The sequence below is a fragment of the Aeromonas sp. s5 genome, assembly GCF_040907865.1.
Lineage (GTDB): Bacteria > Pseudomonadota > Gammaproteobacteria > Enterobacterales > Aeromonadaceae > Aeromonas > Aeromonas dhakensis.
This window is the reverse complement of the sequence record NZ_JBFOCO010000025.1, coordinates 1-90,335: the sequence shown is the minus strand read 5'-3', so window position 1 is coordinate 90,335 and position 90,335 is coordinate 1. Positions and strand designations below refer to the sequence as shown.

Genomic DNA, 90,335 nt, shown 5'->3' with positions numbered 1-90,335 from the left:
AAATCGTGACGTTGCCACACGCCACGCACACCGCCCGCACTGACGTTGATGCCTTGCAGAGCGAGTTCTTGCGCGACCCGCAGCGGGCCATGGGTAGGCCTGGTGAGGGAGTAATCGAGGATGGCCTGCTCAATTTCGGGCGCGACCCGGTTGGGATGAGCCCCTTTACAGCCAGGCAATTTGTCGAGCAAACCCTCAGCGCCATAGGTCTGGTAGTTGCGCCGGATTTCGTAGAACTGCTGGCGGCTGTAGCCAATGAGCTTGCAGGCTTTGCTGACGTTATTGAGTTCTTTGGCGAGCTCTAGCAGGCTGAGTTTACGACGTGCTACTTTCTCGTTGGTGGTCATACGGTGACTCCGGATAACACGGTAGGGGTACCGTTTTGTTATCCGGTTTGAAGCCGTATGACCACTCCCTTTTGTGGGCAACTGTCAGGTGAATACCATCTCCATACAATATAAGTCGTTGATGGCCAGTATGATCGCAAGCTCTCCATGTATAAGAAAGGCGTTACTAAACACTCCCTATCGCCACCTAATGCTGTATATAATTACAGTGCCTTGTGGAGGGAGTATGACAGTAAGAAAACAGATATCCGGCAAGTGGTTGGCAGAGGTCTATCCAGAGGGGAGACCGAGCAAGGAAAACCCCAATGTGCCACGGATCCGCAAGCAGTTTGCTACCAAGGGCGAGGCGCTGGCGTTTGAGCGCTTTGTGCTGGATCCGGAAAAGGGCAGGCCTTGGCTGGAAGGGCAAGGGGAGCCGACCGATGGCCGGCACCTCTCCGATCTGGTCGAACTCTGGTTTGGTCGCCATGGCCAGAGCCTGCGTGATGGTGAAGCTCGTAAATCCAAGCTGCTGATCGTTTGCCATTCCCTGGGAGATCCGCTGGCGGTGAACTTTACCGCTCGCGACTTTGCCGCCTACCGTGAAGCTCGTTTATCAGGTGATATCACGGACCGACGCGCCATCAACCAGGAGAAGCAGGGCGTCACTCCCAATACCGTTAACCGCGAACATGCCTATCTGCGTGCGGTCTTCAACGAACTGAAAAGGCTAGGGGAGTGGCAGGGGGAAAACCCCCTCGATGGTCTGCGTGCTTACAAGGTGGCCGAGGCCGAACTGGCTTTTCTCTACCCTGATGAACTCAAGCACCTGTTGGCCGCCTGCGCCGATAGCCAAAATCCCGACCTGCTGTTGGTGGTTAAACTCTGCCTGGCCACCGGTGCCCGTTGGTCGGAGGTGGAAGAGTTAACCCAGTCCCAGGTATCCCCCAACCGCATCACCTTCACTCGCACCAAGAGCAAGAAAAGCCGCAGCGTGCCCATCAGCCCCGAGCTCTATGCCCAGTTGCCCAGAAAGCGCGGCCGCCTGTTCGGTGACTGTTATCGCGCCTTCGAGATGGTGGTCGAACGTGCCGGGCTGGAGCTACCACCCGGACAAAATACCCACGTTCTGCGCCATACCTTCGCCAGCCACTTTATGATGAACGGCGGTAACATCCTGGTGCTGCAGAAAATACTCGGCCACTCCACCATCGCGATGACCATGCGGTATGCACACTTTGCCCCTGATCACTTGGAAGATGCGGTGAGGTTTAACCCACTGACTGTTCACCAACTTGGTTGAGTACATATCTGAGTATCGTGACAGACCATGTATGGTGATACAATGGGTTTCGTTTGGGGTTTTTATGGAGTAACGGATGCGTATTATGCTTCGACAAGATCTTAAAATTGAGTCTCTAGTCGCTATAATTACTGTGTTGGCTATACCTCTATTTCTTGTCGGCCAATATTTCGATATGGGATATTATAGTAAATTTGGCCTGCCTGTTGATTTATTTGAACGTAGTATTTATCAAATTCTATCAAACACGATTTTAGTTGTTGCCTATTTCTTCAGTGACGTGAGGAACAATGGGGACACCAATTGGTATTTACTTATTAAGTTCTTATATCTTGGGATGTCGTATTTAATAATTTCTTTTGTGTGTTGGTATGCATTTCTACTAGCTCCAGTGGATTCTAAACGTAAAAAGATCAATGAAGTAAGTGGATGGGTGTCTCATCTAAAATCAAAAAAAACTCGCGATATAAAAGAAGAGAAAGATAAGTTTGCAATCTGGGTTTCATTACTTTTTGTAAAGGTTTTTGCGGTTTTAGTGTTTTTGTTTTTTAGTATAATAATTCCTGCGAGCACATTTTCATATGGGCAGGAATTAGCTGAAAAAGAAATAGGAAAAAACAATAAATTCGTTTGTGATTCTGATAGTGAGATATATCAGGTTTTATCTATTGATGGTAAGTTAGAGTCATCAGGGATATATGTCATGTCATCTCCTAATGCATTAGCTATTTGGAATAAGGGTGTTGTAGAGGTATTTCCTATGAACCAATTTAGATATAGGGTGGTAAAATGTGATACTGCCAATACTAAGTAAGAACGAGTGGTGTGCAAGGAGCTGGCGCCAGAGTGGCGACAGAGTGGCGACAAAATTTTAAATGCGTGGTCATTTTTAGCTGTCATTGGTTCACTAACTCTCTGATTTTTATGTAAGTGCTTGTTTTGCCATAGGGCCGAATCAGATTTAAAATCCCTCGACGTTCGCGTCGTGCCGGTTCGATTCCGGCCTCGGGCACCAGTTATTGAATAAAGCAATCAAAGACTTACGAAAGGCCGCTAGCAATAGCGGCCTTTTTGTTTTTCATCAATGTCCACATTTTGTCCACACAGATTTATTCCGGCAGCTTGTTGAGCTTCCCCCTGGCCATGCTCAGGCGCTGTCAGGCAGATAGAAGAAGGCCCCACGATGTGGGGCCTCTTCATCTGAATGTGGAGTCGTCAATAGGTTAGACGCTCATTCCAAGTAATGTTCGAGCGGATAGGTTTCGCGGGATTACCCACTGCAATGCTTGCGGCTTTAATTTTACCTGTGACTATAGAGCGGGCGCCGATCACACAGCCATCTTCTATGTGAGCCCCTTTCAATATCATAGCTTCTTGGCCTATCCAAACTTGCGAGCCGATGATGATATCTTTGGCTGGGTTGATGCGTGTTTCTGCAGAGTCATAGATATCGTGACCATCACTGGTCAGCATCGTGATCCCTGTGGCCAAAAGGGAGTTATCTCCAATTACAAGGCGAGTGCCTCTTTCACGACATGATAGTTTTCCAGGGCCGGTATTCTTCACATTCTTACCGATCTCTAAGGTGCAATCATTCCCCAGCACTTCAATGGTCAAGCCACGCAAGTTACAGCCTTTGTGGATTATCAGACGATTACCTCGTCCCTCAATAGTGATGCTGCACCTCCGTACTTGGGCGTCCTCTACTTGAATGTGGTTTTCACTATCACCGATTGAGATTACACACTTTCTCAGGCGAGTATTCGGAGATAGCTGTATCCGATTACCAGAAGATATGCGCACCTGATTGAACAATTTCATTGTGATTTTTTTAAGCGTCGTTTTCAGAGCCACGGATCTGTTCCTCAAAATATAACGACACCATCTTACCATGCCAACACAAGTTGAAGCCTTAGAGCGTTTTACTCGATGATGGGGGATTGCTGGCCTGCCAGCAGCTCGACGGTCCCGGAGCTTGAGCCCGCCAGCTCCTTGATGTTGTACTGGGCCACCTGCAACCGATGCTGGCCATGTTCTCCCTGGCTGTCATCTCTCTGTTGCTTGAAGCCTGTCGGCGTGTTCCTCTGTTCCTGAACGGTTTCGGTGGGGTGGAGCCGAATCTGTCTATCTGCAGAGGGAGGGGGCGGCACGTTGGCAGATCAAGTGACAGATCAGGATTTGTGCGAGGCCTTGTCAGACATCTTCATTGACAACGAAGTGGACTATGCGCACATCGCCTCCATCGCGAGACATTTTCCGCTGGTACATGTGGAGTGGGTGTTGTTTGAATGGGTTGCCCCAATCTGTTGCACGAATGGGTGTTCACCTGTCCCTCCCGTCTGGTCCGGTTTTCAGAGTGAACTCCTGTGGCACGATATTCAGGTGCTCCTCGCCAAACAGAAAAATGCCGGCTTGGTCATGAGGTTTCTGTTTCATCTCAGAGGGCGTTATTTAAGAAGGGTATATGCAGATGAATGGCGCACACTGTCGGCACTGCTGGCCCTTGAGTGAGACGGGTAGCGGGTTCTCGTTACGTGCTTGAACCGCTCTGTGTACAGACAATGAGGTTGGCACTCATGTCGTGCAGGTTGGCCTGATATAAAAGAGGGGAGCCAGTGCTCCCCTTGTTGTTGATGTGACCGCTACCGCGTCGGGCTGGCGGCGTTCAGTTCGAGCGGTGACTCCTTTAGAACTTGTAGAGCCAGGAGACGGCGGTGAAGTAGCCGTTGTAGTCCTGGTTCAGGTTGCCGAGGTTGCGCTCTTCGCCGGTGTAGAGGTAGTCCACGTCCTGGAAGTATTCGTAGCGCACATCCCAGCGCAGCGAATGCTGCTTGGTCAGCTGATAGAGGGCGTAGCCTTCCAGCCGGTGCTGCTTGCTGGTGAGATCCGGGTAGTCATAGCCCTTGCTGGCGTCGGTCTTGCCGCGGCCATAGGCGAAGCTGTAATCGAGCCCGAGCTCGAGATCCCGGTCAAACGCTTTCTTCTGGGTGAGCCCGAGCCCGAGGGTGGTGATCTCGTCGCGCACCGCCGTGCTGTAGGGATCCCAGTCCGGTGTGCCTGTGTAGGCGTGGTTCTGGCTGGAGGTGATCCACTGCAGGTTGCTGAACAGGTGGCCGCTCAGGTTGTCATCGAACTGCTGGTTGAGGGTCAGGTCGATGCCATAATCCTTGCCCTCGCTGCGCCCTATGTCCGGCTCCTTGTAGTCATCCCTGGCCCACCACCCTTCGAGGCGGGCATCCATTCCCTCGCTGAACTGATAGCCAAGATCTCCCCTTAGTTCGACCCTGTCCCTGTCCGCCAGATAGAACTGGCGCAGGGTCGGGCTGCCGTTGCCACCGGCGCTGTCGTGGCGCCAGTCCGAGCCGTCGCGGGTACTCCAGGCGAGCTTGCCGCCCAGTTGCAGCGCCCCGGCCGGGCGGTAGCGCCCCTTGAGGAACAGGGTGTGCTCGTCGGTGTCCTGCCGGTCGGCCTGCTCGCGCTGATCCGCCTTGTACTGATAGCCGGTGGTGAGCTTGACCGAGCGGCTGAGCCGGTAGTCGGCCGCCAGATCCGCCTTGCTGCGAGTGCGATCGCTCTTGCCGCGCTGCTTGCCGACCACCGCGTATTCATCGGACTTGTCCTTGCGGTCCCGATACTCGCCGCCGGCGCGCAGGGTGAGATCCCGGCCAAAGCGGCCTACCCACTTGGCGTCGGCCTGCAGGGTGCTTACCTCGCCGTGGAAGTCATCCTGGCTGATGGGGGCGTTGCGAAACGCGGTCAGGCTGCCGTTGGAGGTGGCCTGGCTGGTGAGCACGCGGCCGGTCAGGCTCTGCCGGTCCCAGTTGTACTGGCCGGATAGGCTCAGCTGGTGGAAGTTGTTGTCCGGCTCGTAGGCGCGCTCGTTGGCGTAAGGGTCGGCGATGCTGCCATAGTAGAGCGCCGTGTCATCGGTACGGTAGAGGGAGCCGTGGTAGGCGAGATCGACCAGCCAGCCTTCTCCCAGGTAGCTGACGCCGCTCTTGACCAGGGTGGTCGAGCTGCCGTCGACGGGCTTGGGCAAGAGGCCTGGCCCGCTGCCGATGCCGGGCACGCTCGACTGGTAGTAGGCGAGGGTGGCCTCTTTTTTCTCATGAGAAAAATCGGCGTAGGGGCGCCACGGGCTCTTCGGGGTATAGGCGAGCCCGGCGGTCAGCTTCTTGCGCACCACCTCCTTGTCAAACTCGGCCAGCGACCCCTGGGTCAGCGGGCTCTCGCCCGGCTGATAGACGCTGCGGCCGTGGCTGTTCCAGTAGAAGGGTGACTCCGAGTAGCCCAGCCGGGCGCGCATGCCGTCGTAGTGGCCCTGTTCGGTGGCCAGGCGAAAGCGCTCCATGCCGAGGTTCTTCACCTCCAGGCTGCCGTAGCGGGAGCCTTCTCCCCGATATTGCAGGTCGGCGTTGAAGATGCCGAGCATGCCGCTGTCCTGCTGGCTGGGCACCCAGTTGCGAAAGCGGGTGGCGCCATCGTCGTTGGCATAGCCGGCACCCAGCCCCACCTCGCCAAACCAGCCCTCATCGTGCTCGCAAGACTTGCAGCTCCAGCGTTCGGTCTTGGCCGGTTTGCTCTGCTGCAGGGCGTAATCCCCGACTGCCAGCGGCTCCTCGGCCGCCTGGGCCGAGCAGACCGCCAACAGGGAGAGCCAAAGTGTTGAGTATTTCATGACTTCTCTCCTCAGCGCCGCAGTGATTGACCGTTGGGATGGTTGGTCCCGTGGATCTGGTTATGACAGTTCAGGCAACTGCCGCCACGCACCTTGAGATCCCCCTCGGGGATGGAGGCGTTGGCATGGGGCACGCTGTGACACTCCTGGCACAGCTGGGGCACCCGCTTGTTGAGCAGCGCCTGGTTGATGGAGCCGTGCGGGCTGTGGCAGAGGGAGCAATCCTCGGTCACCGGCTCGTGTTCCCACAGGAAGGGGCCCCGTTTCTCGGCGTGGCACTCGTAGCAGCTCTCGTTGAGGCTGGGCTGCTTGAGGCTGGCCTCGTTCTGCGACTGGTGCGGATTGTGGCAACTGGAGCAGGGCAGTTCGCCATTGAGAATGGGGTGGCTGGTGCGTTTGTGCAGATCGGCCTTTTGCTGGGCGTGGCAGCTGGTACAGGTCTCCACCTGCAGCTTGCTGTCCATCACCGGATCCTTGGCCTGGTGCAGGCTGTGGCAGCTGGTGCAGGAGAGATCCTCCACCGCGTGAGCGCTGGCATGCCAGCCCATCCGCTGGGTATCGGTGTGGCAGGAGAGGCAGACGCTGTTCTGCTTCTCCACCGGCACCGGCGAGTCGGGGCCGAAGGTGATCATGGGTTCCCGCTGCTGCCCCTTGCGGGGATTGCGCGGGTGGTTGCCGGCGGGGCCGTGGCAGGCTTCACACTGCTTGTCGGCCATCGGCCCGTTCTGGTTGCCGAGATTGCCGTGCACATTGTGGAAGATGCCGGTGGCGGGCTTGCGCGAGTCGGCATCGTGGCACTTGAGGCAGGTATCGGCCCCCTTGGGGGAGTATTTGCCCTGATCGAATTTCTGGTCGAGGGTGGCCTCGACCTGCAGGCGCGGATCGGCATCGGCCGCCGGCTGGGCATCGCTCTTGGCCCAGACCGGCAGGCAACCGAGTGCCAGCAAACCCGCCAGGAGCCACTGCGGGGTGATTCTTTTCATATCGTGTCCTTCAACGGCAAAGGGCCGGGGGGAGGCATCCCCCCGGCCTGGTGGTCTCAACGGAAGTCATACACCTTGTGAACCTTGTCGACGCCCTGCTCCTGCCCGACGGCATGGCAGGACGCACACTGTTCAACTCCGGTGGCGGCCTCTATCGTCTCTGCACCAAAGATGGCGCCGTTGTTCTTCATGTGGGTGGCCCACTCATCCCCGGCGACCGGGCTGTCCGGCTTGACCAGTCCCAGCGGCGACTTGAGGTGGCAGCTGGCGCAGACCACCAGGGTCGGACTGAAGAACTTGGGCTGCTTGTTGTCCGCCGTGGTCGCCACCAGCGAGGGTCGTTCGTTCTGCTGGTTGGGCAGGTTGTACTGACCCTTGGTGTGGCAGGACTCGCAGTTGTTCAGCTTGCCCGGGAAGGTGGCATCACCGCTGCGATGGGAGCCGAAGGCGTGGAAGGAGTGCACGTGGTACTTCAGATCCCCCGGCACACCCGCATAGAAGGAGGTGCGGGTGGCGTTGTGACAGCTGGTGCACTGGGCAAAGTCCTTGGAGGCGTGGGCCGAGCCCGCATTGCCCTCGGTGTGGACGGCCAGGTCCTTGTGACAGCCGTTGCAGGAGGCCAGATCCGCCCCTGCTTTGAGCACATAGCTGCCGTCGACCCCGCCTTCGGCCCGGAAGTAGGCCTTGACCGGATTGATAGGCACGTAGGAGAGGGCGCTGGCGGTGCTGCTGCAGGGGAGCAGATCCCCGGCCGCGAAGGCACCGTTGCGATCCGCCTTGCGGGCCACGCACACCTGCAGTTCGGCGACCGTGGCCGCCAGGGTGCCGGTCACCTCGTTACCCACCTCTTTGCGGCACAGGAAGCTGCCGCCGCCCTGGCTTTCGCACTTGGTGAAGTCAATCTTGTTGCCGGCGACGAAGGTCTGCGGGTTGGTGTAGCCCAGCTCGAAGCCGCTGCCCTGATCCCAGTTGACCAGCACGTAGGGAGCCTTGGCCAGATCGCCGTACTTGATGTACTTGAGCACCCCGTCCATGGTCTCGACCGGCGTGCCGTTGGCGGTCACGGTCAGCTCGACCTCGATGTTGGGCGCGGCGTAGCGCACGTCGTCAAACTTGAACACCAGCTTGTCGCGACCGGCAGCCTCGTTGGCGAGGTAGCCCATGTGCACGCTGCTGGGGGACTTGGTGTTGCCGGGCGTCTCGGCGTGGCACTGGGTACAGAGGGTGCCGCTGTTGATCTTGCCGTTGATGTGGCTGACGTAGCCGGTCGCCGTGGTGGAGTCCGCGTGGCAGGCGCCGCAGGGTTTCTCCTGGGCGTGCTGCCAGTTGTTCGCATCCGGGGTGGTCGGGGTGACGCCCTTGTGGCAGGTGTCGCAGTTGCGCGGATCCTGCGGGAAGTGGCTCACCAGCTTGGTGGCGGTGGCATCCAGATTGCCGTGCAGCTTGTGCACCAGGGTGGTCAGATCGCCCCGTCCGCTGCCGGGCACGCTCTCGTTGTGGCAGGTGACACAGAGCTTGGGATCGGCCCGGTTGCTGTGGTGAATAGGCTGCTTCATGTGGCAGCTGTCGCAGCTCTGCTGCTCCAGGATGTCGCGGGTCAGCAGCGGCGGTGTGCCGGCTGGTACCCAGTCCAGCACATAGTCGGTGACCGGAATGCCGTTGCTGCCGCCAAAGTAGATGCCGAGGCGGTGAGTCGCTGCCTCATCCCAGCGGATCAAACCGTTGTTGTCCTGCGAATCGCTCGGATAAGGGTCGCGCACCGTGGTGGCATTGAAGGAGAAGGTGTAGCGGTACTGGCCATTGCCGAGGGCTTCGAGCTTGCCGCCGTTCTCGCCGGTGGGGCGGTTGTTGCGGGTGCTGTAGATGAAGCTCTTCCAGATCACGGGGTCTTCCCGCGTGGCGTCACGGCCGGGGATCACCTTGGCCAGGGTGAAGGAGGGGAGGGTGCTACCCAGGTCATAGCCCTTGCCTTGCTTGTCGGTGACCTTGAACTGCACCGATAGCTGACCGCTCTCGCCAAGTTGCGGAGTGGAGGCCGAGATCACCAGCGAATCCGGGGTTCCTGGCGGAGGGGGCGGTGGGTCCGTCTTGTCGTTGCCATCACCGCCGCCCCCGCAGGAGGAGAGGGTGAACACCATTGCTGCAGCCACCAATACTTTCCAGTATTTCATTCTTTTATCCTTTTTTATCGGACTTATTGTTCCATATATGAGCCAGCTCAAAAAATTCCCAAAAAGATACTACTTAAGGGTCAAAAGAGGACTGAATACGGTATAAATCATTTCCATCTTAATTGTAAGGTTTATATATTAGAGAGCGTTGATCTAAGTCTCAAAAACGGATCGAAAATCAACCTGGATTATAAAAATGTCTTTTTTAACTGGGGTTTATAGACCTTTTCTGGAAGAGGGATGAGAAATGAAACGCAGTATGAAGCTGGAAATAGTGGGTCTGTCGCTGCTTTTGGGCTCTATTGGCACCGCACATGCCAGCCTGGACTCATTGGTGGATACATGTAACTCATGTCATGGAAATCAGGGGATCAGCACCCAGAACGATATTCCGACCATTGCAGGATTGGCAGAATCAAATCTTGCCGAGCAGATGCGCACCTACCTCGACGGCCGGCCGGCCAAGACCGTTAATCATGTCACCGGTGATACCAGCAAGAAGGGGAACATGACCGACATTGTTAAGGGCCTTAGCGACGAGCAGATCGACGAGTTGGCGGCACATTATGCCGAGCTGCCCTACCAGCCGATGAAGCAGCCGTTCGATGCGGCGCTGGCCAAGGCGGGGCAGAAACTGCACGACGACTCCGGCTGCAAGAAGTGCCACTCCGAAGGCGGCTCGGTGGCCGAAGACGAGGCCTCCATCCTCGCCGGCCAGCCCAAGGGCTATCTGCTGACCTCCTTGCAGGAGTTCAAGGCCGGCAAGCGCAGCAACGACGAGAAGATGAACAAGGCCATCATCGCCATGAGCGATGCCGACCTCAAGGCGCTGGCCGAGTACTACGCAAGCCAGCAGTAACGTCGCTCCCCCTCCCGTTGACGCAGCCACCCCGCTTCTGGCGGGGTGCGGTCTCGTGTTCACGACCGTCAAAGGAGCTCTCATCGGCTCCTTTTTGTTGCACGGCGGGCAGACGGCACCCTTCGGGTGCCACCGTTTCGGAGTTTCCTATGAAAAAGATCATCAAGTGGCTGCTGCTTGCCTCCCTGAGCCTGGGGATGAGCCAGCTTGCCCTGGCCGCGACGACAGCAAGCGAGGCTGCCCCCGCAGCCCAGGCCGAGCAGGCAGAGCAACCCACCCTGGCCGAAAAGCAGGCCAAGGCGGAAAAGAAGAAGGCAGCTGCCAAAAAGGCCGCGGCCCGTTTTGCCAAGTGCGAGAAGTGCCATGACGGGGCAGAGGGGATGCACGGCAAGCATGGCCAGGTCACCAACCCCAACACGGGGGAGGCGGTTACCTGTACCAACTGCCACGGCAATGCGTCGGCCGATCACCGTAAACAGCGCGGCGGCATCGTCGATGTGATGCGCTTTGGCGACGACGCCTTCCCGCTGAGCCAGCAAAACGGCGTCTGCATGAGTTGCCATGAGCCGGACGATTTGCGCAAGGCCCTCTGGGCCCACGACGTGCACGCCACCCGGATCAGCTGCACCAGCTGTCACCAGCTGCACCCGGTCAAGGAGCCCATGGTGGGGATCCCCGAGAAGTCGCGCATCAAGCTGTGCGTCGACTGTCACCGCAAGCAGCACGAGGCCAGCCTCGGCGCCGCCGTCAAGGAGGGCTCATGAACACGACCCGCCGCGACTTCATGGTGGGCATGAGCGCCGGCGCCCTGATCCTGCTGACGGGGGCCCCGCGCGCCCTGGCCAACAGCATGACCATCAAGGGCGTGCGCTACGGCATGATCCACGACGAGACGGCCTGCATCGGCTGCACCGCTTGCATGGACGCCTGTCGCGAGGTGAATCAGGTGCCGGCAGGGGTGGCCCGCCTGCAGATCCTGCGCAGCGGCCCGGTGGGGGAGTATCCGGCGCAGGAGTACCGCTTCTTTCGCAAATCCTGCCAGCACTGCGACAACGCCCCCTGCGTACACGTCTGCCCGACCGGCGCCTCCCACATCCGGGCGGAGGATGGCATCGTCGACATCAACCCCGACCTCTGCGTCGGCTGTCGCTACTGCTTGGCCGCCTGTCCCTATCAGGTGCGCTTCATCAACCCGGTCACCCGGGTTGCCGACAAGTGCGACTTCTGCCGCAAGACCAATCTGGCGGCGGGCAAGCAACCCGCCTGTGTGGAGGCCTGCCCGACCAAGGCGCTGGTGTTCGGCAATCTGGATGATCCCAACAGTCCCATCGCCAGACGGCTGGTGCAGGAGACCACCTATCGCTACAAGCAGTTCCTCGGTACCTCGCCCAAGATGTACCGGGTGCCGAAAGGGGAGGTGAAGTCATGATCCCGTCTCATCTGTATGACACGAACCGGTTGAGGGGAGGGAAGCACCATGTGGCATGATGCGTTTCACTTCGACTCCCTGGTGTGGGATGGCCCCATCGCCATCTACCTGTTCCTGCTCGGCATCTCGGCCGGCTCGGCCACCCTCTCGGTGCTGCTGCGCCGCCAGGGGGCCGGCAGCGAGAGTGGCATCATCAAGGCGACCGCCATCCTGGCGCCGGTGAGCGTCGTGCTGGGGCTGCTTATCCTCATCTTCCACCTGGCCCGTCCCTGGACTTTCTGGAAGCTGATGCTCCACTACCAGTTCGACTCCGTGATGTCGATGGGGGTCATGCTGTTTCAGGTCTACATGGCGGTGCTGTTCGCCTGGCTGGCGGTGGTGTTCCGGGCCGAGATCGAGGCCCTGCGCCGACGTCTGCTGAGCGACAGGCTCGCCTTTGTGAATGGGTTGATCGGCTGGCTCGCCCGCCTCGAGCGGCTGCTGGCGCCACTGCTGTTGCTGCTGGCCGTGCTGCTGGGTGCCTACACCGGCTTTTTGCTCTCCGCGCTCAAGACCTACCCCATGCTCAACAACCCGATCCTGCCGGCGCTGTTTCTGGTCTCCGGCATCAGCTCGGGGGTGGCTTCCACCATCTTGCTGGCGGTCACCCTGTTTCGGGAGGATGGTCACAGCCAGGGGGTGAGCTTCGTGCACCGCTTCGAGCGGCCCATTGTCGCCATCGAGCTGTTCCTGCTGCTCTGCTTCTTCACCGGCCTCTACTTTGGTGGCGGCCAGCGGGAAGCGGCCATGTGGGCGGCCATCGGTGGCGGCTTCTGGTCCCAGGTGTTCTGGTTCGGGGTCATCGGGCTGGGGATCCTGCTGCCCCAGTCGCTGGGGCTGGTGGGCAGTCCGGCCAAGGCCCATCAACCGGCCCGGTTGGCGCTTATCTGCAGCCTGAGCCTGGTGGGGATATTGCTGCTGCGCTACTTCATCCTCTACGCGGGGCAGATGACGGTGATGTAGCCGTTAAGCAGGCAAATTGCAGGCAAACAAAAGGCGGGATCTTCCCGCCTTTTGTTTGCCGCCAGCCGGCTGGATCAGATCAGCGCGCGCTGCTCGAGGCGCTGCTCGCCGGGGCGACAGACCAGCACCGAGCCCTGCTCGAACCAGTCCCCCAGCACGATGCGCCGGGCAGGCGCGCCGTCGAGTTGGAAGTCGTGGATGGCCGGTCTGTGGGTGTGGCCGTGGATCATCATCCGGCAGTCGTGTTGGCGCAGCATCTCGTCCACCGCCGCCGGCGTCACGTCCATGATTGTCTGGCTCTTGTGGGCGTTTTCCATCTGGCTCTGGCCGCGCATCTTGTGGGCGATGGCCTGGCGGCGCGCGAGCGGCAGGCGCAGGAACAGCCAGCGCAGCCACTTGAGCTGGGTGATGCGGCGAAACTTCTGGTAGCCCTCATCCAGGGTGCAGAGCAGATCGCCGTGGCTCAGCACCACCCGCTCGCCGTAGAGCTCGATGACGCACGGGTCCCCCAGCAATGTCATGCCGGCGCGCTTGGCAAAGGCCTGGCCCAGCAAGAAGTCGCGGTTGCCGTGAATGAAGTAGAGGGGCACCCCCTGCTGGCTCAGGGCCGCAAAGGCGTCAGCCACCTCGCTGTGGAGGGGATTGGGATCGTCGTCGCCAATCCAGAATTCAAACAGATCGCCCAACACGTAGAGGGCATCGGCACCGGGGGCGTCGTGCGCCAGAAAGCGCACCAGGGCGGCGGTCATGTCGGGCCGCTGGGCACACAGGTGAATGTCGCTGATAAAGAGGGTGCTCATGAGAAAGTGCGCTGGGCCCTGTTGAGGTGGCTGGAAGTGGAATTGGAACTGGTATTGGAGCTAGCAGTGAAGTGGGGACCTGTCGTCCTCGGCTGCCACGCCAGTGGGGCAAGCTCGCCGCCCTCCAGGGTGAGCAGCGCGGCATACGGGTCGCCGGCAAGGCCCAGCAAGTGGCACATGGCCGCTTCCCCTTTGAGCCCTTCCTCGAGGCGCAGGCGCAGCACTTGGTGATAAAACACCGCGCCGAACTGCTCAAGCAGTGCAGCCATCAGGCTGAGGTGGCGCCAGCCGTTGAGGCGCTCGAGGGGATCCGGGGTGAGGTAGAGCTCAAGGGGCCAAGGGTGGCCATCGGCGCCGGTAACGGTCTGCTCGGCTAGCCAGATGTCAGCACCCTTTTGCGCAACCCGCCAGCCTTGAGCGGCTAGCGTCGTGGCAAACGTGGCCGGGTCCGGGTGGCGGCAGACGATGTCGAGATCGCTGCCGGGCCTGTCGAGCCCGATGGCGACCGTGCTCACCAGCGCCAGATCGCTGCACTGCGCTGCCAGCGCATCCCACACACCGGCTGTGAGCAGGGCATGGGCCGAGCGCTGATGTGGGTTGCCGTGGGCCAGGTAATCGAGACGGCGCCAGTCGACGGGGCCGGCCTTCGCAGATGGAAAAACTGCGGCCGGGGCCGCAGTCAATTCATCTCGCAGAAGGCAGAGATCACTCGGCAAGGGTCACCTTGGTGATCACGACGTCTTCGGTCGGCACGTCCTGGTGGATGCGGCCGTAGTTACCGGTCTTGACGCCCTTGATCTTGTTGACCACGTCCATGCCGGCGGTCACTTCACCAAACACGCAGTAGCCGAAGCCCTGGGTGGTGGCGGATTTGAAGTCGAGGAAATCGTTGTTGTTCACGTTGATGAAGAACTGGGCGCTGGCAGAGTGCGGCTCCATGGTGCGGGCCATGGCGATGGTGCCGACCTTGTTGGACAGGCCGTTGGCCGCTTCGTTCTTGATGGGGGCGCGGGTGTCTTTCTCTTCGAAGCCAGGGGCATAGCCGCCGCCCTGGATCATGAAGCCGTCGATGACGCGGTGGAAGATGGTGTTGTCGTAGTGACCGTCACGGCAGTATTGCAGGAAGTTGGCCACGGTTTCCGGGGCTTTTTCAGCGTTCAGGGTGAGGGTGATGTCGCCGTGATTGGTGTGCAGAGTGACCATGATATGTCCTTTCATTTGATGCGGGCGACCAGGTGCCCGCAGGTGTATGGCATAAAGTGGTGGCAATTCTAGCCCATCAGGGCCCTGCGGCATAGATGGTGCGCCTGATCCGGCACGTTTTCTGCCTCGTTTTCTACGCGCGATGCGGGTAGAATGGCAGGCCATTTTACTCACAGGCAGTGGTCATAAGATGCTGAAGATATACAACACACTCACTCGTCAAAAAGAAGAATTCAAACCTATCCACCCGGGCAAGGTGGGCATGTATGTGTGTGGCGTCACTATCTACGATCACTGTCATATCGGCCACGGCCGCACCTTCGTTGCCTTCGACGTGGTGGCTCGTTACCTGCGCTACAGCGGCTATCAGCTCAACTACGTGCGCAACGTCACCGACGTGGACGACAAGATCATCAAGCGCGCTGCCGAAACCGGCGTCACCTGTGACGACCTGACCGAGCGCCTGATCGGCGACATGCACGCCGACTTCGACGCCCTCGGCATGGTGCGCCCGGACGTCGAGCCGCGCGCCACCCAGCACATCGGCGAGATCATCGAGCTGGTGCAATCCCTGCTGGATAAAGAGCACGCCTACGTGGCCGACAACGGCGATGTGATGTTCATCGTCGACTCCTACGCCGACTACGGCAAGCTCTCCGGCCAGGATCTGGAGCAGCTGCAGGCCGGTGCCCGCGTCGACGTGGTGGATGCCAAGCGCAACCCGCTCGACTTCGTGCTGTGGAAGATGTCCAAGCCCGGCGAGCCGACCTGGGACAGCCCCTGGGGCCCGGGCCGTCCTGGCTGGCACATCGAGTGCTCCGCCATGAACTCCAAGCACCTTGGCAACCACTTCGACATCCACGGCGGCGGCTCCGATCTGCAGTTCCCGCACCACGAGAACGAGATCGCCCAGTCCTGCTGCGCCCACGGTGGCGACTACGTCAACACCTGGATGCACAGCGGCATGGTGATGGTGGACAAAGAGAAGATGTCCAAATCCCTTGGCAACTTCTTCACCATCCGCGACGTCTTGGCCCACTACGACGCCGAAACTGTCCGCTACTTCCTGATGTCTGGCCACTACCGCAGCCAGCTCAACTACTCGGAAGACAACCTCAAGCAGGCCCGCGCCGCGCTGGAGCGCATGTACACCGCTCTGCGCGACCTGCCGGCGGCCGCTGCTGCCGGTGGCGACGAGCAGGTGGCCCGCTTCAAGGAAGCCATGGACGACGACTTCAACACTCCGGAAGCCTACTCCGCCCTGTTCGACCTGGTACGCGAGATCAACCGCCAGAAGGGTGAAGACATGGCCGTTGCCGCCGCGTTGGGCGCCCGTCTGCGCGAGCTGGGCGCCGTGCTTGGCATCCTGCAACAGGATCCGGATGCCTTCTTGAAGGGTGATGAAGCGGATGAGGAGGTCGCCGAGATTGAGCGCCTGATCTCCGAGCGTAACCAGGCCCGCGCCGACAAGAACTGGGCTGCAGCGGATGCCGCCCGCAACCGTCTCACCGAGATGGGCATAGTGCTGGAAGACAGCGCCGGCAAGACCAGCTGGCGCCGTGCCTAAGACCGGTTGTCCTGTTGCTGGCAACAGGTTGAGCCAATAAAAAAACCGCAGCCATTGGGCTGCGGTTTTTGTTTGTGTCTCTTCCCTCGATACCTCTTAAGCCTCTGTGCTCTGTTTAAGCCTCGGTGGCCTGCGCTCTGATCCCCTCTCCCCTTGCGGGAGAGGGTTAGGGTGAGGGGGCTAACCTCCTTGGCTCGCCTGTCTGGCGAGCAAGCCGAGGGTTTGGCTCTCAGCCTAAAAGAGGCGAGGGCGCTGCCCTCGACAGGATTGCGCCCGCCCTTCGGGCTGGGGCGAGTGACTTTGGAAAGACCGCTCTCTTTGGCAAATAACACCAAAAGTCTTCTCCCCCGGCAAACCGCCCGCTTCGCGGGTTCCCTCGTCTCGTTCAACGGGTCGGCGCGGAGCGCCGCAGACGGCACTTTGGCCTACGCCATCCCTGGCTTCGGCCAAAGCCCGCTTCGAACATCCTTGTTCTCGCGCCAAATCGGGGTCGAGCAGTGCTCGCCCTGATCCGATTTGGCCCCTGTGTCGGCTGCAACATCATCTATGGTGGCGATCCTGACCATTGAACTCGACTCGGCGGTTTGCAGGGGGAACCAATACCGTGCCCGCCCGTGGCTTTATCTTTCTGGTCGACTGTTTATTACGCCGTAGGAGGAGATCTGTGCAAGGGGTTGGCTAAATAGTGCTTTATTTGGGGTAGAAGCATGTTTGGGGAATATAAATTGTATGGAGATGGTATTCACCTGACAGTTGCCCACAAAAGGGAGTGGTCATACGGCTTCAAACCGGATAACAAAACGGTACCCCTACCGTGTTATCTGGAGTCACCGCATGACCACCAACGAGAAAGTAGCACGTCGCAAACTCAGCCTGCTAGAGCTCGCCAAAGAGCTCAATAACGTCAGCAAAGCCTGCAAGCTCATCGGATACAGCCGCCAGCAGTTTTACGAAATCCGGCGCAACTACCAGACCTATGGCGCCGAGGGCTTGCTCGACAAACTGCCCGGCTGTAAAGGGGCTCATCCCAACCGGGTCGCTCCCGAGATTGAGCAGGCCATCCTCGATTACTCACTGACCCAACCTACCCATGGCCCGTTGCGGGTCGCGCAAGAACTCGCTCTGCAAGGCATCAACGTCAGTGCGGGTGGCGTGCGTGGCGTGTGGCAACGTCACGATTTGCTCTCTAAACACGACCGTTTGTTGCGCCTCGAGAAAACTCACCGGGAGCAGACGATTGAGCTCAATGACGAGCAAATTCGCCTGTTAGAGCGCTTCAGTCCCGAGTTTCGCGAACGCCAGATTGAGGTCCACTACACCGGGGAACTGGTGGCGGTCGATACCTTCTTCGTCGGTGTACTCAAGGGGGTTGGCAAGGTGTATCTGCAAACCGTGCTGGACTGCTACAGCCGCCACGCCTGGGGGCGGCTCTACACCAGCAAGCTGCCGGTGACCTCGGTCCATGTGCTCAATGAAACTGTGTTGCCGTTCTTCGAGGCTCACGAGGCGCGGGTCTACACCATCCTGTCGGATAACGGACGTGAGTTCTGTGGGCGCCCTGACCATCATCCCTACGAGCTGTTCCTGCAACTGGAGGGGATTGAACATCGGACAACCAAGGTGCGCAGGCCGCAGAGCAACGGCTTTATCGAACGGCTGCATCGTACCCTGTTGGATGAACACTTCCGTATCAAGGGGAGAACGACCTGGTATGAGTCGGTGGAGCAGATGCAGACAGATCTGGACAGTTACCTGGAGCACTACAACACCCAGCGGCCACATCAGGGCAGGATGATGGAAGGACAAACGCCCTACAGCATGTTCAAGAAGGGTCTGAAATTGATACCGAAGGAAGTGCGCACTAAAGTAGCGTAAACAAGACACCGGTTTGAGGCCGGTGTCAGGTGATAACTAGATCTGTACATATAAATAAAAACCGCAGTCCTAGGCTGCGGTTTTTATTTAAATTAGGTCGTTGACTCAGATTATTAATCCATGGTTTCCCCTAAACTCTTTATCTACCAAAGTAAAGTTTTCAAGCTGTAAAGATTTCCAATCCTCTTCTTTAATGTGTTCAAGAAGGATGATTTGAAAACCGCCTAAATGATTCATTTCGCTTACGAAGTCATTAAGTTCTTGTAATGCTGCATTTAAACTAATTGTATCAACAGCATGTTTGTCATTACTCGAAAGGTATGGTGAACTAGGTTGATCTATGATAAGAAAAGATGGTAGCCATTTTGTATTATTCAGTCTTGCAACATGATGGAATGCCATGAAAAACGCAAGGTGAATATACATGTAGTTTGACGCACTCCCTATATCAGGCATAAATTCAAACTTGTTTTCTAGTTCGTTAAATAAATTGATAACTCGTTCTTTTTCATTATAGAATGCTGTAAATCCTTCATACCCCTTTAGTTTCATTCTTGATAAGTGTTGATTTATTAACTCGTTTAGTTTCTTCTCTGAAACCTGATACTTAACATCTGTCTTTATCGAAGATTGGACATCTTTTATCTTCTTTTTAATCGCTTTCAGTTGGCTTTCGAAATCATTGTGTTCTTGTTTTCCTAGACGTTTCAACCGTTCTTCTAAGCGACCCATAAAGAGATAGAAGTCTTTTGCATTTTTAATTTTTATGGGGGAAATAGCTAATATTTTATCTTCAACTTCCTCTATGAGTTTGTTGTTTTGTTCTATTTCCGATTGAAGTTCAATGATAAAGGGGGCAACATTATTTTTATCAATTTCATTTCTTATTTTTAAAAGCTGTGAGTGTAATTCCTCAACCACAGCTGTAGCAATATCTGAGTCAAAGATATTATGTTTAATGATATTGGCTGTTGGAAGTAATGCATCCTCGATTTTCGCTCTATTATTTAGGTTCGTTTTTCCTAAAAATGAAATGTATTTCTTTTGCTTTGATTTTAAACGATATAGCTGAGACTTTAAATCGATAAAGGAGGTTTCATCATTACCATTTAGATCTGCTTTTTCGGTTATTTCTGATAGTTCACGAAAGAGGGATGGGACGTCTTTATCCTGTGTGCTTAGTAATCCTAGGTGCTCAGCCTCATAAGCAAGGGCTTTTATTTCATCAGAGAATATAAATTGATTCTTCTCATAAGATGCCTTTTTTTGTTCGATTTCATTTTCTTTTTTTATCAGCTGAGCCAAAGTGCTTTTGGCCACAGATGTTTTTGCATCTTCAACACCTAACCCCATTCGATAAACTCTTTGAATGGTTTCTTGAAAACGCTCATCTTCTGGCTTTATGAATAAATAGCTAGGCGATGTGACTGTATTTTGATCCTGATAACAGAATGATAAAAAATTTCTAAATGAGACTCTTTGGCCTGCCTTGATATTTCTCCCGCCATATGGAATTATTAGATTTGGATCAATGCCAAATAACCGATTGAGTAGCCCCTTTAGGTTGGCCATTGTTATATTCTCAATCGGTTGTGACGGGATTTCACCATGAGCATTGTAATATATACTGTTTTCACCAGAGGTTCCAATGGCCCCTCTGGCAATAGTTACTGTAGTGCCAAGGATATTTATCCGAATGCCATACCAATATACATTGGAGTCAATATTTGTTTTGGATATTCCTTTTGAAGAGGATGACAGTAAACAATAGTCAACAATAAAAAGAATTGATGACTTCCCTTTTCCAGGATCACCTGTTATGACGTTTACTTTATTCTTCTTAAATTCTAAGTTTCGTATTGAACCGTCACGTTGCCAGAGAATTATATTTTCGAGTTGAATGCTGCTCATATTAAATAACACCTAAAAGTTGATATAACTCACTTTCATCTTGATCAATAAATTGAGAAATGTTAACCGCACTGGTCATATACTCTTTAAATAGATGACCATTGTTTGTTTTTTTAATCTTTAAAGATTTATCTAGATAGATATAACCAGATTTAATGTTAATGCACTCTAATTCATGAGACATGATAATTGTATTAACTGCTCTTGTTATTTCATCTCTGTATATAAGTGTGAAATCATAAAAGATGGTCGGATTAGAAAGAATGAAGTCTTGTAGGCTTTTTATTTTTCTCTTTCTTTTTAGTGACGCTCTCGTTTTATTATTATAGGTGAGTGCAAGTGATAGAGTCGCTTTTGATATAGATAGTTTTTTGTTTTCCGTAGCTTTAAGAAGCTCAGTTAAAAAAAGGCTTCCAAGCAATTCATTTTTAAGGATGTTATCAATGGCCATATTTTGACTCCCAGTTCTCCTGCCACCCTATTTCTGGTTTATCAGATAATTCAATTAGTTTTCCATTGGATATATCGGAGGGTATGATTGTTGACCTTATATTTGAATCTATATCCATGGACTCGAATAAAATACAGCGTGAGCGTTCTAATTCAGATAGATTGTTGTATTGATTTTTCCTAAAAATTTTTCTCCATTTTGCTTTCAATTCGCTATCTAAGTTATTGTTTTCAAACTCTAGCATTTCACCATTATCTATCAGTTCTCTAAGAAAGCAGTAAGAGCGGATGTATGACATTCCGTAATTGTTAATGTCTTCTTTAGTGATATCGATATCTTTTAATTGCGATACATAAATCCCTTTAACAAATGAAATATTCTCTGGTACTTCATAGCTATAAAATCTTTTTATATTAATATCTGGAGTTCTTATTTCTTGAAGAAGAAGATTAAAGTTGATATACCCTTTCCGAAACTCTTCGTAGCTTATTTCTACTTTTTGTCCTGACAGAACTTTTTCAAATTTGTATGTTTTTATTGAGCCAAGAAGATGGTCTCGTATAAAGTTTAATTTTTGTTTGGGGACCGCATAATAAGATAGTGAAATATCAATGTCATTTAAAATGGTGTCATTATCTTCTTCAATATAAAGTCGGCCTATGATGAATCGTAAATTTTCTTGAGATAATGAGAATAATGGCTTTGTATATTTATAAATCGGATTTGGGCTTTGTTTAGAGTCTTTTTTTTGTTCGGATAGTTCAACTTCATGACATATTCTATTTATTCCCTTAAGAATAAGCTCTATATCCTTAGTTTCTTTTTTCAGTTCTAGCATTAATGGTTGATTACTTATGCCTTTACTTGTAAAGATAATGAATTTTATATTTTTATCTTTATACTGATGGTTGTTACGAATTAATTCATCCCAGTTATACAATGTTTTCCAGAGATCAATGTCTTTTTCAGAAAGATTTTTGCTATTAATTGAGTGTTTGACTTGAATTAAGTCGAGTGTGTTTGATACTGAATCAATGTGTATATCATCAATTACTTCAAGACCAACTTTCTCAGATGGTTTCATATTTAGTAAGTAATTAAGAAAAACAAGGTCTTGGTATTCAAAGCCAAGTTCAGTTTTGTCAGCCAATGTGTTGTTCATTGGTCCATCCTATGTCAATAATTTCAATATTTATTATGGATTTAGGTCCGATTGGTGAAGCGTAATCGGACGTTCGAGAAATAAGGTAGTTATCACTATGAAGAATTCACTATCGGGCCTTTAATATAAGGTCGTTCCTCGATTGGAAGGTGTACCGCTTGCTGCTGTACTCATATTAATTTTTGCCATGTCGATTGTGCTTGTTGCATAGGTGCGACAATTTGGCCTTGCCATGGGATGGGCGAGGGGCTGGATCAGAGATAACAACCCTCCCGATCATTGTCCCGAATACATTGGGTTCGGTTAACTGGCCTCGGAGTTGAGGATTCGGGTTTTTGCCCCCTGTTGTTCGCCGAGGTGTGGGCACAAGGTCAGGAGCGCCGTCATGGACGACGGCGCAGACGCAGGCGGTACAGGGATGTACCGTCTGCGTCGTTCCACCAGACCTTTTGCCTGAACCGAGGGAACCCGACGCAGGAGGGCGAATAAGCGGGGGTGGCCTTTCTTTTGGTGACTTTTCTTTGGCCACGCAAAGAAAAGTCACTCGCCCCAGCCCGAAGGGCGGGCGAAACCCCGTCGAGGACGGCGTCCTCGCATCCTGCATGGCGAAGCCATGCTATTTACACGTGGGACGACACATCGCAAATCAATGACGTTACCCGACCCCTCACCCTCACCCTAACCCTCTCCCGCAGGGGGAGAGGGGATGGCTACCGTGGTGCAATGCGCTTCGCTTATTGCACCCTACCGTTCTCCCGCAGGGGGGAGAGGATGGTTACCGCGGACGATTACGCTTCGCTAATCGACCCTACTCGACCCTACTCGACCCGATTCGACCTTACACATTGCCTAAAGCGTCGTATCCGCATGGGGGCATGGGCAAAGCCCCGGAGGCTGACGGGGCACCCGTCGAGGGTGAAACCCTCGTACCTTGCCGCAGGGGTGGGAGACCGGCTGGGCTCCGCCAAAGACGCTGCCGCCCCTGACTGTCGCCGCCACCTTGCGCCCTTGACCATCCATGAATACTCGGGGCCAACAGAGGCCCATGATCATCTTACGGAACCCGCCTCGGCGGGGCCATCCAAATCCATGAAATTAGTGATGCAACCATCAGAATTAAATGGTTTTTCTCCTTTGCTGCAGAGTAGCAACCGGCGGTTGACCCAGGTTCGGTGTGTGATGGAAGGTGAGCCCCAAGCCCCAAGCCCCAAGCCCCAAGCCCCGAGCCCCGAGCCCCGAGCCCAGCTGATAGCCGAGCGTAGATACGGGGATGTGTTGCAAGCCGAGAGCTGAACCGAGTGGCGAGACGAGTGAGGGGAATGGCAGGGGAGCGCCACGAATAAAGGTGGTCAGCGACAGGGGCCATCAACGATACCGAGCTCGCTTGAGCGCCATCGGCAAGTCGCCGCAGCCAAAAGCTTCGCACGACAGGCGCCGCTTGCTTCGGCAGTGGGCGCTGATTACCCCTTAGAGCGGGTCATCTCGCGTTGGCTGCAAACGGAGCACGTTGCTGGACAATTGAGGGTCGTTCGGCGACAAAGGGCGGCAAAAGCGCAGAGATAGCGCCGCGATGGGGGCGGGCGGCGGGTGAAGGGGCTATGGTTTCAGGAATAGACATGCAAGCAGGGAGGTGTGCATGGACAGAATATTGCAGGCGTTGTCGCTGCAAGTGACCGGGGCGCGGGATCTGGAGAGCCTGACCCGCCCGCTGCTGGAGATGCTCGAAACGGTCACCGGGCTCGAATCCACCTATCTGACCGAAATCGACCTTGGTCACGACACCCAACATATCCGCTATGCCCGCAACAGCGCCGACCTGCAGATCCCCGAGGGGGCTTCGGTGGCCTGGGGCGATACCCTCTGCCGGCGGGCCCTCGACGAGGGGCGTTTCTACACCGACGATGTGGCGCTCTGCTGGGGAGATTCCCAGGCGGCGCAGGCCCTTGGCATTCGCACCTATCTGAGTTGCCCGGTGCGCACCCCCTCCGGCTCCCTCTATGGCACCCTGTGCGCCGCCAGCGCCGAGCACAAGCCGCTGACGGCGGGCTCGGATCACCTGATCGCCTTTTTCGCCCGGCTCATCGCCGAGCAGGTGGAGCGCGAACAGCTGCTGCAGCAGCTGCAGCAGGCCAACAACGAGCTGTCGCGCCAGGCGCTGAGCGACCCGCTGACCGGGCTACCCAACCGGCGGGCACTGATGCACGAGCTCAACCGCCTCTTTTCGCTGGCAGAGCGGGTCGAACATCCGCTGTTGATAGGCTTTATCGATCTCGACGGCTTCAAGGCCATCAACGACACCCACGGTCACGATGCGGGCGACCTGCTGCTGCAACGGGTGGCGGCGGCGCTCTCCTGCGTGCTGCGCGGCGGCGATCTGCTGGCGCGGGTGGGGGGCGACGAGTTCGTGGCGGTGGGGATGGGGCCGCCGTGCGACGAAGAGACGCGGGAGGCGGCGGTGCAGGGCTTCCAGCGCCGGCTGTTCGAGGCGAGCCTGGTGTCGCTCGAGCTGCCCGCCGGAGTGCTCCATTATGCCGGCGCCAGCGTGGGGGTGGTGGCCACCGATCCGGCCCTCAGCACGGTGGACGAGGCGCTGAGGCTGGCCGATGCCTGCATGTACGAGGTCAAGCGCCAGCGCCGCCGGCCGAGCTGACGGGCAGGTGAGACAGGTAAACAAAAGGGGCCCCGCTGGGCCCCTTCTTCATGCCGCCCCTCAGCGGGCGGGGAAGTACTTGCTCTGGATCTGCTGGAATTCGCTGCTGGCCAGCACCTGGGTCAGGCCGCTCTGGAACTCCTTGACCAGCTCGTCGCTCACCGGGTGGCTGAAGGCGAAGCAGAACTGCTCCGAGCTCAACATCCAGAACACCTTGAACTGGGCGGGATCCAGCTGCTGGGAGGCGATCAGATCCAGCATGGTGGTCTTGTTGGTGGAGATGAGATCGACCCGGCCCGAGGTGAGCATCTTGAGCGCCTGGGGCAGGCGGTTGGCCGGCAGGATCTTCTGCTCGTCAAAGCCGTTGTTGAGCAGCAGCTGCTCCCCCACGTCGGCCCGCACCGCCCCTATGTTGTACTGCTGGGCATCTTCCAGCCTGGCTATCTTGACCGGGTTCTTGGCCAGCCCCATCAGCACGATCTCGGCGTAGCCGATGGGGCAGGCCCACTTGAACAGGGGATCCCGCGCCTCGGTGCGGGCGGTGGAGAAGAGCACCACGTTGGGTTTCTGGGTCAGCAGGTAGTAACCCCGCGCCCAGGGCATGATGGTGACGGTCTGCGGCGGAGTGTTGGTCTTCTTCCACACCTGCTGCAGCAGTTCGACGGCGAGCCCGGTGGGGGCGCCCGCCTCGTTGGAGAAGTTGTAGGGTTTGTACTCTTCGCTGAGGTAGTGCAGCTTGCCAAGCTCGGGACTGGCCTGGGCCAGGGTGGCAAACACGAGTGCGGCGAATCCGGTCCATTTTTTCATTTTGGCCATCCTGGTGGGGTGTTGCGTCACTCTCAAGTGTTATCAAAGCCGGCCAAATCGCCAGCCGTGGCACGGCTCACGGCATGTATTGGCGCCGCAGCGCCTGATAGTCCGGCGAGGCGAGCGCCTGGTTGAGGGCGCGCTGAAACTGCTTGATCACCCCGTCATCCACCTGGCGGCTGAATGCGTAGCAGAGCTCTTCGGCATCCAGTACGAAGGCCACCGTGAACGCTTTGGTATCGAGCTGCAGCTCCTTGATGGCGTCGTAGCCCGCCAGCTTGCCGGTCGCCAGCAGATCGGCGCGGCCCGACACCAGCAGCTTCAGCCCCTGGCTCAGCCGGTTGGCGGGGATGATACGGTTCTCGTCCATGCCGCGGTTGAGCAGCAACTGCTCGGAGGCATCGGAGCGCACAGCGCTGATGCGGTAGTCGTTGATCTGCTCGACGGCACTCAAGGTAATGGGGCGGCGCTTGTAGGCCAGCAGCACGTACTCGGCGTGGCCGATGGGGCAGGCCCACTTGAACAGGGGGTCGCGGGTGTCGGTGCGGGCGGTGGAGAAGAGCACCACGTTGGGTTTCTGGGTGAGCAGGTAGTAACCCCGCGCCCAGGGCAGGATACGGATGGGCTGGGGGGGCGTCTGGGTGTTTTGCCAGATGCGCTGCAGCAGCTCCACCGCGAGGCCAGCGGGCTGGCCGGCGGCATCGGTGAAGTTGTAGGGGGGATACTCCTCGGTCAGGTACTCCAGCTTGCCGAGCTCGGCCTGCGCCGTGCCAAGGCATGACAACAGCAGCAGACAACCGAAAAAACCTCTCCTCATGGGCAATCCTTGGCGTAGCGCGGGCGATCATCTTGCCCAAGTGTGGGCAAAAAAGCCTGATATTGCCAGCAGTTACCAGCGCGCTCTGGGGTTGCCCAGCGGTTTTAGCTGCTCATCGCGCAGCCCCACCAGCAGGGCCTTGCCGCTCTCTTGCAGGCGAAATTCGCCGTAGCGCGCCGCCTCGTACTGCTCGCCAGTGCCCTCCTCGAAGAAGTAGGCATCGGGGCCGATGCGCCACTGACCATCGCTTTGGCGCACCTGCAGCCGCCGTTCATCCCGGGCCAGCTGATCCGGCTTGTCCCCTTCCACCCAGCTGGCGACCTGCTGCTCGTCGAGGCGGATCACCAGGGTATCGGCGGGGGCCTCGTCGTGGCGCCGGTTGCCGAGCTGGCGGGCGAGTTCGTAGTTGAGGCGCATGTAATCCCCCTGCATCAGGGAGCGCGGGTCGACCGGGGCGAGGCGCAGCAGCACCACCTCGCCACTGCTCATGGCGTGCTCGTAGCGCCAGACGGTGACATTGATGGCCGCCAGGATGGCGAGGCCGGTCAGCAGCAGGGCGAGTCGTCTCATGAGGGGCTCCGCGGGCTCAGCCGTTTGAGCAGCTGGCGGGCGCCGAGCAGCAGGGCGCCCGAGCCCAGCAGCAGCCAGGATTTGGTCATCAGGGTCAGCCCCAGATCGTAGTAATAGAGGGAGCCAAAGCCGACCAGCAGCAGGCCGGCCAGGGTCATCAGACCGACGCTGCCGGCATAGAAGCCGAGCACCAGCACCAGGGCGCCGGCCCCCATGCCGGGGATGAGGGCGCTGAGCAGCACCAGCGGCAGTCCGTACAGCAGCGGCAGTTTCAGCCTGATCATGAGCCCCAGCAGCAGGGCGGCGCAGAGCAGCGGGTTGAGCCAGAGCGGCAGGCGGGAGTGGCCCAGCTCGTCGAGCATGCTGGCGCCGCCCTCCCACAGCGGGTAGTGCAGGCGTCCCAGCACCAGCAGGGAGAGCGCCAGCCCCAGGGTGAGGGACTCATAGAGCTGATGGCGAGCTGGATCGCGCTCGGCCTGCAGCCAGCAGAGGGCAACCGCTGTCATCACCAGCGGCAGGGCCAGCAGTTGCAGGCCGAGGCAGGCGAGGCCAAGGGTGAGCAGAATGGCGGCGGCGAAGCTGTGGAACAGCCGGATCAGCCAGTGCTCGAACAGGGCGGCGATGGCCAGCGACAGCAGGGCGAGGCCGAGCCAGAGCGGGGCCGAGTGCAGATCCAGCCGATCGAGCAGGCCGTAGAGCAGCCAGGCGTCGCCGGCCAGCGCCAGCGCCAGCACGAACTGATCCCACAGATCGCTGCGGGTAGCGAAGCGGTTGAGGCAAAAGGCGATGGCCATCAGCACGACGCCCATCAGCAGGGCGCTGTCGGCATCCCGGGTGAGCTGGGAGAACGACATGAACAGGAAGAACAGCAGGAACAGGGCGGCAATCCAGCCCACCATGCCGAGCAGAAAGCGGCTCGACCAGTGGGGCTGGTCGTCGCGGGGGGCATCCCCTTCCACCAACCGGGCCTGTTGCAGTCGCTGCCAGGGGGTCAGGTCACTCATGGGACCTCCGTTGTTGCAGCCAGCGGCTGGCGGCCACCGACAGGCCGATGGCGATGAGGCAGAGCAGCAGGAAGCCGTCGACGTCCGGCTCCATCCATTTGCCGAGCGCGGTCAGCAGCACCACGATGAGGCTCAGGCAGCCCATGGCGAGCCCGGCGATGAACCTGTGGTGCCAGCGCAGGTAGGCGGCCGCCAGCCAGCCGAGCCAGGCCGGCCAGACCCAGGGGGAGGCGGCATCGAACAGCGCCAGCAGGGTCAGCAGGGTGACGCCGAGCCCGGCGGCCAGCCCCGCCAGCCAGGAGGGCATCAGCCGGTAGTGAGCGGGCACCAGCAGCAGTATGCCCCAGAGGGCGGCGTTGAACAGGGTCAGGCTCCAGCCGAGGGCCTCCTCGTTGAAGGCGAAGAAGAAGTTGAACAGGCCGAGCCGCCAGTAGAGCACCAGCGCCAGCTGACCGAGCAGCCAGCTCAGGGTCCACAGCAGCGGGCTCTGGCCGAGCGCCGCCAGTGGCAGCAGCATCAGCGCCCAGGTGGCGAACAGCTGCCAGGGATCGGCGCCGGTCTGGTAGGTCTGCCCCACCAGCGCCAGCAGAGCACCGATGTTGAGGGCGATGGCGAGCAGCAGCGCCTGGCGCTGGCTGTCGGCGAGGGGCTTGCGCCACAGCAACAGCAGCATGGCGAGCAGTGGCAGCTCCAGCAGCGCGAGGCGCGAGAGGCGGCCGAGCTCCTGCCAGTTGAAGGCGACGAAGAACACCAGACCGGCGCCGAGGCACAGGCTGCCGAGCCAGAGCAGCAGCCGATCGAACAGCCACTGCCAGCGGGCAAGGCCGGGGGGCAGCTCGCACAGGTCGAGGGCGGCGGGCAACTGGGCCCGGTCGAGACGCCCGCGCCTGACCCAGTCGAGCAGCGTCTGTCTTGAGGTGAAGTGCATGGGATGCTCCATCAGGTTTGCCGCATTATGCCACGGCCATGGCGCCGGTTGGCAGCCCCCGTCTGCGGGCGCTGCCGGCCCGATATGCGGGCAGCAAAAAGCCCCGCCAGAGGACGGGGCTTGCTTGCAAAGAGACGACATGGGCGCGGGAGTGGCGTCGGCAAGTGCTCACCCTTGCCTCGCCACCTTCTAATCCGGCCGGGTCAGGCGAACAGCAGGGTGCTCACCCCGAGGCCCACGAACAGGATGGCGCAGGCGATGCGGATCCCCTTGAGGGGCAGGCGATCGGCCCCCAGCTTGCCGAGCAGCACCACCGGCACGTTGGCCAGCATCATGCCGAGGGTGGTGCCGGTGATGACCTGGGTCAGGGAGTCGTACTTCGCCGCCAGCAGCACGGTGGCGATCTGGGTCTTGTCGCCGATTTCGGCGATGAAGAAGAGCACGAAGGTGGCCATGAAGGGGCCGTATTTGTCGAGCGGGCTCTCCTCGTCGTCCATCTTGTCCGGCACCAGGATCCAGGCGGCCATGGCGATGAAGGCGCCGGCCACCAGGTAGGTCATCACCTTGGGGTCGAGCCAGCGGCTGATGAACTCGCCAAGCCAGGCGGCGCCAGCGTGGTTGAGCAGGGTGGCTGCCAGCATGCCGGCGATGATGGGCCAGGGCTTGCGAAAACGACAGATGAGCAACAGCGCCAGCAGCTGGGTCTTGTCGCCGATTTCGGCGATGGCCACGCTGAGGGTTGAGGTTAACAAGGCTTCCATAAAAATGACCGGGGGACGGAATTGTTATACCTGAGACAAGCCTGCGCCATCCGTCCCCGGTATTGGCACTGGCCCGTCAAAGGTCTTGTCAAATCCGCGGCTGGCGTGGATCACCCTGACCATGGTGAGTTGGCACCAAGTATGTTGATCAGGGTCGCGAACCGGTTTGGGGCCGGCTGGCGAGACTACTCCCCCTCGATGGGAGCGGGCATTCTAGGGAAAAAGCGAAAGTGACGCAAGCCGGGCGGCGTCGGGATCAGCCACCCACCAGCTTGACGCTGAAACCGGCCTTCTCGAGCTCGGCCTTGATCAGATCCCGTTTGTCCCCCTGGATCTCGATCACTCCCTCTTTGAGGCCGCCGCCGGTGCCGCACTTTTTCTTGAGCAGGGTGGCGATGCTCTTTTGCTGTTCGGCCGGGACGCCGTGGATGGTGATGACCCCGGCACCCTTGCGCCCCTTGGTTTCGCGGCGGATGCGCACCACCCCGTCGGTGGGGAAGGGGGAGGCGGATTGCGGCTGGCTCTGTTCTTTGATGATGCCGCCGTCCGTGCTGTAAACCAGGCGGCTGTTGTTGTCGTGACTCATGGCAGTTATTTGTGAGTTAGCTAAGCGGAGTTTGATTTTACTCAAATAAGCGTTGAAAACACGGATTATAATGCCCCAAGTAAAAGAGAATTATTATTGTTTAACTTCAGGAGTCAGTCATGGTACTCGCGCAGTTGTCACCGGGACAGAGTGCTCGCATCAAGAACATGAATCAATTGACCCGTCCCCTGCGGCGCAAGCTGATGGTGATGGGCTTGTTGCCCCAGACTGAAGTCATCTATTTGCGCGCGGCCCCGCTCGGGGATCCGCTGCAGATCCAGTGTCAGGGGATCTGCCTCTCCATGCAAAAAAGCCTTGCCCAGCAAATCGAGGTCGAGCCGGTATGAACTACTCCCTGGTAACCGTCGGCAATCCCAATAGCGGCAAGACCTCCCTGTTCAACGCCCTGACCGGGGCCCGCCAGCAGGTGGGCAACTGGAGCGGCGTCACCGTCGACAAGAAGATGGGCGAATTCAGTGCCCAGGGCCACGACTACAAACTGATGGACCTGCCCGGCATCTACAGCCTGGCCAACCAGGAGGGGAGCCTGGACGAGCAGATCGCCAGCCGTTTCGTGGAGGGCCAGCAGCCGGATCTGCTGCTCAACGTCATCGACGCCGCCAACCTGGAGCGCTCCCTCTACCTCACGCTGCAACTGCGCGAGCTGGGGCTGCCCATGGTGGTGGTGCTCAACAAGATGGACATCCTGCAAAAGCGGCGCATCACCATCGACGAGAGCAAGCTCGCCAAGACCCTCGGCTGCCCGGTGGTGGCCCTCTCGGCCCACAATCGCCAGCAGGTCGCCACCTTCAAGAACCAGATCCAGCAGTTTATTGGCCAGCCGCAGCCGGCGCTGTTGCTGGACTACGGTAGCGAGTTGGAAAAAGATCTGGCGGAGCTTGAGACCCTGCTTGCCCCGCACCACCTTACCGCCCGCGGCCGCGCCCTGCGCCTGCTGGAAGAGGATGCGGTGATGCAGGAGACCCTGCTGCCCGGCCAGCAGGCCGCCGCCGCCAACGTGGTGGCCCGCGCTCACCACGGGCAGGACGTGGATCTGCAACTGGCGGATATCCGCTACGGCCACATCCACCAGTGGGCCGCCCAGGCGTGCCAGCAGAAGGGCAAGCTCACCGCGGCCCAGAGCGAGCGGCTCGATCGGGTGCTGCTCAACCGCTGGTTCGGCATTCCCTTCTTCCTGCTGGTGATGTACCTGATGTTCATGTTCGCCATCAAGGTGGGCAGCGCCTTCATCGACTTCTTCGACATCATGGGCGGCGCCCTGTTTGTCGATGGCGTCCACCACCTGCTGGGGCTCATCCAAGCGCCGGACTGGCTGGGTGCCATCCTGGCGGACGGCTTCGGGGTGGGCTTGCAGACCGTTGCCACCTTCATCCCTGTGATCGGCTGCCTCTACCTGTTCCTGGCGGTGCTGGAGAGCTCCGGCTACCTGGCCCGCGCCGCCTTCGTGGTGGATGCCCTGATGCGCCGCCTCGGCCTGCCGGGCAAGGCGTTCGTGCCCATGCTGATGGGCTTTGGCTGCACCGTGCCCTCGGTGATGGCGACCCGCACCCTCAACTCCGAGCGTGAGCGGCTGATGACCTCGGCCATGGCCCCCTTCATGTCGTGCGGTGCCCGTCTGCCGGTCTACGCCCTGTTCGCGGTGGCTTTCTTCCCCGAGTCGGGCCAGAACCTGGTGTTCGGTCTCTACCTCATCGGTATCCTGGTGGCGGTGCTCACCGGCCTGTTGCTGCGCAGCACCCTGCTGCCGGGCAAGAGCGACTCCATGCTGATGGAGATGCCGGACTACGAGTGGCCGCGCCCGGTCAACGTCGGCATCAAGACCTGGCAGAAGCTCAAATCCTTCGTGTTTGGCGCCGGTAAAACCATCGTACTGGTGGTCGCCGTGCTGAGCGTGCTCAACTCGCTCGGCACCGATGGCAGCTTCGGCCACCAGGATCAGGAGAGCTCGGTGCTGAGCAAAATTAGCCAGGCGGTGACCCCGGTGCTGCACCCCATCGGCGTGCGCGATGACAACTGGCAGGCCACGGTCGGCATCGTCACCGGCATCTTCGCCAAAGAGGCGGTGGTCGGTACTCTCAACAGCCTCTACGCCGGCAGCGGCGACGGGGAAGAGGAGGCGAGCGAGTTCTCCCTGGTGAACAGCTTCCAGGAAGCGATCGCCGCAGTGGCCACCAATCTGGCCGACATCGACCCAACCGACCCCATGGGGCTGGCGGTGGGCAATCTGGATGACCAGCAGGCTGCCGCCGAGGCGCAGGAGGTGGACGTCTCCACCTACGGCAACATGCAGAGCCACTTTGACGGGGCGGCTGGTGCCTTCTCCTATCTGTTGTTCGTGCTGCTCTACATGCCCTGCGCCGCCGCCATGGGCGCCCTGGTACGGGAAACCGGCCGCCAGTGGGCCCTGCTGACCGCCGCCTGGTGCAACTACATGGCCTTCATGTGCGCCACCGTCTTCTATCAGCTGGCCACCTTTGCCGCCCACCCCGAACAGAGCCTGTTCTGGGTGGCGAGCTACGGCCTCTCCCTGCTGCTGCTCTGGTGGCTGGGCCGTCGCCACGGCGACATAGTGGCGCGCAAGGTGGTGGCCCTATGATCCTGCGCGAGCTGGGGGAGTACCTCGCCGCGCAGCAGAAGGCGAGCCGGCGCGAGCTGGCCCGCCACTTCCACACCTCGGAAGATGCGGTGGAGGCCATGCTCGGCGTCTGGATGCGCAAGGGGCGGGTCGCCAAGCGGGAGACTCAGGTGTGCGGCGGCTCCTGCTGTGGCAAGAGCCAGGAGGTGATGTTCGAGTGGTGCGAGCCGGGTCAGATTGGTCTGGTGCAAAAGGGCTGAGCTCACGCCCGATAGCCTGCATTCGAATATAAAAAAAGACCCGCCGCTGGCGGGTCTTTTTATTGGCGCGTGTTCGCCCTGTTCGCTGGATTGGCGTAGAAGGGGGGGCAGATCAGCGCCCCGGCCAGCGCTGGCCCACCTCGGCGTGGCGATACCAGGCCATCAGCGCCTGCTGGCCCTGAATGTCATCCGCTGCCGGTGACCAGGGGGCGAAGTCCTCTTCCCGAAAGGGGGCGTAGGGGCCGTGCTTGACCTCGAAGATGACGGCGCCGGGATCCAGAGAGAGCACCGCATGCCAGCTGGCGACCGGGGTCTCCAGCACTGAGGTCTCTTCCCCCAGCACGGCGCGAGCAATGACGGTCCCTTCATCATCGAAATTGAGCACCACGAAGCGCCCTTGCAGCGAAGTCAGCAGCTCCCAGGTCTGCAGGTGGCGATGGGGGCGGATGTAGGTACCCGGCTCCATGGCGATGGCCAGGCGCTGGATGGGGTCGGCCAGCTCCTGATGCAGGTTGTGGTTCATGCGCAGGCGCGGGGAGTGGGCGGCCTCGTCGGCGAGGCTGGCAAGGCGGGCAACATCCAGTTTTTTCATATGCGATTCCATGGTGAGACGAAGGCAAGAGCCGAGGGCAGAGTAGCACGCACCGGGGGCGGCCGGACAAGGCGCGAGCGGTAAGCAAATGTAAAAAGGGAGCCGACAGGGCTCCCGCTTGCCGGCGCGGCGGCATCACAGCCTGGCCAGCATCTCCTGGGTGACCAGCACTATCCCTTGTTCGGAGCGGTAGAAGCGGCGGGCATCCTCGCTGGCGTTTTCCCCCACCACCAGCCCTTCCGGCAGCTTGCAGCCCTTGTCGATCACCACCCGGCGCAGCCGGCAGCCCGGGCCTATCTCGACACCGGGGAAGATCACCGCCTGATCCAGAGTGCAGAAGGAGTCGACCCGCACGTTGGTAAACAGCACCGAGCTCACGATGAAGGAGCCGCTGACGATGGTGCCGCCGGCAAACATGGAGTTGATGGTCATACCGTGCTGGCCGTTTCTGTCCTGCACGAACTTGGCGGGCGGGGTCATGTTCTGGCTGGTCCAGATGGGCCAGTCCTGATCGTAGATGTCGAGCTCGGGGGTGACGGAGGCGAGATCCATGTTGGCCTCCCAGAACGAATCCACCGTGCCCACGTCGCGCCAGTAGGGGCGCTTTTGCGGGCAGCAGCCGACGCAGGACATGCCGAACGGGTGGGCGTAGGCGGTGCCCTCTTGCACCACCCGCGGGATCACGTCCATGCCGAAATCGTGGTGGGAGGCCGGGTTGGCGAGATCCTCTTCCAGCAGCTGGTAGAGGTAGTCCGCCTCGAAGATGTAGATCCCCATGGAGGCTAGCGCGGTATCGGGCTTGCCCGGCATGGCGGGTGGGTTGGCGGGTTTTTCGACGAAGGCGTTGATCTTGCGATCCCCATCCACCGCCATCACCCCGAAGGCGCTCGCCTCATCCCGCGGCACCTCGATACAGGCCACCGTGACCCTGGCCCCCATGTTGACGTGATCGAGCAGCATGGCGGCGTAATCCATCTTGTAGATGTGATCCCCCGCCAGCACCACCACATACCTGGGGCCGTGATCGCGAATGATGTCCAGATTCTGGTAGACCGCATCGGCGGTGCCGCGATACCAGGTGACCTCGTCCACCCGTTGCTGGGCGGGCAGCAGGTCGATGAACTCGTTCATCTGGTAGCGCAAAAAGGACCAGCCGGACTGCAGGTGGCGCAGCAGGCTGTGGGATTTGTACTGGGTCACCACTCCGACCCGGCGAATGCCGGAGTTGATGCAGTTGGAGAGTACGAAGTCGATGATGCGGAACTTGCCGCCGAAGTGTACTGCCGGTTTCGCCCTGTTGTCCGTCAACTGTTTGAGGCGACTGCCCCGCCCTCCAGCGAGAACCAAGGCCATGGTCTCGTTCAGCAACTGTCTTGACTGTGCTGTATTGGCAGGTTGTAACGACATTTAATACCCCTTTATTGATAGAACTCTTTGATGGTGCCTCCTTTGAAGCCGGTATGAAAGAGCTTTCACTCACACTTCTCGCATGGTTTTTCGGTCAAGTGATGGTTTTGTCATTTTTGATGACAAAATCTGTCGCAGATGGCGCGATAGTTCACCAGATGTCACGGCGGCGCTGGGCAGGCGGGGAGGGCGGTGGTGTTGAAGGGTGGTCAGATGCGGGCGTTTCTTGTGTAAACACCCGCCGAAGCGGGTGTTTGCAGGTGCCGTCAGGGGCGGGCGAGGTCAGAACAGATCGTCCTTCTCGTCCTTGGTGGGCTCCAGGCTCCAGCCGGTGGCATCGCTGCTGCTGGCGATCTGGCCCTTCTCCTTCCACAGCTTGATCTTGAGGCGCAGGTTGTTGGCCGAGTCGGCGTTCTTCACTGCCTCCTCCTCGTCGATCACCCCTTCCACCACCAGATCGAACAGGGCGCTGTCGAAGGTGACCATGCCGAGGGCCTTGGACTTCTCCATCACCTCCTTGAGGCCGCCAAACTCGCCGCGCTTGACCATGTCGCGGATGGTGTGGGTGCCCAGCATGATCTCTACCGCCGCCCGGCGGCCGCCATCAGTGGTTTTCACCAGCCGCTGGGAGACAAACGCCTTGAGGTTGTTGCCAAGGTCGTTGAGCAGCTGAGGCCGGCGCTCTTCCGGGAAGAAGTTGATGATGCGGTCCAGCGCCTGGTTGGCGTTGTTGGCGTGCAGGGTGGAGATGGCCAGGTGGCCGGTCTCCGAGAAGGCCAGCGCATGCTCCATGGTTTCGCGATCGCGAATTTCGCCGATAAGGATCACGTCCGGCGCCTGGCGCAGGGTGTTTTTCAGGGCGGCGTGGAAGCTGCGGGTATCCACCCCCACCTCCCGCTGGTTGATGATGCTCTTGCGGTGGCGGTGCACGAACTCCACCGGATCTTCGATGGTGATGATGTGGCCGCCGCTGTTGCGGTTGCGATGGTCGATAAGGGCTGCGAGCGAAGTGGACTTGCCCGAACCGGTGCCGCCGACGAACAGCACCAGCCCCCGTTTCTCCATGATGGTGTCGAGCAGCACTGTGGGCAGTTTCAAGTCCTCGAAGCGGGGGATCTCGGTCTTGATGTTGCGCGCCACCAGGGAGACTTCGTTGCGCTGCTTGAAGATGTTGATCCGAAAGCGCCCGATCTGGGGCAGGGAGATGGCGAGGTTCATCTCCAGCTCCTTCTCAAACTGCTGCTTCTGCTCGCCGTCCATGATGGCGTCGGCTATGCTGGCCACCTCGCCGGGCTCGAGTGGCGTCTCGCTCAAGGGGCGCAGGCCGCCGTTGAACTTGGCACAGGGGGGCGCGCCGGTCGACAGATAGAGGTCTGAGCCATCCTGCTTGGCCAGGATCTGTAGCATGTCTCGCAATTCCATGGTTTTTGCCTCGTCTATCAAGGAGATGCCTTGCTGGGGATGTTATTGAGTGTACAGCGTCAGGCGCCGGTGAGTTTCTCGCGAAAGACAAAAAAGACCGCGCCCAGGATGCAGAGGCCAGCCCACAGGTAATCCCATTTCAGATCCTCTTTCAGATAGAAGATGGAGAAGGGGACGAACACGGTGAGGGTGATCACCTCCTGCAGGATCTTGAGCTGGCCGACGGAGAGCACGGTATGGCCGATGCGGTTGGCGGGTACCTGCAGCAGGTATTCGAACAGCGCTATTCCCCAGCTCACCAGGGCGGCGATGATCCAGGGTTTGTGATTCATACTCTTGAGGTGGGCGTACCAGGCGAAGGTCATAAAAACGTTGCTGCACAGCAGCAGGCCGATGCTGGTAAAGATAGGGTTCATTAGGTTCTCCTTTAAAATCAATCGCATTTTATCGCCGAACCATGGGTTCTCATAAGTGGGGCGGCAGGGTATTTTTAATCCATCAAGGATGAAGAGACAGAGGGTTGTACGAGATGGGCAAGACAAGCTGGGGTGTGCTTGGTCTGCTGTTTGCCTGCCAGGTGCACGGTGCGCCGACCCTGACGGTAGCCACCGATGTCTGGCCACCGTTTCGAATTGAAATGCCGGACGGTCGGCTGGGCGGACTGGACATGGATATCTTGCAGCAGTTGCAGCGACGCAGCGGCATCCGCTTCGAAGTGAAGCAGGTCCCCTGGGGGCGGGCGCTCAAACAGATGCAGACCGGTCAGGTGGATCTGATGATCGGGCTGGCCATGACGGCGGAGCGGGCGATCTTCATCGACTATCTGCAGCCGGCCTATTACCAGTGCCGACCCGCCTTTTATGGCAAGGGAACTGAGGTCTCGACTCTGCGCAGCTATGCCGATCTGCAGGGGCACAGGGTGGGTTACGTGCTCAATTCGGCCTATTTCGAACCGTTCGATTCCGACAGCCGGCTCGACAAGCACGGGGTGCCCACCGAGGAGCAACTGCTGCGCATGGTGCAGCGCGGCCATCTGCCGTTGATGATCGGCACCGACTGCCAGGTGGACTATGCCTTGAGTCGGGGCAAGGAGGCGGGGCTGCGCAAGGCGGCCTACCAGCCATCCCAGCCCGTGGTGCTCTATCTGGGCATGAGCAAGCGCTCTCCCCATCAGGCGCTGCAGCAACCGCTGGCGCTGGCCCTGCAGGAGCTGGTGGCAAGCGGTGACATCGCCACCCTCGCCAAGCCTTACCAACCTTGACCTTGGGTGGTAACACACTGTTATCATGACCTTTTCATGCTGATGCCCGGTGGCTGACGCCGCCCGGGCACGGGTCACTCTCACCTTCGGGGAGCCTCTGTGTATCTCTCTTTGCTCGCCCGCCAGCAGCGCTGGCAGCGGCGCTGGTTGCTCGGCCTGCTGCTGCTGACCCTGGCGCTGTTTCTCTTCTCCCTGATCTGGGGCGAATTCCTGCTGTTGCCCTGGCACCCCTTGGGGGAGCTCGAGCAGCGCATTCTGCTGGAGCTGCGCCTGCCGCGCGCCCTGCTGGCCCTGCTGGCGGGGGCTGCGCTCGCCTGCGGTGGCGCCGTGCTGCAGGTGATGCTGCACAACCCGGTGGCCGAACCCGGCCTGCTTGGCGTCTCGAGCGGGGCGGGATTGGCCGCCATGGTGGCGATGGCGGTGGCCAAGGCCCTCGGCGTCTATCTGCCGGGTTGGGGGCTTTCGCTGGCGGCCTTTGGCGGCGCCCTGCTGGTGACCATGCTGTTGATACGGCTGGCGCGCCGGGCCCGGCTCGGCCATGCCAGGCTGTTGCTGTTCGGGGTTGCCATCGGCATCCTCACCAACGCCGCCATGACCTGGCTGATGTACTTTGCCGATGACGGCTCCTTGCGTGAATTCATGTTCTGGATGATGGGGAGCCTCGCCTATGGCAGCCAGCAACTGGCCTGGTGGTGGCTGCTGTTCCCCCTGACCCTCGGCTGGCTCGGCTGGCAGGGCAAGGCGCTGCAGCAACTGCTGCTGGGAGAGACCCAGGCCCGCCTGATGGGGCTCGATGTGGACAAGATGCGGGTACGGCTGGTGCTGGCGGTCTGCCTGCTCACCGGGATGGCGGTGGCACTGTGCGGCGTCATCGGCTTCGTCGGGCTGGTGGTGCCCCATCTGCTGCGCCTGTGTGGCGGCAGCGATCAGCGCTTCCTGCTGCCCGCCTCGGCGCTGGGGGGCGGCGCCCTGCTGCTGGCGGCCGATCTCATCGCCCGCTCCGCCCTGCGAGCAGGGGAGCTGCCCATCGGGGTCATCACCGCCTCGGTCGGTGCCCCGCTCTTCATTTATCTGTTGTTGAGGCAAGATGCCCATGCCAGCACCTGATCACCTCGGGGGCCAGCCACCCTTGCTGGCTGCCCGCGCCCTCGCCGTCGCCAACCGGCTCGCCCCCCTCGACCTTGCCTGGCAGGGGGGCCAGCTGGTGGCCCTGCTCGGCCCCAACGGCAGCGGCAAGTCGACCCTGCTAGGCGCCCTGGCCGGCCTCTTGTCGGGGCAAGGGGAGGTGCGCATCGGCGGCGAGTCGCTGGCGGACTTGAGCTGGCCGGCGCTGGCGCAGCGGCGCGCCATGCTGCCTCAGCGCCAGCCCCAGCTGTTCCATATCCCGGTGTTTCAGGTGCTGAGTCTGGGGCTCGATGAGGCTCAACCTGCGGCCAGACAGAACGAGGCTATTCAGGCGCTGTGCCAGGCGCTGGAGCTGGAAGCCTTGCTGGCGCGGGACTTCAGCCGGCTGTCTGGTGGGGAGCAGCAGCGGGTGCTGATCGCCCGCACCCTGCTGCAGGTGTGGCCGAGCCTAAACCCGGGCGAACGGATACTGCTGCTGGACGAGCCGCTGGCCGGGCTCGATCTGCACCATCAACTGGCGCTGCTGCGGCTGCTCAAGCAGCTGGCCGGGCAGGGGCTGCTGGTGGTGCTCGCCATTCACGACATCAACCTGGCCATCGACTGGGCCGATCGCCTGCTCTGTCTGCAACAGGGGCGGGTGGTACGGGAGGGGGGCGTCGAGCTGGTGGACGAGGCGCTGCTGGCACAGGTATTCCAGATCAAGACCGAGCGCATCGAGGCGGGTGGCCGGGTCTGGTTTATGCCCAGTTTGTAGAAGCGGGGCGCGGCCTAGTCGGCCGCCCAAGAAAAAGGGGCCAGTATCGAACATACTGGCCCCTTTGCTTATTGGCTGTTCAGCCCAGCTTGTGCAGGCGCACCTGGGCGGCCTCGGCCAGCATGGCCAGCAGGGTTTCGGTGTCGCTCCAGGAGAGGCAGGCATCCGTGATGCTTTGGCCGAAGGTGGCGGCGCAGCCGTTCTCCACATCCTGCCGTCCTTCCACCAGGAAGCTCTCGGCCATGATGCCGGCGATGCCGGTGCGACCGCGGCGCAACTGATCGCAGATGTCTTGCGCCACCAGCAGCTGGCGACGGTGATCCTTCATGCTGTTGCCGTGGCTGAAATCCACCACCAGCCGCTCGGGCAGGCCGACGTCGGCCAACGCTTCGCAGGCCTCGTCGATACTGGCGGTGTCGTAGTTGGGTCTGTGGCCGCCGCGCAGGATCACGTGGCCATAGGGGTTGCCGGCGGTGCGGTAGATGGTCATCTTGCCGTCCTTGTCCGGGGAGTAGAAGATGTGGCTGTGACGGGCGGCGCGCACCGCATCGATGGCGATGCGGGTGTTGCCGTCGGTGCCGTTCTTGAAGCCGACCGGGCAGGAGAGGGCGGAGGCCATCTCGCGGTGCACCTGGGATTCGGTGGTGCGCGCGCCGATGGCGCCCCAGGTGATGAGGTCGCTGATGTACTGGCCGGTCACCATGTCGAGGAACTCGGTGGCGGTGGGTATGCCGAGGGCGTTGATGTCCACCAGCAGCTTGCGGGCCAGTTTCAGCCCTTCGTTGACGTCGAAGCTGCCATCGAGGCGCGGATCATTGATGAGGCCTTTCCAGCCGACGATGGTGCGCGGCTTCTCGAAATAGGTGCGCATCACGATGCACAGGCTCTCTTTATACTGCTGGCGCAGGGCATTGAGGCGCAGGGCATACTCGTGGGCGGCGGCCGGATCGTGAATGGAACAGGGACCGACGATGACCAGCAGGCGCTGATCCTCACCGGCCAGGATCGCTTCCACTTCGCGGCGGGCATCCAGCAGGTTCTGGGCTACGGTGTCGCTTAACGGGAAGGCGTGCGCCAGCTCGCTGGGAGTGATCAGGGACTCCAGGCGACGGGTGCGCAATTCATCGGTGTGAATGGACATACGACTCGATTCTCGAAATGGGTGGCGTGGGCAGTAGCAATGACTGAGTGCCAGAAAAGGCAAAGGGATAAAATAAAGCAAAAAACCCCTGATGGAAACCTCGGGGGGCTCTGATAGGATGTGAGCCCCAAAACGATTCCAAATGAGGTAGATAGCGTGGCAAAGCCAGGGGCAACCGGGGTCACCCGCATCATCAATGCAACCGGTTACAGCATGAAGGGGCTCAAGTCAGCCTGGATCAACGAGGCCGCTTTCCGGCAGGAGCTGATGCTGATCCTGCTGCTGATGCCGCTGGCGTTCTGGATCGGCGATACCCTCGATCAAATCCTGCTGCTCATCTGCATCAGCTGGCTGGTGGTGATCGTCGAGGTGCTCAACTCCGCAGTCGAGGCGGTGGTGGATCGCATCGGCTCCGAACATCACGAGCTCTCCGGTCGCGCCAAGGATCTGGGCTCCGCCGCCGTCTTCATCGCACTGGCCCTCAACGCCCTGGTGTGGGGCGCCCTGGTGGGTCGCAACCTGTTGGGGTGGTGGTAAGCCGGGCCTCATTGTCTGTCGCGTATTTTCCCGCTCTCTTGGCAAGAGGGCAGGATGAGGGCGGTTTCATCTCCCCCCTCGTTCCCAACCCTGCTCCCGCGAGGGGAGAAGGGGGCAAAGGAGCCGCGACGCGGATGTGCGCTTAGCATCGCAGCATAAAAAGCCCGTCATTGCGACGGGCTTTTTGCTGGACGGCGCTGCAGGCTGATCAGTGCAGGATGCGGGCACGGATGGTGCCGCCGATCTCCTTGAGCTTGGCCAGCGCCTTCTCGCTGTGCTCGGTCTCCACGTCGATCACCACGTAGCCGATGTGGCTGCTGGTCTGCAGGTATTGACCGGCGATGTTGATCCCCTCGTCGGCGAAGATCTGGTTGATCTGGTTCATCACGCCGGGCTGGTTGCGGTGAATGTGCAGCAGGCGGCTGGAGCCCTTGTGACCGGGCAAGGAGACCTCGGGGAAGTTGACGGCGGAGAGGGTAGAGCCGTTGTCGGAGTATTTGACCAGCTTGTTGGCCACTTCCAGCCCGATGTTCTCCTGGGCCTCCTGGGTGGAGCCGCCGATGTGCGGGGTCAGGATCACGTTGTCCAACCCGCGCAGCGGGGTGAGGAACTCCTCGTCGTTGGACTTGGGCTCGACCGGGAAGACGTCGATGGCAGCGCCGGCGAGGTGGCCGCTCTTGATGACGTCAGCCAGGGCGTCGATGTCCACCACGGTACCACGGGAGGCGTTGATGAAGATGGCGCCCGGTTTCATCATGCGCAGCTGCTCGGCACCGATCAGATCCTTGGTGGAGGCGGTCTCAGGCACGTGCAGGCTGATGACGTCGGACATGTTGAGCAGCTCGACCATGCTCGGCACCTGGATGGCGTTGCCGAGCGAGAGCTTGTTCTCGATGTCGTAGTAGTAGACCTTCATGCCGATGCTCTCGGCGATGATGCCAAGCTGGGTGCCGATGTGGCCGTAGCCGATGATGCCGAGCTTCTTGCCACGGGCTTCCACCGAACGGTTGGCCAGCTTTTCCCACACACCGCGATGGCACTTGGCGTTCTTCTCCGGGATGCCGCGCAGCAGCAGCAGGATCTCCCCCAGCACCAGTTCGGCCACCGAACGGGTGTTGGAGAAGGGGGCGTTGAACACCGGGATGCCACGCAGGTGGGCGGCATCCAGGGAGACTTGGTTGGTGCCGATGCAGAAACAGCCGATGGCCACCAGCTTGTTGGCGGCATCCAGCACCTTCTCGGTGATCTGGGTGCGCGAGCGCAGCCCTACGAAATGCACGTCACGAATACGCTCGATCAGCTCTTCTTCGGAGAGAGAGGTCTTCAGATACTCCACACTGGTGTAACCTGCGGCACGAAAGGTTTCCACTGTGTTGGGGTGAACCCCCTCCAGCAGCAGCACCTTGATTTTATCCTTGTCCAGTGAAAACTTGGCGGTCATGACGATCCCTCTATGTTTGCAAAAGTGAGTGCAGATATGGTGTGTGAAGAAAACCGTAAAGTAGCAAAAACGTTGGGGAGAGGGAATATTTGTGACGAAAGTCAAATTCTTTGAAGTTTTCAACGATAGTTGTAAACGAGGGTTTGCAACTCATTGAGCAACAAATAAAAACGGCGCCATGGGGCGCCGTCTTTCATTGCGAAGGGATCATGGGTGACCAGATCCTGTCCATCGGAGGTCAGCTGATGATCACGCCGTCCGGGGTGCCGATCACCACCACGTCTGCACCGCGGTGGGCGAACAGGCCGTTGGTGACGGTGCCTACGATAGCGTTGAGCTGCACTTCCAGCCCCTTGGCATCGGTGATGGCCATGCCTTTCACGTCCAGGATGTGGTTGCCGTTGTCGGTGACCACCCCTTCACGCCAGACCGGGTTGCCGCCGAGCTTCTTGATCTCGCGGGCCACGTATTCGCGGGCCATGGGGATCACTTCCACCGGCAGCGGGAAGGTGCCGAGCACGTCGACCGTCTTGGTGTTGTCGATGATGCAGATGAACTTGTCGGCCACGGCGGCGACGATCTTCTCGCGGGTCAGGGCCGCGCCGCCGCCCTTGATCATGTCGCGGGTGCCGTTGATCTCGTCGGCACCGTCCACGTAGACGGAGAGGGCGTCGATCTCGTTGAGATCATACACAGGGATGCCGAAGCCCTTGAGGCGTTCGGTGGAGGCCACGGAGCTGGATACCGCCCCCTTGATCTCGTCCTTCATGGTCGCCAGTGCATCGATGAAGTGGTTGACGGTAGAGCCGGTGCCTACCCCGACGATGGTGCCGGGAACCACATACTTGAGCGCAGCCCAACCGGCCGCCTTCTTCATTTCATCTTGAGTCATGATCGATCCTTTGGAAAAAAGCGGCCGCATTATATCCAAGCCGCCATCCCAGAGCGACCACCCAGCTCACGTTCCGGGCCAAAAACCTGCAAGATGTAAATCGTTTGCCTGTTTATTGCGCCATGTCATTGCACACATGGCTGTGTCAGCAAGAGCCGAGCAGTCGGCAAGGCCGCTTCCGGCCTCAGTCGGGAAAGTGCCAGCAGCGGCTGGGAGTGATGATCTGGGGCAGCGGTACGTCCCACTCCTCCTGCGGCACCGCGTCCACCTGCTGGCAGTCGTGGGCAATCCCCAGCGGTTTGGGGCCGAGTCTGTGCTCGTGCCAGCAGGCGAGGGTGCGATCGTAGTAGCCGCCGCCCATGCCGAGCCGGTTGCCTGCCGCATCGAACGCCACCAGCGGCGTGCAAATCAGATCGAGGGTGCTGTGGGGCACCACCTGCTGCATGTCGAGCTCAGGTTCGGCGATGCCGTAACGGTTGCGGGTCATGGGACTGGTAGCGGTGTAGCGCAAGAAGAGCAGGTGGCCCGGGGTGAAGGGGTGCAACACCGGCAGATAGACCTCTTTTTGCTGGGCCCACAGCCAGTGGATGGCGGGCAGGGGGTTGAGCTCGCCGTCGTTGGCCAGATAGAGGGCGATACGTTTGGCCGCCAGGATCTCGGGATGCTGCTTGAACTGGGCAACCAGCTGCTGGGCCGCCTGCTGCTGCTCGGCCTGGGTCAGGCTCTTTCTGCGCTGGCGGATGAGCTGGCGCAGGGATTGTCTTTCAGGCTGGGTATCCGGCATGGGGGCTCCTCTGATGAACGGGCGACGGGGCGATACGTGGATCGCACTGGCAGGCGATCACCTTAACAAGGCCGCGCCGGGTTGAACAGCGCGGCTCGGCCGCCGGGTGGGACCCGGCGACCGCACTATCAGGCGTGGGCGGCTTTGCGCATCTGGTGCTTGACGAACACCGCCACCAGGGCGGCCAGCGCCAGCGCCATGGGGTAGAAGCTCATGCTCACCACCGCCAGCGGCGAGAGGGCGAAGATGGAGCCCAGCAGCAGCGCCTGGGCGCCCCAGGGGATCAGCCCCTGCACCACGCAGGAGAAGATGTCGAGCATGGAGGCGGCGCGGCGCGGGGTAACCCCGTGGTGATCCGCCAGATCCTTGGCCACCTTGCTGGCGACGATAATGGCCACCGTGTTGTTGGCGGTGCAGAGGTTGGTGAGGCCCACCACCCCGGCGATGCCGAGCTCGGCCGCCTTCTCGTTCTGCTCGCCGTCGTGCTGACGGGTGAAGCGGGCGATGAGGGCGCTGATGCGGGTGCTGATCCAGGCCAGTCCCCCCTGGCGTTCCATCAGGGCGCCGAGGCCGCCGATCAGCATGGAGAGCAGGAAGATCTCCTGCATGCCGGTGAAGCCCTGATAGATGTCCTTGCTGAATTGGCCGAGGGGGTAATCCCCCAGCAGACCGACCCCGCCAGCGGCCACAATGCCGAGCCCCAGCACCATGAAGACGTTCATGCCAGAGAGGGCCAGCACCAGGATCAGCAGGTAGGGCATCACCTTGAGCAGCTCGATATGGGCCTCGGTGGCGGGGGCATCCCCGACCGACCCCAGGGTCAGATAGAGCAGGATCACCCCGATGGCGGCCGGGGCGGCAATCTTGAAGTTCTCGCGAAACTTGTCCTTCATCTCGCAGCCCTGGCTGCGGGTGGCCGCAATGGTGGTGTCGGAGATGATGGAGAGGTTGTCGCCAAACATGGCGCCGGAGAGGATGGTGCCCGCCATCAGCACAGGATCGATGCCGGCGGCCTGGGCCACGCCCAGCGCCACTGGTGCCACGGCGCCTATGGTGCCCATGGAGGTGCCCATGGCGGTAGCGATGAAGGCGGAGATGAGGAACAGCCCAGGCAGCAGGAACCAGCCGGGGATGAGGGAGAGGCCAAGGGCGACCGTGGCATCCACCCCGCCGGTGGCCTTGGCCACGGTGGCGAAGGCGCCTGCCAGCAGATAGATGAGGCACATCGCCATGATGTTGCTGTCACCAACCCCCTTGAAGAAGGTCTCGAGGTTCTTGTTGAACCCCTCCTTGCCCAGCACCAGCGCCAGCATGACGGCGGGGAGGGCGGCGACGGGGGCGGGCAGCTGATAGAAGGCGAACTCGACCCCCTGCAGGGTCAGCCAGGTGCCGGTACCGATAAAGAGAGCAAGAAAGACCAGCAGAGGCAGCAGGGCTCTGGCGCTGGGTTGAGTCTGGATCATGTGTTCCTCGATGGTTGTACATGACCTCCCTGTCTCAGCCAGCCCGCAGTGGGGTGAGCGTGGCGGGCATCCTGCCGCTATGGGGTGCCTACAGTAGTGAGTCGCGCCCGCCCGGTCAAGATAGACGTCCAGATGGATGCTGCTTTTTGTCTGGTGATTTTGTTGAATTGATTAAATCCGTTAAATATTCGGATTTCAGTAAATATGTTGTTGATTTTTCGGGTTGCCAACGACGGCCACGGCGGGCTTTTCAAAGCGGGCGCAGGCTGGTAAAACGGTCTCTTTCCTTAATAGAGATTTGAGAGGGTGGAGATGGACAATCCGATCCGTGTGGCCGTGATGGGCTGTAATGGTCGTATGGGCAAGGTGCTGCTGGAGGCGATCAGCCATGCCGAGGGCGTGGTGGTCGGGGCGGCGCTGGAGCGACCGGGCTCCGCCGTGATCGGGCTGGATGCCGGCGAACTCAACGGGCTGGGTCGGCTCGGTGTCATCATCAGCGACAGCCTGGACAAGGTACGGGACGAGTTTGATCTCATCATCGACTTCACCCGCCCCGAGGTGACCCTGGCCAACCTGGCCTTCGCCCGGGCCCATCACAAGCAGATGGTGATCGGCACCACCGGCTTTGACGACGCGGGCAAGGCGGCGCTCAGGGCCGCCGCCGGCGAGATCGGCATCGTCTTCGCCTCCAACTACTCGGTGGGCGTCAACCTGGTGTTCAAACTGCTGGAGCAGGCTGCCAAGGTGATGGGGGATTACACCGACATCGAGATCATCGAGGGGCACCACAGACACAAGGTGGATGCCCCGTCCGGCACCGCCCTCTCCATGGGGGAGGTGGTGGCCAAGACGCTGGGACGTGACTTGAAAGAGTGCGCCGTCTACGGCCGCGAGGGGATCACCGGCGAGCGGGATCGCAACACCATCGGCTTTGCCACCATTCGCGCCGGCGATCTGGTGGGGGAGCACACCGTCATGTTTGCCGACATCGGCGAGCGGGTGGAGATCAGCCACAAGGCCTCCAGCCGCCTCACCTTCGCCAACGGTGCGGTGCGCGCCGGCAAGTGGCTCAAGGGGCAGGGCGCCGGCCTCTATGACATGCAGGACGTGCTCGGCCTCAAGTAACCACATCCACTGACATCACGGCACCCGTGATGTGCACGAAGGGCGGCCCGGCCCGTCGTCTGCTCAAAACCCCGCTCATGCGGGGTTTTTTATTGGTGATTTTGTATAAATACCGCTTACACGGTGATTTTTGCACGAAACGAGATAAATCGCCCCTCTCTGCTGTTTTACCGGATCCTGCATTGCATGAATGTCATCGGCTGGTAACGAAAATGGGCCTCAATAGCCCCTGCTAGGGCATTTTTTTACATCCATCAAAACAGACTAAAAATTCAAACGCAGAAAAACGTTTTCCATTTTTCAAGGCCACTCATCCTCCCTAAAAAAGCTGATTGCAGACGTTGAGATTTTTTATATGAAACTTCATTGTATTGTTTTTTAAGGATTAAAAATTGGTTTTTGTATCAATGATGGTCTCTTGGTCTGGATTGGTAGCAACTTTTGCCTTTTCTTTTCAGGGAGGGGGTTGCAAAGCAATGAAGTGCATAGATAATGGGTAATGTTGCTTGTTTATTGAATTTAGATGCATTTCGAATGAGAAAAGACGTTGAAATGCGATCGTTTTTAAGTAGAATGCGCCCAATTTGCCAGAAATCTGCCGGGTTCGAGTCCTGTCCAAGGCCGGAACCGAGCCCGCAACACCCAGGTAAATTGCTGAATTTAAAGCTAAATAACTGGAGGTTGTCTTGAATCACACTGCATTGCTAGTGCTGGAAGATGGAACTGTGTTCAAAGGCGTGTCGATAGGCGCCGAGGGATGTTCCGTTGGTGAAGTGGTTTTCAATACGTCGATGACGGGCTATCAGGAAATCCTCACCGATCCCTCTTATTCCCGTCAGATAGTCACCCTCACTTACCCCCATATAGGCAACACCGGCACCAACAGCGAAGATGAAGAGTCCAGTCAAATCCACGCTCAGGGATTGATCATCCGGGACCTTCCGATACTTGCCTCCAATTTCCGCAATCAGCAATCCCTCTCCGATTACCTCAAATCCCACAACATCGTTGGCATCGCCGACATCGACACCCGCAAGCTGACCCGCATCCTGCGCGAGAAAGGCGCCCAGGCCGGCTGCATTCTGGCCGGGAAACAGGTTGATGAAGCCTATGCCCTCGAACAGGCGCGCGCCTTCCCCGGTCTGAAGGGGATGGACCTGGCCAAAGAGGTCACGGTTGGCGAGGCGTACAACTGGACCGAAGGCAGCTGGCAGCTTGGCAAGGGGCACGTCACCCCGGATGCCGACCAGCTCAAATACCACGTGGTGGCCTACGACTTTGGCGTCAAGCGCAACATCCTGCGCATGCTGGTGGACCGCGGCTGCCGCCTGACCGTGGTGCCGGCCAAGACCCCGGCTGCCGAGGTACTGGCGCTGAACCCGGATGGCATCTTCCTCTCCAACGGCCCAGGTGACCCCGAGCCGTGCGACTACGCCATCGAGGCCATCAAGACCTTCCTTGATACCAACACCCCGGTGTTTGGCATCTGCCTGGGTCACCAGCTGCTGGGTCTCGCCTCCGGTGCCAAGACCGTCAAGATGAAGTTTGGCCACCACGGTGCCAACCACCCGGTGAAGAGCCTGGACGACAACACAGTGATGATCACCGCCCAGAACCACGGCTTCGCGGTGGACGAGAACATCCTGCCGGAGTGCCTGCGCGCCACCCACGTCTCCCTGTTCGATGGGTCCCTGCAGGGCATCCATCGCACCGACCGTCCGGCCTTCAGCTTCCAGGGGCACCCCGAAGCGAGCCCGGGCCCGCACGACTGTGCCGGTCTGTTCGACCACTTTATTGAATTGATTAAGCAGTATCGCGCCTAAGAGGATAAAGAGAGCCATGCCAAAACGTAACGACCTTCAGAGCATCCTGATCCTCGGCGCCGGCCCCATCGTCATCGGCCAGGCCTGCGAATTCGACTACTCCGGCGCCCAGGCGTGCAAGGCCCTGCGCGAGGAGGGCTACCGCGTCATCCTGGTGAACTCCAACCCGGCCACCATCATGACCGACCCGGAGATGGCCGACGCCACCTACATCGAGCCCATCACCTGGGAAGTGGTGCGCGAGATCATCAAGAAAGAGCGCCCGGACGCCATCCTGCCCACCATGGGCGGCCAGACCGCACTGAACTGCGCGCTGGATCTGGAGAAGCACGGCGTGTTGGCCGAATTCGGCGTCGAGATGATCGGTGCCACCGCCGACGCCATCGACAAGGCCGAAGACCGCTCCCGCTTTGACAAGGCGATGCGCAGCATCGGCCTGGAGTGCCCGCGCGCCGGCATCGCCCACAACATGGAAGAAGCCTGGAAAGTGCAGGCCGAAGTGGGCTTCCCCTGCATCATCCGTCCCTCCTTCACCATGGGTGGCTCGGGTGGCGGCATCGCCTACAACACCGAAGAGTTCGTCGAGATCTGCGAGCGCGGTCTGGATCTGTCACCGACCAAAGAGCTGCTCATCGACGAGTCGCTGATCGGCTGGAAAGAGTACGAGATGGAGGTGGTGCGGGATCGCAACGACAACTGCATCATCGTCTGCGCCATCGAGAACTTCGACCCCATGGGCATCCACACCGGTGACTCCATCACGGTCGCGCCGGCCCAGACGCTGACCGACAAGGAGTACCAGATCATGCGCAACGCCTCCATGGCGGTGCTGCGCGAGATCGGCGTCGAGACCGGTGGCTCCAACGTCCAGTTCGGCATCAACCCCAAAGACGGCCGCATGGTCATCATCGAGATGAACCCGCGGGTGTCGCGCTCCTCTGCGCTGGCCTCCAAGGCGACCGGCTTCCCCATCGCCAAGATTGCCGCCAAGCTCGCCATCGGTTACACCCTGGACGAGCTGATGAACGACATCACCGGCGGTCGCACCCCGGCCTCCTTCGAGCCGGCCATCGACTACGTGGTCACCAAGGTACCGCGCTTCAACTTCGAGAAGTTCGCCGGCGCCAACGACCGTCTGACTACCCAGATGAAGTCCGTCGGTGAAGTGATGGCCATCGGCCGCAACTTCCAGGAGTCCCTGCACAAGGCCCTGCGTGGCCTCGAGACCGGCAAGACCGGCTTCGACCCCATGCTGGATCTCAACGCCCCTGACGCCCTGACCCGCATCCGCCACGAGCTGCAGGATGCCGGTAGCGATCGCATCTTCTACATCGCCGACGCCTTCCGCGCCGGTCTCTCCATGGACGGCGTATTCCGCCTGACCAAGATTGACCCCTGGTTCCTGGTGCAGATTGAAGAGCTGGTGAAGCTGGAAGAGCAGGTGAAAGAGCGCGGCATGGCGGGTCTGGATGCCGACTTCCTGCGGGCGCTGAAGCGCAAGGGCTTTGCCGATGCCCGTCTGGCCAAGATCCTCGGCGTGGCCGAAGGTGAAGTGCGTAAATTGCGTGCCCGTCACAACATCTTCCCGGTCTACAAGCGGGTCGATACCTGCGCCGCCGAGTTCGCCACCAACACCGCCTACATGTACTCCAGCTATGACGAGGAGTGTGAGGCCAACCCCACCAACCGCGACAAGATCATGGTCATCGGTGGCGGCCCGAACCGTATCGGTCAGGGCATCGAGTTTGACTACTGCTGCGTACACGCGGCCCTGGCCCTGCGCGAAGACGGTTACGAGACCATCATGGTCAACTGCAACCCGGAAACCGTCTCCACCGACTACGACACCTCGGATCGTCTCTACTTCGAACCGGTTACCCTGGAAGACGTGCTGGAGATCGTGCGGGTCGAGCAGCCCAAGGGCGTCATCGTCCAGTACGGCGGCCAGACTCCGCTCAAGCTTGCGCGAGCATTGGAGGCCAACGGCGTGCCGGTGATTGGCACGAGCCCCGATGCCATCGACCGCGCCGAAGACCGCGAGCGCTTCCAGTCTGCCGTGGAGCGTCTGGGTCTCAAGCAGCCGGAAAACGGCACCGTCACCGCCCTGGAGCAGGCGGTGCTGACCGCCGAGCGCATCACCTACCCGCTGGTGGTTCGCCCCTCCTACGTGCTGGGTGGCCGCGCCATGGAGATCGTCTATGACGAGCAGGACCTGCGCCGCTACTTCGCCGAGGCGGTGAGCGTCTCCAACGAGTCGCCGGTACTGCTGGACCGCTTCCTGGACGATGCCACCGAGGTGGACGTGGACGCCATCTGCGACGGCGTGGATGTGGTCATCGGCGGCATCATGGAGCACATCGAACAGGCCGGCATCCACTCCGGTGACTCCGCCTGCTCCCTGCCGCCCTACACCTTGTCCAAGGCCATTCAGGACGAGATGCGCGAGCAGGTGCGCAAACTGGCGCTGGAGCTTGGCGTAGTGGGCCTGATGAACGTACAGTTCGCGGTGAAAGACAACGAGATCTACCTCATCGAGGTGAACCCCCGTGCCGCCCGTACCGTGCCGTTCGTCTCCAAGGCCACCGGTGCGCCGCTGGCCAAGATCGCCGCCCGCGTCATGGCCGGTCAGAGCCTGAAAGAACAGGGCTTCACCAGCGAGATCATCCCGCCCTACTACTCGGTGAAGGAAGTGGTACTGCCGTTCGCCAAGTTCCCGGGTGTGGACCCGCTGCTGGGCCCGGAGATGCGCTCCACCGGTGAAGTGATGGGGGTGGGCAGCAGCTTCGCCGAGGCGTATGCCAAGGCGCAGCTGGGTGCTGGTCACCAGGTGCCGCGCGAAGGTCGCGCCCTGCTCTCCGTGCGCCACGGCGACAAGGAGCGGGTGGTCAACCTGGCCGCCAAGCTGCTGGAGCTGGGCTATGACCTAGACGCTACTCACGGCACTGCGGTGACCCTGGGTGAGGCGAGCATCAACCCGCGCCTGGTCAACAAGGTACACGAGGGCCGTCCGCACATTCTGGACCGCATCAAGAATGGCGAGTACACCTACATCGTGAACACCGCCGAGGGCCGCCGCGCCATCGAGGACTCCAAGCAGCTGCGCCGTGGCGCCCTGCAGCACAAAGTGGCGTACACCACCACGCTGCACGCGGCGTTCGCCACCTGCATGGCCATCACAGTCGATGCTACCGCCAACGTGAGCTCGGTGCAGGAGCTGCACCAGAAGGTCGAGAGCCAGCTGAAGAGCCGCTAAGAGCGCGTGATGAAGGAGGGACGCCTCCTTCGTGACCCGATAAAACCCCGCCAGCGATGGCGGGGTTTTTTATTGGCCGAAGGCTGCGGGGCAGAGGGGAAAATGCCTGGTCAGGGAACCTGAGGGAGAGAGTCACTCAATAATCAGATAAAACATCACAATGATTGTGCAATAGATGTATTTCATAGCGCTCTTTGCAATCTCTCACCTGCGTCGCCTCTCTATACTGGGTTCTCGTCACAGGAGTCAACGGATCAGATCGTCTGCGCCTGCCGATGCAGGGGCGAACAGATCGGGCCCGCAGCCTTATCGGGTTGTGCGGCCGACCCTTCTTACCGGGAAGGGTCACAGGATACCGGGCGTGGGGTTACCGCCTCGCGACTCGTCAGGGCCGGCGTTACCGCGCCGCCCCGCTTCCCTCTCTTCGTCCCTCTGTCAGCCGCCAGTCAGCCGTTCGTCTATCAGCCAAGGGAATCAGAATATGAGCTTCGATCATCGCAAATACCGCCGTGCCCCCGTCATCAATCTGGCGGATCGCCAGTGGCCCAACCGGGTGCTGGAGCGGGCGCCGCTCTGGTGCGCCGTGGATCTGCGCGACGGCAACCAGGCGCTGGTCGAGCCCATGACGGTGGCCCAGAAGCTGCAGATGTGGGCGCTGATGGTGCACATCGGCTTCAAGCACATCGAGGTTGGCTTTCCGGCAGCCTCCCAGCCCGATTTCGACTTCGTGCGCGAGCTTATCGACCGCAACCTCATCCCCGATGACGTCACCATCCAGGTGCTGGTACAGGCGCGCGAAGATCTGATTGCCCGTACCTTCGAGGCCCTCAAGGGGGCCAAGCGGGCCATCGTCCATGTCTACAACTCGGTCAACCCGACCCAGCGCAACTATGTGTTCAACACAGGTCGCGACGGGGTCAAGGCCATCGCGGTGCAGGGGGCGCGCTGGGTGCGGGAGCATGCGGCCCGCAATCCGGGCACCGAGTGGAGCTTTCAGTACTCGCCGGAGAGTTTCAGCAGCACCGAGGTGGAGTTTGCCGTCGAGGTGTGCGACGCCGTCATCGATGAGTGGCGCAGCGCAGCCCGCCCCATGATCCTGAACCTGCCCGCCACGGTGGAGGTGAGTACCCCCAACGTGTTTGCGGATCAGGTGGAGTGGTTCTGCCGCAATTTGAAGGCGCGGCCCGAGGTGAGCATCTCCATCCACACCCACAACGATCGGGGTTGCGGGGTGGCCGCCGCCGAGCTGGCGGTGCTGGCGGGTGCTGATCGCATCGAGGGCACCCTGCTCGGCAACGGCGAGCGCACCGGCAACATGGATATCGTCACCATGGCCATGAACCTCTACAGCCAGGGGATCGATCCCGAGCTCAACCTCTCCGACATGGATGCCATCGTCGCCACCGTCGGGGCCTGCACCCAGATTGCCCTGCACCCGCGCCACCCCTATGCTGGCGAACTGGTCTACACCGCGTTCTCCGGTAGCCACCAGGACGCCATCCGCAAGTCTCTCGCGGCAGAAAAACCGGATCACTACTGGGACGTGGCTTACCTGCCCATCGATCCTGCCGATCTCGGTCGCAGTTACGAGGCGGTGATCCGCATCAACAGTCAGTCCGGCAAGGGCGGGGTCACCTACCTGCTGGAGCGCGACCTTGGTCTGCAACTGCCACGCTGGCTGCAAATTGACTTCAGCCGCCGGGTTCAGGCCGAGGCCGAAGCCAGCAGCAGCGAAATCAGCCCGGAGCAGATCCGCACCCTGTTCGAGCGCCACTACCTCGAGCCTGCCCACGGCTATCGCATCGGTCGCTTCCAGCTTGGTCGCGACAGCCAGGAGAGTTTGCGCCTCGAGCTGCAGACCCCGACCGGCTCGCTGCAGCTGAGCGGTGAGGGGGAGGGGGCCATCACGGCCCTGGTCAACGGCTGGCAGCGTCAGACCGGGATGCATATCGACGTGCTGGATTACTCCGAGCATGCCCTCACCGCCGGTACCGAGTCCCGCGCGGCGGCCTATGTGCTGCTGAGCGTCGACGGGACCCGCACCTGCGGGGTGGCCATCGGCCGCGACGTGGTCAGCGCCTCCCTGCAGGCGGTGATCAATGGCGCCGCCCAGATAGAGGCGCTGCGCCAGAGCGCCTGATCCTGCTCACCTCTGTCCCGATAGCAGCGCCACCGCAAGGTGGCGTTGTTATTGGTGTCTGCCCGGTTCAACCGGATGGCGGCTGTGGCCGGCGAGGAAGGCATCCACCGCCGACTCGGCGCTGCGGCGCATCTCGGCGGGGCTCGGGATGGTGTCGGCGTAGAGGGCCTCGAAGTGGCGGTTGCCCCGCAGCGCCCCGAGCAGTTGCTCGCAGGCCAGATCGGGATCGTCGAAGTGCAATGTGCCCTGGCTGTCGAGCGCCTTGAGGAAGGTGCCGAGCACGCTCTGGGAGTGGTAGGCGCTGCGCTCGAGGAAGAAGCGGATAAGATCGGGGTCCTTGTGCACCCGGGTCATCACCAGGCGGCACAGCTTGAGACGGCGCGGATCGTAGACAAAGTGCAGGTAGTTGACGGCGAAACTCATCAACTGCTGGCGCGGCGGGCGCGCGTCTGGCAGCGGCAGGGCCAGTGCCTCGCCGGAGGGCTCGGTCAGCTCGGCCACCACGGCCCGCAGCAGCCCCTGCTTGTCGCCGAAGTAGTTGTACAGGGTCAGCTTTGAGCCGCCACAGCGCTCGATCAACTGCGCCATGTTGGTGTTGTCATAGCCCTGCTCCAGAAACAGCTCGATGGCGCTTGCCAGGTAGCGTTGGCGCTTCTCCAGACTCGATGGACGCATAGTTACAGTACTCCTCGGTACATTTTTTATCGTCGGGGGCTTGTCACCGTCCACGACGCTCTCTATGATTTTGTACTGTACGGTACAGTATCATGTGCGGAGTGAAGATGAAAGCGACGATGAAGAAGGGGGCTGTGGCCCTGGTGCTGCTGGGGGCCGTGGCCGGTCTCTATGTTTACCTGATGCCCCGCGCGGGGGAGGTGGTCACCGACAACGCCTACGTGCAGGGGGAGATAGCCCAGATCAGCGCCGAGGTAGCCGGCGTGGTGACCCGGGTTCATGTCGCCGACAACCAGTTCGTGCTTGCCGGCGATCTGTTGGCGGAGGTAGATGCGCGCGACTACCAGGCCCTCAAGACCCAGGCGGAGGGGGCACTGGCCGCCGCCGAGGCGGCGCTGGCCAACGTGCGCGAGCGCATCGCCATGCAGGAGATCGGCATCGGTGAGGCGGCCACGCGTATCGAGGCGGCCCGCGCCGATGCCGAGCTTCAGCGCGCCGAGTGGGCGCGCTATGACAACCTGCTCGGCAAGAAGCTGGTGGCCAAGTCGAGTGCCGACGCCCAGCGCACCCGGATGCGCCAGGCCAACGCCAGCCTGGAGGCGACCCGTCTTGGGCTGGCCAGCGCCAAGCGCCAGCTGGGCTCCCTGCAGACCGAGCGCGCCCAGCGGCTGGCACAGCGGGATCAGGCCCGCGCCGCCCTTGAGCTGGCCAGCCTGAGTCTGGAAGACACCCAGATCCGGGCCCCCATCAGCGGCGTGGTCGGCAATCGCAGCGTGCGCAAGGGGCGTTATGTCACCAAGGGAACCAACCTGCTGGCCATAGTGCCGGTGGACGATGTGTGGGTGGAGGCTAACTACAAGGAGACCCAGATCACCCATATCCAGCCCGGTCAGACGGTGGAGGTGAGGCTCGACAGCTTCCCGGACCGCCCGCTGCGCGGCCACGTGATTGGCGCCTCGCCGGCCACCGGCGCGCGCTTCAGCCTGCTGCCGCCGGACAACGCGACCGGTAACTTCGTGAAGATTGTGCAGCGGGTGCCGGTCAAGATCGCCCTCGACATCCCGAGCTCGCTGCGCGGTCGGGTGGTGCCCGGCCTCTCGGCCGAGGTGGCGATCGCCGTCGGCGGGCGGGGCTGATCATGCTGCGCATACCCCAACTGCTGGTGCTGACCCTGCTGCTCTTGCTGCCCCAGGGGATCACGGGGGAGGTCTACAGCACGGGGGCGGCCGAGATTGCCGGGGCCCTCGGCCTCTCCGGGGATGAGGCGAGCTGGCTCAAGACGCTCAACATGATGGGCCAGCTGATGACGCTGCCGCTGGCGGCCTGGCTGGCGCGCCGGCTGGGTTATCGGAGCATGACCCGGCTGGGCGCCCTGATTGGCCTTGTTGCCGCCCTGCTTGCCTGCCTGTGCCGGCAACCGGCGCCACAGCTACTCGCCTGGTGGGGACACGGGGTGTCGGCCAGTTTGTTGCTGCTGGTGGCCCACGGCCTGGTGCTGCGGGGGCTTGGCTATCGGGCCATCGCCCTGGTCGAGGGGGCCATGCTGCTTGGCGTCGTGCTGATCCCCATGGGGCTCTATCCGCTGCTGCTGGCCCATCTGGCCGAGGAGAGCCTGTGGCACTGGGCCTTCGCGGCGCAGGTGCCGGTGTTCCTGGCGCTGCTCTACTGGACCCGCTTCGGCCCCTGGTTTGCGCGCGGTGAACGCTCACCCCTGCGCTTCAACCTGTTGCAGGCGCTGCTGCTGAGCGGTTTCATCGGCGGCCTGACCTACCTGCTGCTGCGCAGCGAGCGCTTCGACTGGTTTCAGGCTCCCCATCTGGTGACCCTGGGCTGGCTGCTGCTCGGCCTCGGCGGACTGACGGTGCTGGCACTGCGCCGGCGCTGGGGGGGCGGCGCCTACCTGCGCCCCGATCTGCTGGCCGCCCCCTTGTGCAAGGCGGGCATGCTGGATGCGGTGATGGCCGGCTTCGTCATCCTCGGCACCAACCAGCTGGTCACCGTCTACGTCACCCAGGCCATGGGTTACAGCCACGTCGAGCTCGGTCGCATGGAACTGGTGGGGTTTGTCGGCATGCTGGCGGGCTTGCTGATCGCCCTCTACGCCACCACGAACCCGGCGCGAGATCCGGAGAAGGTGATCCCCATCGGCATCGTGCTGATGCTCACCGCCTGCTGTCTGCTCACCGGTCGCAGCGCCGGCAGCGGCTTCGATGACTTCTGGCCGGCGCTGCTGCTCAAGGGGGGGGCCGTCGGTATCCTCAACATCACCCTCACGGTGCACGTGCTGCGCAGCCTGCCGTGGGCCTATCTCGACGAGGGGGTGGCCTGGTTCTACCTGTTCCGTAACCTCGGCTCCCTGCTGGCGGTCGCCCAGTTCTCGCACCTGATGCATCAGGAGACGAGCCAAGCCGTCAACCGGCTGGGGGAGCACTACAACAGCGCCAGCCAGGCCTTCCTCGACTATCAGCAGGCCGCCGCTGCCCTGGGGCAGGAGGCCGCGGTGGCCTTGCTGGCCAAGCCGCTGCACACCCAGGCCATGGCGGTGGCCGGGGTCAACAATGTGCAGTGGTTCCTGTTCACCCTGGCGTTTCTTATCCCGGTGGTGATTGGCACCATGCGCTGGGCCCACCACAAGTCGCAGCAAGGAGAATAAGGGGTGCACGGGGCGGCGGTGCTCCTCTACAATGGCGCGGTTTGTTTCTCGCGCCGCTCGCCGGCGCCCGACTGGGAGCCCCCGATGACCCGATTGCCACGCCTGCCGCTGGCCACCCTCTCTCTTGCCTTGCTGCTCGCCGGTTGTGCCAGCGAGCCGCCTGCACCGGCCACGCCGTCGACCTCGGGGACCGCGGCGGGGCGTCCCATTCCCAAGGCGATGCAGCCGCAAAAGCCGGCCGACATGAAGAGCCGCATCGTCACCTTCTTGCCGCGCAATGTGGTGGACAAGCCGGGCTGGGCCAACGACGTGGTGACGGCGCTCACCAGCCAGGGGCTGACGGTGAGCGATCACAACGTCTGTACCGTGCTGGCGGTGGCCGAGCAGGAGGCCACCTACCAGGCCGACCCCGTGGTGCCGGGCCTTGGCAAGATAGCCTGGAAGGAGATCAACGCCCGCGCCGGCAAGCTGCTGATCCCTGAGTTTGTGGTGCGCACCGCGCTCTCCATCAAATCCCCCACCGGCAAGACCTACGCCGAGCGCATCGACAAGTTGCGTACCGAGCGGGAGATGAGCGAGATCTTTGAAGACATGATCGGGGAGGTGCCGATGGGCAAGCAGCTTTTTGGCAACATGAACCCGGTGCGTACCGGCGGCCCCATGCAGGTGAGCGTCGCCTTTGCCGAGGCCAACACCCGCGGCTACCCCTATCCGGTCAAGGATTCCATTCGCCACGAGGTGTTCACCCGCCGCGGTGGCATCTGGTTTGGTACCAAGCACATCTTCGGCTACCCGGCCGACTACCCCGACACCCTCTATCGCTTTGCCGACTTCAATGCGGGCTGGTATGCGAGCCGCAATGCCGCCTTCCAGGCCGCAGTGAGCCGGCTGAGTGGCAAGAACCTGGCGCTGGACGGAGATCTCATTCGCTACGACTCCGATCTGCCGGGCAAGACCGAGCTCGCGGTTCATGCCATCGCCGGCCAGCTCAGCATGAGCAAGCAGGCCATCCACCAGAGCCTCAAGCTCGGCGATACTGCCGAATTTGGCCAGAGCGACCTCTATCATCGCGTGTTCACGCTGGCAGACCAGAAAGCGGGCAAACGGCTGCCGCGCGCCATCCTGCCAGGCATCCAGCTGAAAAGCCCCAAGATCACCCGCAACCTCACCACCGCCTGGTTTGCCAAGCGGGTGGATGAGCGCGAGCAGCGCTGCGTGCAGAAGATGGCGACGATCCGCTGATTGCTAAAAGTAACAAAGGCGGCCAATTGGCCGCCTTTGTTACTGAATCTAAAGAGCTTAGAGAAAAATGAAATTTATAGTTAAAAACTATCATCATCTATAGCATCAAATCTTGTATGTCCATCGACCTCAACATCTAGAGAACGATATAGCATTTTATGTATTTTCAATTGCTGCGCTCTCTTAACTTCCCCCCTTGATACAGAGGTTTGGTCTAGAAAAGACCAAATGAATGTACTAAGAGAGCTCATTTTTATCCCTATTGCACCTACATGATAAAGACAGACCAGCATTTTATTCAATACTTCTGTAAGCTTTGTTTCTCCAGTTGTTTCTAAATACTACTTGGATGAGGTGACACATGGGTCATTATTGTTTTGTACGCATAGGTCAGATATGACATTCTCTAAGCGAGCGCCGCTAAGAACAGAGCGAGTAAATGTATGTGGAAGACCACGTAATATTTCTACGGTATCATCAAAGGATGGGTATATTTCACCCCATTCCTCCTTCAATGACTTTAGTCTTTTTTCAGAGTATTGAGCTTCTGCTGCATATATTGCACGCCATGATACACAATCTCTTCCGTAAGCGGCCTTAAAACATTCATTTATAAATTGCAATACGTCTCGAGGTCTATGTAGTGTTCTCTCAAGAATGAAGTCTGCGGATGTTTGATCTTTCCCTTTTTTGGCAGAGGGAAATATATCATCAAAGGATACCTGCTCTCTTGTATATTGTTTTCGAAAAACCTCATTTATTCTTTTTTCAATAAGCTCTCTTAATTCACCTTTGTCCCAATGGATTTGAAGTATATAGGATTCATACTTCTCCTCTTGAAATCCTGGGCTTCTAGTCATATCAAAAACCAAATCAAGCAGATCTTTTCTCATCGCAGCTATAATCTTTACATTTTGCAAATTTCTAAATGTTTTTATTTCCTCAATAAGTGCTCTAATGAACCTGCATCGCGTTTCAGTATTGGCCCAGTGCTCATCTAGCTGATCTATTAATATATAAAATCTTTTCTGAGGATCACTGAAAGAATGGACTGACAATAGTTCTAGCATTTCGTTTAGTTTTTTGATTTGCAAGCCACTTACAATTTGACTGGCCCGTTGTTTTACTTCGGTCTTCTCCTCATCACTAAGCTTTTTGGCTCCCTGTAAATTAAGGTCGACATTATTATATTTAACTCCCAATGTCGCTTTTGTATCATTTTCAAGTTTTCGCGTGATTACTTTTAAATGTTCGTCGGTGTCTAACCAAAATTTATCCCCCCACTCTCTAAAGTATTCAATGGCTTTCTTCTTTATTTCATCTTTCCTAAATAAATTTGTAATATTGTCAAGGAAGTTTCTGTTATCTAGGTCATTCTTTATGTCGTATATTATTTTAAGTACTTCAACAATCAGAATGTGTCTCCATAGTAATCTATAAAAAAGATCTAAATTTACACCAATAGTATTCATGAATTGAATTATGTCTGAGTATTCAAGGAATCGCACGGAAATATCATTGGGGTCTATCTTTATACTTTTTTCTGCAGTTTGAGATATTTTGTATAGAATTGCACTCTTACCTGCACCAGTCCTTCCTAAAATTATTGATTTTGGGCTGTGCACATTACATAGTTGTTCGATATAGCCTTTATCAATAAAACAAGAATCAAGTAGGCTAGTATCGGTTTCTGCATCTAAATCACCAATCTGCAAATTTTGTCTAATAATAATTTTGTTACTGTTTTTTGCTGTGTTCATCATTCATACCTATTAAAAAGTTATGAAATGCCGCTAAATACAGCTTTCATGGCGACGGTAAAGTGCGTTTGCATATAGGGTATTCACTGCATCCCCAGAACTGGTTTCCCCTTGTTGTTATCCCCGACAGGTGGTGTACAGCACTATGGGGTTGCCGCAGCAGGCAAGGGCGTTCTCTTTTTATACAGGGTCATCTGGCAATGTTAAATCACTCAATGATGAAAAAGTGCGAGCGGGATCAAGCGGTTGGTAGCGACAGCCTGGCGTAGGGAGCCGCGTTGAGGGAGGCCCCTGTGCTATGCGATGAAAACTGGTTAGGATTGCCACCCTTTGTAAAGCAAGAGCGGGTTGCCTGCTGGCAACCCGTTTACCTTGTGCCACGGCAATACCATATGAACCGGGAAGGAAGTCATCATGACAAACACCATACTCTTTAGCCTGCTGCTCGCTGGCTCTGCCGCGAGTGCGACGGAATTGACCGTGCAGCCACTGTCAGCGCAAAGCCGTTACATCGAGATCCCTGCCCAGGGTGGCCCCGTGTGGCAGTTCGAAAGAGAGGGGGAGCGGGTGAAGGTGACACGCGATAGTCAGGACGCGGGTGTCTACCACATCACCATCTTGCAGCTGGGCAAGAGTGGCGAGCGGCGCGAGCTCAGCAATCAGGTCTTCCTCTCTCCGGGGCCGGCAAAAGTGATAGGCGGTGTGTCTGATAGCCAGCGGGGCATGACGGTCTATTTGGTGTCCCTGGCCGCCACCTTTGACGAGGAAGGCGGCACAACGCCCTGAGTCAGCAGCGCAGGCAAATAAGTGCAGGGGTTGGCCTGGAGGTGCATCGCCAGCCCGATGTTGTCGCCGTGGAGGCTGGACCCATTGCGGAGCCTGCGGCGCAGGCAAATAAATGCAGGGGCTGGCCTGGAGGTGCATCGCCAGCCCGATGTTGTCGCCGTGGTGGCTGGATCCATGGCGGAGCCAGCGGCGCAGGTAAATAAGTGCAGGGGTTGGCCTGGCGGTGCATCGCCAGCCCGATGCTGTCGCCGTGGAGGCTGGACCCATGGCGGAGCCAGCGGCGCAGGCAGATAAATGCAGGGTTGGCCTAGAAGCTCATCGCCAGCCCGACGCCGTAGCCGCTGGTGTTGTGGCTGAACATATAGCGGGCCACCAGCCGGGTGCGGGTGACGAAGATATCGTACTTGCTGCTGTCGAGCTCCAGCCCGAGGCCGAGGGAGTTGAGTGAGTTGAAGCCGAGCAGGCCGCGCTGCTCGCCCAGGTATTCGGTGCGAGCCCCCTCCAGCACGTAGCGCACGGGTTTGCCCAGCAGCGTCAGACTGCCGATGGGGGCACGGCGGCGCAGATAGAGGCCGAGGTTTTCGGCGTTGGCCTGGCCGGTCACGCTGGCGGCGGTGCCGCCAAAACTCTGCAGGTGCTGATAGGAGTAACGCAGCTCGGCGTCGATGTCCTGAGCGGGGGAGAAGAGCTCGTAGTCCAGCATCATGGCGCCGCCGAGGCCATAGACGTCGAGCCGGCCGCCATCGAGAAAGTCGAGGTTCTTGCCGGTGTACTGACCCAGCAGCCAGTTGCCGATGCGCAGATCGCTCGCCACCGTGCCAAGGGTGACGTTGCCGATGGGGCGCAGCACCAGGTTGCCGCCGTGTCTGTCCCGGTGCAGCCCTATGTCCCAGCCGATCCCGCCGGTGGCCGTCAGGCTGTTCCACTTGGTGGGGAGGGTGCGGCTCTCGCTGCCGTTGCTGATCACGAACTGGGGGTCGTAGCGGCTGAATCCCAGGGTCCCTTCCAGATAAACCGGCACGCTCTCGCTCATGGTGGCTCCGCCGCCGACCTGGGTCATGTTGAGGGCCGAGGATTGATTGGTGCCGCTGCCGATGTTGATGTTGCTGGCGGTGATGTCGGGCACCACGGTAAAGGTCATCAGGGAGACCACCGCATTGGCGCGCTGTTGCACCCGCGACTCCTCCTCGGCCATGGCCGGCTGGCCGAGGCCAAGCAGCGGGGTGAGCAGCAGGGCGCTGCGCAGCGGGTGAACGAGTGGTATGAGCATGGCGGGCTCCGTGACGCCTCTTGCGCTGAGGCACGGTTACACTGTAGCGATTTTTGGCTGGCTTGGCAGCTCATATGCCGAGTCGAATGAACCTTTCCAGGCGACGTTTTCTCCCCGCGGCGAAGGGCTGAGCACCCTGGCGAGGTTTTTCGCACACAAGGCGGATGGCGAGGCAAAATCCATTAAACTCAATGGGTCACCTGTTCGGGAGTGTGGGTAAAGATGAAGATCAGCCGCAAGATTACGCTGACCATAGTGCTGACGCTGCTGCTGTTGCTGGGGGTCGGCTATGTCGGCCTCCATTATGTGGTGGGCAACAAGTTCGGCGAGCTGGAGCGCCTGAGCGTGGAGCGCAACCGCGAGCGGGTCAGGGCCGTGGTGCAGGCCGAACTGGATCAGCTCACCATCCTGGGGCAGGACTGGTCCGAGTGGGATGACACCTACGCCTACATGGCGAGCCGGGATCCCGCCTATCTGGCGGCCAACCTCAACGCCCGCACCTTCGAGACCCTGGCGGTGGATCTGGTGGCTCTTTATGACGCCGACAAGCAGCCGCAGGTGGCCTTTGCCTATCACGGCGGCAAGCTGCTGGCGCAGACGCCGGACGAGCTCGCGCCGCTCACCGACTATCTGGTGCGCTACGGCAGCCTCAAGCCCAATGGCGGCATCTGGTTCGACGGGGAGCGCTACTACCTGCTGGCCGCCACCCAGATCCTGTCCAGCGAGGGGGAGGGGCCGAGCCGCGGCACCCTGCTGCTGCTCAAGGCTTTCAATACCCGACTGGTTCATCAGCTGCAAAAGCGCACCAATCTGTCGCTCTCGTTTCTCAGTCCGCAGCAGCTGGCTACCAGCCTGGGGGTCACCACCCTGGCCAGGCTCAGGGCCAATGACAGCCTGATCCTGCCGCAGGAGGAGCGGCTGCTCACCCTGGCCCAGATCGATACCCTGCGAGAGGAAGATCCCCTGATCTTTCGCTTCACCCTGCCACGGGATCTGATGCTGGAGGGCAAGGCCGTCGAGCGGCGCATCTTCTGGCTGCTGAGCCTGGGGGTACTGCTGTTTGGTGGCCTGGTGCTGCTGATCCTCAACGGCTATATCGCCGCCCGCCTGCAGCGGTTGAGTGCCAACCTGCGGCTCATCGGCGAGGACGGCGCGGTGCGCCGCCTGCTGGTGGAGGGCAGTGACGAGATCTCCCAGGTGGCCGTCGACTGCAATCGGATGCTCGATCATCTCGACAGTCTGCGCCAGCAGCAGGCCGACAGCGAAGCCCGCCAGAAGCTGCAGCACGGCGCCCTCATTCACCTGGCCAAGAGCGATCTGCTGACCGGCGAGGATCCGGGCCAGGCCGCCCGCCACATCAACGAAGCGATCTGTGCCGGCACCGGGGCGGTGCGGGCCAGCGTCTGGTTCAGCGCCGAGGACAGGCAATCCATGTACTGCCAGGATCTCTTCTTCCTGCCCAAGCTCCACCATCAGCAGGGGTTTCACCTGCCCTATGCGCTGATCCAGGGGCGCTACGAATCCTCCAAGCCCGAGCACGAACCCTGTCTCATCCTGCGCGAGCCCTACGATCTGACCCGCTTTGGCGCCATGCTGGCCCAGCTCGGGCTGGAGGGGCTCTCCGGCACCATCCTGATGGCGCCCCTCAAGCACGGGGATGAGCTGCTCGGTTTCATCATCGCCGAGCGGGCCTGGCTGGAGGAGGTCTGGCACCCGGACGAGCTCGCCTTCGTGCTGTCGGTGTGCGATCTCTCGGCCCAGACCCTGCTCACCCTCACCAAGCTGCAGCGGCTCAAATACAGCTGAGTACCTGGATGGTCGGGGCCCGCACGACAGATGCGGGCCTCATTTTTTTAGGGCCCGCAGCCGATTATCTCGTCTATCCGTGACCTGTATTAATTTCTTGTTCACTTGGCCGGGTGTATAACGGGCCACCCTCAGGGAAGAGAGGGGTTGGCGACAGGGGAGGGTCTGCCGCACCGGAGGCCGTCGGGCCACCTCATGAAGTTGATGGGAGTCACCAGATGCAGGAGATGCTGCTTGCCATATGGCAACAGGACTTTGACCAATTGATCCAGATGCAGGCCGTGGGTCTGCTCGTCACCTGCCTGGTGGTGATCCTGTTTCTCGAATCGAGTTTCGTGTTCCTGCCCCTGCCCGGCGATAGCCTGGTGCTGCTGGCCGGCGGCCTGGTGGGCATGGGAGTGCTCGGCCCCGAGGTGACGCTGCTCTACATGCCGCTTGCCGCCGGGCTTGGCAGCCTCATCGCCTACGTGCAGGGCCAGGCGCTGCACGGCACCTCCTTCATGGGCCACGTGGAGCGGATGATACCGGATGGCAGCCTGCCGCGGGCCTCGCGCCTGCTGCACAACTACGGCTTCTGGGCCATGTTCTCCTCCCGCTTCGTGCCGTTCGTGCGGGTGTTGACGCCCATGCTGATGGGGGTCTCGCGCCTGCATCTGCCACGGGTGATGATCGCCAGCTTCGCCAGCGCCTTCCTCTGGGCCCTGGTATTGAGCCTGGTGGGCAAGTTCGTGATGGCGACCCCGGTGTTCGCCCAGCACCACGAGCTGCTGACCAAGTGTCTGCTGGTAACCTCGCTCGGCCTCTTCATCATCGCCATGGCGGCCATCGCCATCCGTCTGCTCAAGCGACCGACCAACCGCATCCGCTAAGGGGGCAGGGGCCTTGCCTCTGTTTCTCCCCTCTTCATGTCATAGCGCCGCCCCCTTTGGCTGGCCGGCGCCCTTCCAATCTGCAAGCAGGTACCTTATGTCATCCCCCGACACCCTGACCCTTCGTCCTCTCGAGCGCGAGGATCTCAAGTTCGTTCATCAGCTCAACAACAACGCCAGCATCATGCGTTACTGGTTCGAGGAGCCTTACGAGGCTTACATGGAGCTGGCCCAGCTCTATGACAAGCACATCCACGACCAGCATGAGCGCCGCTTCATCCTCGAGGTGGCAGGCAGCCAGGTGGGGCTGGTGGAGCTGGTGGACATTCGCAGCATCCATCGCCGCGCCGAATTCCAGATCATCATCGCCCCCGCCCATCAGGGGAAGGGGTATGCCAGGAGCGCAACCCTAAAGGCGATGACGTACGCCTTCAACGTGCTCAACCTGCACAAGCTCTATCTCATCGTCGATCGGGACAACGCCCGGGCCATCCACATCTATCAGGCGCTGGGATTCGAGCCGGAAGGGGAGCTCAAAGAGGAGTTCTTCATCGATGGTCACTACCGTACCGCCATCCGCATGTGCCTGTTTCAGCGCGATTTCCAGGTCAGAAACGGGCGGGAAGGCTAAGCTGGAGCCAGCCCGGACCGGCCCATGGGGGGCGATCCGGGACGCCGTGAAAAGGGACGTTTTTGAGGCAGAATTTGCGCCGCCTATCTGTTACACTTCGCGCCCGCCATTTTCCGGCCACTCTCTGACTTGATGTCAGGCACAGCCGTCGGTGGTCATAGCCGACTTCTTGCTCATGCCGAGCCAACCAGGCCAGCCACAGTCCCGCTGGAACACAGGAACCCATTATGAGATTTGAATCGTTCGATTTTGCCCCCGAGATTTTGCGCGCCATCTCAGAGTGCGGTTATCAGGAGATGACCCCTGTGCAGAGCCAGGCCATCCCGGCCGTGCGCCGTGGCCGCGACCTGCTGGCCAGCGCCCAGACCGGCACCGGCAAGACCGCCGCCTTCGCCCTGCCGATCCTGCAGCGACTGGTGGACAATCCGGCGCCGGTACAGCCTTCCAACGCCCGGGTGCTGATCCTGACCCCGACCCGCGAGCTGGCGGCCCAGGTGGCGAGCAACATCAATGACTTCGCCAAGTATCTGGATATCACCACCCTCACCATCGTTGGTGGCGGCAAGCAGGACGTGCAGGCCAAGCGGTTGAAAGCGGGCGCTCACATTATCGTGGCGACCCCGGGCCGTCTGCTCGAACACCTCACCGCCTGCAACCTGAGCCTCTCCGGGGTCGAGACCCTGGTGCTGGACGAAGCGGACCGCATCCTCGACATGGGCTTCAGTGCCGATGTGCAGAAGATCCTGCAGGCGGTCAACAAGACCCGCCAGAACCTGCTGTTCTCCGCCACCTTCTCCGAGGCGGTGAAGAAGCTGGCCAACCTGATGTTGGACAAGCCGCAGGTGGTGGCCGTCAACAAGCAGAACTCCACTGCCGACACCGTCAGCCACACCGTCTACCCGGTGGAGCAGAAGCGCAAGCGCGAGCTGCTCTCCGAGCTCATCGGCAAGCAGAACTGGCAACAGGTGCTGGTGTTCGCCAGTACCCGCGAGAGCTGCGACGAGCTGGTGGAGGAGCTGAACCTGGATGGCATCAAATCTGCCGTGGTGCACGGCGACAAGGCCCAGGGCAGCCGTCGCCGCGCCCTGCGCGAATTCAGTGAAGGCAAGCTGCGGGTGCTGGTGGCCACCGAAGTGGCCGCCCGCGGGCTGGATATCCCGAACCTCGAGTACGTGGTCAACTATGATCTGCCGTTCCTCGCCGAAGACTATGTGCACCGCATCGGCCGTACCGGTCGCGCCGGCAAGAGCGGCATGGCCATCTCCTTTGTCAGCCGTGAAGAAGAGCGCACCCTGCTGGAGATCGAGGCGGTGATCGGCCAGAAGATCCGCCGCATCATGGTGCCGGGCTACGAGGTAAGCAACCGCGACGATCTGATCAAGCAGTTGCAGGAGCGCCGTCGTTTCGGCAAGCGCCCCCAGCGCGAAGACAACGCCGCCGCCCAGGCCATGGCCGAAGCCAAGCTGCAGGGTCAGCGTCTCAAGCGTCTGGCGGCCGCCAAGAAGCCGCGTCAGCCGAAATAAGGTGCGCAGGCCGCTCTATTGAACCGCAAAGGCGCCACTGGCGCCTTTGCCTTCTCTGTTATCGGTGTTGACCCGTGGTGGTCGACTGAAGGATTGCTTATGACCTCTCCCACCTACAATCAGGCCCTGCTCGAGATGGCCAGCCAGAGCCTGGCCGAACTGGCCCGTACCGCCGAGCAGAAGGCTGGCAAGCGTACCCCGGCGCAAGAGAGCCACTTTCTCTGCAGCTGGATGGCGGAATCCCTCAAGGAGAAGCGCTTCTCCCGGCTGGTGATGGAGGATTTGAAAGAGTGGGTGCAGCTGGGCCGCACCCTGGGGGCCGGCGCCGATCTCAAGGGGTTGCTTGAGCGGATCATTCGCCAGTATGAGCGGGCCACATGCGAACCGCTGCAGCTGGGGAGCAAGCTGGCGGCCCTGCTGGCCGAGCTCGCGGCCGAGGGTTGGTTAGTGATCACCGACAGCGAGGTGAGCGCCAAGCTGCGCCTGCAGTCGGGCGGTCAGCCGAGCCTCATCATCAGTGCCAGCGAATATCAGGACCACATCGAGGCGGGTGAGCTGGTCAAGCCACTCACCCTCTATGTGCGCGGCGACGAGGCCCGACTGGCGCAAGGCGCCTTCACCCACGGCCTGCTGCTGAGCCAGGGCAACAAGAAGACCACCCTGGTCAAGCACCACAAGGCCTACCGGCTGGTGCCGGGCAATGCGCTGCCGGCGCTGGCCCTGCTGGTGGGCCCCTGCAAAGAGTGAGTGCCATTTGTCTGAGACCCCGGCCCGGTGCCGGGGTTTTTTATGGGCGCAATCCGCCGCAGACAAGAGGCAAGGGGGAGGGGCCGCGATTGTTGTCGCAGCAGCGAGGGATGCCTGGCGTTCCCCCTATCCTGGGGGGCGTCACCCATATGGTGGGATGGTCGCAGAAAAAAACTGCTCTAGGGTGGTTGAGCCCCAAAGAGGGCCTTGAAGGAAGCAAACCGCCTGACAAGGCGACACTCAATGAATGAGGAAACATGATGAAAGCGACTCCCATTGCCCTGTTGCTGGCCGGCGTGCTGGCCTCTCCGCTCTGCGCCGCCGGGCTCGATGCCAAGCTCACCCTGGTGGATGGCAGCAGCGACGACGTGCGCGTCAACCTGACCCTGACCAACACCGGGGACAAGCCGGTTCGCCTGCTCAAATGGCAACTGCCGGGCAGCGAGGATGCCCCCCTGTTCCTGGTGGAGCGGGACGGCCAGCAGGTCAGCTATGAGGGGGCCCTGATCAAGCGGGCTGCCCCGACCGACAAGGACTTCCAGCTGCTCAAGGCCGGCCAGAGCCTGACGGTGCAGGCTGAAGTCTCCGGTCTCTACGACATGAGCGCCCAGGGCCAGTACAGCATCCGCTACCTGCTGCCGACGCTGCCACAAGAGGCGAAAGCCGCCAAGGCCAAGCAGGCCCAGGCGAGCGAGTCCAATGCCGTGACCCTGTGGGTGGAAGGGGTGAGCGACGAACGGGTGCTGGCCAAGGCCGCTCCCCTGGTCGAGCCGCAGGCGGTGACCGCCTCGGTCAGTTTCAGCGGCCGCTGCACCAACACCCAGAAGAGCGACATCCTGGCGGCGCTGGATGCCGCCAGCGGCATCACCAACAACTCCAGCAGCTACCTGGCGGTGGACAAGCCGGATGGCCAGCGTTACCGCAGCTGGTTTGGCGCCTATGATGCGTCGCGCTGGGATCAGGCCGAGACCCACTTCAGCAAGATCAAGGATGCCATCGATAACAAGCCGCTCACCTTCGACTGTGGTTGCAAGCAGAGCTACTTTGCCTACGTCTATCCGGATCAGCCCTACAAGGTCTACCTGTGCAAGAGCTTCTGGACCGCACCGGTCAGCGGGACTGACTCCCGTGCCGGCACCATTGTCCACGAGCTGAGCCACTTCAATGTGGTGGCGGGCACCGACGATCTGGGTTACGGTCAGGCCAATGCCCGCAACCTGGCGAAGACGGATCCGGTCAAGGCGCTCAACAACGCCGACAACCACGAGTACTTCGCCGAAAACACGCCGAGCGAAAACTGATTTGCCGACCGGGGGCCGCAAGGCCCCTTTTTGTCCATGTCGTTTGTCACAGGAAGGAGCGACCATGATGACACTCTTGCTCACCACCCTGGCGCTGGCCCCCCTGCAGTGCGAGCTGTCGGTCAAGGCACAAAGCCGGGTCAACGAGCCGCTGCCGCTGGTGATGACCCTGACCAACCGGGGGGAGGGGCCGCTCGAGGTGCTGAGCTGGTTCACGCCGTTCGAAGGCTGGTTTGCCGATGCCATCGATCTCACCCTCGATGAACAGCCGCTGCCCTACAAGGGCCCGCTGGCCAAACGGGGCAACCCGGGCGCCGAGGATTTCTTCCTGCTGGGGGCTGGTCAGCAGAGTCAGGCCGACGCGGATCTGACCCTGGTCTACGATCTCTCCCGGCCCGGCAGCTACCGGCTCAGCTACCGTGCCCAGCCGCTGACCCTGACCCGGGGCGTGGCCCCCCGCTGCCCCGTCATTCACTTCACCCGGCTGCCCGCCTCCTAAGGGCGGCCCCATCCTGTGGAGCCCAGCCCTTAGATGGCATCCGGCCTGCTAAGGGGCGCCAGCAGACCCGTTGCACGGGCTGCCACCGCCAGATAACGCTCCGCCAGTAAAGGCCTGGCGAGCCCCTCCCGCCAGCAGCAGTGCACCAGCTTGATCACATGATCGTCGAGGCTCTCCACTGCGCTGGCCAGCACGTTTTGCCACACCAGCTTGCCGGTATCGGGCCAGACCTGCCTTTTCAGTGACGGTGCGCCGACCGTGACATAGGCGGCCGCCACCGCCTGCCACATCAGGGTCTGCCAGCACCCTTGCCATGGCGCGGGCAAATGGCGGGCGACGATGGCGGCGGCGCGACTGCCGGTCACCATGTGCAGCACGGTAAAGTTGCCGGTCTGCCAGTAGAGGGCGAGGGCTGCGTCGGCCAGCTGCACCAGCAGATCCGAGGATGACGGGAGCCCGCCCGGCAATCTCGCCGCCCAGGTCGGCGCATCCGTCACCTGCCGCAGTCGCTCGGTGATCCAGTCGCCCTGCCAGCGCGACCCTTCCCACTGCTGCGCCAGTACGCTCAGCAGGCCGTCGATATCCTGCACCGGTGCTCCCTGCCCGGCCGGCACCCGCAAGGGGTCGCATTGCCAGGCAGCCAGGGCTGCGGCCTGCTCTCCCAGGTGACCATTTTCCAGCGCGCAGGCCAGGCGGATCAGCGGATGAAAGGCGCCACCTGCCGGGGAGAGCCCCTGCTCCAGCAGGTCGCCAAAGGCGGGTAGCCAACCCTCAGCGGCCAGCCGTGCTGCCAACTGCTGACGCAGCCGGACAAACTGCATCTCCTTTTCATCCCCCTGCTGTTGTTCACCCCCCGGCAGGGCATGATTGGCCTGCCAGTGGGCAAAGAAACGCTGCAGCCGTACTGGGCTTGCGCCCATCTCATGCAGGGCGTGCAGCGCCATCGGGCAGTGGTTGGTGGTGCCGCGACCATTGAGGGCAAATGCCTGGTTGGCATCGAGCAGTTGATGAAGATAATGCATAATCATTTGACTCCTTTCATGAGGGGAGACAGGATTGTGCAAGTTAAAGCTAACTTGAGGTCAAGCGTGGCGATGGAACGCAAATGGCTGGCCATCGGCCAGATAGCCAAACGCTCCGGCGTCAAGGCCAGCGCCCTGCGCTTTTACGAGCAGAAGGGGCTGATCCGCAGCGTGCGCAGCGACGGGGGACAGCGGCTCTATCCGCAGGATGTGCTGCGCCGCATCGCCTTCATCCGGGTGGCGCAGGGCATGGGGCTGAGCCTTGGCGAGATAGGCGAGGCCCTGGCCGGCCTGCCCGAGGGGCGCACCCCGGATCGCAGCGACTGGGTCGGGATTGCCGGTCAGTGGCGGGGGCTGCTCGATCGGCGCATCGCGGCCCTGCAGCAGCTCAAGGAGAAGCTCGGCGCCTGTGTCGGCTGTGGTTGCCTCTCCCTCGAGCACTGCGCACTTTACAATCCGGATGATCAGGCCGCCGCCCTTGGCAGCGGCCCTCGCTACCTGCTGGGGGATACGCCCCCGGATGATGAACAGGCAGCCACATGATGAACATCGGGGTCGGCCCAGCCATGCCATGCACCGGGCCGACTCGTTTACACCGTCAAGGAGGAGACATGGCACTGGAACAACTGAAACGGGAGCTGGAGCTGTTTGGCGAGCGGCACGACGGCGCACAACACTCCCGTGGCAGCAAGATGCTCAACATTACCCGCGACACCGGCGAACTGCTGGCGGTGCTGGTCCAGACGAGAGGGGCGCAGGCGGTGCTGGAGATAGGCACCTCCAACGGCTACTCCACCCTCTGGCTGGCTGAAGCGGCGAAACGGCTGGGGGGCCGGGTCACCACCATAGAGCTGGACGAGGGCAAACGGGCCATGGCGGCCGCCAACTTTGAGCGCGCCGGGCTCGACCCCTGGATTGAGCAGCTGGCAGGGGACGCAGGCACCCTGCTGCCCACCCTGCCGAAGGCCGCTTATCAGCTCATCTTCCTCGACTCCGATCGCCGCCACTACCAGGCCTGGTGGCCCGAGATCCTGCGCCTGCTGGCCCCCCGCGGCCTGCTGGTGGTGGACAATGCCGTCTCCCATCGCGAGGAGCTGGCCGAGTGGATGGCAGAGGTGGAGCAGGATCCGGCCTTCGCGACCTCGCTGGTGCCGGTGGGCAAGGGGGAGTGGCTGGTGGTGCGTCTGTAGGAGGGCTGGCATGGAAAACAAGACCATGGAACCAAGAGCGGTGGTGGAGGCCTACTGGCAGGCCATGCAGAGCAATGATTTTGCCAAGGCAGCCCGCTGGCTGTGCGAAGATTTCATCTGCGACTGGCCCCAGTCGGGGGAGCGAATAGAAGGGCGCTGCAACTTCGTCGAGATCAACCGGCGCTATCCGGCGGCCGGTCCCTGGAACTTCGACGTCGTCCGCCTGCTGGAGCAGGGGCGGGAAGTGGTGACCGAGGTGCTGATCACCGATGGCGAGGTGGAGGCCCGTGCCATCACCTTTCACACGGTGCGCGGCAATGCCATCTGGCACCAGACCGAGTTCTGGCCCGATCTCTACGAGGCGCCGCACTGGCGTCGTCACTGGGTCACCACCATACCGCGGGAGCCGCAACCCGCCTGATCCCCTCCGCTGGCGCGCTACCGCCAGCGGAGTCGTTCATGATGTGCCGTGACCATCCCGCCGCCTGCCTCATGTCCCCTTTTTCATGATCTCCAAGCGCCTCCCCGACATGACCTGGCTAGGGTGTTCCCGCTATTGCATCGTGGTTTGCGACAAACATAAAACAACAGCCCCGCATAAGCGGGGCTGTTTGTTAGTTGGTACAGGTCAGGGATGGCGGGTTATACGGCCAGATAGTCCATGATCCCTTCGGCGGCCTTGCGACCCTCGTAGATGGCGGTCACCACCAGATCCGAGCCGCGCACCGCGTCACCACCGGCGAACACCTTGGGGTTGCTGGTCTGGAAGGCGTACTCGGCCTGCTCCGGCGCCTTGATGCGATCCCGGCCGTCGAGCTCGATGCCGTACTCCGCCATCCAGGGCTGGGGGTTGGGCTGGAAGCCGAACGCCATCACCACCGCATCGGCAGCCAACACCTGCTCGGAACCTTCGATCACCACAGGATTGCGGCGGCCGTTGGCATCGGGGGCGCCAAGCTCTGTGCTCACCACCTTGATGCCGCAGGTACGGCCATGGGCGTCCAGCTCCACGCCGATGGGCTGGAGGTTGAACATAAATTCCACCCCCTCCTCCTGGGCGTTCTTCACCTCCCGCTTGGAGCCTGGCATGTTCTCGGCGTCGCGGCGGTAGGCGCAGATCACCCGATCGGCTCCCTGACGGATGGCGGTGCGCACACAGTCCATGGCGGTATCGCCGCCCCCCAGTACCACCACCTGCTTGCCGGCGAAGTCGATGTAATCGGCTTGCGCCTTCTCGAAGCCCAGCAAGCGGTTGGCGTTGGAGATGAGGTAGGGCAGGGCGTCGTAAACCCCCGGCGCAGACTCGTTCTCGAAACCGCCCTTCATATACTTGTAGGTGCCGACCCCAAGGAAGACCGCATCGAACTCGCCAAGCAGGTCGGCGAAGGTGACGTCACGGCCCACTTCGGTCTCGAGGCGGAATTCCACGCCCATCCCCTCGAAGATCTCGCGCCGGCGCTGCATCACTTCCTTTTCCAGCTTGAAGGAGGGGATGCCGAAGGTGAGCAGGCCACCTATCTCCGGATACTTGTCGAACACTACAGGCGTCACGCCATTGCGTGCCAGCACGTCGGCACAGGCAAGGCCCGCGGGGCCCGCACCGATGACGGCTACCCGCTTGCCGGTCTTGACCACCTTGGAGAGATCAGGGCGCCAGCCCATCTCGAAGGCCTTGTCGGTGATGTATTTTTCGATGTTGCCTATGGTCACGGCACCGAATCTGTCGTTGAGGGTGCAGGCACCCTCGCACAGACGATCCTGCGGGCAGACCCGGCCGCACACCTCCGGCAGGCTGTTGGTCTGGTGGGAGAGTTCCACCGCCTCCAGGATGCGCCCCTCGTTGGCCAGCTTCAGCCAGTTGGGGATGTAGTTGTGCACCGGGCACTTCCACTCGCAATAGGGGTTGCCGCAGTCGAGGCAGCGATCCGCCTGCATGCCGACCTGGGCCTGGTTGAAGGACTCGTAGATCTCCACAAACTGGATCTTGCGGATCTTGAGCGGCTTCTTGGGCGGGTCGACCCGCTGGACGTCGATAAACTGGAATACGTTCTGGCTCATAGGGTTCCCTCCTTATTGCGCCTGGATTCTGAGTTCTGCACTGGAACGGCTGGTGTGACCCAACAGGGACTTGACGTCGCTGGACTTGGGTTTGATCAGCCTGAACTTGGGCACATAGGAGTCGAAATTGGCCAGGATCTCCTCGGCGCGCGAGCTGCCGGTTTCGTTGAGGTGCGCCGTGATGATGCCACGCAGGTGCTCCTGATGGATGGCAAGATCCGCCACATCCAGCAGTTCAACCAGCTCGGGGTTGGTGCGCTTGGCGAAGCTGCCGCACTCGTCGAGCACGTAGGCAAAGCCCCCGGTCATGCCTGCCGCGAAGTTGACGCCGGTCTCGCCGAGCACGGTGACGATACCGCCTGTCATGTATTCACATCCGTTGTCGCCAATGCCCTCGACGACCGCGAGGGCCCCTGAGTTGCGCACCGCGAAGCGCTCGCCGGCGGTCCCCGCAGCATAGAGCTTGCCGCCAGTGGCGCCGTAGAGGCAGGTGTTGCCGATGATGGCCGCCTCGTGGGACTTGAACGCCACGCCGACGTGGGGCTTGATCACCAGCTTGCCGCCGGTCATCCCCTTGCCCACGTAGTCGTTGGCATCCCCGGTGAGGATCATCTCGAGGCCGCCGGCGTTCCAGACGCCGAAGCTCTGGCCGGCAGTGCCGTTGAAGTGCACCTTGACTGGATCGGCCGCCATCCCCTGGTTGCCGTGGCGCTTGACGATCTCGCCGGAGAGGCGCGCCCCCACCGAGCGGTCGGTGTTGCGGATGTCGTAGCGGAACTCGCCGCCGCTCATGTTTTCCACCGCGTCCAGCAGGTCTTCCACCATCTTGAGGTTCAGCGGCCCCTTGTCGAAGGTGGGGTTGTGCTGCTGGCTGAACAGGCTGGAGCCTTCCGGCGCTACCGGGCGGGCCAGGACGCCGGACAAGTCCAGCTTGGCCTGACGGGCGGTGAGGCCGGGCAGGGCTGCCAGCAGGTCGGTGCGACCGATGAGGTCGGTCAGCTGGGTGACGCCAAGTTGGGCCATCAGCTCGCGAGTCTCCTCGGCGATGAACTTGAAGTAGTTCATCACCATCTCCGGCAGACCGGTGAAGTGCTCGCGACGCAGCTTCTCATCCTGGGTGGCGACGCCGGTGGCGCAGTTGTTCAGGTGGCAGATGCGCAGGTATTTGCAGCCGAGCGCCACCATGGGGCCGGTGCCGAAGCCGAAGCTCTCGGCGCCGAGGATGGCCGCCTTGATGATGTCCAGACCTGTCTTGAGACCGCCGTCTACCTGCAGGCGCACCTTGTGGCGCAGGCCGTTGGCGACCAGGGCCTGCTGGGTTTCGGCCAGCCCCAACTCCCAGGGGGAGCCGGCGTACTTGACCGAGGTGAGGGGGCTCGCACCTGTGCCGCCGTCGTAGCCGGAGACGGTGATGAAGTCCGCATAGGCCTTGGCCACGCCGCAGGCGATGGTGCCAACACCGGGCTCGGAGACCAGTTTCACCGACACCAGGCAGTTCGGGTTGATCTGCTTGATGTCGAAGATGAGCTGGGCCAGATCCTCGATGGAGTAGATGTCGTGGTGGGGCGGCGGCGAGATCAGGGTCACGCCGGGCACCGAGTAACGCAGCTTGGCGATCTGGGCCGTCACCTTGTCACCGGGCAGCTGGCCCCCTTCGCCGGGCTTGGCGCCCTGGGCCACCTTGATCTGCACCACGTCGGCGTTCATCAGGTAGTGGGGGGTGACGCCAAAGCGCCCCGAGGCCACCTGCTTGATGCGCGAATTCTTCTCGGTACCGAAGCGCTTGGGATCTTCACCGCCTTCGCCCGAGTTGCTCTGACCGCCGAGGCGGTTCATGGCCACCGCCAGCGCCTCGTGGGCCTCCGGGCCCAGCGCGCCGATGGACATGGCGGCGGAGTCGAAGCGGGGGAACAGCTTGGCCGCAGGCTCCACCTGTTCCAGCGCCACCGGGTTGTCGACCTTCTTGAGGGTGAGCAGATCTCGCAGGGTGGCGACCGGCCGCTCGTTTACCAGGCGGGCGTACTCCTTGTAATCGGCATAGTTGCCGGAGCGCACCGCCACTTGCAGGGTCTGCACCACGTCCGGGTTGTAGGTGTGGTACTCGCCGCCGTGGACGAATTTGAGCAGGCCGCCCTGGGTGAGGGCCTTGCGGGCCAGCCAGGCCTGACGGGCCAGATTGAACTGATCCTGCTGGATGTCGGCAAAATCGGCACCCTGGATGCGGCTCGATACGCCGCGAAAACACATCTCGACCACGGCTTTGGAGAGGCCCACCGCTTCAAACAGCTGGGAGCAACGGTAGCTGGCCACAGTGCTGATGCCCATCTTGGACATCACCTTGTAGAGCCCCTTGTTGATGCCGTTGCGGTAGTTGAGCATGGCCTGGCGCAGGCTCATCTTGAGCACGCCCTCTTCTACCTGCTTGGCAAGGGTCTCGTAGGCGAGGTAGGGGTAGATGGCGGTGGCGCCAAAGCCCAGCAGCACCGAGAAGTGGTGCGGGTCGCGCACGCTGGCGGTCTCCACCAGGATGTTGGCGTCGCAGCGCAGGTTGTTGTCCACCAGGGTGCGCTGCACCGCCCCCACCGCCATGGCGGCCGGGATGGGCAGGGTGTCGGCACTGACGTCCCGATCCGAGAGCACCAGCAGCACGGTGCCGGCCTTGGCGGCAGCCTTTGCCTCTTCACAGACGCGTAGAATGGCCGCTTCCAGCCCCTCTTCGGGCCTGAAGTTGAGGCTGATCACCTGATGGCGGTAGTGCTCCCCTTCCAGGGCCAGCAGCTGGTGGAAGTCGGAGTAGAGCAGGATCGGCGACTGGAACAGCACCCGGTGGGCGTGGCCGAAGGTCTCGTTGAACACGTTCTGCTCGCGGCCGATACAGGTGGCCAGCGACATGACGTGGTTCTCCCGCAGCGGATCGATGGGCGGGTTGGTCACCTGGGCGAACATCTGGCGGAAGTAGTCGTACAGGGTGCGCTGGCTGGAGGAGAGCACCGCCATGGGGGTGTCATCCCCCATGGAGCCCACCGCTTCCTGGCCGTTTTCACCTAGTACCCGGATGATCTGATCCAGCTCCTCATAGGAGTAGCCGAACAGCTTCTGATAGGTTTTCAGCTGATCGTCGGAGAACTCGCGGGCACCGGTGCTGGCGTCATCCATCTGCTCGAACGGCACCAGTCGCTTGCAGTGCTTGTCCATCCACTGCTTGTAGGTGTGGCGGCTCTTGAGGTCGTCGTCGATCTCGAAGCTGGTCCAGATCTTGCCGTTGCTGGTATCCACCACGAACAGCTCGCCCGGGCCGACCCGGCCCTTCTCCAGCACCTCGTCCGGGGTGTAGTCCCAGGTGCCCACTTCGGAGGCCAGCGTGATGAACTTGTCCTTGGTGATGACATAGCGGGCCGGACGCAGGCCGTTTCTGTCGAGCGCGCAGGTGGCGTAGCGGCCGTCGGTCATGACGATGCCGGCCGGGCCGTCCCAGGGCTCCATGTGCATGGAGTTGAAGTCGTAGAAGGCGCGCAGGTCGTCATCCATGTTCGGGTGCTTCTGCCACGCCGGCGGGATCAACAGGCGCATGGCGCGGAACAGGTCCATGCCGCCAGCCAGGAAGAGATCCAGCATGTTGTCCAGGCTGGAGGAATCCGACCCCGTGGTGTTGACGAAGGGGGCGGCCTCTTGCAGATCCGGGATGAGCGGGGTGGCAAACTTGTAGCTGCGCGCCTTGGCCCATTGGCGGTTGCCGGCGATGGTGTTGATCTCGCCATTGTGGGCCAGATAGCGGAACGGTTGCGCCAGCGGCCAGCGTGGGCTGGTGTTGGTGGAGAAGCGCTGGTGGAACACGCAGATGGCCGCCTGCATGCGGATGTCGGCGAGATCCAGATAGAAGCGCGGCAGGTCCACCGGCATGCACAGCCCTTTATAGACGGTGACCAGATTGGAGAGGCTGACCACATAGAAGTAGTCATCGCTGATGCGCTTCTCGATGCGGCGGCGCACGATGTAGAGGCGGCGCTCGAGATCCTTGTCGACCCAGCCAGGCGGGGCGTTGACAAAGACCTGTTCAATGCTGGGTAGGGACGCCTTGGCGATGGAGCCGAGTACATTGGTATCGATGGGCACCTTGCGCCAGCCGACCAGACTCAGGGTCTCCTTTTCCAGCTCCTCGTCGATGATGTCGCGCGTGGCCTGGGCCAGGATGGGATCGGGGTTGAGGAACAGCATGCCGACCGCGTAGTTGCGACCCAGGTGCCATCCCTTCTCTTCGGCGACCGCTCTAAAGAAGCTGTCGGGTTTTTGCAGCAACAGACCGCAGCCGTCGCCGGTCTTGCCATCGGCGGAGATACCGCCGCGGTGCTGCATGCGAGCCAATGCTGACATCGCGAGACGGACAAGCTTGTGGCTGGCTTCACCTTCCATGTGGGCCAACAGGCCGAAGCCACAGTTATCCCTCTCCAGCTTTGGATCATATAGTGACATTGCATTTCTCCCTTGCTCGGCCTTGCATCGCGCTGTCGTCAACAGACTGCATAAATTGCGATTGGCTCTTGTGGTTCCGTCCGCCTGAGGTGGCGAATCTCCAAACTAATGGGATTTTTCGGCAAGGTCAATTGGACATCCCGGCTGTTTTCATTATTACAATGTCATAACAAAATCTCGATGCGCGAGGATAAATGGGGTGTTAATTGGCTATTGCTCTGGAATTTTTTATTTTTGCGAGATTAAATCCTGATGTGTCGGGTTTTGTTGGTTGACTCGGTGGGTGTGGGTGTTTGTAGTAAATTTACCAATTCACTGCCGGAGTGGCTGGTTGAGATCACATTACTGATGTGAATGTCTTGCATTTGCCAAATCCCCGTCTAAAGAAAAATTTTCATTATTCAACAGAATGTTAGCTAACAATTATGCAGCCATGCTGAAGGCTGGTCAGAAGGGGGATGGGTCTCGAAAGCGTCGAGAATGTCCGGTTAACTGATATTTATCCTGTTATTGGTGAATATTTATATGTTTTCTGACTCTCGTATCCCTTGATCCAGCGCAGCGCCCCGTACGGGCAAGCTCGTACAATGACGCTCCTTTACTGGAGGTGTCATGCAGTTACACGAACTCGTCAATACATTCGGCCAGGATCTCAAGCAGCGCCATGGCCAGAAGATCCACAAGCTCTCCATTCACGGCGCCTTCACCTGCCCCAATCGTGATGGCACTCTGGGGCGTGGTGGCTGCACCTTCTGCAATGTCTCCTCCTTTGCCGACGAATCGGCCCAGCAGCTCTCCGTGGTGCAGCAACTGCTGGCTCGTCGGGACGAAGTGACCCGCGCCAAGCGCTATCTCGCCTATTTTCAGGCCTATACCAGCACCTATGCTGAAGTGGAGTACCTGCAGCGCATGTATGAAGAGGCGTTGTCGGTGAGCGACATGGTGGGCTTGTGTGTGGGGACGCGCCCAGATTGTGTGCCGGATGCGGTGCTGGACCTGCTGGCCGGTTATCAGGCCCGGGGTTACGAGGTGTGGCTGGAGCTGGGGCTGCAGAGCGCCAACGACAAGACGCTGCAGCGCATCAACCGGGGCCACGGCTATGCCGCCTATGTGGATGCGGTGACCCGGGCCCATCAGCGGGGCATCAAGGTGTGTGCCCACCTCATCGTGGGTTTGCCCGGCGAGGTGCCGATGGACAGCCTGGATACCCTGCACCGTATCGTGGATACCGGCGTGGAGGGGATCAAGCTTCACCCGCTGCATGTGGTGGAGGGCAGCACCCTCGGCAAGGCCTGGCAGGCGGGGAGGCTCGATGTCTTGAGTCTGGAGCAGTATGTCGAGGCGGCAGTCGCCATGATCCAGCACACCCCCCCCGAAGTGGTCTATCACCGCATCTCGGCTTCAGCGCGCCGGCCAACCCTGTTGGCCCCCGCCTGGTGCGAGAACCGCTGGACAGCGATGGCCGATATTGCTAGTGCGCTGGCCCGCACCGGTCCTCAGGGGCAGGCGTTGGGGCGCCCGTTTTCCCTTGTGGGCAATATTGATTAGGTCGTCAGATTTCATTAAAAAAACAGTGGGTTATTAGATGAAATTCAGTCTTTGCGGTATAGTTTCGGTAAAATTGTCTTGATATAGTACTTGGCTTGAAAAAGATATCATTATCAATAAGCTTGTATTATTTCCAATTTGGACGGGATATATCGGGCATGGCGCCACCCTGTGTCGCGCTCAACAGCCTGACCTGCCGTCCCCGCTTTGGGCATAATGCCGTTCAGGTCTGTCGATGACATCCAGTGTCAGGTACCTGTGCTTTTAGTGTGTATCAGGCTGTAGCTCCTTTTTTGGGGAGCGCTGTTCTTTATGTCACGGGCATGTCTGCGCCAACGATGCCCGTGAGGCTTGAATATCGGTATGGCGAGACAGCCGGCCCAATCATGCAGTGACAGGATGCTATGCAAGCAGAAACTAACCGTATTGACGAGTTGTTGGAGTGCCTGGTCTTTCTGACCCGCTTTTATGGGGTACCCAACAGCAAGGACGCTCTCACCACCGGCCTGCCGCTGGTGTCCGGTCTGCTGACGCCCAATCTGTTCGGCCGTGCCGCCGAGCGGGGTGGCTTGTCCGCCCGGGAAGTCATCCAGTCTCTCGACGAGATCTCCCCCCTGTTGCTGCCCTGCGTGCTGCAGATGCGCAACGGCGGCGCCTGCATCCTGCTGGAGTGGAACGAAGACAGAACCCAGGGCAAGGTGATCTTTCCTCAGGCGGGGGATGCGGCCCAGTGGCTGAGTGCATCTCAACTGGGTGATGAGTATCTGGGGCGGCTGTTTTTTGTCAAAAAGCAGTTCAAGTTCGATGAGCGTTCACCCAAGGTGCTGGAGACCCGCGATGGTCACTGGTTCTGGAGCACCCTGCTCGAATCCCGCGGCATCTATCGGGATGTGCTGGTCGCCTCCATCCTCATCAACCTGTTTGCCGTCGCAAGCCCTCTGTTCACCATGAACGTCTACGACAAGATAGTGCCCAACCTGGCGTTTGATTCGCTCTGGGTGCTGGCGGTCGGCGCCATGGTGGTATTCACTTTTGACTTCGTGATGCGCCAGCTACGCAGCTACTTTATCGATATCGCCGGCAAAAAGTCCGATGTGCTGCTGTCTGCCAAGATCTTTGCCAAGGTGATGGGCATGCGGATGGAATCGCGTCCTGCGTCGACCGGCGCCTTTGCCAAGCATCTGCAGGAGTTTGAATCGGTGCGGGAGTTTTTCACTTCCGCGACGGTATCTACCCTCATCGATCTGCCCTTTGCCATCTTCTTCCTGTTCATCATCTGGATCTTTGCCGGCGTCATGGTGGTGGTGCCCATCGTGGCCATGGTGATCCTCATCATTTACAGCTTCTATATCCAGGCGCCGCTCAAGCAGTCCATTGAAGAGGGCTCACGGCTGGCTTCCCAGAAGAACGCCAACCTGATCGAGAGCATCTCGGGCCTCGAAACCGTGAAGATCTTTGGTGCCGAGAGCATGTTCCAGCACCGCTGGGAGCAGGCCGTGTCCCACATTTCGACTTGGGGTGTACAGACCCGCCGCATCACCAACTCCATGTCATCGCTGGCCAGCTACATCCAGCAGGTGGTGACGGTGGCACTGGTGATTGTCGGGGTTTACCAGATCTCGGAAGGACTGGTCACCATGGGGGGCATGATTGCCGCCGTCATGCTGTCGAGCCGCGCCATCGCGCCCATGGTACAGCTGTCGGTACTCTCGACCCGCTACAACCAGGCCAAGTCTGCATTGGATATCCTGGAGAAGATCATGATCACGCCGGGCGAGCAGGAGGAGGGCAAGCAGTATATCCACCATCCCGTGATCTCCGGTCGGATCGAGTTTGACAAGGTGTCGTTCAAGTATCCCGGGATGGAAACCAGCACCCTGCACAATATCAACCTGCGCATCGAGCCAGGTGAGAAGGTGGCCATCATTGGCCGGATCGGGGCGGGCAAGACGACGCTCGAGAAGATTTTGATGGGCCTCTATCGGCCCACCGACGGCTCGGTACGGCTCGATGGTTTTGAACTCGATCAGCTGCCGGCCTCGGTGATCCGCCGCAATATAGGCTGTGTGCCACAGGATGTGACCCTGTTTTTTGGCTCGGTACGCGACAACATCATGCTGGGCAATCCGCTGGTGGATGATGTGCGGGTCATGCGGGCTGCCAAGCGGGCCGGTGTGACCAATTTCACCAACCGGGATCCCAATGGGCTGGATAGACAGATAGGGGAAGGGGGCCGTCAGCTCTCCGGTGGCCAGCGTCAGGCCATCTTGCTGGCCCGGGCCTTGCTCAATGATCCCCCCATACTGGTGATGGACGAACCGACCTCCAACATGGATAACCAGTCGGAGATGCAGGTCAAGCATGAGCTGGCCAGGCTTGGGCCGGAAACGACCCTGATCGTCATCACCCACAAAACCACCATGCTTGACGTAGCCTCACGGGTCATCGTGATCGAGCAGGGCCAGGTGGTGGCCGATGGCCCGAAGGAAATGGTGTTGCAACAGCTGAAAGAGGGCAAGGTGCGCGTACAGGAGGCCTCCAATGGCTAAGTTTGGCCTGTTCAAGAAGGCGCCTTCCGATACTGTGTTGCCGGCCCCGGAACACCTTGAGTTTGTGGATGACGGTGCGGCCGCCGTCCTGCTGAGTACCCCGACGCGGGCACGTGCCCTGCTGTGGGCCTGCTTCCTGTTTTTCATGAGTGCCATCATCTGGGCGGCCTGGGCCGAGCTTGATGAGGTGACCGTCGGCCAGGGCAAGGTGATCCCGTCACGTCAGTTGCAGGTGATCCAGAACCTGGAGGGGGGGATCGTCAAGGAGATCTTCGTTAAGGAAGGGGATATCGTCGAGAAAGGGCAGCCACTGCTGCGCATCGATGATACCCGTTTCCGTTCCGACTTTCGGGAGCGCGAGCAGGAGCTGGTGACCCTCAAGGGGGACATCGCCAGATTGCGGGCGGAGATCCAGAGCGTGGTGGTCAAGACCGGCCCCAATCTGGGTTGGCGTGAACAGGTGGTGGTTGAAAAGCAGCCCATCGTTTTTCCGGACGGTTATGAGAACGTGTTTGCCGAATATGCGACACGGGAAAAATCGGTGCAGAATGAGCGCCTCAACAACCTGAGCAACCAGCTCTATATTCTTGGTCAGCAGATCGAGCAGAAAGAGCAGGAGACCATAGAGCTCAATGCCAAGATAAGGACGGTGGCACGCAGTGTGGATCTGGCTCGCCAAGAGCTCAATATCAGCCGTCCCCTGGCCAAAGAGGGGATCGTGCCCCAGGTTGAGTTGATCAAGCTGGAACGCCAGGTCAACGAGATGCAGGGGGAGCTTGAGAGCAATAGGCTGCTGATCCCCAAGCTTGACTCCGTATTGCGGGAAACCATCTCCAAGCGCAACGATATTGCGCTGAAGTTCCGGGCCGATTCGCAAACCGAACTCAACGAGCGGCAGGGCAAACTGAGCCAGTTGTCCGAGGGGCAGGTGGGATTGCGTGACCGGGTAGATCGCACCAGCGTCATCGCCCCGCTCAAAGGCACTATCAAGAAGCTCAAGATCAATACCCTGGGTGGCGTCGTCCAGCCCGGCATGGATCTGATGGAGATAGTACCGCTGGAAGACACCCTGCTGGTCGAAGCCAAAGTGTCGCCGAAAGATATCGCATTCCTGCGACCGGGGCTGGAAGCCGTGGTCAAGATCACTGCCTATGACTTCACCATTTATGGTGGATTGCATGGCAAGGTTGAGCAGATAAGTGCCGACTCAATTCAGGATGAAGATGGCAATTCCTTCTACCTGGTTCGGGTACGCACCGAGAAGAGTTACTTGGGCGATGAGCTTAACGCACTTCCCATCATCCCCGGTATGTTAGCCAGTACAGATATTATTACTGGTAAAAAAAGTGTCCTAGACTATTTGCTTAAGCCGATATTACGGGCAAAGCAGTCGGCACTGAGAGAACGATAAGCCAACAATCTAAAAACAACATGACTGGAGATACCATGAAGAAGACGATTGTTGCCATGTTAGTAAGTGGCGCCGTGCTGTTCCCGGGCCTAAGCCAGGCACAAACACTGGAGGAGTCAGTGGCACAGTCATTGGCTACCCATCCCAAAATAAAGGAAGCTTTTGATCTCTATCAGGCCCGACTGTATCAGCATGACGGGGCCAAAGGTGGTTACTACCCCACTATCGATCTGCGTGGCGGTGTCGGCTATGAGAAGACTGATAGTCCATCAACTCGTCTTAACCCCAATAGTGACGATTCGATGACCCGTAAAGAGGCCGGCATCAGCCTGCGCCAGATGTTGTTCGATGGCTTCAACGTCAGCAGCAACGTGGCACGTACCGATGCCGAAGCCAATGCCCAGCGCCTGGCCATGATCTCCGAGGCGGAGAACACGGCACTGCGGGTGGCCGAGGTCTACCTCAACATGCTGCGCCAGCAGGAGATCTTGGAGCTGTCCAAGCAGAACCTGGAAACCCACGAACAGATCCGCAGCGACATCAGCAAGCGGACCGATTCGGGGTTGGGTTCAACCGCTGACCAGACCCAGATCGATGGTCGGGTAGCCAGAGCCTATGCCAACCAGGCTGCCGCCGAGAACAACTATCGCGATGCCGAAAGTGAGTTCATCCGGGTGGTCAACGAGATGCCAAAAGATTTGGTACAGCCGGTTCCGGATGCTCAGCTCATTCCTAGCAGCCTGGATGCTGCACTGAAGACGGCAACCGAAGTTCACCCGACGCTGCTCTCCTCCCTGCAGGATATCGAAGCCGCCAAGTACCAGCATGAGGGTTCCAAATCCGGTTTTTATCCCAACGTCACCTTTGAAGTGGATCAAAACTGGAACGAGGATATCGATGCCGTCAAGGGGCGCAACGATGACCTGACCGCCATGGTACGGATGCGCTACAACTTGTTCCGTGGTGGTTCCGATCTGGCCCAGAGCAAGGCCACTTCCGCACTCTATTCCCAGGCCAAGGACATTCACATGAATGCCTTCCGCCAGGTAGAGGAAGGAACCCGCCTGGCCTGGAACGCAAAAGAGTCTTTGGCTAAACAGAAGACCTTCCTGAAAGAACACGTGGATGCAAGCTATGACACTGTGCAGGCGTACAAGAAGCAGTTTGGTCTCGGTCAACGTACCTTGTTGGACGTATTGAACACCGAAAACGAACTGTTTGAAGCGCGCCGCAGCTACATTACAGCCGAGTATGACTCCCTGTTTGCGGATTATCGGATCCTCAATGCCACTGGCAGCCTGCTCAACGCATTCAATGTGAAGCAGCCGGCCGATTGGCAAGCCAAACAGTAATGGAGTACGCATCAGGTTTGATGCGAGTGAAAGGGATGGTTGCAGCCGGGCTGCCGCCATCCCTTGTCTCTGACGGCCATCTCTGGCCAATGCAGTGAGTACCATTGGATCTGTCGAAGATGCATGTGACCGGATGGGATAGAGCAAGCAGTATCGGCATGGCGTCAACCTCCGGTTTGACCCAGCTGCTGCGCGCTCGCTGGTTACGCTGGTCACTTTGGCTGCTGCTGATATCTCTGCCGCTACTGCTCTCCGCCAGCCAGCCTCTTACCCCTGAAGATCTCAAACTGGTACAACGGGCTCAGGAGACCTACGGCGTCAGAGCCGGCAAACGGGTTACCACCTGGCGCACACTGGTAATGCAAAACCGCGCTGCCGGCCTGACCGACCGTCAGAAACTGGAGAAGGTTAACCAGTTTTTCAACCAGATGCGGTTTATCGACGACATCAAGTTGTGGCGAAAAAAAGACTACTGGGCAACCCCGCTGGAGTTTTTGGGAGCGGCTGGTGGCGATTGTGAAGACTTCAGCATTTCAAAATACTTTACCCTGCTGGAGCTGGGTGTTCCGGATGAAAAGATGCGGATGGTCTATGTCAAGGCATTGGATTACAACCAGTTTCATATGGTCGTCGCTTACTATGAAACACCGTCTGCGGTGCCCGTCATTTTGGATAATTTGATAGGGTCGATCCGGCCTGCCAGTCAACGTAGGGATCTGGTGCCGATATACAGCTTTAACGGTAGTCACTTGTGGTTGATGAAGGCGCGTGGTCAAGGGGAACTGGCTGGACAGTCCTCTCGCCTGGGATTATGGAATGATTTACGCAATCGCATGACGTCGGGGCGATTGGCTCAACCTGTGTTGAATTTGGATGATTAACCTATGACGCTCTACAGACAATTATTGGCAACCATGTTGATCCTGTTCGGGTTGTTGTTTGCAGCTACCTATTGGGTGCAATTCAACTCGACTCGAACCTATCTGGCCCAACAGCAGGAAACCACCGTCATCAATACAGCCACGTCTCTGGGGCTGGCACTGACCCCTTATTTGGAAAATGGTGACAAGGTGGGGGCTGAGTCCGTCATTCAGGCGATATTTGACGGGGGATATTATCGTCTGGTCCGTCTGGACTTGCTGGCTTCCAAGGATGTCATCGAGCAGGAAAATACCAATAACATTCAAGGTGTTCCCCAATGGTTCATCAATCTTGGGTTGTTTCCCGAGGTATCCAATGAGTCGATCCTGACGTCGGGCTGGCTGCAACTGGGTAAATTGAAGGTCGTTGGTCATCCCGGCCAGGCCTATTACGAGTTGTGGCGCGGAATGAGTGAGCTTGCCAGCTGGTTCCTGATAGGTTTTCTGATCACCACCATCTTGCTCATGCGGGCACTCAACTACCTGCTCAAGCCGCTCAAGCAGATTTGTGAGCAGGCCGTCGAGATAGAGCTGCATCACTTTGGTCATGCCATTCCCGAACCCAAGACCCATGAATTGAAACAGGTGGTTCAGGCCATCAACACCCTCTCCAGCAAGTTGGCCGTGCAATTCAAAGAGCAGGCCGATGAGGCTGAAAAACTGCGGGAGCGGGTCTACGTCGACGCCGTCTCCGGCTTGGGCAACCGGGCTTATTTCGTGGGTCAGGTCAACGCCTGGATTGCAGAGGCTGGTCAAGGGGGGGTCATGCTGGTTGCCGTCGACATGCTGGACGAGCTGTACCGCGAAGAGGGATTTGCTGCGCGTGACAACATGGTCAAATCGATAGCCCAGGCTTTGAAAGAACAATTGAAAGGGTGGGATGGCTCTGCTGTGGCGCGGATCTCGGCAACGGAATATGCCCTGTTGTGCCCGACTGATGACCTTTCCCAATTGAAGGATTTGGCTGAAGTGATCAACAGTCGCATCGCCGATCTGGTGGTAAATCCCATGGGTGAGGGGGGCGCCTTGTCCGTCATTGGTATTGCTGGCCGAGATGGCAACGATGATTTGTCGGCACTGCTGACCAAGGCTGACAATGCGCTGGGCAGGGCCCGCAATGAACGTCGTGGTGCCGTGGTGATGGAAGGGGGCACAGATCAGGGGTTGATGGGACGCTTGGCTTGGCGTGATCTGGTTCAGGATGCGATTGCACGGCATTTGTGGCGTTTCAAGGCGCAGCCAGCCTGCCGGTTTGATAATGGTCTGCGTATGCATGCAGAACTGTTTGCCTCCATCTCTCGCGATGGTACCGATTATTTCGCAGGCCAGTTCCTGCCTGCCATCGAGCAGTTCAAGCTGGGTGGTGAGTTTGACCAGGCAATACTGGATGCGTCAGTTCCATTACTACAGCAGCAACCTGATCTGGTCCTGGCGGTCAATATTACGGCTGGTTCGCTGTGTTCAGATGAATTCCGTACTTGGCTGACCGGCTATCTGAGCGACAATGCCGGATTGAAAGAACGCTTGCTGTTCGAGATCCCTGAAGCCGCCATCATGAAGCACAAGGAGCATGTGACCGCTCTGGTTAATGTTCTGCAAGAGCATGACTTTCAGTGGGGGGTGGATCACTATGGACGCCACTTCCAGTCACTGGGGTATCTGGAGGAGCTTGCGCCTTCCTATGTCAAGGTTGACCACGGCTATACCAGCCAGGTTATGGAGCCTGGGGCTGATACTTCCTTCCTGGCTGCGGTATGTCGTGCCGCCCACAATGCCGGCGTTACAACCATTGCGACCAGAGTGGAAGATCAACACCAGGTCGAGTTGCTTTCAAAGCTTCATATCGATGGTTACCAGGGCTTTGTACACCCGGCATTTCCGTTGCCGTGAGCATGACCAAGTATTTCAGGGGCCCACAAGGGCCCCTTTTTTATTCGAAAAATTAATAAGCATGCTTATTCTCAGTTTAATTAGACTAGATGGCTTCATTTGGTGTCGCGCAACTGATTGATTTGACGATATAAAAAAGAACATTCGATTTCGTACATTTCCCCTCCCCAGTTTTGACACGAATCCCATACATTTTTGCAACGGATGCAAGAAGCACGGACATCTATGGTGTAGACATCGAGATCCGTCACGTTGGAGCAATGGACATGCGTACCCAAATCATCGACAAAACCGTTGTGGTTTCTGCAGTTGAAGGCAATGTGCAAATCGTGCTGGCTGATGGAAGCAGCCGCCCTCTGCAAAAAGGAGAGATCCTGCAACCCGGGGCAAAGCTCAACATTGCAGATGATGCCAAATTGTTATTGGCGCCCTACGATGATTCACCGGCGGCTGCCACACCGGATGCTCCAGCCCATGATGCGCCTGCTACCGGCCAGCCACCGGCTCCGGATGCCGGAAATGCGGCCTCTCCTGATATAGCCGCCTTGCAAAAGTCGATTTTGCAAGGGGTTGACCCGACGCAAAACTTTGAAGCGTCAGCTGCGGGTGGTGCTCCGGCTGCAGGTGGTGGCGGTGGGATCGGTGGGGTTGCTGGAGCCAGCGGTAACGGTGGTTTTGTAACCATCGACAGGATTGGCGATGCCACTATCGCCGCCGCCGGGTTTGACACTACCTACCAAGCTGAGCCGGTGGTGGATACCCAGCAGATAGCGGAGCCCTTGCTGGTCAATGAGCTGACGGATCAGGGAGAGCAACTGACCGTTGCTGAAGACGGATCTCTGAGTGGTAATCTGCTGGATAACACGGTGAATACCGATGGGCCGCAGGCTGCATCAGTACTGATCTTCACCTGGGGGGACAATGCCAATATAGCTGCCGGTACCAGCGTGACCATCGATGGGGTAGGCACGCTCATCGTCAATACGGATGGCAGCTTCACATTCACACCGGCCCCCAACTACGATGGCGCCGTTCCACCAGTGATATATACCGTGACTGATGGCACCGACACGGTGCAATCCACCTTGGAGTTGACGATCACCCCCATCAATGATCTCGCCGATGAGGGAGAGAGTGTGGTGGTGACGGAAGATGTAGCCGTATCGGGCAATTTGCTTGCCAACACCATCGACAATGATGGTCCGCAGGCGGCTTCCGTGTCTGGATTTAGCTGGGGTGGGGTTGCCAATGCCACCTTGGGTACACCTGTCAGCCTGGCAGGGATCGGTACTTTGCTGATCAATGCGGATGGTAGCTATCAGTTCACGCCGGCTCCCAATTATGATGGTCCTGTTCCCGCCGTCAGCTACACCGTCACCGATGGTGTAGATACCGTCCAATCCACTTTGACCATCACTATCACGCCGGTTGATGAACCGGTCGAACTGGCTGGTTTGCAGGTGGAAGGGGGAGAGCTGACGCTCAATGAAGCCTCTTTGGCAGATGGCAGTAATCCCAATGCAGCAGCCTTGACCCAGAGCGGTATTTTTACCTTCAGTGCGGCCGATGGTGTCCAGAGCTTGACCCTGGGCGGTGTTGCACTGATCACCAATGGACAAACCATCACTTCGTTCCCGCAAACCATCGCCAGCCCGTTGGGCAATCAGTTGACTGTTACCGGCATCAATTACAACCCTGCAACTGGAACGGGGAGCGTGAGTTACAGCTATACGCTGAACGACAGCGAGACACACACTCAACCAGCTAACGATGCATCACTGGTGGAGAGTTTCAATGTTGTGCTGGTCGATCCGGATGGTGACACAGCCAATGGCAGTCTGGATGTCGTCATTCTGGATGATGTTCCCAGCGTCACCCTGACTTCCAATACGCAAGGGTTGGGGACTGTCTCCGTCGACGAGAGTCTGGTCAGCCTGGGTGGAGTGGGCGGCGACGGGGTGGCCAGTGCCAGCCTGAGCGCGGCCGACGTACAGGCCCAGTTCAACCCGGCCTTCGGGGCCGACGGGGCGGGCAGCATTGGCTACAGCCTGGCGCTGAGCGGCAGCAACGTGGCAAGCGGCCTCTATGCGGTGGATCCGCTGGCTGCCAACGGCCAGGGGGCGGCCATCTTGCTCAATCAGGTGGGCAACGTCATCACCGGCAGTGCGGGCGGGGTGGATTACTTCACCCTGACCATCAACCCGACCAGCGGGGAAGTGACCCTGGCCCTGCTGGACAACGTCTGGCATGGCGACACCAGCAATGCAGATGACAGCGTGGCACTGACCGTGGGGCAGGGCGTGC

At 59.9% G+C, this 90,335-nt stretch carries 75 protein-coding genes; 42 read left to right on the top strand and 33 right to left on the bottom strand.

The features are described 5' to 3' along the window. The coding region (locus AB5Y94_RS15670; RefSeq protein ID WP_368206126.1) for a helix-turn-helix domain-containing protein at positions 1–347 on the bottom strand (347 nt) is incomplete at its 3' end. A gap of 226 nt (positions 348–573) precedes the next feature. On the opposite strand from AB5Y94_RS15670, the gene AB5Y94_RS15665 reads away from it, so the two are divergent. After that, complete coding sequence (locus AB5Y94_RS15665; protein WP_368206125.1) at positions 574–1,629, top strand: site-specific integrase; 1,056 nt, start codon at positions 574–576, stop codon at positions 1,627–1,629. Between the two features lie 76 nt (positions 1,630–1,705). Then, positions 1,706–2,443 (top strand): hypothetical protein, encoded by a 738-nt coding sequence (locus AB5Y94_RS15660; protein WP_368206124.1) that lies wholly within the window; start codon positions 1,706–1,708, stop codon positions 2,441–2,443. Positions 2,444–2,844: 401 nt separating this feature from the next. Here the strand turns inward: AB5Y94_RS15660 and AB5Y94_RS15655 are convergent, their stop codons facing one another. Further along, complete coding sequence (locus AB5Y94_RS15655; protein WP_368206123.1) at positions 2,845–3,483, bottom strand: acyltransferase; 639 nt, start codon at positions 3,481–3,483, stop codon at positions 2,845–2,847. Positions 3,484–3,780: 297 nt separating this feature from the next. On the opposite strand from AB5Y94_RS15655, the gene AB5Y94_RS15650 reads away from it, so the two are divergent. Then, the gene (locus AB5Y94_RS15650) at positions 3,781–4,140 is read left to right on the top strand and encodes a hypothetical protein (RefSeq protein ID WP_024942411.1); all 360 of its coding nucleotides are present in this window, start codon (positions 3,781–3,783) and stop codon (positions 4,138–4,140) included. A 175-nt stretch (positions 4,141–4,315) separates the two neighbouring features. Here AB5Y94_RS15650 and AB5Y94_RS15645 read toward each other — a convergent pair whose 3' ends face one another. From AB5Y94_RS15645 to AB5Y94_RS15635, 3 genes are read right to left on the bottom strand one after another with little or no spacing between them, the layout of a single operon-like run. After that, entirely contained in the window at positions 4,316–6,307 is a 1,992-nt protein-coding gene (locus AB5Y94_RS15645; RefSeq protein ID WP_368206122.1) for an MtrB/PioB family decaheme-associated outer membrane protein, read from the bottom strand. Between the two features lie 11 nt (positions 6,308–6,318). Beyond that, positions 6,319–7,290, bottom strand: a complete 972-nt coding sequence (locus AB5Y94_RS15640; protein ID WP_368206121.1) for a DmsE family decaheme c-type cytochrome — start codon at positions 7,288–7,290, stop codon at positions 6,319–6,321. A gap of 56 nt (positions 7,291–7,346) precedes the next feature. Beyond that, a complete protein-coding gene (locus AB5Y94_RS15635; RefSeq protein WP_368206120.1) occupies positions 7,347–9,461 on the bottom strand; it encodes an OmcA/MtrC family decaheme c-type cytochrome in 2,115 nt (704 codons plus the stop codon). Between the two features lie 247 nt (positions 9,462–9,708). On the opposite strand from AB5Y94_RS15635, the gene AB5Y94_RS15630 reads away from it, so the two are divergent. From AB5Y94_RS15630 to nrfD, 4 genes are all read left to right on the top strand, one after another. After that, positions 9,709–10,320 carry a c-type cytochrome gene (locus AB5Y94_RS15630; protein WP_213343923.1) on the top strand — a complete coding sequence of 204 codons (612 nt, stop codon included), beginning with the start codon at positions 9,709–9,711 and terminating at the stop codon, positions 10,318–10,320. Between the two features lie 149 nt (positions 10,321–10,469). Beyond that, complete coding sequence (nrfB, locus tag AB5Y94_RS15625; RefSeq protein WP_368206119.1) at positions 10,470–11,084, top strand: cytochrome c nitrite reductase pentaheme subunit; 615 nt, start codon at positions 10,470–10,472, stop codon at positions 11,082–11,084. Then, positions 11,081–11,749, top strand: a complete 669-nt coding sequence (locus AB5Y94_RS15620; RefSeq protein ID WP_329270435.1) for a 4Fe-4S dicluster domain-containing protein — start codon at positions 11,081–11,083, stop codon at positions 11,747–11,749. Before nrfB ends, AB5Y94_RS15620 begins: the two co-directional genes overlap by 4 nt. Positions 11,750–11,797: 48 nt before the next feature. Continuing rightward, positions 11,798–12,751 (top strand): cytochrome c nitrite reductase subunit NrfD, encoded by a 954-nt coding sequence (gene nrfD / locus AB5Y94_RS15615; RefSeq protein ID WP_368206118.1) that lies wholly within the window; start codon positions 11,798–11,800, stop codon positions 12,749–12,751. Between the two features lie 74 nt (positions 12,752–12,825). Here nrfD and lpxH read toward each other — a convergent pair whose 3' ends face one another. From lpxH to AB5Y94_RS15600, 3 genes are read right to left on the bottom strand one after another with little or no spacing between them, the layout of a single operon-like run. Continuing rightward, positions 12,826–13,551 (bottom strand): UDP-2,3-diacylglucosamine diphosphatase, encoded by a 726-nt coding sequence (gene lpxH, locus AB5Y94_RS15610; RefSeq protein WP_368206117.1) that lies wholly within the window; start codon positions 13,549–13,551, stop codon positions 12,826–12,828. Continuing rightward, entirely contained in the window at positions 13,548–14,267 is a 720-nt protein-coding gene (locus AB5Y94_RS15605) for a DUF4269 domain-containing protein (RefSeq protein ID WP_368206116.1), read from the bottom strand. The genes lpxH and AB5Y94_RS15605 overlap by 4 nt, the downstream gene beginning before the upstream one ends. Continuing rightward, entirely contained in the window at positions 14,257–14,754 is a 498-nt protein-coding gene (locus AB5Y94_RS15600; RefSeq protein ID WP_005302674.1) for a peptidylprolyl isomerase, read from the bottom strand. Before AB5Y94_RS15600 ends, AB5Y94_RS15605 begins: the two co-directional genes overlap by 11 nt. A 190-nt stretch (positions 14,755–14,944) precedes the next feature. Between AB5Y94_RS15600 and cysS the strand changes: the two genes are divergently transcribed. Together cysS and AB5Y94_RS15590 are read left to right on the top strand one after the other, a co-directional pair. Continuing rightward, complete coding sequence (gene cysS / locus AB5Y94_RS15595; RefSeq protein WP_024942402.1) at positions 14,945–16,321, top strand: cysteine--tRNA ligase; 1,377 nt, start codon at positions 14,945–14,947, stop codon at positions 16,319–16,321. A gap of 834 nt (positions 16,322–17,155) precedes the next feature. Beyond that, the gene (locus AB5Y94_RS15590) at positions 17,156–18,196 is read left to right on the top strand and encodes an IS481-like element ISAs19 family transposase (protein WP_368206115.1); all 1,041 of its coding nucleotides are present in this window, start codon (positions 17,156–17,158) and stop codon (positions 18,194–18,196) included. A gap of 105 nt (positions 18,197–18,301) precedes the next feature. On the opposite strand, the gene AB5Y94_RS15585 is transcribed toward AB5Y94_RS15590, so the two are convergent. From AB5Y94_RS15585 to AB5Y94_RS15575, 3 genes are read right to left on the bottom strand one after another with little or no spacing between them, the layout of a single operon-like run. Next, positions 18,302–20,107, bottom strand: coding sequence for a DUF3732 domain-containing protein (locus AB5Y94_RS15585; RefSeq protein ID WP_368206114.1), 1,806 nt, complete (start codon positions 20,105–20,107; stop codon positions 18,302–18,304). A 1-nt stretch (position 20,108) separates the two neighbouring features. After that, complete coding sequence (locus AB5Y94_RS15580) at positions 20,109–20,558, bottom strand: three component ABC system middle component (RefSeq protein WP_279974027.1); 450 nt, start codon at positions 20,556–20,558, stop codon at positions 20,109–20,111. Next, positions 20,548–21,720 (bottom strand): ABC-three component system protein, encoded by a 1,173-nt coding sequence (locus AB5Y94_RS15575; RefSeq protein ID WP_368206113.1) that lies wholly within the window; start codon positions 21,718–21,720, stop codon positions 20,548–20,550. Before AB5Y94_RS15575 ends, AB5Y94_RS15580 begins: the two co-directional genes overlap by 11 nt. A 1,636-nt stretch (positions 21,721–23,356) precedes the next feature. Between AB5Y94_RS15575 and AB5Y94_RS15570 the strand changes: the two genes are divergently transcribed. Continuing rightward, positions 23,357–24,370, top strand: a complete 1,014-nt coding sequence (locus tag AB5Y94_RS15570; protein WP_368206112.1) for a diguanylate cyclase — start codon at positions 23,357–23,359, stop codon at positions 24,368–24,370. A 60-nt stretch (positions 24,371–24,430) separates the two neighbouring features. Here AB5Y94_RS15570 and AB5Y94_RS15565 read toward each other — a convergent pair whose 3' ends face one another. The 7 genes from AB5Y94_RS15565 to AB5Y94_RS15535 all read right to left on the bottom strand — a co-directional run bounded on the left by AB5Y94_RS15565 (position 24,431) and on the right by AB5Y94_RS15535 (position 29,843). Further along, the gene (locus AB5Y94_RS15565) at positions 24,431–25,177 is read right to left on the bottom strand and encodes an ABC transporter substrate-binding protein (protein ID WP_005302657.1); all 747 of its coding nucleotides are present in this window, start codon (positions 25,175–25,177) and stop codon (positions 24,431–24,433) included. 76 nt (positions 25,178–25,253) lie between these two features. Next, positions 25,254–25,994, bottom strand: coding sequence for an ABC transporter substrate-binding protein (locus AB5Y94_RS15560; protein ID WP_226008711.1), 741 nt, complete (start codon positions 25,992–25,994; stop codon positions 25,254–25,256). A 72-nt stretch (positions 25,995–26,066) separates the two neighbouring features. Further along, positions 26,067–26,564, bottom strand: a complete 498-nt coding sequence (locus AB5Y94_RS15555; protein ID WP_368206111.1) for a GDYXXLXY domain-containing protein — start codon at positions 26,562–26,564, stop codon at positions 26,067–26,069. Further along, entirely contained in the window at positions 26,561–27,568 is a 1,008-nt protein-coding gene (locus tag AB5Y94_RS15550) for a DUF4401 domain-containing protein (RefSeq protein WP_368206110.1), read from the bottom strand. Before AB5Y94_RS15550 ends, AB5Y94_RS15555 begins: the two co-directional genes overlap by 4 nt. Beyond that, positions 27,561–28,496, bottom strand: a complete 936-nt coding sequence (locus AB5Y94_RS15545) for a DUF2157 domain-containing protein (RefSeq protein ID WP_368206109.1) — start codon at positions 28,494–28,496, stop codon at positions 27,561–27,563. Before AB5Y94_RS15545 ends, AB5Y94_RS15550 begins: the two co-directional genes overlap by 8 nt. Positions 28,497–28,699: 203 nt before the next feature. Continuing rightward, entirely contained in the window at positions 28,700–29,257 is a 558-nt protein-coding gene (locus AB5Y94_RS15540) for a TMEM165/GDT1 family protein (RefSeq protein ID WP_010633534.1), read from the bottom strand. 256 nt (positions 29,258–29,513) lie between these two features. Then, positions 29,514–29,843, bottom strand: a complete 330-nt coding sequence (locus AB5Y94_RS15535; protein WP_005302642.1) for a translation initiation factor — start codon at positions 29,841–29,843, stop codon at positions 29,514–29,516. Positions 29,844–29,962: 119 nt separating this feature from the next. Between AB5Y94_RS15535 and AB5Y94_RS15530 the strand changes: the two genes are divergently transcribed. The 3 genes from AB5Y94_RS15530 to AB5Y94_RS15520 are packed head-to-tail and all read left to right on the top strand — an operon-like array spanning position 29,963 to position 32,699. Beyond that, positions 29,963–30,190, top strand: coding sequence for a FeoA family protein (locus AB5Y94_RS15530; protein ID WP_005302641.1), 228 nt, complete (start codon positions 29,963–29,965; stop codon positions 30,188–30,190). Next, positions 30,187–32,460 (top strand): Fe(2+) transporter permease subunit FeoB, encoded by a 2,274-nt coding sequence (gene feoB / locus AB5Y94_RS15525; protein ID WP_368206108.1) that lies wholly within the window; start codon positions 30,187–30,189, stop codon positions 32,458–32,460. The genes AB5Y94_RS15530 and feoB overlap by 4 nt, the downstream gene beginning before the upstream one ends. Next, on the top strand, positions 32,457–32,699 hold the full coding sequence (locus AB5Y94_RS15520; RefSeq protein WP_005302637.1) for a FeoC-like transcriptional regulator: 243 nt from the start codon (positions 32,457–32,459) through the stop codon (positions 32,697–32,699). The genes feoB and AB5Y94_RS15520 overlap by 4 nt, the downstream gene beginning before the upstream one ends. Positions 32,700–32,811: 112 nt before the next feature. On the opposite strand, the gene AB5Y94_RS15515 is transcribed toward AB5Y94_RS15520, so the two are convergent. The 4 genes from AB5Y94_RS15515 to AB5Y94_RS15500 all read right to left on the bottom strand — a co-directional run bounded on the left by AB5Y94_RS15515 (position 32,812) and on the right by AB5Y94_RS15500 (position 36,536). Further along, on the bottom strand, positions 32,812–33,291 hold the full coding sequence (locus AB5Y94_RS15515; protein WP_010633537.1) for a WbuC family cupin fold metalloprotein: 480 nt from the start codon (positions 33,289–33,291) through the stop codon (positions 32,812–32,814). Positions 33,292–33,426: 135 nt separating this feature from the next. Then, positions 33,427–34,698 carry a glucose-1-phosphate adenylyltransferase gene (glgC, locus tag AB5Y94_RS15510; RefSeq protein ID WP_124250959.1) on the bottom strand — a complete coding sequence of 424 codons (1,272 nt, stop codon included), beginning with the start codon at positions 34,696–34,698 and terminating at the stop codon, positions 33,427–33,429. 282 nt (positions 34,699–34,980) lie between these two features. Continuing rightward, positions 34,981–36,120: a type IVa pilus ATPase TapW gene (gene tapW / locus AB5Y94_RS15505; protein ID WP_017766703.1), complete on the bottom strand. Its 1,140-nt coding sequence runs from the start codon at positions 36,118–36,120 to the stop codon at positions 34,981–34,983. A 59-nt stretch (positions 36,121–36,179) separates the two neighbouring features. Beyond that, on the bottom strand, positions 36,180–36,536 hold the full coding sequence (locus AB5Y94_RS15500) for a DMT family protein (protein ID WP_005302630.1): 357 nt from the start codon (positions 36,534–36,536) through the stop codon (positions 36,180–36,182). A 113-nt stretch (positions 36,537–36,649) separates the two neighbouring features. On the opposite strand from AB5Y94_RS15500, the gene AB5Y94_RS15495 reads away from it, so the two are divergent. The 3 genes from AB5Y94_RS15495 (at position 36,650) to AB5Y94_RS15485 (ending at position 39,260) form a co-directional block, all read left to right on the top strand. Then, the gene (locus tag AB5Y94_RS15495; RefSeq protein WP_368206105.1) at positions 36,650–37,381 is read left to right on the top strand and encodes a substrate-binding periplasmic protein; all 732 of its coding nucleotides are present in this window, start codon (positions 36,650–36,652) and stop codon (positions 37,379–37,381) included. 99 nt (positions 37,382–37,480) lie between these two features. Beyond that, positions 37,481–38,488, top strand: a complete 1,008-nt coding sequence (btuC, locus tag AB5Y94_RS15490) for a vitamin B12 ABC transporter permease BtuC (RefSeq protein WP_219325485.1) — start codon at positions 37,481–37,483, stop codon at positions 38,486–38,488. Next, positions 38,475–39,260 carry an ATP-binding cassette domain-containing protein gene (locus tag AB5Y94_RS15485; protein ID WP_368206103.1) on the top strand — a complete coding sequence of 262 codons (786 nt, stop codon included), beginning with the start codon at positions 38,475–38,477 and terminating at the stop codon, positions 39,258–39,260. The genes btuC and AB5Y94_RS15485 overlap by 14 nt, the downstream gene beginning before the upstream one ends. A 79-nt stretch (positions 39,261–39,339) precedes the next feature. Here the strand turns inward: AB5Y94_RS15485 and AB5Y94_RS15480 are convergent, their stop codons facing one another. Next, entirely contained in the window at positions 39,340–40,401 is a 1,062-nt protein-coding gene (locus tag AB5Y94_RS15480) for a 3-deoxy-7-phosphoheptulonate synthase (protein ID WP_368206101.1), read from the bottom strand. A 156-nt stretch (positions 40,402–40,557) separates the two neighbouring features. On the opposite strand from AB5Y94_RS15480, the gene AB5Y94_RS15475 reads away from it, so the two are divergent. Beyond that, positions 40,558–40,938 (top strand): diacylglycerol kinase, encoded by a 381-nt coding sequence (locus AB5Y94_RS15475; RefSeq protein ID WP_005302618.1) that lies wholly within the window; start codon positions 40,558–40,560, stop codon positions 40,936–40,938. Positions 40,939–41,146: 208 nt separating this feature from the next. Here the strand turns inward: AB5Y94_RS15475 and serA are convergent, their stop codons facing one another. The 4 genes from serA to AB5Y94_RS15455 form a co-directional block, all read right to left on the bottom strand. Further along, a complete protein-coding gene (gene serA, locus AB5Y94_RS15470; RefSeq protein ID WP_005302616.1) occupies positions 41,147–42,379 on the bottom strand; it encodes a phosphoglycerate dehydrogenase in 1,233 nt (410 codons plus the stop codon). A gap of 238 nt (positions 42,380–42,617) precedes the next feature. Continuing rightward, positions 42,618–43,271 carry a ribose-5-phosphate isomerase RpiA gene (rpiA, locus tag AB5Y94_RS15465; protein WP_010633545.1) on the bottom strand — a complete coding sequence of 218 codons (654 nt, stop codon included), beginning with the start codon at positions 43,269–43,271 and terminating at the stop codon, positions 42,618–42,620. A 184-nt stretch (positions 43,272–43,455) separates the two neighbouring features. After that, positions 43,456–44,055 carry a 5-formyltetrahydrofolate cyclo-ligase gene (locus tag AB5Y94_RS15460; protein WP_005302612.1) on the bottom strand — a complete coding sequence of 200 codons (600 nt, stop codon included), beginning with the start codon at positions 44,053–44,055 and terminating at the stop codon, positions 43,456–43,458. 128 nt (positions 44,056–44,183) lie between these two features. Next, positions 44,184–45,518: a Na+/H+ antiporter NhaC family protein gene (locus tag AB5Y94_RS15455; RefSeq protein WP_005302609.1), complete on the bottom strand. Its 1,335-nt coding sequence runs from the start codon at positions 45,516–45,518 to the stop codon at positions 44,184–44,186. A 312-nt stretch (positions 45,519–45,830) separates the two neighbouring features. Here AB5Y94_RS15455 and dapB point away from each other — a divergent pair, with 312 nt between their 5' ends. The 4 genes from dapB to leuA all read left to right on the top strand — a co-directional run bounded on the left by dapB (position 45,831) and on the right by leuA (position 53,859). Further along, on the top strand, positions 45,831–46,643 hold the full coding sequence (gene dapB / locus AB5Y94_RS15450) for a 4-hydroxy-tetrahydrodipicolinate reductase (RefSeq protein ID WP_017766694.1): 813 nt from the start codon (positions 45,831–45,833) through the stop codon (positions 46,641–46,643). Positions 46,644–47,329: 686 nt separating this feature from the next. Then, the gene (carA, locus tag AB5Y94_RS15445; protein WP_368206099.1) at positions 47,330–48,466 is read left to right on the top strand and encodes a glutamine-hydrolyzing carbamoyl-phosphate synthase small subunit; all 1,137 of its coding nucleotides are present in this window, start codon (positions 47,330–47,332) and stop codon (positions 48,464–48,466) included. 16 nt (positions 48,467–48,482) lie between these two features. Continuing rightward, a complete protein-coding gene (gene carB / locus AB5Y94_RS15440; protein WP_005302601.1) occupies positions 48,483–51,719 on the top strand; it encodes a carbamoyl-phosphate synthase large subunit in 3,237 nt (1,078 codons plus the stop codon). A gap of 481 nt (positions 51,720–52,200) precedes the next feature. Next, positions 52,201–53,859: a 2-isopropylmalate synthase gene (gene leuA / locus AB5Y94_RS15435; RefSeq protein ID WP_124250713.1), complete on the top strand. Its 1,659-nt coding sequence runs from the start codon at positions 52,201–52,203 to the stop codon at positions 53,857–53,859. 48 nt (positions 53,860–53,907) lie between these two features. On the opposite strand, the gene AB5Y94_RS15430 is transcribed toward leuA, so the two are convergent. Continuing rightward, positions 53,908–54,534 carry a TetR/AcrR family transcriptional regulator gene (locus AB5Y94_RS15430; RefSeq protein ID WP_095592459.1) on the bottom strand — a complete coding sequence of 209 codons (627 nt, stop codon included), beginning with the start codon at positions 54,532–54,534 and terminating at the stop codon, positions 53,908–53,910. A 107-nt stretch (positions 54,535–54,641) separates the two neighbouring features. Here AB5Y94_RS15430 and AB5Y94_RS15425 point away from each other — a divergent pair, with 107 nt between their 5' ends. The 3 genes from AB5Y94_RS15425 (at position 54,642) to AB5Y94_RS15415 (ending at position 58,429) form a co-directional block, all read left to right on the top strand. Beyond that, positions 54,642–55,670: an HlyD family secretion protein gene (locus tag AB5Y94_RS15425; protein ID WP_005302596.1), complete on the top strand. Its 1,029-nt coding sequence runs from the start codon at positions 54,642–54,644 to the stop codon at positions 55,668–55,670. Positions 55,671–55,672: 2 nt separating this feature from the next. Beyond that, on the top strand, positions 55,673–57,187 hold the full coding sequence (locus AB5Y94_RS15420) for an MFS transporter (RefSeq protein ID WP_368206096.1): 1,515 nt from the start codon (positions 55,673–55,675) through the stop codon (positions 57,185–57,187). A gap of 84 nt (positions 57,188–57,271) precedes the next feature. Then, positions 57,272–58,429, top strand: a complete 1,158-nt coding sequence (locus AB5Y94_RS15415) for a DUF1615 domain-containing protein (protein WP_368206094.1) — start codon at positions 57,272–57,274, stop codon at positions 58,427–58,429. A gap of 341 nt (positions 58,430–58,770) precedes the next feature. Here the strand turns inward: AB5Y94_RS15415 and AB5Y94_RS15410 are convergent, their stop codons facing one another. After that, positions 58,771–60,189, bottom strand: a complete 1,419-nt coding sequence (locus AB5Y94_RS15410; RefSeq protein WP_368206093.1) for a DNA repair ATPase — start codon at positions 60,187–60,189, stop codon at positions 58,771–58,773. A 414-nt stretch (positions 60,190–60,603) separates the two neighbouring features. On the opposite strand from AB5Y94_RS15410, the gene AB5Y94_RS15405 reads away from it, so the two are divergent. After that, a complete protein-coding gene (locus AB5Y94_RS15405) occupies positions 60,604–60,975 on the top strand; it encodes a hypothetical protein (RefSeq protein ID WP_368206091.1) in 372 nt (123 codons plus the stop codon). 307 nt (positions 60,976–61,282) lie between these two features. Here the strand turns inward: AB5Y94_RS15405 and AB5Y94_RS15400 are convergent, their stop codons facing one another. Beyond that, positions 61,283–62,245, bottom strand: coding sequence for an autotransporter domain-containing protein (locus AB5Y94_RS15400; RefSeq protein ID WP_010633558.1), 963 nt, complete (start codon positions 62,243–62,245; stop codon positions 61,283–61,285). A 222-nt stretch (positions 62,246–62,467) separates the two neighbouring features. Here AB5Y94_RS15400 and AB5Y94_RS15395 point away from each other — a divergent pair, with 222 nt between their 5' ends. The 7 genes from AB5Y94_RS15395 (at position 62,468) to AB5Y94_RS15365 (ending at position 69,621) form a co-directional block, all read left to right on the top strand. Next, a complete protein-coding gene (locus AB5Y94_RS15395) occupies positions 62,468–64,051 on the top strand; it encodes a CHASE4 domain-containing protein (protein WP_368206089.1) in 1,584 nt (527 codons plus the stop codon). Positions 64,052–64,269: 218 nt separating this feature from the next. After that, the gene (locus AB5Y94_RS15390; protein WP_005302578.1) at positions 64,270–64,920 is read left to right on the top strand and encodes a DedA family protein; all 651 of its coding nucleotides are present in this window, start codon (positions 64,270–64,272) and stop codon (positions 64,918–64,920) included. A 97-nt stretch (positions 64,921–65,017) separates the two neighbouring features. Further along, complete coding sequence (gene speG, locus AB5Y94_RS15385) at positions 65,018–65,551, top strand: spermidine N1-acetyltransferase (RefSeq protein ID WP_279484153.1); 534 nt, start codon at positions 65,018–65,020, stop codon at positions 65,549–65,551. A 227-nt stretch (positions 65,552–65,778) separates the two neighbouring features. Then, the gene (locus AB5Y94_RS15380) at positions 65,779–67,074 is read left to right on the top strand and encodes a DEAD/DEAH box helicase (protein ID WP_176452816.1); all 1,296 of its coding nucleotides are present in this window, start codon (positions 65,779–65,781) and stop codon (positions 67,072–67,074) included. A gap of 99 nt (positions 67,075–67,173) precedes the next feature. Continuing rightward, on the top strand, positions 67,174–67,821 hold the full coding sequence (locus AB5Y94_RS15375; RefSeq protein WP_268010551.1) for a DUF2913 family protein: 648 nt from the start codon (positions 67,174–67,176) through the stop codon (positions 67,819–67,821). 257 nt (positions 67,822–68,078) lie between these two features. Then, the gene (locus tag AB5Y94_RS15370; RefSeq protein WP_019840285.1) at positions 68,079–69,122 is read left to right on the top strand and encodes a M35 family metallo-endopeptidase; all 1,044 of its coding nucleotides are present in this window, start codon (positions 68,079–68,081) and stop codon (positions 69,120–69,122) included. Between the two features lie 64 nt (positions 69,123–69,186). Then, positions 69,187–69,621 carry a hypothetical protein gene (locus tag AB5Y94_RS15365; protein ID WP_005302566.1) on the top strand — a complete coding sequence of 145 codons (435 nt, stop codon included), beginning with the start codon at positions 69,187–69,189 and terminating at the stop codon, positions 69,619–69,621. A 29-nt stretch (positions 69,622–69,650) separates the two neighbouring features. Here AB5Y94_RS15365 and AB5Y94_RS15360 read toward each other — a convergent pair whose 3' ends face one another. Next, the gene (locus AB5Y94_RS15360) at positions 69,651–70,649 is read right to left on the bottom strand and encodes a questin oxidase family protein (protein WP_368206086.1); all 999 of its coding nucleotides are present in this window, start codon (positions 70,647–70,649) and stop codon (positions 69,651–69,653) included. Positions 70,650–70,715: 66 nt separating this feature from the next. Here AB5Y94_RS15360 and soxR point away from each other — a divergent pair, with 66 nt between their 5' ends. From soxR to AB5Y94_RS15345, 3 genes are all read left to right on the top strand, one after another. Next, a complete protein-coding gene (gene soxR / locus AB5Y94_RS15355) occupies positions 70,716–71,186 on the top strand; it encodes a redox-sensitive transcriptional activator SoxR (RefSeq protein ID WP_368206084.1) in 471 nt (156 codons plus the stop codon). A 68-nt stretch (positions 71,187–71,254) separates the two neighbouring features. Further along, entirely contained in the window at positions 71,255–71,833 is a 579-nt protein-coding gene (locus tag AB5Y94_RS15350; protein WP_139399388.1) for an O-methyltransferase, read from the top strand. A 10-nt stretch (positions 71,834–71,843) separates the two neighbouring features. Then, positions 71,844–72,254 (top strand): nuclear transport factor 2 family protein, encoded by a 411-nt coding sequence (locus AB5Y94_RS15345; RefSeq protein WP_005302558.1) that lies wholly within the window; start codon positions 71,844–71,846, stop codon positions 72,252–72,254. A gap of 221 nt (positions 72,255–72,475) precedes the next feature. Here the strand turns inward: AB5Y94_RS15345 and AB5Y94_RS15340 are convergent, their stop codons facing one another. Continuing rightward, positions 72,476–73,891 carry an FAD-dependent oxidoreductase gene (locus tag AB5Y94_RS15340; RefSeq protein WP_126881554.1) on the bottom strand — a complete coding sequence of 472 codons (1,416 nt, stop codon included), beginning with the start codon at positions 73,889–73,891 and terminating at the stop codon, positions 72,476–72,478. Between the two features lie 12 nt (positions 73,892–73,903). Further along, positions 73,904–78,361 (bottom strand): glutamate synthase large subunit, encoded by a 4,458-nt coding sequence (gene gltB / locus AB5Y94_RS15335; RefSeq protein ID WP_368206081.1) that lies wholly within the window; start codon positions 78,359–78,361, stop codon positions 73,904–73,906. Positions 78,362–78,973: 612 nt separating this feature from the next. On the opposite strand from gltB, the gene AB5Y94_RS15330 reads away from it, so the two are divergent. The 7 genes from AB5Y94_RS15330 to AB5Y94_RS15300 form a co-directional block, all read left to right on the top strand. Beyond that, positions 78,974–79,909: a TIGR01212 family radical SAM protein gene (locus AB5Y94_RS15330; protein ID WP_024943443.1), complete on the top strand. Its 936-nt coding sequence runs from the start codon at positions 78,974–78,976 to the stop codon at positions 79,907–79,909. Between the two features lie 404 nt (positions 79,910–80,313). Continuing rightward, positions 80,314–82,458 carry a type I secretion system permease/ATPase gene (locus AB5Y94_RS15325; RefSeq protein ID WP_005302550.1) on the top strand — a complete coding sequence of 715 codons (2,145 nt, stop codon included), beginning with the start codon at positions 80,314–80,316 and terminating at the stop codon, positions 82,456–82,458. Next, positions 82,451–83,869, top strand: a complete 1,419-nt coding sequence (locus AB5Y94_RS15320; RefSeq protein ID WP_005302548.1) for an HlyD family type I secretion periplasmic adaptor subunit — start codon at positions 82,451–82,453, stop codon at positions 83,867–83,869. Before AB5Y94_RS15325 ends, AB5Y94_RS15320 begins: the two co-directional genes overlap by 8 nt. A gap of 35 nt (positions 83,870–83,904) precedes the next feature. Then, complete coding sequence (locus tag AB5Y94_RS15315; RefSeq protein WP_126881556.1) at positions 83,905–85,221, top strand: TolC family outer membrane protein; 1,317 nt, start codon at positions 83,905–83,907, stop codon at positions 85,219–85,221. Positions 85,222–85,379: 158 nt separating this feature from the next. Continuing rightward, entirely contained in the window at positions 85,380–86,102 is a 723-nt protein-coding gene (locus AB5Y94_RS15310) for a transglutaminase-like cysteine peptidase (protein WP_017766671.1), read from the top strand. 3 nt (positions 86,103–86,105) lie between these two features. Next, positions 86,106–88,031: a LapD/MoxY N-terminal periplasmic domain-containing protein gene (locus AB5Y94_RS15305; RefSeq protein WP_017766670.1), complete on the top strand. Its 1,926-nt coding sequence runs from the start codon at positions 86,106–86,108 to the stop codon at positions 88,029–88,031. 266 nt (positions 88,032–88,297) lie between these two features. After that, a partial coding sequence (locus AB5Y94_RS15300; protein ID WP_368206080.1) for a retention module-containing protein occupies positions 88,298–90,335 on the top strand: 2,038 nt, incomplete at its 3' end.

Coding starts and splice junctions, on each gene's coding strand:
- AB5Y94_RS15665 (WP_368206125.1), top strand. CDS start 574: ATGACAGTAAGAAAACAGATATCCGGCAAGTGGTTGGCAGAGGTCTAT.
- AB5Y94_RS15660 (WP_368206124.1), top strand. CDS start 1,706: ATGCGTATTATGCTTCGACAAGATCTTAAAATTGAGTCTCTAGTCGCT.
- AB5Y94_RS15645 (WP_368206122.1), bottom strand. CDS start 6,307: ATGAAATACTCAACACTTTGGCTCTCCCTGTTGGCGGTCTGCTCGGCC.
- AB5Y94_RS15640 (WP_368206121.1), bottom strand. CDS start 7,290: ATGAAAAGAATCACCCCGCAGTGGCTCCTGGCGGGTTTGCTGGCACTC.
- AB5Y94_RS15635 (WP_368206120.1), bottom strand. CDS start 9,461: ATGAAATACTGGAAAGTATTGGTGGCTGCAGCAATGGTGTTCACCCTC.
- AB5Y94_RS15630 (WP_213343923.1), top strand. CDS start 9,709: ATGAAACGCAGTATGAAGCTGGAAATAGTGGGTCTGTCGCTGCTTTTG.
- nrfB (WP_368206119.1), top strand. CDS start 10,470: ATGAAAAAGATCATCAAGTGGCTGCTGCTTGCCTCCCTGAGCCTGGGG.
- AB5Y94_RS15620 (WP_329270435.1), top strand. CDS start 11,081: ATGAACACGACCCGCCGCGACTTCATGGTGGGCATGAGCGCCGGCGCC.
- nrfD (WP_368206118.1), top strand. CDS start 11,798: ATGTGGCATGATGCGTTTCACTTCGACTCCCTGGTGTGGGATGGCCCC.
- lpxH (WP_368206117.1), bottom strand. CDS start 13,551: ATGAGCACCCTCTTTATCAGCGACATTCACCTGTGTGCCCAGCGGCCC.
- AB5Y94_RS15600 (WP_005302674.1), bottom strand. CDS start 14,754: ATGGTCACTCTGCACACCAATCACGGCGACATCACCCTCACCCTGAAC.
- cysS (WP_024942402.1), top strand. CDS start 14,945: ATGCTGAAGATATACAACACACTCACTCGTCAAAAAGAAGAATTCAAA.
- AB5Y94_RS15590 (WP_368206115.1), top strand. CDS start 17,156: ATGACCACCAACGAGAAAGTAGCACGTCGCAAACTCAGCCTGCTAGAG.
- AB5Y94_RS15585 (WP_368206114.1), bottom strand. CDS start 20,107: ATGAGCAGCATTCAACTCGAAAATATAATTCTCTGGCAACGTGACGGT.
- AB5Y94_RS15580 (WP_279974027.1), bottom strand. CDS start 20,558: ATGGCCATTGATAACATCCTTAAAAATGAATTGCTTGGAAGCCTTTTT.
- AB5Y94_RS15575 (WP_368206113.1), bottom strand. CDS start 21,720: ATGAACAACACATTGGCTGACAAAACTGAACTTGGCTTTGAATACCAA.
- AB5Y94_RS15570 (WP_368206112.1), top strand. CDS start 23,357: ATGGACAGAATATTGCAGGCGTTGTCGCTGCAAGTGACCGGGGCGCGG.
- AB5Y94_RS15565 (WP_005302657.1), bottom strand. CDS start 25,177: ATGAAAAAATGGACCGGATTCGCCGCACTCGTGTTTGCCACCCTGGCC.
- AB5Y94_RS15560 (WP_226008711.1), bottom strand. CDS start 25,994: ATGAGGAGAGGTTTTTTCGGTTGTCTGCTGCTGTTGTCATGCCTTGGC.
- AB5Y94_RS15555 (WP_368206111.1), bottom strand. CDS start 26,564: ATGAGACGACTCGCCCTGCTGCTGACCGGCCTCGCCATCCTGGCGGCC.
- AB5Y94_RS15550 (WP_368206110.1), bottom strand. CDS start 27,568: ATGAGTGACCTGACCCCCTGGCAGCGACTGCAACAGGCCCGGTTGGTG.
- AB5Y94_RS15545 (WP_368206109.1), bottom strand. CDS start 28,496: ATGCACTTCACCTCAAGACAGACGCTGCTCGACTGGGTCAGGCGCGGG.
- AB5Y94_RS15540 (WP_010633534.1), bottom strand. CDS start 29,257: ATGGAAGCCTTGTTAACCTCAACCCTCAGCGTGGCCATCGCCGAAATC.
- AB5Y94_RS15535 (WP_005302642.1), bottom strand. CDS start 29,843: ATGAGTCACGACAACAACAGCCGCCTGGTTTACAGCACGGACGGCGGC.
- AB5Y94_RS15530 (WP_005302641.1), top strand. CDS start 29,963: ATGGTACTCGCGCAGTTGTCACCGGGACAGAGTGCTCGCATCAAGAAC.
- feoB (WP_368206108.1), top strand. CDS start 30,187: ATGAACTACTCCCTGGTAACCGTCGGCAATCCCAATAGCGGCAAGACC.
- AB5Y94_RS15520 (WP_005302637.1), top strand. CDS start 32,457: ATGATCCTGCGCGAGCTGGGGGAGTACCTCGCCGCGCAGCAGAAGGCG.
- AB5Y94_RS15515 (WP_010633537.1), bottom strand. CDS start 33,291: ATGAAAAAACTGGATGTTGCCCGCCTTGCCAGCCTCGCCGACGAGGCC.
- glgC (WP_124250959.1), bottom strand. CDS start 34,698: ATGTCGTTACAACCTGCCAATACAGCACAGTCAAGACAGTTGCTGAAC.
- tapW (WP_017766703.1), bottom strand. CDS start 36,120: ATGGAATTGCGAGACATGCTACAGATCCTGGCCAAGCAGGATGGCTCA.
- AB5Y94_RS15500 (WP_005302630.1), bottom strand. CDS start 36,536: ATGAACCCTATCTTTACCAGCATCGGCCTGCTGCTGTGCAGCAACGTT.
- AB5Y94_RS15495 (WP_368206105.1), top strand. CDS start 36,650: ATGGGCAAGACAAGCTGGGGTGTGCTTGGTCTGCTGTTTGCCTGCCAG.
- AB5Y94_RS15485 (WP_368206103.1), top strand. CDS start 38,475: ATGCCAGCACCTGATCACCTCGGGGGCCAGCCACCCTTGCTGGCTGCC.
- AB5Y94_RS15480 (WP_368206101.1), bottom strand. CDS start 40,401: ATGTCCATTCACACCGATGAATTGCGCACCCGTCGCCTGGAGTCCCTG.
- serA (WP_005302616.1), bottom strand. CDS start 42,379: ATGACCGCCAAGTTTTCACTGGACAAGGATAAAATCAAGGTGCTGCTG.
- rpiA (WP_010633545.1), bottom strand. CDS start 43,271: ATGACTCAAGATGAAATGAAGAAGGCGGCCGGTTGGGCTGCGCTCAAG.
- AB5Y94_RS15460 (WP_005302612.1), bottom strand. CDS start 44,055: ATGCCGGATACCCAGCCTGAAAGACAATCCCTGCGCCAGCTCATCCGC.
- AB5Y94_RS15455 (WP_005302609.1), bottom strand. CDS start 45,518: ATGATCCAGACTCAACCCAGCGCCAGAGCCCTGCTGCCTCTGCTGGTC.
- dapB (WP_017766694.1), top strand. CDS start 45,831: ATGGACAATCCGATCCGTGTGGCCGTGATGGGCTGTAATGGTCGTATG.
- carB (WP_005302601.1), top strand. CDS start 48,483: ATGCCAAAACGTAACGACCTTCAGAGCATCCTGATCCTCGGCGCCGGC.
- leuA (WP_124250713.1), top strand. CDS start 52,201: ATGAGCTTCGATCATCGCAAATACCGCCGTGCCCCCGTCATCAATCTG.
- AB5Y94_RS15430 (WP_095592459.1), bottom strand. CDS start 54,534: ATGCGTCCATCGAGTCTGGAGAAGCGCCAACGCTACCTGGCAAGCGCC.
- AB5Y94_RS15425 (WP_005302596.1), top strand. CDS start 54,642: ATGAAAGCGACGATGAAGAAGGGGGCTGTGGCCCTGGTGCTGCTGGGG.
- AB5Y94_RS15420 (WP_368206096.1), top strand. CDS start 55,673: ATGCTGCGCATACCCCAACTGCTGGTGCTGACCCTGCTGCTCTTGCTG.
- AB5Y94_RS15415 (WP_368206094.1), top strand. CDS start 57,272: ATGACCCGATTGCCACGCCTGCCGCTGGCCACCCTCTCTCTTGCCTTG.
- AB5Y94_RS15410 (WP_368206093.1), bottom strand. CDS start 60,189: ATGAACACAGCAAAAAACAGTAACAAAATTATTATTAGACAAAATTTG.
- AB5Y94_RS15405 (WP_368206091.1), top strand. CDS start 60,604: ATGACAAACACCATACTCTTTAGCCTGCTGCTCGCTGGCTCTGCCGCG.
- AB5Y94_RS15400 (WP_010633558.1), bottom strand. CDS start 62,245: ATGCTCATACCACTCGTTCACCCGCTGCGCAGCGCCCTGCTGCTCACC.
- AB5Y94_RS15395 (WP_368206089.1), top strand. CDS start 62,468: ATGAAGATCAGCCGCAAGATTACGCTGACCATAGTGCTGACGCTGCTG.
- AB5Y94_RS15390 (WP_005302578.1), top strand. CDS start 64,270: ATGCAGGAGATGCTGCTTGCCATATGGCAACAGGACTTTGACCAATTG.
- speG (WP_279484153.1), top strand. CDS start 65,018: ATGTCATCCCCCGACACCCTGACCCTTCGTCCTCTCGAGCGCGAGGAT.
- AB5Y94_RS15380 (WP_176452816.1), top strand. CDS start 65,779: ATGAGATTTGAATCGTTCGATTTTGCCCCCGAGATTTTGCGCGCCATC.
- AB5Y94_RS15375 (WP_268010551.1), top strand. CDS start 67,174: ATGACCTCTCCCACCTACAATCAGGCCCTGCTCGAGATGGCCAGCCAG.
- AB5Y94_RS15370 (WP_019840285.1), top strand. CDS start 68,079: ATGATGAAAGCGACTCCCATTGCCCTGTTGCTGGCCGGCGTGCTGGCC.
- AB5Y94_RS15365 (WP_005302566.1), top strand. CDS start 69,187: ATGATGACACTCTTGCTCACCACCCTGGCGCTGGCCCCCCTGCAGTGC.
- AB5Y94_RS15360 (WP_368206086.1), bottom strand. CDS start 70,649: ATGATTATGCATTATCTTCATCAACTGCTCGATGCCAACCAGGCATTT.
- soxR (WP_368206084.1), top strand. CDS start 70,716: ATGGAACGCAAATGGCTGGCCATCGGCCAGATAGCCAAACGCTCCGGC.
- AB5Y94_RS15350 (WP_139399388.1), top strand. CDS start 71,255: ATGGCACTGGAACAACTGAAACGGGAGCTGGAGCTGTTTGGCGAGCGG.
- AB5Y94_RS15345 (WP_005302558.1), top strand. CDS start 71,844: ATGGAAAACAAGACCATGGAACCAAGAGCGGTGGTGGAGGCCTACTGG.
- AB5Y94_RS15340 (WP_126881554.1), bottom strand. CDS start 73,891: ATGAGCCAGAACGTATTCCAGTTTATCGACGTCCAGCGGGTCGACCCG.
- gltB (WP_368206081.1), bottom strand. CDS start 78,361: ATGTCACTATATGATCCAAAGCTGGAGAGGGATAACTGTGGCTTCGGC.
- AB5Y94_RS15330 (WP_024943443.1), top strand. CDS start 78,974: ATGCAGTTACACGAACTCGTCAATACATTCGGCCAGGATCTCAAGCAG.
- AB5Y94_RS15325 (WP_005302550.1), top strand. CDS start 80,314: ATGCAAGCAGAAACTAACCGTATTGACGAGTTGTTGGAGTGCCTGGTC.
- AB5Y94_RS15320 (WP_005302548.1), top strand. CDS start 82,451: ATGGCTAAGTTTGGCCTGTTCAAGAAGGCGCCTTCCGATACTGTGTTG.
- AB5Y94_RS15315 (WP_126881556.1), top strand. CDS start 83,905: ATGAAGAAGACGATTGTTGCCATGTTAGTAAGTGGCGCCGTGCTGTTC.
- AB5Y94_RS15310 (WP_017766671.1), top strand. CDS start 85,380: ATGGCGTCAACCTCCGGTTTGACCCAGCTGCTGCGCGCTCGCTGGTTA.
- AB5Y94_RS15305 (WP_017766670.1), top strand. CDS start 86,106: ATGACGCTCTACAGACAATTATTGGCAACCATGTTGATCCTGTTCGGG.